This is a genomic window from Microbacterium sp. 4NA327F11 (assembly GCF_005503465.1).
GTDB classification, from domain to species: Bacteria; Actinomycetota; Actinomycetes; order Actinomycetales; family Microbacteriaceae; genus Microbacterium; species Microbacterium ginsengisoli.
On sequence record NZ_SCOB01000002.1, the window covers coordinates 55,890 to 168,609 of the forward strand.

Genomic DNA, 112,720 nt, shown 5'->3' on the forward strand with positions numbered 1-112,720 from the left:
GTACCGACCACTCCGGCAGCAGAGACGCGACGCCGTCGACGACCGTGTCGCGACCCGCACGCAGCACGTGGGCCCGCTGGGCGACCACCTCGTCGTACCGATCCAACACCCGGGCGGCGATCGCCTGGTCGAGGTCGGGGGTGCCGAGCTCGGCGGCGAATCGCGCGGCGATGAGTCGGCGGATGAGAGAGGTCTCCGCGCGGATCCAACCGATGCGCAACCCTCCCCAGACGGTCTTGCCGAGCGACCCGACGCGAACGATGTCGAGGCCGGGAACGTCGAGACCGAACAGCGGTGCACGGTCGAAGGGCTCCACAGAGAGGTCTGCAGTCGTGTCGTCCACGACCACGGTGGTGCCCGCCCGCACCGCCGCGCGAGCGATCTCGTCGCGCTCGACGATCGTCATCGATCGGCCGGTCGGGTTCTGGAAGTCGGGCATCAGGTATGCGGCCACGGGCACGGTGCGGGCGAAGGCCTGTCCAGCTCTGTCGAGGTCCCATCCGCCGCTCGTCGACACCGGGATGCCGACGAGCCGACCGCCCGCGCGGCGGAACGCCTCCGCCGCATGCGGATAGGTCGGCGTCTCGAACACGACACGGTCGCCGCGCGTGACCAGAACGGTCGCGAGGAGCGCGATCGCGCTCTGCGCGCCCGTCGTCACGATGATCTGATCGGCCACCGTCGGCAGGCCGCGGGCGCTGTAGTTCGCGGCGATCGCGGCACGCAGATCCGCTCGCCCCACCACGTCGTAGCCGGGCCGCGCCACCAGTAATGCGGCGTCGGTTGCGGCTTCTGCGATCACCCCGGGCAGTCCCGGCCACGCCGGCGGACTCGCCTGCTGCAGATCGAGGGCGAAATCGTCTGGCGCGATGGTGCGACGCATTCCCTCGCCGCCGCCGAGCGGCTCCGTCACGCTGCCCGATCCCCGTTGGCTGCGGATGTGGCCCGAGTCGCGCAGACTCCTGTAGGCCGCCGCGACCGTGGTGCGACTCAGGGCGAGCGCCGCTGCGAGTTCGCGCTCTGCGGGCAACTGGGTGCGAGCGGCGAGACGACCGTCGAGGCAGAGCAGCCGGACGGCATCGGCGAGAGCCTCGTACGCGGGTTCGCTGGTGCGCCAGACACCGAGAGCGGCGACGAGGCCACGAGCCGAAATTCGCGAGTCCATGCGGCCACGCTACCCATATTGGACTGGTGTACAAAGTCCACATGTGCGCTGAGATGGCGGAATGACCCGCCGCATCCTCGCCCTCATCGTCGGATTGGCCCTCTACGGTGCGGGAGATGCTCTCGCGATCCGCGCCGGTCTGGGAGTCGATCCGTGGACAGCCTTCGCGCAGGGCCTCTCCCTGCACACGGGCATCGGTGTCGGCTGGATCACGAACATCGTGGGTCTGCTCGTGCTGCTGCTCTGGATCCCGCTGCGGCAGCGGCCCGGCATGGGCACGGTCGCGAACATCCTCCTGCTCGGCACCGTCATGCAGGCCACGCTCGCGATCGTGCCTCCGGTCGAGGGCATCGTGGTGCAGTTCGCGCTGCTCATCGGTGGAACGCTGCTGGTCGCACTCGCGACGGGCATCTACATCGGCGCGGGATTCGGGCCCGGGCCGCGAGACGGCCTGATGACCGGGATGAACGCGCGGCTCGGGTGGCCGATCTGGGTGTGCCGCGCGATCGTCGAGCTCACCGTGCTCGCGATCGGCTGGCTGCTCGGCGGCACGGTCGGCATCGGCACCGTCATCTTCGCCCTCGCGATCGGGCCGCTCGTGCACCTGAGCATGGCGCGCTTCGCGCGCGTGCGGCACGACGGCGGTGCCGAGGCATCCACTGCGCAGTCACCCATCGAGGGGGACTCGACAGCGCAGACGTGCCCCCGACAGGACTCGAACCTGCAACCGTCGGATTAGAAGGCCGATGCTCTATCCATTGAGCTACGGGGGCAGATCAAGACTACGGGAGCACTCGCCCCGCCACCCTGTCGCCGGGGCGAGCGTCGCCACCCCGCACTAGGATCGGTGCCATGGCAGGAACGGAAGGCGACCGGCTCGTCTGGATCGATTGCGAGATGACGGGGCTCGATCTGGAGGTCGATCAGCTCGTCGAGATCGCTGTCATCGTGACCGACTTCGAGCTCACCCCGCTCGACGAGGGCTTCCAGGTCGTGATCAAACCCGACGCATCCGCTCTGGCGCACATGAACGATTTCGTCACCGGGATGCACCGCACCTCGGGTCTGCTCGACGAGATCCCCGAGGGGATCACCGTCGCCGAGGCCGAGTTCCAGGCGCTCGAGTACATCCAGCGCTTCGTGCCGCAGGAGGGGAAGGCCCCGCTCGCCGGCAACACGATCGGCACCGATCGCATGTTCCTGGCTCGCTACATGCCCCGCCTCGACCGATGGCTGCACTACCGCAATGTCGACGTGTCGAGCATCAAGGAACTCTCCCGCCGCTGGTATCCCCGCGCCTACTTCAACGCTCCGTCGAAGGACGGCGGCCACCGCGCTCTCGCCGACATCCGCGAGTCGATCCGCGAACTGGCGTACTACCGCTCGGCGGTGTTCGTGCCGGCGCCCGGCCCCTCCTCCGACGATGCGCGCGCTGCCGCGCAGGCGGCGGTGTCGTCGTTCGCGTCCGGGGTGTGAGAGAATCTTGAGGTTGTCCCGAGCTCTCGGGGCCATGGTGGCTATAGCTCAGTCGGTAGAGCACCTGGTTGTGGTCCAGGGGGTCGCGGGTTCAAGTCCCGTTAGCCACCCCACGTTCTCCCGCGACGGGAGCTGATCGATGATCGACCTCGATGTCGACGCGTTCGAGGCGCTCGTGACCGATGAGCTCGACCGAATTCCCGACGAGATGATCGACGGTCTCGACAACGTGGTGTTCGTCGTGGAGGACCGCGCGGCCGACGGCTCGCTCGACCTGCTCGGCCTTTATGACGGGTGGGCGCTGACCGAACGCGACCGCTACGGCATGGGTGAGCTTCCCGACCGCATCATCGTCTACCGCGAAGCACATCTCGCCGTCTGCGACTCCGTCGACGAGCTCCGCGATGAGGTGCACACGACCCTCGTGCACGAGATCGCCCATTTCTACGGCATCGACGACGAGCGCCTGCACGAGCTGGGGTGGGCATGACGGGCACGGCGACCGAACTCGACCGCGACCTTGACATCGCCGGCGCGACCCGTAGCGAACGCCCCTGGCAGACGGTCGTATGGAACGACCCCGTCAACCTGATGAGCTATGTCGTGCACGTCTTCCGCACCTACTTCGGCTATCCCCCGCCGGTCGCCGAACGGCTCATGCTCGCCGTGCACCACGAGGGTCAGGCGATCGTGTCTGAGGGGCCACGAGAACTGATGGAACTGCACGCGCAAGCCATGCATGACTACGGCCTGTGGGCCACGATCCGGAAGAGCCCCGAATGACGACTCCTCGCCTGATCGTGCTTCAGCTGACCCGCATCGAAGCAGCCCACCTGCAGACGCTGGTGACGCAGTTCGCCGAGCTGGTCGAGGTGCGCGATGACGACGACCCCGCTGTGGCCCGGCTCACCCCGGACGCCTATCCCGACGACGCCCGCGCGGCGAGCGACTTCCGCGACGCGACGCAGGACGAGTTGCTGCATCGTCGAGCCACCGACGCGGCCGTCGTCACCGATGCGCTCGACGAGCTCGGCCTCGAGGAGGCGATGGATGAGCCGGTCGAGCGTCAGATCGAGGAGGAGCTGATCACCCTCGATCCCGATCAGGCGGCGGCGTGGCTACGCACCCTGGCGGCGATCCGTCTCGTGCTCGCGACACGGCTCGGGGTCACGGACGAGGACTCACACGACGACCGGGATCCTCGATTCGGCATCTACGACTGGGTCGGATTCCGACTCGACGGACTCGTGAAGGCTCTCGACGAGATCTGACCTACGTCCCTAGACGACAGTGAACCGGTGGGTCGCCCACCGGCTCGGGTCGTCACGTCGCACGTGATCCTCATCCTGGGCCGCCCAGGTGTCCCAGTGCGGTGCGTACGCCTCGCCGTCACGAGCGAGGGCGCGTTCGCGGCGAACCTCAAGGGGCGCGTCGAGCCACACCCGCACGGCGGCCGTTGGCGCGGAGCGAGGGGTGAGCACGCCGCATCCTTCGACGATCACCGAGGCGTCCGACGCCACCTCATGCCACTCGGCAGCCCGCGCCGTCTGCCAGTCCCACCGCTGCCAGCGGCCGATCCCTCCCATCGCACGAGGCTCGAGAAGTTGGGATGCCACGGCCTCCGCACCGGCGCGCAGCCCCTCCCAGCCCGGGTAGATGTCGTCGAGCGCGACCACGGCGGCACCGCCGGCATGCGGCCACGCCGCGGCCAGCAGACGCGCGAGAGTCGACTTCCCGGCGCCGCTGCGGCCGTCGATCAGCACCGTCAGAGGCAGGTCGGCGTCGGCGATCGCCACCCCGAGCACCTCGGCGATCTCCGCGAGCGTGAGCGCTGCGACGCTACTTCTTGAGGGCGCGGATGACACGGCTCAGCGCGCGCCCGGACACGAACACGAGCGGGATCGCGACCGCGAGCAGCGACACCAGGTTCGGCTCGAAGCGCAGATCATCGCCACGACGGACGTACGCGCCGACGGGCACGCTGTATCCGCCGCCACCGCCGCCGCCGTTCCCCTCGGTGTCGGAGCCACCGCCGAACCCGGCCCAGGCGATCGCGACCGGGATGACGATGACGCCGTCGAGGTCGTGAGGCTCTCCATAGGAGGCCTTCACGCCGAAGTTGGCGACCTGCTTGCCGAGATCGAGCACGAAGTTGGGCATATGCCCACGCTACCCGCCCAGGCGGGGCCGCGACACCCCGCCGTCATTCGGAGGCACGCGGCTTCGACGGCAACGAGCGTCCGCCTCGCACGTCGCCCAGCAGCGCGGCGCGCGTCACCGCGCCCCGCCCGAACTTGCCGGCGAGGCCGTCGAGCGCGCGCTCGACGTTGCGCCACTCCTCATCGTCGTCCCACAGCAGTCCGGCGTCTGCGGCCGGGCGCAGCCGTTCCCCGCGCACGCCGACCAGCCGCACCGGCAGCGGGCGCTCCAGCGCACCGAACATGTCGAGCGCGGCCGCTCCGATGCGCTGCCCCACGGCCGTAGGGTCCGCGAGGGTCTGGCTGCGTGACAGCGTGCGGAAGTCGGCGAACCGCACCTTGATCGCCACCGTCGCCGCCTCGACACCGTGCGCACGCAGCCTCGCACCCACCCTGTCGGCGAGCCGATGGAACTCGGCGCGGAGCACGGCATCGTCGTCGATGTCGGTGTCGAACGTCTCCTCGTGCCCGATGCTCTTCTCGGTGCGCGTCGTCTGCACCTCGCGGGCATCGATCCCTCGCACGAGCTGCCACACCCGCTCCCCCATCGCCGCACCCAGCGCGCGCGTCAGGGTGTCGGCGGGCGCCTCGAGCACGTCGGCGACGGTGCGGAGTCCGCGCTGCTCCAGCGCCTCCGCGGCCTTGGGCCCGACGCCCCACAGGGCGCGCACCGGCCGTGGCGCGAGGAACCGCGCGGTATCGGCCTCCGCGACGATCAGCAGCCCGTCGGGCTTGCTGAGCGTCGACGCCATCTTCGCGACGTGCTTGGTGACGGCGGCGCCGACACTGCAGGTGAGCCCGGTCTCATCCTTCACCCGCCGTCGCACCAGGCGCGCGATCGTTCCGGGCGAACCGAGCAGTCGCTGCGCGCCGCGGACGTCGAGGAAAGCCTCGTCGATCGACAGCGGCTCGACGAGCGGGGTCACCGAGCGGAACACCTCCATCACCCTCGCTGACAGCTCGAGATAGCGCGGGAAGTCGGGCGCGACGACCAGCGCCGCCGGGCACAGGCGCAGCGCCTGACCGACCGGCATCGCCGACCGCACCCCGAACCGCCGCGCCTCATAGGACGCACTCGAGACGACTCCGCGCCCCTCGGGTGCACCGATGATGATCGGCTTGCCGGCGAGGGTCGGATCATCGAGCACCGCGACCGACGCGTAGAACGCATCCATGTCGACGTGCAGGATGCCCGCACCGGTGTCGTCGGCATCGGGCGGCGACACGATTCGCCCCGACCCGTCACCTCGACCCATGCCCCGATTCTCGTCGGTGCCGCCGACATCCGACGGCACCGACGAGATGATCAGAGCGCGCCGGCGCGCTCCAGGATGAGTTCGCGCACGCGAGCCGCGTCGGCCTGGCCCTTCATGGCCTTCATCACGGCGCCGATGACGGCACCCGCGGCCTGCACCTTGCCGTCGCGGATCTTCTCCAGCACGTCGGGTTGGGCGACGAGCGCCTCGTCGATCGCCGCGATGAGGGCACCGTCGTCGCTCACGACCGCGAGCCCGCGCGCATCGACGACCTGCTGCGGCGTCCCCTCGCCGGCGATGACTCCCTCGAGCACCTGACGCGCGAGCTTGTCGGTGAGCGTGCCGGCGTCGACGAGCGCCTGCAGCGCGGCGACATCGGCCGGGGTGACCAGCTCGGATGCCTCACGCTCACCGGCGTTCGCGATGCGGGCGATCTCTCCCGTCCACCACTTCTTGGCCGCCGCGGGGGTCGTCCCGGCCGCGACTGTCAGCTCGACCTGCTCGAGCAGGCCGCTGTTGCGGACATCCTGGAACTCCAGCTCGGTGAAGCCCCAGTCGGAGCGCAGCCGGCGACGCCGGGCGATCGGGGGCTCGGGCAGGTCGGCGCGCAGCGCGTCGATCAGCTCGATCGGCGGGGCGACAGGCAGCAGGTCGGGCTCGGGGAAGTAGCGGTAGTCGTCGGCATCCGACTTCGGTCGACCCGCCGACGTCGTGCCGGTGTCCTCGTGCCAATGGCGCGTCTCCTGCACGATCGTGCCGCCCCCGGCGAGGATGGCCGCTTGGCGCTGGATCTCGTAGCGCACGGCACGTTCGACGGAACGCGTCGAGTTCACGTTCTTCGTCTCGGTGCGGGTGCCGAGCTTCTCCTGACCGCGCGGGCGCAGCGACACGTTCGCGTCACACCGCAGGTTGCCACGCTCCATCCGCCCTTCCGAGACGCCGAGCGCCACGACGATGTCGCGGATCGCCTGCACGTACGCCTTCGCGATCTCGGGCGCACGATGCGCGGCGCCGAAGATGGGCTTCGTGACGATCTCGACCAGCGGCACGCCGGCACGGTTGTAGTCGACCAGCGAGTAGTCCGCCCCCTGGATGCGACCGGTCGCCCCGCCCACGTGCGTGAGCTTGCCGGCGTCCTCCTCCATGTGGGCCCGCTCGATGGGAACGGTCACGAGGGTGCCGTCGGTGAGCTCCACCTCGACCGAGCCCTCGAACGCGATCGGCTCGTCGTACTGCGAGATCTGATAGTTCTTGCCGAGGTCGGGGTAGAAGTAGTTCTTCCGCGCGAATCGGCTCGACGGCGCGATCGAACAGCCGAGCGCGAGGCCCAGGCGGATCGACGACCTCACGGCCTGCGCGTTCACGACCGGCAGCGAGCCGGGGAGCCCGAGGTCGACCGGGGCGATGAGCGTGTTCGGCGCCGCGTCGTGGTTGTCGGGGTGCGCCGGGTTGGGCGCCGCCGAGAACATCTTCGTCGCCGTGTTCAGCTCGACGTGCACCTCGAAGCCGAGCACCGGCTCGAACAGCTCGAGTGCCTTGTCGAAGTCCATGAGCGCGTCCTTGGCCATCAGCGCACACCTCCCAGGGTCGGGGCGCGGTCGAGGAGCGGTCCGCCCCACTCCGCTTCGAGCAGAGCCTCGAGGGCCGCACCGACGCGGTACAGACGAGCGTCCTCACGGGCCGGGGCGAGGAACTGGATGCCGACCGGGAGCCCGTCGTCGTCGGCGAGACCCGAGGGGATCGAGATGCCGGGCACGCCCGCGAGGTTCGCGGGGATGGTCGTCACATCGTTCAGGTACATCTGCAGCGGGTCGTCGATGCGCTCGCCGAGCCGGAACGCCGTCGTCGGCGCCGTCGGCGTGGCGATGACGTCGACGTTCGCGAAGGCCGCGGCGAAGTCCTGCTGGATGAGCGTGCGCACCTTCTGAGCCGACCCGTAATAGGCGTCGTAATAGCCCGCCGACAGGGCGTAGGTGCCCAGGATGATGCGGCGCTTGACCTCGTCCCCGAAGCCCGCCTCGCGGGTGGCCGCCATGACGTCCTCGACGGTGCCGCCGGCCACAGGGACCCGCAGGCCGAAGCGCACGGAGTCGAACTTGGCGAGGTTGCTGGAGGCCTCCGCGGGGAGGATCAGGTAATAGGCGGCGACACCGTACTCGAAGTGCGGCGCGCTGATCTCGACGATCTCGGCCCCCTGGGACTCGAGCTTCGCGAGCGCGCTGTGGAACGAGCGGGCGACACCCGGCTGGAAGCCGGAGTCGGGCAGCTCGCGGATCACGCCGACCTTCAGGCCCTTCAGCACGTCGCCGCGAGCACCCTCGCGCGCCGCGGCGGCGAAAGAGGGCCAGGCGTCGGTGAGCGAGGTCGAGTCGTTCGCGTCGTGCCCGCCGATCACGTCGTGCAGGAGACCCGCGTCGAACACGGTGCGGGTGACGGGGCCGATCTGATCGAGGCTCGACGCGAGCGCGATCGCCCCGTACCGACTCACTGCTCCGTACGTCGGCTTCACGCCGACGGTGCCGGTCACGTGCGCGGGCTGGCGGATCGAACCGCCCGTGTCGGAGCCGAGGGCGAGCGGCACCTCGAAGGCCGCGACCGCGGCCGCCGATCCGCCGCCGGACCCGCCCGGGATCCGGTCGAGGTCCCACGGGTTGTGCGTGGGACCGTAGGCCGAGTGCTCGGTCGACGAGCCCATCGCGAACTCGTCCATGTTGGTCTTGCCGAGCGGGATCAACCCCGCTACGCGGGCACGCGCGACGACGGTGGCGTCGTATGGCGACAGGTAGCCTTCGAGGATCTTGGAGCCGCTCGTCGAGGGCATGTCGGTCGTGACCAGCACGTCCTTCACCGCGAGCGGAACGCCCGCGAGCGCATGCAGCTGCTCGCCGGCGGCGCGACGACGGTCGATGTCGGCGGCCGCGTCGAGAGCGGTGTCGCTCACGTGCAGGAACGCGTGCACGTCACCGTCGACCGCGGCGATGCGGTCGAGGTGAGCCTGCGTCGCCTCCACACTCGAGACCTCTCCCGCAGCCAGCCGATCGGCCAGCGCGGCGGCGGACAGACGAAGGATGTCGTCGCTCACTGCTCCTCCCCCAGGATCGCCGTCACGCGGAAACGGTCGCCTGCGGCATCCGGCGCGTTCTGCAGCGCCTGCGCGGTGGTCAGCACCTCGCCGACCGTGTCGGGGCGGAAGACGTTCGCCAGCGGGATCGGGTGGCTCGTCGCCACTACATCGGGCGTCGCCACCTGCGACACCTTCGCGATGTTGTCGACGATCGCGTCGAGCTGACCGGTGAGCCGGGTCACCTCGTCGTCGTCGAGCCGGATCCGGGCCAGTTCGCCGAGGTGGCGCACGAGTTCGGGAGTGATTTCAGACACCCGACGAGTCTAGTTGGGCGGTTGGACCGGCCCGCGTTCCGGGCCGTCTCGCGCGTAGGCTGACCGCGTGACGACCTTCGAGCCGCCCCGCCCCTGGACCGCCAGCTACGCCGACGGCGTGCCCGAAGACCTCGCCACGGTCACCGGCTGCCTGACCGACATCGTCGAGGCATCCGCCCGGGACTACCCCGATGCTGTCGCCCTCGAGTTCTTCCGCCGCGAGACGACCTATCGAGCGCTCCACGAGCAGATCTCCCGCGCTGCCGCGGGACTCGCGGCGCTCGGTGTGCGTGCCGGCGACCGGGTCGCGATCGTGCTGCCGAACTGCCCGCAGCACATCGTCGCGTTCTACGCGATCCTGCGACTGGGCGCGATCGCCGTCGAGCACAACCCGCTCTACACACCGCGCGAGCTGCGCAAGCAGTTCGAGGACCACGGCGCCCGCGTCGCGATCGTCTGGAACAAGATCGTCGCCGACCTGCAGGAGTTCCCCGCCGACCTTCGGGTGCCGGCGATCGTGTCCGTCGACGTCGTGCGGGCGATGCCGTGGCACACCCGCCTCGCCCTGCGCCTACCGATCGCGAAGGCGCGGGAGTCGCGGGCGGCGCTGTTCGCACCCGTGCGCGGCACCACGCCGTGGGAGACCGTCGTCGCCGCCGCGCCGCTGCCCGACTCGCACCCGCGCCCGGCGACCGACGACGTCGCGATCCTGCAGTACACGAGCGGCACCACCGGAACCCCGAAGGGTGCGGTGCTCACCCACCGCAACCTGCTCGCGAACGCCGCGCAGGCACGCGCCTGGGTGCCCTCGATCGTGCGCGGAGACGGATGCGTCGTCTACGCCGTGCTGCCGATGTTCCACGCCTACGGGCTGACGCTCTGCCTCACGTTCGCGATGTCGATGGGGGCGCGGCTCGTGCTGTTCCCGCGCTTCGACCCCGACATGGTGCTCGCGGCGACCACCCGGCATCCGGCCACGTTCCTCCCGCTCGTGCCACCCATCGCCGAGCGACTGCTCGCGCGGTCGCGCGAGACCGGCGTCTCGATCGCCGGCACGAAGATCGCGATCTCAGGTGCCATGGCGCTGCCGCACGAACTCGTCGTGCCGTTCGAGGCGGCGTCCGGGGGCTACCTCGTGGAAGGGTACGGACTGAGCGAGTGCTCCCCCGTGCTCATGGCCAACCCGGTCGCCGAGAACCGCCGACCGGGCACCGTGGGTCTCCCGCTCCCCGGCACCGAGTGCCGCGTGGTCGATCCCGACGAGCCGACGCGCGACGTTCCCGCGGGCAGCCCCGGTGAGCTCGTCGTGCGCGGGCCGCAGGTCTTCTCGGGGTACTACGGCAAGCCCGAGGCCAGCGCCGAAGTGTTCGTCGACGGCTGGTTCCGCACGGGCGACATCGTCACGATCGACGACGCCGGATTCGTGCGGATCGTCGATCGCATCAAGGAGCTCATCATCACGGGCGGGTTCAACGTTGCACCGACCGAGGTCGAGAACGCGCTGCGCCAAAATCCTGATGTGCTCGATGCCGCGGTCGTCGGCCTCCCCGACGGCCACTCCGGCGAGGCGGTCGTGGCGGCGATCGTGCCGCGCGACGGTGCGGACGTCGACGTCGAGGAGATCCGGGCGTTCGCGCGCGGCGTGCTCACGCCCTACAAGGTGCCCAAACGCGTCGTGGTCGTCGACGGCTTGCCGACATCGCTCATCGGCAAGGTGCTGCGACGCCAGGTCAAGGAGAAGCTGCTCGCCGACGACGCGCACTGACCCAGGTCGCGGCGACGGTCAGGACGCGTCGTCGCCGAGCGCGCCCGGTCCTTCGGTGACGAGCAGATGGAACTGAGCCGCGTCGATGATGCGCACGCCGAGCTCCTCGGCCTTCGCGAGCTTCGATCCCGCGCCCGGTCCGGCGGCGACGAAGTCGGTCTTCTTCGAGACGCTCGACGCCGCCTTCCCGCCGGCCCGGAGGATGGCCTCCTGCGCACCTTCACGGGTGTAGCCCTCGAGCGTGCCGGTCGCGACGACGGTGAGTCCGTCGAGCACGCCGCCGTTGACGACCGCGGCCCCCGGGCCCGGATGCCCCGGCGTCGCGAACTGCGCGCCGGCCGCCGCCCACCGGTGCACGATGTCGGCGTGCCAGTCGACGGCGAACCAATCGATCACGGCCTCGGCGATGATGCCGCCCACGCCGTCTACCGCCGCCAGCTCCTCTTGGGTCGCTGCGCGGATCGCATCCACGGAGCCGAACCACTGGGCGAGAGCCCGGGCGGCGACCGGGCCCACGTGCCGGATGTTCAGTGCGACGAGGAACCGCCACAGCTCTTTCGTCTTCGCCTTCTCGAGCTCGTCGAGCAGCGTGACAGCCTGAGCGGAAGGATGCAGCACCACGTGGTCCTTGCGCACGCCCGCGGCACGGCGCTCGGCGGGCGTTGCGTTCTCCCACCCGGGCGGGTAGGTGCGCTCGATTCGCTGGAAGGGAGCGCGGCGCACAAGGTCGCCGGTCGACTCGTCGACCTTCTCCTCGCCCGTCTCGGCATCGCGCACCACCACCTCGATGGGGATGAGCTGTTCGAGGGTGAGATCGAACAGGCCAGCCTCGGTGACGAGCGGCGGTGAGGCGGTGCCGTCGGCTTGCGTGAGGGCGGCTGCCGTCACCTCGCCCAGCGCTTCGACGTCGAGCGCGCCGCGCGAGCCGATGTGTTCGACACGTCCGCGCACCTGCGCCGGGCAGGAGCGGGTGTTCGGGCACCGCAGGTCGATGTCGCCCTCCTTCGCCGGGCCGAGCGGCGTGCCGCAGGCGGGGCACAGCGTCGGCATCACGAACGCGCGCTCGGTGCCGTCGCGCAGCTCGACCACGGGCCCGAGCACCTCGGGGATGACATCACCCGCCTTGCGCAGCACGATGGTGTCGCCGATCAGCACGCCCTTGGCCTTCACGACGTCCTGGTTGTGCAGCGTCGCCTGGCGCACCACCGACCCGGAGACCCGCGCGGGCGCCATGACGGCGAACGGGGTCGCGCGGCCGGTGCGACCCACCGACAGGACGATGTCGAGCAGCTTCGTGTTCACCTGCTCCGGCGGGTACTTGTAGGCGATCGCCCATCGCGGCGCCCGACTTGTCGCGCCCAGCTCGTCGTGCAGCGCCAGCTCGTCGACCTTGACCACGACCCCGTCGATCTCATGCTCGACGTCGTGGCGGTGCTCACCGTAGTACGCGACGAACTCGCGCACGCCCGCGGCATCCGTCGCGGTGCGGAAGGACGTGCTGGTCGGCAGGCCCCACTGCGCGAGCAGTCCGTAGACCTCGCTCTGTGAGGCGACCGGCGGGTCGGGCCACGCGCCGATGCCGTGCACGAGCAGCCGCAGCGAGTCGAGACGCGCCTGCCCGGCTTCGAGCTCGAGGCCGTCCTTCTTGTCGAGCTGCTGACGGAGCCCTCCGCTCGCCGCGTTGCGCGGATTCGCGAACGACGGGAACCGGCGGTCGGCGCTGGCCTGCGCGCGCGCCTCGTCGACGCCCCGCGCGCGGGCATCGGCGGTCACGCGCTCTCGCATGCGCGACTGAAGTTCGTTCAGCCGGTCGAATGCCGCGACCGGGATGTACACCTCGCCGCGCACTTCGACGATGTCGGGATGCCCCGTTCCGGCGAGGCGCTGCGGGATGCCCGCGACGCGCACGGCGTTGACGGTGACGTCCTCGCCGACGCGACCGTCACCGCGGGTCGCCGCGGAGGTCAGCACGCCCCGTTCGTAGCGCAGGTTGATGGCGAGCCCGTCGATCTTCAGCTCGCACAGCCACCGCACGGGTCGGCCCGCGGCCCCCGCGGTCTTCGCGCACCACTCGGTGAGCTCCTCGGGGCTGAAGACGTTGTCGAGGCTCAGCATGCGTTCGGCGTGGGTCACCGGCGCGAACATCGAACTCTGCGCGGCGCCGACCGACAGCGTCGGCGAGTCCTGGCTCTGCAGCTCGGGGTAGGCCCGCTCGATCGCCTCGAGCCGCCGCATCCAGCCGTCGTAGGTCGCGTCGTCGACCAGCTCGGCGTCGTCGCCGTAGTACGCGTCACGCGCCCCGAGGATGCGGGTCGTGAGATCGGATGCCGCGGCCCGCGCCTCGTCGAGGGTCACCCGCGGGAGTTCGTCGTCAGCCACGCGCCAAGTCTAAGGAGGGCCACCCCCAAGGCGAGCGGATCATCCGACGGACGGAACCCTCACGCGTCGACCGGCACCGCCGACACGGTGCGGTCGATCGTGAACTGCCCGAGCACGCGCGTGCCGATGTAGAGCACGGCGGTCTGCCCGGGTGCGACGCCGTCGAACGGGGTGTCGGGGCGCACGGTCACCGCGTCCTCCGTGATCGTCGCGTCGGCGGGCACCGGGTCTGCGTGCGCACGGATCTGCACCTCGACCCGCAGGTCGCCTGTCGCGGGCGCCGGCCCCGCCCACGAGCGCCGGGCGCCGGCGATCTCAGCCGTCGCGAGGGCCTCCTTCGGGCCCACGACGACGGTGTTCGAGACCGGACGCACCTCGAGGACGAACCGCGGCTTCCCGTCGTCCGCGGGCACGCCGAGCTTGAGACCTCGGCGCTGCCCGACCGTGAACGCATGCGCGCCCTCGTGCCGGCCCACGACGGCACCGGTGCGGTCGATCACGTCGCCGTCCTCGGCGCCCACCCGGTCGGCCAGCCAGCCGCGCGTGTCGCCGTCGGGGATGAAGCAGATGTCGTGGCTGTCGGGCTTCGCGGCCACCGTGAACCCGCGCTCGTCGGCCTCCGCGCGTACGACGGCCTTCGAGGGGGTCGCGCCCAGCGGGAACAGGCAGTGGGCGAGCTGCTCGGCGGTGAGCACTCCCAGCACGTACGACTGGTCCTTCGCGGCATCCGATGCCCGGTGCAGCTCACGACCGGACGGAGTGTCGAGAAGCGTGGCGTAGTGGCCCGTGCACACCGCGTCGAAGCCGAGCTCGATGCCGCGTTCGAGCAGGGCGGCGAACTTGATCTTCTCGTTGCAGCGCATGCAGGGGTTGGGGGTGCGGCCCGCGCGGTACTCGGCGACGAAGTCCTCGATCACGTCGTCGCGGAAGCGCTCGGAGAAGTCCCACACGTAGAACGGGATGCCGAGGCGATCGGCGACGCGACGGGCATCCATCGCGTCCTCGATCGTGCAGCAGCCGCGGCTGCCGGCGCGCAGCGTGCCGCCGGCGCGTGAGAGCGCGAGATGCACGCCGACGACGTCGTGTCCGGCGTCGACGGCACGCGCCGCCGCCACCGCGGAGTCCACGCCCCCGCTCATCGCCGCCAACACCCGCATGCCCCCAGTCTACGAGCGGGCTGTGGCGTCGGGGCGGGCGCCTCAGGCGATGGATGCCGCGGCCCGGGCCCGCACGAGGGCGTCGGGGAGCGCCGCGACGAAGGCGGCGACATCGGCCGCGCTCGAGGTGCGACCGAGGGTGACGCGAAGTACGGCGCGGGCGTCGTCGTCCGAGCGACCGAGCGCGAGGACCACATGCGACGGCTCGGCCACTCCGGCCTGGCAGGCGGAGCCGGTCGACACCGAGACCCCCGCGACATCCAGCAGGAACAGGAGCGTCTCCCCGCGAACGCCCGGGAACAGCAGATGCACGTTGCCGGGAACCCGGTCGTCGGGGTCACCGAGCAGCACCGCGTCGGGGGCGATCGCGGCGACCGCGGCCCGCAGCTCGCGGGCCAGTGTCCGCAGGCGCGCCGCCTCGGTGTGGAGCTCGGCGACGGCGAGCTCGGCCGCCACAGCGAACGCCGCGGCACCCGCGACATCCTGCGTTCCGGCACGCAGCCCGCGCTGCTGCCCGCCACCGTGCAGTTGCGCCTCGAGACGCGCGCTGCGTGCAACGACGAGTGCGCCGACGCCGACGGGTCCGCCGACCTTGTGCGCCGACACGCTGAGGGCGACGAGCCCCGTTCCGGGCGTGGCATCGGACCGCCAGGCCCGGTACGCAACCGGAACGTGCCCGAAGGCGGCGACGGCGTCGAGATGCAGCGGCACCCCAGCAGCTCCGGCGACTGCGGCGAGCCGGGACGCATCGTTGACCGTGCCGATCTCGTTGTTGGCGACGAGCGCCGTCGCCACGGCGACGTCGTCACCGAGCGCCGCGCCGAACGCATCCGGATCGATGCGCCCCACCGCATCGATCGCCACGGGACGCTCCACGGCGCCGGGCAGCGCCCGCACGGCGTCGATCGTCGCGTGGTGCTCGCCATCGGGCAGAACGACGACCCCGCGAGCGACGGCCCGCGCCTGCCAGAGGCCCGCCACCGCGAGGTTCACGGCCTCGGTGCCGCCGGAGGTGAACACCACCTCGATGGGCTCCGCGTCGAGCGCGGCCGCGACCCGCTCGCGCGACTCCTCGAGCAGCCGGCGGGCGGCCTGACCGTCACCGTGGATCGACGACGCGTTCCCCACACTCTCCTGCGCGTCGAGCCACGCCGCCCGCGCCTCCGGGCGCAAGGGGCTGGATGCCGCGTGGTCGAGGTAGACACTCACCCGTCCACTGTCCCATGCCCCGCGCGATGCGCGGCGACTGCGGCCACGCTCGCGCGTAACGCCGTCGACTCACATACTCGTTACCCTCGAGACCATGCCCGGCACGACCCCGACGTCTGAGACGTCGCTCCTGCATTCGACCGCGTTCGACGACCTCGGCGTCACCCTCCACGCCGGCGGCGGCACACTCCGCGTGTGGTCGGGCAACGCGATCGGACTCGAGCTGGTCGTCTTCGACGACACCGATCTCGACTGGATCACCGCCGAGCTTCCGATGAGCCCCTCAGGCCACGGCGTCTGGGAGGTGACCTCCGAGCTGCTGCACCCCGGCGCGCGCTACGCCGTGCGCGCCGTCGGCCCGCAGCAGAACGGCAGCATGTTCAACTCGCGCACACTGCTGCTCGACCCCTACGCGAAGGGCATCACCGCGGGCGGCTTCAACGACTGGCGCTCGGTCGTGGTGGATGGCACGTTCGACTGGGGCGGTGTGGCGAAGCCGCGGGTGCCGCTCGATCGGACGGTGCTCTACGAGGGTCACGTGAAAGGCCTCACGAAGCGGCATCCGGATGTCCCTCCCGCCCTTCACGGCACGTACGCGGGACTCGCCCACCCGGCGATGATCGAGCATTTCCACGCGCTCGGGATCACCACGATCGAGCTGCTGCCCATCCACGCGTTCCAATCGGAGCCGCGACTTCTGCAGCTGGGGCTCGCCAACTACTGGGGCTACAACACCGTCAACTTCTTCACCCCGCACCCGCGGTACGCGACGGACGCCGCGCGCCGCGCCGGCTCCACCGCGGTGCTCGCCGAGGTCAAGGGCATGGTGAAGCTGCTCCACGAGGCCGGCCTCGAGGTCGTGCTCGACGTGGTCTACAACCACACCGCGGAAGAGGGCATCGGCGGTCCCCGCTCGAGCCTGCGCGGCCTCGACAACCGCAACTACTACCGCCAGACCGACGACGGCGTGTACGTCGACGTCACCGGGTGCGGCAACTCGTTGAACACGTCGACGGATGCCGCGGCCCGCCTGGTGCTCGACTCCCTCCGGTACTGGGCCGACGAGGTGCAGATCGACGGCTTCCGCTTCGACCTCGCGACGACCCTCGGACGCGACGCCGCCCACACGTACACCCCCGAGCACCCGCTGCTGCGCGCGATCGCCGACGACCCGCTGCTGCAGGACGCCAAGCTCATCGCCGAGCCCTGGGATGTCGGCCTCGGCGGCTGGCAGACCGGCAACTTCGGCGCCGGTTGGCACGAGTGGAACGACCGCTACCGCGACCGCGTGCGCAACTTCTGGCTGAGCGACGTCGACTACGCCCGGCGCGCCTCGACCGCTCCGGTCGGCATCGGCGGGTTCGCGACGCGCCTGGCCGGATCGTCCAACACCTTCTCTGAGGACCGCGGCCCGCTGGCATCCATCAACTTCGTCACCGCACACGACGGGTTCACCCTTCGCGATCTCGTCTCGTACGACGTGAAGCACAACCTCGGCAACGGCGAGCAGAACCGCGACGGCGCCGACACGAACCGGTCGTTCAACCACGGCGCCGAAGGTCCGACCGACGACGAGCGCATCCTCGCCACCCGGCGCAAAGCGATGCGCAACCTGCTCGGCACACTGCTGTTGTCGGCCGGCATCCCGATGCTCACTGCGGGCGACGAGTACGCCCGCACCCAGCGGGGCAACAACAACGCCTACTGCCACGACTCCGAGCTCACCTGGCTCGACTGGGAGCCGGCATCCTGGCAGAAGCAGCTGTTCGCCCACGTACAGCGCCTCATCCGCCTGCGCCGCGAGAACCCGGCGCTGCGCCCCATCCGATTCGCACGGCTCGGGGAGCACACGCCGTCGGCGTCGGTCATGGAGTGGTACGACGAGCACGGCGAGACGATGTCGGAGGAGCGGTGGACGAACCCCGCCCACCGCACCCTGCAGTACGTGGCGGCATCCACCCCCGAGTTCGAGGCGTTCAACCGCATTCTGCTGATCGTGCACGGAACCGAGCGTCCGGTCGAGGTCACTCTGCCCGAGGTGGACGGGGTCACCCGCTACGTCTCGCTGTGGCGCAGCGACGAGGACGTTCCGCAGCTGCTCGAACAGGTGCACGCCCCCGGCGACGCCGTCGAGGTCTCCCCCACCTCGATGCACCTCTTCCGTGCCGAATGACCCGGCGCCGATGAGCGCGGCGGGGTAGGTTCGAGCCGTGGCACAGAAGACACCGGCTCCGACGTCCTCCGCCTGGCTGAGCGCCTCCGCGCTTCCTCTCCGGCCCGCCTCCGCGTGGGCGGCCCCGGACGGAACGGTGAGCGGTCGCATCCCCCTCGCAAGCCCGCGTCCCGTCGCACCCGACGTGCGCTACACCCCCACCGCGTTCGCGGGCGAGGCGGTGCCGTTCAGCGTGACCGCGTTCCGCGAGGGCCACGACCTCATCGGCGTGCACGTGCGCCTGCTCAGCCCGAGCGGCGACGAATCGCTGCACGCCCTCGCGCCCGTCGACGGCGTTCCCGACCGGTGGAGCGCACTCGTCGCCCTGCGCGAAGAGGGCACGTGGCGGTTCTGGTTCGAGGCGTTCGGCGACGACATCGCGACCTGGCACCATGCGGCATCCGTCAAGATCGCCGCCGGCGTCGACATCGAGCTCATGCGCGAGTCGGGAGCGCTCCTGCTGCTGCGCGGCGCCGCGGAGAAGGACCGGCCGACCGCCGAGCGCGCGCTGCTGCGCGCCCAGGCGGAACGTCTGCGTGACAGCACCGTCGACACCGTCGCCGCGCTCGCGATCGTCGACGACCCGGCCCTCGCCGCCGCCTTCTCACGCCGTCCGCTGACCTCGCTCGTCACCCTCGGCGATGACCTCGCCCTCCTCGTCGAGCGCGAGCGCGCCGGTGTCGGTGCCTGGTACGAGTTCTTCCCGCGGTCCGAGGGCGCGCGCCGCCAGCGCAACGGCGTCGTGAAGAGCGGCACCTTCCGCACCGCGACCAAGCGCCTCGCGGGAGTCGCCGGGATGGGCTTCGACGTGCTCTATCTGCCGCCCATCCACCCGATCGGCGTGCGCAACCGCAAGGGTCCGAACAACACCCTGACCGCCGGCCCCGGCGACCCCGGCTCGCCGTGGGCCGTCGGCGGCCCGGAGGGCGGCCACGACGCGGTGCACCCCGACCTCGGCACCCTCGCCGACTTCCGCGCGTTCGTGCGCGCGGCCCGCGGGGAAGGCCTCGAGGTCGCGCTCGACCTCGCCCTGCAGGCCTCCCCCGACCACCCCTGGGTCACGGCGCATCCGGAGTGGTTCACGACCCTCCCCGACGGCTCGATCGCGTACGCCGAGAACCCGCCGAAGAAGTATCAGGACATCTACCCCCTGAACTTCGACAACGACCCCGAGGGCATCCGCACCGAAGTGCTGCGTATCGTGCGGCACTGGATCGCCCAGGGCGTGCGCATCTTCCGGGTCGACAACCCCCACACCAAGCCCCTGCAGTTCTGGGAGTGGCTCATCGCCGAGGTCACGCGCACCGACCCCGACGTCGTCTTCCTCGCAGAGGCGTTCACCCGGCCCGCCCCGATGCGCGCCCTCGCGATGGGCGGGTTCCAGCAGAGCTACAGCTACTTCACCTGGCGCAACACCAAGGCCGAGCTGGAGGAGTTCCTGCAGACCGCGGCGGACGAGACATCCGACTTTCTGCGCCCCAACCTGTTCGTCAACACGCCCGACATCCTCACCGAGTACCTGCAGTTCGGCGGACGGGCCGCGTATGCCGTACGCGCCGTGATCGCCGCCACCGCGGCCCCCAGCTACGGCGTGTACGCCGGCTTCGAGCTGTTCGAGAACGTCGCCCGTCCGGGCGCCGAGGAGAACATCGACAACGAGAAGTACGAGTACAAGTTCCGCGACTGGGATGCCGCAGAGGCCCGCGGAGACTCGCTCGCACCGTTCCTGCGGCGCCTGAACGAGATCCGTCGCGCTCATCCCGCCCTGCGGCAGCTGCGCAACCTGCAGGTGCAGTGGAGCGACGACGACGCCGTGCTCGTCTATGTGAAGCACCTGCCCGCGGCCCTCAACCCGGCCGGTGTCGACGACACCGTCATCGTCGTCGTGAACGTGGATCCCCACTCGGTGCGGGAGACGACGGTGCACCTCGACTCCCGCACGTTCGGCGTCCCCGCCGGCACTCCGTTCGAGGTCGAGGATCTCGTCACGGGCGCCGTGTGGACCTGGGGCGAGCACAACTACGTGCGCCTCGACGCGTTCACCCAGCCCTCCCACATCCTGCACGTGAGGAGCAGCCGATGAGCATCATCGACGACGCCGCACTCGACGCCGTCGCGCACGGCTCCCATCACGAACCCCACGCGATCCTCGGCATCCATCCGTATCGGGATGCCGCCGGCTCCGCCCGCGCGACGGTGCGCGCCCGGCGCCCCCTCGCCGACAGCGTCACGGCGGTGTTCGCCGACGGCGACCGCGTGCCACTCGTGCACGTGCGCTCGGGGATCTGGGAGGGCGAGCGGGTCGGTCCGCCTCTCGCCTACGAGCTCGAGACGGCCTACGCGAACGGTCCGTCGTTCACCGCGGACGACCCCTATCGCCACGCACCGACCATCGGCGAGCTCGACCTGCACTTGATCGCCGAGGGGCGCCACGAGCAGCTGTGGCGGGTGCTCGGCGCCCACCTGCGCGAGAGCGACGGCACCGCCGGGGCATCCTTCGCCGTCTGGGCTCCCCACGCACGCGCCGTGCGTGTCGTCGGGGCGTTCAACGGCTGGGACGGGGCCGGCCACGCGCTGCGCTCGATGGGAGCAAGCGGCGTGTGGGAGCTGTTCGTCCCGCACCTCGGCGAGGGCGCCGTCTACAAGTACGAGATACTCACCGCGCACGGCGAGTGGATCCTCAAGGCCGACCCGCTCGCCCGGCAGGCCGAGGTTCCGCCGGCGACAGCGTCGATCGTGACCAGGTCGCGCTACGGCTGGGGCGACGGCGACTGGCTGCACCACCGCTCCACGCATCAGCCCCTCGATCAGCCCATGTCGATCTACGAGGTGCACCTGGGGTCGTGGCGACAGGGGCTCTCCTACCGCGACGCCGCTGATCCGCTCATCGACTACGTCACCGCGCACGGCTTCACGCATATCGAGTTCCTGCCGCTCGCCGAGCACCCCTTCGGCGGTTCGTGGGGGTATCAGGTGTCGGGCTATTACGCCCCGACCAGTCGCTTCGGCTCCCCCGACGATCTTCGCTATCTGATCGACCGACTCCATCGCGCCGGCATCGGCGTGATCATGGACTGGGTACCCGGTCACTTCCCGAAGGACGCCTTCGCCCTCGCCCGTTTCGACGGCGATGCCCTCTATGAGCACCCCGACCCTCGGCGCGGCGAGCACAAGGACTGGGGCACGCTCATCTTCGACTACGGTCGCGCGGAGGTGCGCAACTTCCTCGTGGCGAACGCCCTGTACTGGTTCGACGAGTTCCACGTCGACGGACTGCGTGTCGATGCCGTGGCCTCGATGCTCTATCTCGACTACTCCCGCGAGCCGGGAGAGTGGGAGCCGAACGTGCACGGCGGCCGCGAGAACCTCGAGGCCATCTCGTTCCTCCAGGAGGTCACCGCGACGTCCTACAAGCTGTTCCCCGGCATCTCGCTGACGGCGGAGGAGTCGACGAGCTTCCCGGGTGTCACGGCGCCCACCGACGCCGGCGGGCTGGGCTTCGGCTTCAAGTGGAACATGGGCTGGATGAACGACTCGCTGGTCTACATGTCCCGAGACCCGCTCTACCGTTCGCACCACGAGGGAGAGCTGTCGTTCTCGTTCGTCTACGCGTTCAGCGAGAACTACGTGCTGCCGATCTCACACGACGAGGTCGTGCACGGCAAGGGCAGCCTCATCGGGCGCATGCCGGGCGATCACTGGCAGAAGCTCGCGAACGTGCGCGCCTACCTCGCCTACATGTGGGCCCACCCGGGCAAGCAGCTGCTGTTCATGGGGCAGGAGTTCGGCCAGTTCGCCGAGTGGTCCGAGAGCCGCAGCCTCGACTGGTGGCTTCTCGAGCAGCCCACGCACCGTCAGCTCGCCGACTTCGTCGCGGTGCTCAACGCGACCTACAAGGCCTACGCACCCCTGTGGTCACGGGACGCCGACGGCGCCGCGTTCGCGCGCCTGGGGGGCCCCACGTGGAACCCCACCGTTCAGGCCTTCTCCCGGCGCGACCATCACGGCAACGTGGTGGTCGCGCTCTGCAACTTCGCGGGCGCGCCGGTCTACGACTACGTCATCGACCTGCCCGAACGCGGTCGCTGGCGCGAGGTGCTGAACTCCGACGCGACCGAGTACGGCGGGTCAGGGGTCGGCAACTACGGCGTCGTCGAGACGGATGCCGCGGCCCGTGCGACGCTCGCACTGCCGCCGCTCGGCGTGCTGTGGCTCGCGCACGCGGACGGCGAGTGATCGCGCGCTGACGAGCCGCGTCGGCGCCGCGGACTCAGAACAGCAGCGACGTGAGACGACCACGCGCACGGACGACGCGCGGGTCGCTGTCCCCGATCACACCGAACAGTTCGAGCAGGCGCTCGCGCACCGGCGTGCGCTCGTCGGCCGGGAGCGCGCCGAACAGGTCGAGGAGGCGTCCGAACGCGTCATCGACGTGCCCTCCGGCCAGGTCGAGATCGGCCACGGCGAACTGAGCGTCGGCATCGAGCGGCGCCGCGGCCGCGGCCGCCCGCGCCGTCTGCAGGTCGAGTCCCGCGACGCGTGCGAGCAGTCGCACCTGACCGAGACCCGCACGGGCGTCCTCGTCCCGCGGGTTCTCGACGAGCGCCTGCTCGTACGCCGCCTCGGCACGCGGATAGTCGCCGGCTTCGATCGCAGCGAAGGCCTCCTGGTGCAGCGGCGGAAGCTCCGGCTCGACGGGTTCCGTCGCGGCATCCTGCTCGCCACGGGGCACCGTGCCGGTCACGCCGTTCTGCGCCGCGACCTGCAGGAGCTGCGCGAAGACGTCACGCACCTGCTCCTCGGGGACGGCGCCGGTGAACAGCGGCACGGGCTGGCCGCCCACGAGTGCCACGACGAGCGGGATCGACTGGGCGCGGAAAGCCTGCGCAAGCTGGGGGTTCGCGTCGACGTCGACCTTGGCGAGCAGCAGCTTGCCGTCGAGCTCGAGCACGACCTTCTCGAGGATCGGGCTCAGTTGCAGGCACGGCCCGCACCATTCGGCCCAGAGGTCCACGACCACCGGCACGCTGCGGGAGATCTCGAGCACCTGCGGGAAGCTCTGGTCGGTGACGTCGATCACGAGCGAGGGCGCCCCCGCAGCCCCGGCCGCGGGTGCAGCACCCGGCGCCGGCGCTGCCGGGCGGTTGCGCAACGACGAGAGGTCGACAGCGCCGCGGAGGACGGAACCGGGGGTGGGAGAGCTCACTGGATCACCTTCGCGTCGAGCACGTTCGAACTGTAGCCGAGCAGACGGATGCGGTCGGTCGACCCCTGCGCGGGGACGTAGAAGAACAGCTGGTCGGCGTAGCGGCTCGTCACGCCGGTGGGCGACTCGGTCGCGCCGGTGAGCGCCGCCACCACCTTGTTGTCGCCGAACTTGATGGTGATGTCGCCTCCCGTCGGCTTCACCGTGTCGACCTCGTTGACACTCACCGCGACGATCGCGCCGCTCTCGAGCGTCGCCAGTGCCAGCGGGGTCGTGCTGCCCGCCTCGGCCGAGAACGTGAAGCTGCCGGTGGTCGACGCGGTCGTGTTGAACTCCTGCAGGCGCTTCTGCCGGTCGGCCTGCACACTCGCGTAGAAGGCGTCCGACTGCTCATCGAAGAGGTTCGCCGATGTGCTGTTCTCCCCGTTCGTCAGCAGGTCGGCATACGCGGCCGCGAGCTGGTCGGGAGCGATGGACAGGAGTCCGAAATCCGGCGGGATCTGGGTCGCGCCCACGAAGTCCGGGGCGAGATCGGGAAGCACTGTCGATCCCGCGAGACTGCCGAGGTACTGCAGCTTGTAGTTCGACCACGGATCCTGCTGCTGGAGCATCATGATGGTCGCCGTCTTCTTGCCGTCGGTCTCGTCACTCACAACCGCCATGACCATGCGTGGCCAGGCGTCATAAGCCTGCGGCAGGATCGGGTAGACCTGACCGGACGGGATCGCCGGCAGCGCCGTCATGTCGGACACCTTGCCGCGCAGGGTGTAATTCGTCTGACGCTCCGCCAGTGCGGCGCCTGCGAGACGCGTGGCGGCGAGATTCGCATCGAGAGACGCGTCTGCGGTGCCGACGGTGTCACGCACGCGAGCGATGATGTTCTGCGCCTGCGCGGAACTCACCACCGGGGCGGGCTGCCCTGCCGGTACCGTCGGCGCTGCCGAATCGGAGGGACTGGACGAAGGATCGGGCACCGGCCAGGAATCGGCCGAGCATCCCGCGAACGCGAGCACGCCCACGAGGGCGATCGGAAGCGCGAGCAGCCGTCGGGTGCCCCGAGACCGGCGTGTCGAGGGCGGGCTCGAAGAGATGACGCCGCGGTCGGGCGACTCGATCGCGAGATCGATCGGCTCGGTCACCGGAAGAGGCGGCGGAGCCTTGCGACGCGGGCCGCGGGACCGTCGCGAATGCCGGATCGCGAGGATGTACAGCACGATGCCGACGAGAAGGAACACTCCTCCGAGCACGATGAGAGGCCCGGCCCAGGGGGTCGATGCGCGCAGCGGCCAACTGATCGTCACCGTCGACGGTGCGGCGGCCTTGCCATCAGACGCGACCAGCACGCTCATTCCCTGCGGCACCTGCAGCGAGCTGGAGAGGGCACCGCTTCCGGAGAACTCCTCGAGCCACAGATCCGAGCCGGTCGGGGGAACGGGAGTCGCGGCGTCCGTCGCGACCTGCTCGTTGGTGGCGTCCGTCGGATCGACGGTCTGCGCTGCGTTCGCCGCAGCCGCCACGACCGTCGTCTGGGTGTTGCCCGACGCGTCGAGCGTGACGTCGTTGTACGACACGTTCGACAGCCACGCCTTCACGTCGGCGGTACGGCCATACGACACGAACAGAGCGGATGCCCCGCGCAGCGCGACCCGCTGGACGCCCGGCTCGCGAGTGAGCACAGCACCGTCGATCAGCGTGTACGGGGCCGATCCGCTCGTCTGAATCTGCGCGGTGCGCTCAGGGGGACCTTGGAAGATGGTCCGCTGGGAGATCCCGGCGCCGATCAGGATGGCGGCGAGCACGAATGCCGCCACGGCCCACACAAAACGCACGAAATGAGTCCTTCCCTGTCCCCGGGTATGAGACACGCCGACACGGCCGACTCTCCAGGTTAGCCCAGACGACCTGGGGACGTCCCGCGAGCGTGTACGACAGGGGCATCTCGACGGAACGCCGTAGTCTCGAGCCAGACCGACACCGCCCCCAGGAGCCGCCGTGAAGCTGTATCAGCCCTTCCGCACCGCCTTCCTCGCGACGCTCGGTGTGGGACTCGGGATCCTCCTGATCTCCAGCGTGCAGACCCTCTCGACGATCCTCCTCTACATCGGTACCGCGCTGTTCCTCTCGCTCGGACTCGAGCCCGTCGTCTCGTTCCTCGAGCGTCGGCGACTGCCGCGATGGGCCGCGGTGCTGCTGACGATCCTCGCCGTGCTCGCCCTGTTCGCCGGCATCGTGCTCATGGTGCTGCCGATCCTCATCGGGCAGGTCAGCGACCTCGTGCAGGAGATCACCCGCTACTTCCAGGCGGGCACCTTCATCGACGACGTGAAGAACTGGGTGCACACCGTGTTCCCCGGCCTCAGCGACTCGTCCATGAACGACGCTCTCACGAATGTGCAGAACTGGCTTCTCGCCAACTGGGGATCCATCACCGGAGGCCTCATCAACGCGGGTCTCGCATTCTTCAGCGGACTGACGGGCGCTGTCATCGTCCTGGTGCTCACCATCTATTTCACCGCGTCAACCCCGTCGCTGAAGGCCGCGGTGTACAGCATGGTCCCGTCATCGAAGCGGTCGCGCTTCGTGGATCTGTCCGAGCAGATCACGGATTCGGTCGGCTACTACGTCATGGGACAGGTCGCTCTCGGCGTGGTCAACGGCGTGCTGAGCGCGATCTACCTGTCGATCATCCAGGCGCCCTTCCCCGCCGTGCTCGCTGTCGTGGCCTTCTTCTTCTCCCTGATCCCCCTCGTCGGAACGCTCACCGGCTCCGCGATCATCGTCCTGACCTGCCTCATCCCCGGACTGGGATCGCCCGCAACCGCCCTCGCCGCAGGCATCTACTACCTTCTCTACATGCAGCTCGAGGCCTACGTGCTGTCCCCGCGCATCATGAACCGCGCGGTCTCCGTGCCCGGCGCGGTCGTCGTGATCGCCGCCCTCGCCGGCGGTTCCCTTCTGGGCCTGCTCGGTGCGCTCGTCGCGATTCCGATCGCCGCGAGTATCCTGATCCTCTTCCGCCAGGTGCTCATTCCTCGACAGAACGAGCTCTGAGCGCTTCGCGTCAGCCCAGCTCCCCGCTCCATTCGGTCGGGAGGGGGTCCGCCCCCGGACGAACGATCGACACGATCTCATCGAGCACGCGCCGCGTCTGCGTCTCACCCACCCAGAGGTGCTTGCCCTCGGGGACATCCACGATCCGTGCGTGCGGAACGGCGGCGAAGCGTTCGCGCGCCTGCACCGGGGGGAGGAAGTCATCCCACTCCGGAACGACCGCCACCATCGGCCTCTCGTCACCGGCCCATGCGGCGAGCTCGCGCTCGGTCGTGCGTCGCAAAGGCGGAGACAGGAGGATGAGCCCGGCGATGTCATGCCCACGCCCGTGTTTGAGCGCGACCTCCGTGCCGAACGACCAGCCGACGAGCCACGGCACCGGCAGTCCCCGCTCGGCGACGAACGAGACCGCGGCGGCCAGATCGGCCGCCTCGGCCTCACCATCGCCGAAGGTTCCCTCGCTCCTTCCCCGTGGCGAGACGGTGCCACGGGTGTTGAACCTCAGCACGGCGATGTCCGCCAACGCCGGAAGCCGCGCGGCCGCCTTCCGAAGGATGTGGGAGTCCATGAACCCGCCCTGCGTGGGCAGAGGATGCAGCGTCACCAGGGTCGCGACCGGACCGCGCTCGAGCGGCTCCGCCAGCTCCCCGACGAGCGTGAGCCCGTCGGACGTGCGCAGCGACACCTCCTCACGACGCGCCGGCAGCTGCACCGCGCCTCGGATCTCCGCGCTCATCCGATCCGCCAGCAGCTCTCGTGCCAGTGACGACGAGCGGCGAGGTCAGCCGCATCACCGAGGACCCCGTCAGCCCGCCATGCGACCAGGTGGGCTGTACCGGGAATGATCACGCGCCCGCACCCCGGGCAGACGTACTCCTTGACGGCATTCGCCGGGCCGACCGGCTGCACGTTCCACTCGACACCGCGGCGAGTCTCGATTCGCCGAAACCCTTGCAGCAGCCGGTCGAACGAATCATCGGCCGCGCTGTCGTCTCGCCGACGGCGATGCGACCGCGGCACGGCTCAATACCAGCCGGTCGCGTTCGAGTGAGCCCAGGCACCGCACGGGGTGCCGTAGCGGCCCGTGATGTACCCCAGGCCCCAGGTGATCTGTGTGGCCGGGTTGGTCTGCCAGTCGGCGCCGGCGCTGGCCATCTTGCTGCCGGGAAGGGCCTGCGGGATGCCATAGGCGCCGCTCCCCTTGTTGTAGGAGGCGACGTTCCAGCCCGACTCGCGATTCCACAGGGCGACCAGGCACGAGAACTGGTCCTGCCCCATGCCGCGCGCCTCCAGCATCTGCAGTGCGATCGCCTGCGCGGTGCCGGGGTCCGGGGTCACGAACGGCGGAACGAACGACTTCACACTCGAGGTGGCCGTCGCGACGACCTTCGGCTTGGCCACGGCCGAATAGCCCCCGCGGTCGAGCTCGACCGTCGCGTCACCCGACACCGACAGCGACTGCGCCGCCGCGACGGTGATCGAGTAGATCGACGAGGGCGCGGATGCCGCACTCGGATCGGTGCCCGCTGATGCCACCGCCATGCCCGCAGGGGCGAGAGACGCGCCCAGGAAGCCCACGGCGGCGACCACGGCGAACACGCTCGCAACCGCCCGCCGACGAGACCATCGAGGACGACGGGCGACCACCGCGGACCGCGGCATCTGCGCCGCCGCCAGGCGCGCTTCCCGTCGGGTGGCGGGAGCGGTGCGCACAGTCGTCACGTGGTAGCCAGAAGTCACAGTGTCGCGAGTCTAACCCGCACAGCCTGGGTGCGCCATCGATGCCGACGCGTGGCGCTGCATCCGATCAGTCCACAGCCAACTGCACGGTGACGACGGCATCGAGCACCGCGTCGACCTGCAGCTCGTCGTAGCCGCCGCGCTGCATGCGGAACGCAACAGCGCGCACCTGCTCCACGGTGAGCGGCTCCCCCGCCGCCAGGTATCCGGCGATGCGGTCGGCGACGATGTCGACCTCATCGAGCCGATAGCCGTAGCGGATCCAGGGAACTCGCGCGAACCGCTCGCGCCGGGGACGCGTGAGCCGATCGAGGATCTCCTGCGCCAGGCCGCGGTGCACGTCGATCCACCGGGCCGGTCCGAGGGCGTCGATCGCGTCTGCGCGCTCCCGCGCAGCGAAGGCGTCTTCCACCCGCGACAGGGCGGCGTCGACCGCTGCGACCTGGTAGCCGTGCCGCACGACCGGGAACGACGCCGAGCGCACGCTCTCCGCGCTGAAAGGTGAGCCCGCAGCATCCGTCTCGAACGCGTCCCGTGCCTGCGCCAGGAATGCCTCCACCGCTCGCGGCTCGTATCCGCGAGTACGCCCGCGCTCGACCGGGAACAACGGCTCGCTGTAGGCGTCCGCCTCGATCTGATCGATCGCACTCGACGGTTCGTCGTGAACGGTCATGACACCACTCCCATCGGGAAGAACACGTAGTACAGGGCCAGAGCCGCTCCGGCCGACGGAAGGATCGAATCCAACCGGTCGAGGACGCCGCCGTGACCGGGGAGCCATGAACTCATGTCCTTGATGCCCAGGTCCCGCTTGATCATGGATTCGCCGAGGTCACCGGCGGTCGCGGTGCCGAGGATGACAAGACCGATGATGATGCCGGTCCACCACGGGAGACCGAGCATCAGCCACGCCAGCAGAATCGCGCCGACCACGGAGAGCACTGCAGCTCCCGCGAAGCCCTCCCAGGTCTTCTTGGGACTGATCTTCGGCGCCATCGGATGACGTCCCAAGGTCAGACCCGAGACGTAGGCGCCGGTGTCCGCGACGATCGTGATGATGAGGAACGCCATCACCCACCACTCGCCATGCGGTTGCCGCAGCAGCAGAATGGCGAGGCTCGCCAGGAACGGCACGTAAAGAGGGACGAAGGTGGCCAGCAGCACGTCGTCGACGACATTGCCGTAGGTGCGGCCGTCCCGCTCGATCATCTGCCCCACCAGGCGCCAGACGATCGCGACCACCACGCCGCAGAAGAGCGCGACCCACATCTGCCACGGCCCGAGCAGGTATGCCGTCGCCGGCACGATCACGGCGATCGCGACTTGCGGGATGAGGTCGATCTTCCGGCCGTCCCCTTGCAGCGCTCGCGCGAACTCGAAGACCCCGAGGACGGCGACCGCGAGGGCGAACAGCGCGAACGGCCAGTTCGCGAACACGAGCGAGACGAACACGACCAGACCGATCGCGAGGCCGATCACGATCGCGAGGATCAGGTCTCGCCCCGTGCGCTGCTTGATGCGCTCATTCGCCTCTTCGAACTCGGCGCGTGCGTGCGCCATCTGCAGTTCGAACTCGTTGCGCGGCGCTCGCGAGGAACGCCGCATCGACCCGTGGCCGCCCGGCACGGTGTCCGGCGACGGGTCGGCGTCGCGCGACGAGTCACTCATGATCGCGGTCAGACCTCGAGGAGCTCGGCCTCTTTGCGCTTGAGCGCGTCGTCGATCGAGTCGACGTGGCCGCGGGTGAGCGCGTCGAGCTCCTTCTCCGCACGCACGAGGTCGTCTTCACCGACCTCGGACTTCAGCGCGTCCAGATCGTCCTTGGCCTTGCGGCGGATGCCACGAAGGTGCACCTTCGCGTCCTCCCCCTTGCCGCGGACGATCTTCACGAACTCCTTGCGACGCTCGTGAGTCAGCTCAGGAAGGCTCACGCGCACGATGTTCCCGTCATTGGTGGGATTCGCGCCGAGGTTCGGCATGTCGCGGATCGCCTGCTCGATCGCCTTGAGAGCGGTCTTGTCGTACGGGGTCACGATGAGGGTGCGGGCCTCGGGGTTCGCGAGAGAGGCCAGTTGCGCGAGCGGGGTGGGAGTCCCGTAGTACTCGACGAGCACCTTCTGGAACAGCTGCGGGTTCGCGCGCCCGCTGCGGACGGTCGCGAAGTCCTCCTTCGCGGACTCGACAGCGCGGTCCATACGCTCTCCGGCATCGGCCAGAACGTCGGCGATCATGGGTGTCTCCCCTCGGTGGTGCAGTCTCAGAGTCTAGTGGCAGGGTCTCCGCCCGACCTGGGCGGGAACGAGGGTCACGAGGTGACGAGCGTGCCGATCTTCTCGCCCAGAAGCGCCTTGGTGATGTTGCCGTCGGGCTCCATGCCGAACACGCGCATGTCGATGCGGTTGTCCATGCACAGGCTGAACGCGGTGGAGTCGACGACCTTCAGTCCCCGCACGAGCGCGTCGCCGTAGGTGATGGTGTCGATCCGCGTCGCCGCGGGGTCCTTACGAGGATCGGCCGTGTACACGCCGTCCACACCGTTCTTCGCGACGAGCACCTCATCAGCACCGATCTCGAGCGCGCGCTGCGCGGCGACGGTGTCCGTCGAGAAGTAGGGAAGACCCGCACCGGCGCCGAAGATCACGACGCGGCCCTTCTCCATGTGGCGCTCCGCGCGCCGCGGAATGTACGGCTCCGCGACCTGTGTCATCGAAATGGCGGACTGGACGCGTGTCGCCGCTCCGGCCTGTTCGAGGAAGTCCTGCAGGGCGAGGGCGTTCATCACCGTTCCCAGCATGCCCATGTAATCGGCGCGACCGCGGTCCATCCCGCGCTGACTCAGCTCGGCGCCGCGGAAGAAGTTGCCGCCGCCCACGACCACGGCCACTTCCACCGTGTCGACGGCGGCGGCGATGTCGCGCGCGATGCGGCTGACGACATCCGGATTGACCCCGAGGGATCCACCCCCGAACGCTTCACCCGAGAGCTTGAGGAGGACGCGACGGCGTCCGGTCGATTCATCCATGCGGGGTCCTCTCGTCGTGTCCAACTTAGCGAGTGCGCACGCCAGACTTCGGGCACGCACGACGAAGGGCCCGCATCGAGCGATGCGGGCCCTTCGCGGCGATCAGGCGCCGACCTTGAAGCGGGCGAAGCCCGTGAGCGTCAGACCGGCGTCCTTCGCGACCTGCGCGACGGAGAGCTTGTTGTCCTTGGCGTAGTCCTGGTCGAGCAGCGCGACCTGCTTGAAGAACGCGTTCACGCGGCCCTCGACGATCTTCGGCAGCGCGGCCTCCGGCTTGCCCTCGTTGCGGGAGATCTCGGTGACGATCTCGCGCTCCTTCTCGACATCGGCCTCGGGGACCTCGTCGCGGGTGAGGTAGCTCGGGTTGGCGAACGAGATGTGCTGCGCGAGCGAGCGAGCGGTCTCGGCGTCGTCGCCCGAGTAGGCGAGCACCACACCGACCTGCGGGGGCAGGTCCTTGCTGGTCTTGTGCAGGTACACCTCGATGTGGTCACCGGCGAGCGTGCGCACGCGGCGCAGCTCGACCTTCTCACCGATGATCGCGGCCTCGTCCGAGATGAGCTGCTCGACGGTCTGGCCGTTCGCGTCGGCGGCCAGAGCGGCCTCGGCCGAGTCCGCACCGGCGGCGGCCGCGGCATCCGCGACCTTGTCGGCGAGGGCGATGAAACGCTCGTTCTTCGCGACGAAGTCGGTCTCGCAGGCGAGCTCGACGAGCGTCACCTTGCCGCCGAGCTCGCGAGCGGTCACGAGGCCCTCGCTCGTCGAACGGTCAGCGCGCTTGGCGTTGCCCTTCGCGCCCTTGAGGCGCAGGATCTCGACGGCCTTCTCGACGTCGCCGTCGGCCTCCTCGAGTGCCTTCTTGGTGTCGACCATGCCGGTGCCGAGCTGCTCGCGCAGCGCCTTGATGTCAGCGATGGTGAAGTTGGCCATGGGTGGCGGCTCCTTCTGTCTATGCGTTCGCGTGGGCGATCGGCGCGGCGCGATGCGCACGCCGCGCCGATCGTAGTGCGTCTGGACGACGCGGAGGTTTACTGGGCGTCGGCCTCGGGCGCGACAGCGGCCTCGGCGGCAGCCTCGACCTCGACGACCTCGGCCTCGACGACCTCGGCCTGGGGCTGCTCGAGCAGCTCGCGCTCCCACTCGGCCAGAGGCTCGGCCTCTTCGGCGTCGCCAGCAGGCTGGTGGCGCTGGATGAGCCCCTCGGCTGCGGCGTCCGCGATGATGCGGGTGAGCAGCGAGACCGAGCGGATCGCGTCGTCGTTGCCCGGGATCGGGAACTGGAACTCGTCGGGGTCGGCGTTCGTGTCGAGGATGCCGATCACGGGGATACCGAGCTTCTTTGCCTCGTCGATCGCGAGGTGCTCGCGCTTGGCGTCGACCACCCAGATCGCCGACGGCGTCTTGGTGAGGTTGCGGATACCGCCGAGCGACTTGTGCAGCTTGTCGAGCTCGCGCTGCTTGAGCAGCAGCTCCTTCTTGGTGAAGCCGGTGCCGGCCGGGTCGTTGAAGTCGAGCTCCTCGAGCTCCTTCATGCGTGCGAGGCGCTTCGACACGGTGGAGAAGTTCGTGAGCAGACCGCCCAGCCAGCGCTGGTTGACGAAGGGCTGGCCGACGCGGGTCGCCTGCTCGGCGATGACCTCCTGGGCCTGCTTCTTCGTGCCGACGAAGAGCACGGTGCCGCCGTGGGCGACCGTCTCCTTGACGAACTCGTACGCCTTGTCGATGTACGACAGCGACTGCTGCAGGTCGATGATGTGGATGCCGGAGCGCTCGGTGAGGATGAAGCGCTTCACCTTCGGGTTCCACCGGCGGGTCTGGTGTCCGAAGTGCACGCCGCTGTCGAGCAGCTGGCGGATGGTGACGACGGCCATGGCCGTTCTCCTGTCTGGCGCGGGGCGCCTCTTGCGGTTGTCCTCTGCGCGCGGATGCGGCGCGGAGCCTGGTGCCCGGCGCCACTCCGCCCGTCGAGACGGGACCGTCGGAGTGGATGCCACCCGGCGGAGACCGCCGGGCTCTGGGCACGCGTAGTCGCCCCGACAAGCGAGGCGCTCGTTCAGCATACAGGACGCCGTCTCCTCCCCCGGCGGCCGAGCGGATGCGGCCTCCCCCGCGAGTTGCATGGTTCGCTCCCGCGTGCGCCGCGAAGGTCAGCATCGATCCATGCGCCGCTCCCTCACCGCCGCCCTCCTCACTGCCGCACTGGCCCTCGCGGCGGGCGCACCGGCGGACGCGACACCGACCGCTGCGCCGGGCGGTGCCCGTGGGGTCGCGCAGCCCACCTGGTCGTGGCCGGTCGCGCCGCCGCGCGTCATCGCCGGATACGCGGCACCCGCCAGCGCCTACGGCGCGGGTCATCGCGGAATCGACCTGGCTGCGAATGAGGGCGCACCCGTGGTCGCCGTCGATGACGGAGTGGTCGCGTTCGTGGGCACCGTGGTGGATCGAGCAGTGATCACGATCCGACATGACGACGGTGTGGTCAGCACTCTCGAGCCAGTGGCTTCCGGCCTTCCCGTGGGCGCCCGCATCGCGGCAGGCGATCAGGTGGGAACGGTGACGACCGGGGGCCACGTCGCGCCCGGGGGCGTCCATCTCGGCGCACGTCTGCACGGAACGTACGTCAATCCGTTGCTGTTCCTCGGGAGAGTCGAGCGGGCAGTGCTGCTGCCGTGCTGCGGCTGAGCACGATCAGAGCGGGCGTCCCGATGAGGACGCGAACGGCCGCACGTGTCAGGCGCGCGGATGCGCCTGTCGGTAGGCAGCGGTCAGCCGCTCCGTCGACACGTGGGTGTAGATCTGGGTGGTACCGAGGCTCGCGTGACCGAGCAGTTCCTGCACCGCCCGCAGGTCCGCCCCGCCGTCGAGCAGATGCGTGGCGGCCGTGTGACGGAGAGTATGCGGACCGACGTGCGCGACACCGAGGGCTGGCGCGAGTGCACTGCTGACGACCCGGTAGACCGCGCGGGGCGTGAGCGCGCCCCCGCGCGCACCGAGAAAGATGCGGTCGCCCGGGTCCGCACTTCGAGCCCGAAGCACCGGTCGTGCACTGTCTAGGTACTCGCCGAGGGCACGGTCGGCGGGCGCGCCGAAGGGGACGACCCGCTCTTTGTCGCCCTTGCCGCGCACTCGCGCGGTGCGGCGCGCGCGGTCGATGTCGGCCACGCGCAGAGCGCAGAGCTCCGAGACCCGTACTCCGGTCGCGTAGAGCATCTCGAGGAGCGCGTGGTCGCGCACGGCGACGGGGTCCCGTTCGGCCGCCCGGGCTGCGGCCGCGGCCAGCACCTGGTCGACCGCGGTCGTGGTGGCCACCCGCGGCAGGGTGCGCCCGCGGGCTGGTGCGGCGAGGCGGGCCGCAGGGTCGCGCGCCACCAATCCCCGCTCGAATGCCCACGAGAACAGTCCGCGCACGGTGGCACGGCGGCGGGCGAGCGTCGCGGGCGCGTCCCCCCGCTGCACGGCAGTCCACATCCACTCCCGCAGATCATCCGTGTCGATGTCGTCGATCGAACGGTGCTCGCCGAGATGGTGCGAGAGATCGACCAGGTCCTGTGTGTACGCCCGCACCGTGGCAGGAGACAGGCGCCGAACGTCGCGAAGGTGGACGAGCCATTCGCGGGCGACCGCGTCCAGCGCGACGGGCGGGCGCGGGGGCGACGGCACGACGGATGCCTCGGACGTCATGGTTCCAGTGTGCGGTGCGATGCTCCGACGTTGGGCACGACGCGGCGACGATGACGCATCAGGTCACCCGAAGCCACCCCTCACCTCGGTCGACCGCGTCACCGGCAAGCAGGGCGTATCCGAGGATGACCGCAACGTCGGACGGGTCCATGCCTGCCCGGCGCGCGATGTCGCCCACCGTGCGCGGCGCCCTCGTCGAGAGGGCATCGCGCACCCGCGTCGCGTCGTCGGTGCGCGCGGCGTCGACGCCCGCGCCGGATGCGAGCCCGGCGTCGATACCGACGAGCGCGAGGGCGTCATCGGCGCACGTGATGCAGACGGCGTCGTAGTCGCGCAACAGCCGATGACATCCCGCTGAGGCCGGGGAGGTGATCGGACCGGGGACCGCGCCGATCGGCCGCCCGAGGGCCGACGCGTGGCCTGCGGTGTTCAGGGATCCGCTGCGCCAGCCCGCTTCGACGACGACAGTGGCGGCTCCGAGCGCCGCGATCAGCCTGTTGCGCTGGAGAAATCTCCATTTGGTGGGCGCGGCGCCGCACGGCACCTCCGCGGCCACGGCGCCTCCCGCGGCCATCGCCGCCTCGATCAGCTCGGTATGCCCCGACGGATACACCTTGTCGACACCGCCCGCCAGCACGGCGACGGTGCGGCCACCGACGCCGAACGCAGCCCGGTGGGCGACGCCATCGATCCCCCAGGCCGCGCCAGAGACGATGATCACGCCTCGTGCGGCGAGGTCGCCCGCCACCTCAGCGGCCGCCGCTTCGCCGTACGCGGTCGCCGCCCGTGCGCCGACGATTGCGATCGACGGCTCCGCCGCGAGCGCAGACGCGTCACCTCGCACCCAGAGGGCGACCGGCGCGTGCGCGCCGAGATCGCCGAGCGAGCGCGGCCAGCCGGCATCGCTCGGGGTCAGCAACCCGGCTCCGGCGCGGGCGGCGAGCTCGACGGTGTCGCGGAGGGTCGCGGCATCCCAGCGTGGACCCCACCGCCGCAGCGCGGTCGACCACACGGCATCGCCGACCAGACGTCCGCCCTCGGCATCACCCCGCCGTGCGCGGTCGAGGGCTCCCCGTGCGCCCCACTGCGCGATCGCCGCGCCCGCCACGCGGTCACCCGGTTCGACGAGAGTGCTCCACACGATCGCCGCATCGCGGTCGTCGCGGAACTCATCGTCAGGAAGGCCGAGCGCATCGGCACGCGCGCGCACCGCACGCGCATCTGTCGAGGTGCCGTTCACGCCGCCATCCCCCGCTTGAGGTACAGCGCGCGGCCGATGTCGTCGCCGGTGAGGCGATCGTGCCCGGCGAGGTCGGCGACGCTCCAGGCGACACGCAGCACGCGGTCATAGGCGCGCAGGGTCAGCAGACCGCGTTCGAGTGCCGCATCCAGCGGAGCCCGCACGTCCGACGTGGGCGCGTGGGGACCTTGCCGCAACCACGCCCCGTCGATCTCCGCGTTCACGGTCCACGGGGTCTCGCGCAGACGCCGGGCGGCGCGCTCGCGCGCATCCCCCACCCGCTCCCGCGCATCAGCGCTGGACGTGCGGCCGCGACTGTGCGGCACACGGGTGACCCGGGTCATCCTCATCTCGATGTCGATCCGATCGAGCAGCGGACCCGACAGCCGCGCGCGGTAGCGGCGGATCGCCGACGGCGGGCATTCGCAGAGCGCACCTCGCACGCCGTGGTTCCCGCACGGGCAAGGGTTGGTCGCGAGAACGAGCTGGAATCTCGCCGGGAACGCGGCGACGACCCCCATGCGATGGATCTCGATGGCACCGCGCTCGAGCGGCTGACGGAGAGCGTCCAGCACCGACGACGGGAACTCGCCCGCCTCGTCGAGGAAGAGCACGCCTCCGCTCGCCCGTGAGATCGCCCCGGGTCGCACCGTGCGGGAACCCCCTCCGACGAGCGCCGCCACGCTCGCGGAATGGTGGGGCGCCTCCAGCGGGGGTGTGCGCTGAAGCCGAGACACCCGCCGTCCCGACAGGGATGCCACGGCGGCCGCGGTCAGCGCCGCGTCGTCGTCGAGGGCGGGGAGAAGGGCGGGGAGACGTCGGGCGAGCATGGTCTTGCCCGCACCGGGTGGCCCGCTCATGAGCACGTGGTGTGCACCGGCGGCCGCGACGACCAGCGCCTCGACAGCGGCATCCTGCCCGACGACATCGGCGAGCTCGGCCGAGTCGGCGACCGGTGGGTCGTCGTCGGCTGCGTCTGAAACCGCGGTGGGTACCGTGTCCCCCGGGTCATCCGCTTCGAGCTCGGCGCCGTGCAACACGGCCGTCGCCCTCAGATCGGCGACACCGACGACATCGATACCGGGCACGAGTTGCGCCTCGGTGAGGTTCGCGCGGGGCACGACGACGCGGCCACAGCCGCGGCGCGCGGCCGCCATCACGGCCGGAAGCACTCCCGGCACCGCTCGGACTCGCCCGTCGAGGCCGAGCTCGCCGATGTGGACGCTGCGCGCGACGGATGCCACATCCAGGACGCCCGCGCTCGCGAGCGCTGCGACGGCGATGGCGAGGTCGAACGCCGCGCCGTGCTTCGGGACATCCGCGGGGATGAGGTTGACGGTGATGCGTCGGCGAGGCAGCGGGAGTCCGCTGTTCATGCACGCGTTCGTCACGCGCTGCGCCGCCTCGGAGAGCGCCCTGTCACCGAGTCCGATGATGCGCAGATCGGGCTGCTGGTCGGTGAGGTCGGCCTCGACGTCGACGACCGTGCCGTCGAGGCCGACAAGGGCGATGGCCGCGGTACGGGCGACGGTCATCGGAGATCTCGCAGGTGCTCGATCGCGCCGGTGGCGGGGTCGGCTCCGATCACCGCGATCGCATCGACGCGCAAGGCAGCGCCTCGCAGTTCACCGGCATGCGCCCGACGCCACGCGTAGGCAAGCCGCCACAACCGCGCGAGCTTGACCGCCGACACGGCCTCGAGCGGATGCCCGTAGGCCACGCTCGTGCGCGTCTTCACCTCGACCACGACGACCTCGTCGCCCTCGCGGGCCACGATGTCGATCTCCCCGCCGGGCGCGCGCCAATTGCGGTCGAGCACGGTGAATCCCACCGCGATCAGATGAGCGGCGGCTCGGTCTTCGCCGGCCCGCCCGAGGACGTCCTTCGCTGCCATGACCCCAGCGTCGCCGGGCATCGCGTGTCACCCGCTCTGCCCGGCCGATCCGGGGAGAGCGTGCGCCTCACGGCGCGGCGCGACCGCCTGTGGAGGAGCTCAGCTGTCGAGCGAGAGCTCTTCGGGCAGCTGGAAGTCGCGACGCGACAGCTCCTCGACGTTCACGTCCTTGAACGTCAGGACCCGCACCGACTTCACGAACCGGTCGGCCCGGTAGATGTCCCAGACCCACACATCGGTCATCGTGATCTCGAAGTAGAAGTCGTGCTCGGTGTCGCGGCGCACGACATTCACGTCGTTGGCGAGGTAGAACCGTCGCTCGGTCTCGATCACGTACTGGAACTGCAGGACGACATCGCGGTACTCCCGGTACAGAGCCAGCTCGAGTTCGCGGTCGTAATCCTCGAAGACATCGTCATCCATGGTGTCTCCATCCTAGGGCGACGGATGCCGCTCCCGACCGTCCGCACACGACGCTCACCACAGGGTGGGCGCGTCGGCGATCGCCCAGCTCGCGCGGTGGTGGGGGCTCAGCCCGTGCGCGCGGATCGCCGCGCGGTGGACCTCACTGGCGTAGCCCTTGTTGCGATGCCACTCGTACGCCGGATGAGTCGGATGCAGCTCCGTCATCACCTCGTCGCGCGCGACCTTCGCGATGATCGACGCCGCCGACGCGCTCGCGCAGTCGCGGTCCGCCTTGACCCGCACGATCACGGGCGCCCCGGGGTCGGCAGTCGGAGTGATGTAGTCGTGGTTGCCGTCGAGCAGCACGATCGCGTCGTCCACCTCGACACCCTGGCCGCGGAGGTCGGCGAGAGCACGCAGCGCCGCGTTGCCCATGGCGCGCATGATGCCGATCTCGTCGATCTCGGCAGCGCTCGACCAGCCGATCGCGGACGCGGACACCCATCCCCGAGCACGATCGCGCACGCCGGCCCGCCGTCGCTCGGCGACGAGCTTCGAATCGCGCAACCCGTTCGGAACACCCGCCTCGATCTCGACTTCGCCGAGTACCGCCGCGCCGATCGCCACCGGCCCCGCGAGAGCGCCGCGCCCGACCTCGTCGCACGCGATGACGAGCGGATGCCGCGCCAGCAGTTCGCGTTCGAACACGAGAGTGGGCTCGATGACCGTCATGGTGCGCCCGTGGTCGTCGGGGTCGGCGAGGGGACGGGAGAGCCGGAGGGCCCCGGGACGCCGGCGAAGACGTCGTGGTGGAAATCGAGCGCGCCGAAGCGCGAGAACGGCCAGGTGATGAGGAACGCGCGACCCACGACATCCGAGACGGGCACGAACCCCTTCCCCGGCTGATCCTGGTTGTATCGCGAGTCCTTCGAGCGGTACCGGTTGTCGCCGAGCACCCAGAGCGAACCCTGCGGCACGGTGACGTCGAAGGCGATGCCCGACGCGGCGGCACCGGGTGACGGCACGGTGATGTACGACTGCTCGTCGATCGGCTGCCCGTTCACGGTGATCTGCCCGGCGGCGTTGCAGCAGACGACGTGGTCTCCCGGCAGGCCGATGATGCGCTTGATCAGATGGTCGTCGCTGTCGCTCGTGGAGAGCCCGACGAGGGAGAGCACCCAGTCGATTCCGGCAAAGATCGGATTCTGGGGCGCGGAGGCGGTCGTGCTCGGATCCAGCCAGCCGCCCGGGTCCTTGAAGACCACGATGTCGCCGCGCTGGTATCCGCCGAAATTCGGCGTGATCTCGTCGACGAGGATGCGGTCCTGCTCCATCAAGGTCGTCTCCATCGACGCCGAAGGGATGTAGAACGAGCGCACGACGAACGTCTTCACGAGGAACGACACGAGCACTGCGATGACGACGACGACCACGACGTCCCGGGCGAATCGCCAGGGTCCCCCGCGGCGACGGGTACGGATCGGCGCCGACGGCGTCTCGTCGGGGAGGGGGTGTTCTTCGGTGGTCATGCAGGTCCTCACGCGGCGTAACGAAAGCCGGCCATCAGCGTCTCACACAGCGCACCGCGACACACCCGACGCGACGGAGAGTCGTGGCCGGAAACGACGAACGCCCCGCTCGATGAGCGGGGCGTTCGGAAGGGGACCTCAGCGGTCGCGCTTCTCCTTGATCTTGGCCTTCTTGCCACGGAGGTTGCGCAGGTAGTAGAGCTTCGCGCGGCGCACGTCACCACGGGTGACGATCTCGATCTTGTCGAGAACCGGCGAGTGCACCGGGAAGGTGCGCTCGACGCCGACCTGGAAGCTGATCTTGCGCACCGTGAACGTCTCACGGACGCCGTCGCCGGAGCGGCCGATGACGACACCCTGGAAGACCTGCACGCGCGAGCGGCTGCCTTCGACGATGTTCACGTGGACCTTGACGGTGTCACCGGGGGCGAAGGCGGGGATGTCGGAACGGAGCGACGCGGCGTCGAGCTCGTCGAGGATCTGCATGATCTCTGCTTCCTGCAACCGCCACAGGTCGGCTGCATCGTTAGATGTACGGGGAATGTGCTCGTCCGCCGGAAGAATCTCCGGCACGCTCCCCTGAGGCAGAGCCCATCAGAGCACAAACAGCCATTCTGCCACGGATGACGAACGTCTCAAAACCGAGAGAGCGGATGCCGCGGCATCCGTCCTCGCGTCACTGTGCCCCGCGACTCGTCTCGGTGATGACGATGACCTCGTGCTCGCCCTGCGGGGCCGCGGGGCGCGGGCGCATCGGCGGGATGTAGCCCGTGCCGTCGGCGGCACGGAAGATCGCGCGGCCGGGCTTCGCTTCCCGCCACAGCTGCCACAGCGTCAGCCACAGCAGCGCGACCCCGACGAAGATCGTGAGCACCATGACCGGTGCCCACCAAGACTCGCGGAAGAACCCGAGCGAGATCGTGAGGAGGTGCCAGACGGCGAAGCCCGCGACATCCAGCCATGACACGGCGCGGCTCTCCCGCACGGTCGGGCGCGCGCGGACCAGAAGGGCGAGCAGCAGCTGGCCGACGAGCACCGAGGGGATCGCGATGAACAGCACCCAGAGGAACGCCCAGGCCCCGGCGTTGAACACGCCCCACCCGACGAACAGCCACGCCGGCAGCACGAAGGCGGCCGGGATGAGCCATCGGAAGAACGCGCGCCTGAGCCACATGACCCCGATGCTACGCCCGATGACGCCGCGCTCGGCTGCACCTTCGGCGATGCGGAGCCTCCTCTCAGCGGCGACAGCCGGGATCCGAGAGAATGGATCAGATACAGGAGGCACCACCCATGATCGAGCTGCGCACACCGACCGAGATCGAGCAGATGCGACCCGTCGGCCGGTTCGTCGCCGAGACGCTCGCGACGCTGCGCGACGAGACATCGGTGGGCACGAACCTGCTCGCGATCGACCGCCGCGCTCACGACCTCATCCGCCGCGCGGGGGCGGAGTCCTGCTACATAGACTACCACCCCTCGTTCGGGGCGAGCCCGTTCGGCAAGGTGATCTGCACGTCCGTCAACGATGCCGTGCTGCACGGACTCCCCCACGACTACGCCCTGCGCGACGGCGACCTCGTGACTCTCGACTTCGCGGTCTCCATCGACGGCTGGGTGGCGGACTCGGCGGTCTCCTTCGTCGTCGGCACCGCCCGCGACGAAGACCTGCGTCTGATCGAGACCACGGAGCGCGCACTCGACGCGGCGATCGCCGCAGCGACCGTCGGCCACAAGGTCGGCGACATCTCCCACGCGATCGCCGCGGTGGCGCGCGGCGAGGGCTACAGCATCAACACCGATTTCGGCGGACACGGCGTCGGACACATCATGCACGGCGACCCGCACATCCCGAACGACGGGAAGGCGAACCGCGGCTACCCGCTGCGCGACGGTCTCGTGATCGCGATCGAGCCGTGGTTCCTCGCGACGACCGACGAACTGGTCACCGACCCCGACGGCTGGACCCTGCGCAGCGCCGACGGTTCCCGGGGAGCGCACTCCGAGCACACGATCGCCGTCACCTCCGACGGCCCCATCGTGCTGACCGACCGGTCATTCCTCGGCGTCGACTGACTCCGCCGGCAGCAAGTCGGGGCGGCGCGCCCGCGTGCGCTCGACCTGCTGGTCGTGCCGCCACGCGGCGATGCGCCTGTGGTCGCCGCTGAGGAGGACGGGCGGCACGTCTCTGCCGCGCCAGCTCGACGGCTTCGTGTACGACGGGTACTCGAGGAGCCCGTCCTCGTGCGATTCCTCGACGAGGCTCTCGGGATTTCCGACCACCCCGGGAATGAGTCGTCCGATCGCCTCGATCATGGCCATCGCAGCGACCTCGCCGCCGTTGAGCACATAGTCGCCGAGACTCACGAGCCGAACCTCGCCGAGCCGCGCCGCCTCCTCGAAGACGCGCTCGTCGATGCCCTCGTAGCGTCCGCATCCGAACACGAGGTGCTCACGGGTGGACAGCTCCCGCGCGAGCGACTGGGTGAACCGCTCCCCCGCGGGCGACGGGAAGATGAGAGTCGGGGATGCCGCGGCATCCGCCACGATCGCATCGAGGGCCTCGCCCCAGGGTTCGGGCTTCATGACCATCCCGGCACCGCCCCCGTACGGACGGTCATCGACGGTGCGATGACGATCGTGGGTGTGATCGCGCAGATCGTGCACGCGCACGTCGAGGATGCCGCGCCCCCGCGCCTTCCCGAGAAGGGAGACCTCGAGGACGTCGAAGAACGAGGGGAAGATCGAGACGACGTCGATGCGCATGTCAGCGCTCGTCGGTCTCGTCGTCGGTCTCGTCGTCCTCGGTTCCGGGAGCGGTCAAAGCCGGCTCGGGATCGTCGTCGACGAGATCCTCGAACAGACCGTTCGGCGGCGTCACGACCACACGACCGCCGTGCACGTCGACCTCCGGGACGATGGCCGACACGAACGGCACGAGCACCTCGCGCTCCCCCGCCTTGACGATGAGGAGATCCTGCGCGGGAAGGTGGTCGACGCGGACGACGCGCCCCACGCTCTGTCCCTCGCGTACGACGTCGAGTCCGACGAGCTGATGGTCGAACCAGGCATCGTCCTCGGCGGGGGCGGCGTCATCCTGGTCGATCCAGAGGATGGCGCGCACGAGGGAGTCCGCGCCGGTGCGGTCCTCCACGCCGTCGAAGAACACGACCGGGTGGGAGTTCATCCACCGGAACTCACGCACGGTGACGGTCTTGCCGAACCACTCCGAGGAGTCCGGCACCTGCAGGATGAACGCGGCACCGGGGACGAAGCGACCGTCGGGGTCGTCGGTGTAGAGCTCGAGTTTGAGGGCGCCCTTCAGGCCATGGGCCTTCACGAGCCGGCCGACACGGAGCTGGGTCTTCCCGGGTCGGGGTGCGCGCACGCCGGAGCGCGCCCGCGCGTCGGGGCTGGGGGTCGCGGACATCAGTCGTCGGAGATGTCGACGCGCACCCGCCGGCCGGCGGCCAGGGCGGCCACGACCGTTCGCAGGGACTTGGCTGTGCGGCCGCCGCGCCCGATCACGCGACCACGGTCGTCGGGGTGGACGTGCACATCGAGCACATCCCCCCGCGGCGATGAGGTGGCCTCGATGCGTACGTCATCGGGACGATCGACGATCGCCTTCACGACGTGCTCGAGCGCGGCAGCCAGCACGGGCTCAGTCCTCGGTGGTCGAGGCGTCGGCCTCGGCCTCGTCCGCGGCGGGGGCCTCGTCGGCGGTCTCCGCGACGGGCTCCTCGGCCTTCTTCTCGACCTTGGGCTTGACGACCGACTTCTTGGCGGTGTCGGCCACGAACTCGGCCTTGCCCTCGGCGACCTTCACGGTCGAGACGGCGTTCTTGTCACCCTTGAACTGGCCCCAGTCGCCGGTGAGCTTGAGGAGCACGAGCACCTGCTCAGTCGGCTGGGCGCCGACGCTGAGCCAGTACTGCGCACGCTCCGAGTCGACCTGGATGAGCGAGGGCTCCTCGGTCGGGTGGTACTTGCCGATCTCCTCGATGACGCGACCGTCGCGCTTGGTGCGCGAGTCGGCGACGACGATGCGGTAGTAGGGCGCACGGATCTTGCCCAGGCGCTTGAGACGGATCTTGACAGCCACGATTCTCCTGAATGGTGTGTACGTGAATGAACGTCGCCTGGAGCGTGGGGTGCACACCCGGCGGAAGCTCGAAGGGGTGGATGTCGCCGGATAGAGGGTCGGGCGATGGTCCAGCGGTCTATTTTGCCAGAAGATGACGGATGCCGCGAACCGCCATGACTCGCTCTGCCAGACTGTGCGCGTGCCGCAGCCCTTCGCCGAGTCAGCGCGTTCCACCGTGGGTCTGGAATGGGAGCTGATGCTCGCCGACGCGGACTCCGGTGACCTCGTAGGCGCAGGCCCCGAGATCGTCGAGGCGTTGGCCGACGCGACGGCCTCGGAGCGATTCACGGTGACCGGCGAGCTGCTCACCAACACCGTCGAAGTGACGAGCGGCATCGGTCACACGGTCGCCGAGGCGGTCGGCGATGTCACGGACGCTATCAGTGCGGTGCGCTCCGAGACCGACCGGGCCGGCATCGAGCTGCTCTCGGCCGGAAGCCACCCCTTCGCGCAGTGGTACGAGCAGTCGGTGACCGACAAGACGCGCTACCACTCGCTCGTCGAGCGCACGCAGTGGTGGGGTCGCAACATGATGATCTGGGGAGTGCACGTGCACGTGGGCGTCGACGACGTCAGCAAGGTCATGCCGATCGTCGGCGCCCTGTCCACCTACCTCCCGCACCTGCTCGCGCTGTCGTCGTCGAGCCCGTTCTGGGCCGGGGAGCGCACGGGCTACGCCTCGAACCGCTCTCTCGTCTTCCAGCAGCTGCCGACCGCCGGGGTGCCGTGGGCCATCGACGACTGGGGCGACTTCGAGGCCTACCTCGACGACATGACCCGCACCGGCGTGATGGCCGACGCCACCGAGGTGAGATGGGACATCCGCCCGGCGCCGCGATGGGGAACCATCGAGGTGCGCGCGTGCGACGGGATGTCGACCGTCGCCGAGCTCTCCGCCGTCGCCGCCCTCACGCAGGCGTTGGTTGAGGACTTCTCCCGCCGCCTCGACGCCGGTGAGACGCTCCCCCGGCTTCAGCCGTGGTTCACGCGCGAGAACAAGTGGCGCGCCGCCCGCTACGGACTCGGTGCGCGAGTCATCGCCGACACGCACGGCCGTCAGGTCAGCGTTCGCGACGATCTCCTCGAGACGATCGGGCGCCTCGAGCCGGTCGCCGCCGATCTCGGTGCCGCTGACGAGTTGCGCGGGGTCGGCGACATCCTCAGCAAAGGCTCGAGCGCATCACGTCAGCTCGCGGTCGCCGATGGCGCGGACGGAGATCTGCGCGCCGTCGTGCGTCACCTGATCGCGGAGTTCCACGCGGGCGCGCCCGCGCGCCCCTGGCCGCCGTCGCGCGGCTGAGGCCCCTGGGCAGATCAGGAGCGCCCGAGCATCTTCTGCAGGTCGGCGAGGTCGGCCTCGCTCGGCGCAGCGTTGCCGCCGCCGAGCCCGAACCCGCTGCCGGTCGGCGCGGCCGGTTCGGAGGTGATGCCGGCGTTCTCGGCCGCACGCTTGGCCGGGTTTCCCGACCGCGAACCGCGGGCCTTCTGCTGCTTGCCCCGCTTGCCGCCGCCGTGGGCACCCGGGACCGCACCCATGCCCGGGATGGCGGGCACACCGCCGCGCGCAACGGTCTTCATCATCTTCGCCGCCTGCTCGAATCGGTTGACGAGCTGGTTGACGTCGGTGACGGTCATGCCCGATCCGCGCGCGATGCGCAGGCGACGCGAGCCGTTGAGGACCTTGGGGTTGCGACGCTCCCCCGGGGTCATCGAGCGGATGATCGCCTCGGTGCGGTCGATCTCGCGCTCGTCGAAGTTCTCGAGCTGCTGCTTCATCTGGCCCATGCCCGGGAGCATCCCGAGCATCTTCTTCATCGAGCCCATCTTCTTGAGCTGCTGCATCTGCTCGAGGAAGTCCTCGAGGGTGAACTGCTCCTTCGCGAGCTTCTCGGCGACCTTCAGCGCCTCGGCCTCGTCGAAGGCCTGCTGCGCCTGCTCGATGAGGGTGAGGATGTCACCGAGGTCGAGGATGCGGCTCGCCATACGGTCGGGGTGGAAGACCTCGAGGTCCTCGAGTCCCTCGCCGTTGGACGCGTAGATGATCGGTCGGCCGGTGATCGACGCGACCGACAGCGCCGCGCCGCCGCGGGCGTCTCCGTCGAGCTTCGAGAGCACGACACCGGTGAAGTCCACGCCCTCCTGGAAGGCGCGGGCGGTGGTGACGGCATCCTGACCGATCATCGCGTCGATCACGAACAGCACCTCGTCGGGGCTGATGGCGGCCCGGATGTCGGCAGCCTGCGTCATGAGCTCCGCGTCGACACCGAGGCGACCGGCGGTGTCCACGATGACGACGTCGTGCTGCTGCCGCTTGGCGAACTCCACACCGTCGCGGGCCACCGTGACGGGGTCGCCGACGCCGTTGCCGGGCTCGGGTGCGAAGATCGTGGCACCGGCACGCTCGGCGACGACGGTGAGCTGCGTGACGGCGTTGGGGCGCTGCAGGTCGGCGGCCACGAGCAGAGGGGTGTGACCTTCCTTCTCGAGGAGCTTCGCGAGCTTGCCGGCGAACGTCGTCTTTCCGGAGCCCTGGAGTCCGGCGAGCATGATGACCGTGGGAGGGTTCTTCGCGAACTGCAGTCGGCGATGCTCGCCGCCGAGGATCGCGACGAGCTCCTCATTGACGATCTGCACGACCTGCTGCGCCGGGTTGAGCGCCCGATTGACCTCGTCCCCGAGCGCGCGCTCGCGCACCTTCGCGGTGAACTCCTTCACCACCACCAGCGCCACGTCGGCCTCGAGGAGGGCCCGACGGATCTCGCGGACGGTGCCGTCGACGTCAGCCGGGGTCAGCTTGCCCTTGGTGCGAAGACCGCGGAAGGTCTCGGTCAGCCGGTCGGAGAGTGTGCCGAAAGTCGCCATGATGCGCCAAGTTTACGCGAGCAGCGTGCCGTTGACGGCGGTGAGGGCAGCGTCCAACGGCGTGGACAGCGCGGATGTCCCGGGGCCGGCGTGCGCCCATGCGCGCAGCGCCGCGAACAGGGCGCCCGCGTACGCTGCGGCGCGCACGTCCGCGACCAGTCGCGCCTGGCCACCCCCCGCGAGTCGCCGCGCGATCGCCCGTCCGAGCCGGGCCTGTCGTGTGGCCGCGTCGCGATCCAGCTCGCCGGCGACCCCCATCGCCTCGGCGTGCACGAGCGCGAGCGCCAGCGCGTCGGGGGCGAATCCGGCCGCGAGCTCCCTGAGCACTCGGCGCACCGCGGCATCCGGGTCGCCCTCCCCCGTGGCGAGATCCTCGACGGCGGCCGCGAGCCGTCCGTCGAGGCCGCTCCAGAGCACCTCCGCCTTCGAGTCGAAGTAGTTGAAGAAGCTCGAGCGGCTGACGCCGGCCCGCACGGTGATGTCGGCGACCGAGGTCGCGTCGTACCCCTGTTCGAGGAACAGCTCGCACGCGGCATCCGAGATCGTCTCGCGCGAGGTCGCGCGCGGTCGTCCGGATGCCATGCCCTCAGCGTACGGTCCCTCTCGCCCGACGCGGGCGTATTGTTGGACGCAGTCCAGCAATCAATGATCGGAGCATCGTGCTCGACATCCAGACCGTGGGCCTCGCGCCCGATTACGTGCCCTACCTCGACGGCTGGGCACTGCAGCGCCGCATCCACGCCGACGTCGTCGCCGGCACCCGGAACGACACCCTGCTGCTGCTCGAGCACGAGGCCGTCTACACGGCCGGCAAGCGCACCGAGCCGCAGGAGCGCCCGCAGGACGGCACGCCCGTCATCGACGTCGACCGCGGCGGCAAGATCACCTGGCACGGACCCGGCCAGCTCGTCGGCTACCCGATCGTGCGCCTGGGCGAGCCCGTCGACGTCGTCGCCCACGTGCGCCGCATCGAACGCCTCCTCATCGCCGCACTCGCCGGTCACGGCGTCGACGGCTACCAGATCGAGGGACGCAGCGGCGTCTGGGTGCGCCGTCCGCTGTCGGAGGACAAGGTCGCCGCCATCGGCGTGCGCGTCGAGAAGGGCGTCACCATGCACGGATTCGCGGTCAACTGCGACAACACCCTCAGCGGCTTCGGCGGCATCATCCCCTGCGGTATCACAGACGCAGGGGTCACCACGGTCAGCGAGGTCGTCGGGCAGGATGTCGCGCCCCGCGACATCCTCGCGTCGGTCGCCGAGGTCTTCGCCGGCGAGTACGCGGGGGCCGTCGCGTGAGCGCCGGGCCGGAGGGCCGCAAGCTGCTGCGCCTCGAGGTGCGCAACGCGGAGACCCCCATCGAACGCAAGCCCGAGTGGATCAAGACCAAGGCGAAGCTCGGCCCCGAGTACCGGGAGCTTCACGCTCTCGTGAAGAACGAAGACCTGCACACCGTGTGCCAGGAGGCGGGATGCCCCAACATCTTCGAGTGCTGGGAGGACCGCGAGGCCACCTTCCTCATCGGCGGCTCGCAGTGCACCCGCCGCTGCGACTTCTGCCAGATCGACACCGGCAAGCCCGCCGATTACGACACCGACGAGCCGCGCCGGGTGGCGGAGAGCGTCACCCGGATGCAGCTGCGCTACGCCACCGTCACCGGCGTCGCTCGCGACGACCTCCCCGATGAGGGCGCATGGCTCCACGCCGAGACCGTGCGTCAGATCCACGCGCAGAACCCCGGCACCGGAGTCGAGATCCTCGCGACGGACTTCTCCGGAAACCCCGACCTGCTCGGCGAGGTGTTCGCGGCGCGCCCCGAGGTGTTCGCCCACAACGTCGAGACCGTGCCGCGCATCTTCAAGCGCATCCGTCCCGCCTTCCGCTACGAGCGATCGCTGGGCGTGCTGACCCAGGCCCGCGCGGCAGGCCTCATCACGAAGTCGAACCTGATCCTCGGCATGGGCGAGGAGCCCGCAGAAGTCGTACAGGCGCTGCAGGACCTCCACGATGCCGGCACCGACATCATCACGATCACCCAGTACCTGCGGCCGACCCCGCGCCACCTCCCTGTGGCGCGCTGGGTGAAGCCCGAGGAGTTCGTCGAGTTCAAGCAGGAGGCCGAGCGCATCGGATTCCTGGGCGTGCTCGCGGGGCCGCTCGTGCGCTCGTCGTACCGGGCCGGGCGCCTCTGGGCGCAGTCGATGCTCGCCAAGGGCCGCGACATCCCTGAGGACCTGCAGCACCTCGCCCGCGACATCCAAGCCGGCGACACCACCTTCGCGCAGGCGGTGTGACAGAACTCAGTCGGCCGAACTGACCGACGAGACCTGACCGTCGGAGTCGAGGTTCACGAGCAGCGCGTCGTCGGCGCCTTCGGGATCGAGCGCGTACTCGAGAACTGCGAACGGCTCAGTGCCGTCGTGCTCGTCCGCGAGAATCGTGAGACTCGTGAGTGTGAGAGCGCGGATGATGTCGATGTGGTCGTCGCCCGAGACATCCACGAGGAAGTCCTCCAGCTCGTCGCCGAGGCGTTCCTGCTGCTGCAGCACGTACTCGGTGACCTCGCTCGTGCGGTCGTCGAGCTCGCCGACCATCGCATTGCGGGCCATGAGGTCGACCCGCTCGAGGGCAGAGATGAGGGCCGCCGCCGTGTCGAGCGCCGCGGTGGTGACATCCTCCTGATCGGGCGCCGTGAGATCGACCGTCACCGACTGGTCGCCGAACTCGACCGTCTCCGACCAGAAGATCGATCCGTCGGGGCCGGACTCGAGGAGTCCGAAGAAGTCGTGCTCGATCGCCATGTCCCCATGAAACCAGCACGACTGCCCGGGCGGTAGCCCGACGCGCTCAGCCGACGAGAGCCTCGACGAACACGTGCGGAGTGAAGCCGGTGAGATCGCCGATCCCCTCGCCCTGACCGAGGAGCTTCACCGGGATGCCGGTGCGCTCCTGCACGGCGAGCACGAAACCGCCCTTCGCCGAGCCGTCGAGCTTCGTGATGACGAGCCCGGTGACGCCCGCGTGCTCGAGGAACGCCTGCGCCTGCAGGACGCCGTTCTGCCCGGTCGTGGCGTCGAGCACCAGGAGCACTTCGCTGATCGGCGCGAGCTTCTCGATCACGCGCGTGATCTTGCCGAGCTCGTCCATCAGGCCGCCCTTGGTGTGCAGACGCCCCGCGGTGTCGACCAGCACGATCTGCGTGTCGTGGTCCTTCGCATATTGGATGGTCTGGAACGCGACCGATGCCGGATCCTGGCCCTCCTGCTGCGGCCGCACGATCTCCGCGCCGCCGCGCTCCGCCCACGTCGCGAGCTGCTCGACGGCCGCGGCGCGGAAAGTGTCGGCCGCTCCGACCACCACCGAGCGGTCGAACCGCTGCAGATAGTGCGCGAACTTGCCGATCGTCGTGGTCTTCCCCACGCCGTTCACACCGACGACCAGCACGATCGCCGGACGCTCGGTGAGGCGCAGCGTCGTGTCGAACTTCGCGAAGTGCTCCTCGAGGGTCTCCCGCAGCATCCGTTGGAGGTCCTTCGGATCCGTCGTGCGGAACCGGTCGACCTTCTCGCGCAGCTCGTCCAAGATGCGCTCGGAGATGTCGGGCCCGAAGTCGGCCGTGATGAGCGCCGTCTCGAGGTCGTCCCAGGTCGTCTCGTCGATGACCGGTTTGACGAACATGCCCCTCAGAGCACGCCCCAGCGACCAGGATCTTTCCGCCATGACTCCAGCCTACGGCTCCGCCGTGGCCGCCTCCCGCACGCGCTGCCCGACGACCGCCGACACGCCGTCCTGCCGCATCGAGACGCCGTACAGGGCGTCCGCGATCTCCATCGTCCGCTTCTGGTGCGTGATGACGATGAGCTGACTCGAGGCGCGCAGGCGCTCGAACACCGAGAGCAGGCGACCGAGGTTCGCGTCGTCGAGGGCCGCCTCGACCTCGTCGAGGATGTAGAAGGGGCTGGGCCGTGCGGTGAAGATCGCGACGAGCAGCGCGACCGCCGCGAGGGAGCGCTCTCCCCCCGAGAGCAGCGAGAGCCGCTCCACCTTCTTGCCGACCGGCCGCACCGAGACCTCGATTCCCGTGATGAGGGGCTCCTCGGGATGGGTGAGCGAGATGCTGCCCGTGCCGCCGGGGAAGAGCATCGGGAACACCTCGGTGAAGGCTTCGCGGGTGTCCTCGAACGCGGCGAGGAAGATCGTCTGCATGCGCTCGTCGAGCTCGCCGATGATCGTGAGCAGGTCAGCACGGGTCTGGGTCAGGTCGGCGAGCTGCTCGGTGAGGAAGACGTGTCGCTGCTCGAGTGCGGCGAACTCCTCGAGCGCGAGCGGATTCACACGGCCGAGCTGGGCGAGCTTGCGCTCGGCCTCCGCGAGCCGCTTGCGTTGCGTGGCGCGGTCGAAGGGCACCGGAGCCGGATCCTCGTCGGACACGGACTCGTCTACCGCCTCGGAGTCGACCAGCACGGGGTCCGGCGGGATCGCGACCTCCGGCCCGTATTCCGCGACGAGAATGTCCTCCTCGAGGGCGAGCTCACTCGCGACGCGTTCGAGCAGGCTCGTGACGTGCAGACGCTTCTCGTGCATCTGCAGCTCGATGCTGTGCACGCTCTCGGTCGTGGCGGCCAGCCGTTCCCGGGCCGTCCCCTCCTGCCGTCGCAGCTCGGCGAGCTCGGCGGTCACCTGTGTACGCGCCGCCTCGGCGGCAGCGAGGGCGACACGCGCCTCACTGACCGAACGATCGACCGAGTCGAGCACGGCGGGAAGGCGACCTGCGACGTCCGCGGCGATCTGACGCTGCGCCCGCCGGAGCACCGTGCGCCGGGCGGATTCCTCCGCTGCGGCGCGTTCGCGCTCCCGCTGTCGTTCGAGGGCGTCGACCCGCGCCTCCTGCGCGCGCACACGCTCCTTGAGCGTCTCGACCTCCAGGCGCGTCTGCATCTCCGACTCTCGCGCACCGTCGAGCGTCGCGAGCAGTCCGTCGCGCGCGGACGCGTCGAGGATGGGCCGCGGCGCCTCGAGCGCCGTGTCGAGGCGGTCACGGGACACCCTGGCCGCATCGGCCGCTTCGTCGACGGCGCTCTGCGCCTGCCCGAGGGTGGTCGTCAGTCGGTCGCACTCCGCACTGGCCGACTCGTGTCGCACGGTCGCCCGGTTGACCTGCTCGGCGTGTGCGGCGACGGCGGCGTCATTCGCGCGCAGGTCGTCGAGCGCTCGCCGTGCCGCGTGGCGCATCTCGGCGAGCTCGGCAGTGCGCTCGGCCAGAGCCTCGCGCAGCGAGTCGGCGACGACGGTGATCTCTGACACTCGGGATGCCGCGGCGTCCCGCTGCGCGGCGAGCTCGAGGCGCGAACGGCCGGCCCCCGAGCCCGCGCGGATCGTCTGCGCCGTCACGTGCTCCCCGCCCCTCGTGACGCAGACGATCGACGGGTGCGATCGCGCGACACGGTGCGCGCTCTCCAGGTCGTCGACCACGACGACCTGGGCGAGCAGGCGCTGTATGCCGTCCGGGGCATTCACGACGGAGACGGCCGCGACGGCATCCGGGATGACCGGCTCATCGACATCGGTGTACGGCGCGGCGAAGACGATGTCGACAACGCCGTCGTCGGCGCGGCGGACGGCGTCCGCCGCCACGAAGCCGGTCTCCGCGGAGTCGACCAGCACGCCCTCTGCCACCGCGCCCAGAGCGGCCGCGATCGCCGCCTCGTACCCGGCGGCGACCTTCACGGCGTCGGAGACGAGCCCCCGCACCCCGGCCCCACCCTCGGCGACGAGCGCGGCGGCCCCGTTTCGCACGTCGAGCGCGCGGGCGAGCGCGGCGGCCTCGGCCGTCAGCGCCTCTGCTTCGCGCTCGGCGGCGTGCAGGCGTTCGCGGATGCCCGCGACATCCGACTCGAGCTCGTTCGCACGGCGCTGCGACTGCTCGTAGGCCGTCGCGAACTCGCCCGCGGAGCGCTCCGGCGCAAGATCGGGATCGAGGCCGGCGAGAACGGCGGCGGCCTCCTCCCGGCGCTGCACGGCCGCGTCGAGTGCGCGCTGCTGACGGTCGACCGCGGCCTGCACGGCCGCGAGCGCAGACTCGGCGGCCTCCGCCGACCCGCGTAGCGCGGTGAGGCGCATGTCGTGCTCGGACACGAGTGCGCTCTGCGCCGCGATGTCCGCGTCGAGGGCGTCGAGCTCGGCGCGGGCCCGGATCACGGCGCGCGCCGCGGCGGCCGCAGCATCCTCGGCGTCACCCCGACCGCCCGCGATGCGGTCGACCTCCTCGCGGGCCTCGTCGATCATTCCCTGCGTGACGGTGGCGACCGCGGCGCCCGCCTCATCGTCCTCGCTCAGCAGGGCGAGACGCTGGCCCGCGAGGGCGTAGAGCGCGCGAAGGCGCTCCTGCACCTGTTCGAGCCCGAACGCGGTGCGTCGGGCGTCGTCGACCAGCTCGGAGCGCTGCTGCGCCTCGAGCGCCTGCACCCGCAGCCGCAGGGTCTCGACCTGGTCCTGCAGAGCGATCCGTTCGGCGTGTCGGGTCTGTTCGTTCTGCGTCGCGAGGGTGAGCTCGGCCCGCAGCCGAACGAGCTCGTCAGCGTAGAGCCGTGCCTTCGCGTCGCGCACCACGGCGGCGATCGTGGCGGCTTCACGCGCGATCTCGGCCTGCCGGCCGAGCGGCTTGAGCTGGCGACGCACCTCGCCGGCGAGGTCGGACAGGCGAAGCAGGTTCGCCTCCATCGCCTCGAGCTTGCGCAGCGTCTTCTCCTTGCGGCGGCGGTGCTTCAGAATGCCCGCGGCCTCCTCGATGAACCCGCGGCGATCCTCCGGCGTGGCCTGCAGCACCGTGTCCAGACGCCCCTGTCCGACGATCACGTGCATCTCCCGGCCGAGCCCGGAGTCGCTGAGCAGCTCCTGCACGTCGAGGAGGCGGCATCCTTCACCGTTGATCGCATACTCGCTGGTGCCGTTTCGGAACAGCGTGCGACTGATCGTCACCTCGGCGTATTCGATCGGCAGTGCGCCGTCGGAGTTGTCGATGGTCAGTGTGACCTCTGCGCGGCCGAGGGGTCCACGCGTCGACGTGCCCGCGAAGATGACGTCTTCCATCTTCGCGCCGCGCAGCGTCTTCGCACCCTGCTCCCCCATTACCCAGGCGAGCGCGTCGACGACGTTCGACTTGCCCGAGCCGTTCGGACCGACGATGGCCGTCACTCCCGGTTCGAACGCGAAGGTCGTCGGCTGGGCGAACGACTTGAACCCTTTGAGCGTCAGGCTCTTCAGGTGCATCCGTTCATCCTCCGGGCTCGTTCGGGTAAACACCCACGGTACCGGAGCGGCGCCGCCGATCAGGCACCCCACGCGAGCGGATGCCCCAGCTCACCGCGGGGCGCGACGCGCCGCGACACGCCCGGGCACTTGACTCGTCTGTACGTCAGCCGATAGCGTGCACAACCGCACCACGACATCGAGAGGAGGTTGCCATGATCACCATCCACACCACCGGATTCCCGCGCACTCGCGCCGTGTCGGCAACCGTCCCCGCTGTCATTGGACTCGCCGGCACCGGACTGCGCACCGCGTAGGTCCGGCCGACGCCCCGCGTCGTCCGCCGCCCTCCCGCCGTCACCGACGGCCGCGCCCCCAGGGTGCCTCTCGACCTCCGGGTCCGCCTCGCCGCCTGCGACTGTTTCGTCCGCGGTATCCCCTCGTCCGCGCTGCGGCGCGCACGCCGTCGACCGTCCGGTCGACGAGTCTCCCCTCGAAGGAACCTCCATGAACACCCTGCTTACCCCCGCGCCGCAGCGCCCCGCTGCCACGCACCACGCCGAGATCGAGCGGTCCCACCCGCCCCATACCGGCCTGCTCGATCGCTGGGCGATGCATCTCGGCCTCCGGCTGATCCTCTGGGGTCAGCGGATGTCGCGTCTCACCGCCGAGCGCGAATCGCACCGCCTCCGCGACGATGTCGAGTCCGCTCGCCGCCGCCGCGAGGCGGAGTGGGAGCGCGCCGCGCTCCTTGACATCCGTCGCTGACGGCACCGGTCGGGGGACCTCTGCGGACCCCCGACCTCTCACCCCTGCAGAAGGAATCCCCCATGGACACCCCTCCCGTGAGCTTCGTCCCGCTCACGATACCCGCGCGCATCGACGACGCGGACGCCACCGACTTCATCGACATGGTCGAGGTGCGCAACCGCATCTACCTCGAGATCTCCGGCAATGCCGACGAGGACCAGACGCCTGCCGAGCTTCTCCCCCACTACCAGGACGACCCCGATCGCACCCGCCTCGTCTGGCTCGTGCGCGACGAGGGCGCTCCCATCGGTCGAGTGACGGTCGACGCCTTCCACACCCCCGGCGCCCGATCCGCCTACCTGCTGGTCGAGCTTCTGCGGGAGGTCTGGGGGCGCGGCATCGGAACGGCGGGGTTCGACCTCGCCGAACGCACCGCGCGCGAACTGGGCCGCACGGTGATGCAGACGTTCGCCGAGCACCCCGCGGCATCCGGCGAACACCTCGCGTCACCTACCGGGTTCGGCCGCATCCCCCGTGATCACACCGCTCGTTTCCTCGAGGGCCGCGGCTATGTGCTCGGCCAGGTCGAACGCAAGAGCGTGTTCGACCTGCATGCCGACGCCTCCGTGGTGGTCGCCGCGGGCGAGGCGGCGGCAGAGTTCGCTGTCGGCTACGAGGTCGTGCAGTGGGAGTATCCGACGCCCGAGGAGTTCACGCTCGACTACGCCTGGATGAAGTCGCGCATGTCGACGGACACGCCCGTCGGTGACATGGAGGTCGACGAGGAGGTGTGGGACGCGGACCGCGTGCGCCGTATGGAACAGCGCTACCTCGACAGCGGTGAGCGCGTGCTCGTGACGGCCGCCCGCCATGTCGCATCCGGACGACTCTGCGCCTTCAACGAGCTCGCCAGCCGCACCGATCCGACGCTCGCCTCCTCCCAGATGGACACGCTCGTGCTCTCGGAGCACCGGGGACATCGGCTCGGCATGCTCGTGAAGTGCGCAGGACTGCGACGCTGGAGGGAGCTCGTGCCCGACTCGCCCCGCCTCCTCACCTTCAATGCGGAGGAGAACCGACCGATGCTCTCGATCAACGAGACCCTCGGATTTACGCCGGCGGCCTACATCGGCGCGTGGCGGCGGGACCTGGAGTGACCCGACGCGGTGTCAGCGTGCGCCGCGGCGCCGCTGGCACCGCGGGCAGAAGTGGCTCGACCGGTTGGTGAAGCTCACCCGCAGAATCGGCGTGCCGCAGCGCGGGCACGGCTGGCCGGTGCGGCCATAGGCGGCTCTTCGGACATCCGGTGGGGGGGTCATGGGGTGAGTCCGCCGGCGGTGAGGAGCATGCGGAGGCGGTAGTTCTCGCGGTTGCGATAGCCGCGGGCGAGGCGGCGGTGGAGCTCGATGATCCCGTTGATCGCCTCGGTGCCGCCGTTGTTCGCGCGGCTCGTGGTGAAGTACGCCAGGAACGCTGAACGCCAGCGGCGGAGGGTGCGGCCGAGGCGGGCGATCTCGGGGATCGGGCAGGTGTGGAACGTGTCGACCACCCTCTCGGCGATCCGCCGCCCCTCGGTCAGGTCCTTCGCGTGGTAGGCAGAGCGCAGCTGCTGTGCGCACTGCCACGCGACGAACACCTCGTCGTGCGCAGGATCGGCCTCGATTGCCGCGGTCAGCCGGATCCGCTGCTTGTCGGTGAGGTTCTCGGCCCCGGCACGGAGGATGGTCTGAATCCCGTAGAGCGGGTCGCCCTTCCGACCGCGATGCCCGAGGGTGTCTTGCTGGACGCGGCGGCGGACCTCGTCGACGGCGGCGGTGCCGAGCTTGACGACATGGAACGCGTCCAGCACAGCGACCGCGTCTTCGAGCGTGTCATCGATCGCAGTCTTGTAGCCCGCGAACGGGTCCAGCGCCGCCACCTTCACGTTCTTTCGGAACGCTTCGCCCCGCTCGCTGAGCCAGGACGCGTATGCCTTCCCCGATCTGCCCGGCACGAGGTCGAGCAGCCTGGCCCGCGTCTTCCCGGTGCTGTCGCGGCTGAGGTCGACCATGCCGGTCAGTTCCTTCGGGCCCCGCTTGCGGTGGTCGACGTGATGCCAGATGTGCTCGTCGACGCCGAGCGTGGTCACGTTCTCGAACCGGGACTCGTCGGCTGCCAACCGCACCAGTTCAGGCTCAACAGCCCGCCACACCGTCTTCCACGATGTCCCGAGCTGACGACGTAGTCCTTCGATCGTGGCGTGCTCGCGGCGCAGCTGCCCGATCGCCCAGTCGACGGCTCGCCTTGTGAGCGACCCGCGCCGAGCGACCAGCGAGGGAAGCTGCTCCACGAACGTCTTCTTGGCACAGCCCACGTCGCCGCATCGCCAGACCCGTTGCCGCCAGACGATCCGCACCCGCGTCACGCCCGGCACGTCATGCAACACTCGACGGCGGCGCCCTCGACCGATCGCCACGACCCCGCACAACGGGCACCCGGTCGGCGCCGCCGGTGTCGAAACGGTGACGATCAGCAGCCCGTCGCGGCGGTCAACGTGCTCGACATGGACGCCGTCGAGACCGACCAGCAGATCGCAGCGGTAACACGGATCAGCGGCAGAGCGCGCGTCAGCGCACCCCGAAGTAGGGTGAAGCACGTCGAGGTCCTCGTGATGGATCAGCAGTTGGCGCTACTGATCCTCGGGGACCTCGACCCCTACCCGCCGACCATCACCCGGCGAGCCTCACCCCCACCGCATGTCCGAAGAGCCCCATAGGCCCGCAGCGAGTGGGCGAAGTAGCCGGCCTGCCCGTTGACGTTCACGTACTGCGCGTCGAAGCTCGTGCCGCCCTCGGCGAGAGCACGCTCGAGCACCACACGCACCTCGTCGAGAAGGCGGGTGACGGTGCGCGTAGCGAGCGCCCGGGCCGGAGTCTCCGGGTGCACGCGCGCCGCCCACAGCGACTCGTCGGCGTAGATGTTACCGATCCCGCTGACGGTCGTCTGATCGAGCAGTACGCGCTTCACGGCCGACACGGATGCCCCCACCCGACGCCGGAACAACGCCTCGTCGAACGCGGGGTCGAGCGGATCGCGCGCGATGTGCGCGGCCTGCACCGGTACCAGCGGAACGTCCGAGCCGAATCCTCCCGCGGCACCGTCGATCGTCGGCACGAGCTCGTCGATCGCGAGCGACCCGAATGTGCGCTGGTCGGCGAACACCACCGCGAGCTCTCCGTGCCGCGGGTGGGCGAGCTCGATGCGCACGCGTTCGTGACGCTCCGCCGGCGCGCCGGGCGCGCGCAGCAGCAGCTGGCCGCTCATACCGAGATGACCGACGACCGCCCGGGCTGCGGCATCCGTCTCGATCGGCAGCCAGAGGAACTTGCCTCGGCGCACCGCACCGGTGAGCACACGACCGGTGAGGGCGCTCTCGAAATCGGACGCCGCGCCCCGGTGGCGCGTCAGGGCACGGTCGTCGAGCACCGTGACGCTGACAACGCGGGCACCGGTGACGGCGGGCGCGAGACCCGCGCGCACGACCTCGACCTCGGGAAGCTCAGGCACGCCCGGACAGCGTGTTCCACGCGGCGAGGGCGGCGGCCATCTCCGCGTGCTTCTTGCTCGTGCCCGACCCGCTGCAGGCGACGTCACCGACGGCGACACGCGCGGTGAACACCCGCGCATGGTCGGGTCCGTCGGAGGCCACCGAGTAGGTCGGTGCCGGGCGACCGAGCCGTGCGGCGAGCTCTTGCAGGCTCGTCTTCGGGTCGATCGCCGCGCCGTAGCGGTCGGGGTCGGCCAGGAGCGGCTCGATGAGCCGCAGCACGAGGCCGGTCGCCGCGTCGGCTCCCGCGGAGAGATAGGTGGCGCCGATGAGCGCCTCCGTCGTGTCCGCGAGGATGGAGTCCTTGTCCCGCCCGCCGGTGAGCTCTTCGCCTCGGCCAAGGCGCACATGTTCGCCGATGCCGACCCGCCTCGCGGTCTCGGCCAGGGCGACCGTGGAGACGACGCTCGCGCGCCGCTTGGCGAGCGCCCCTTCGTCGAGATCGGGATTCTCGCGATAGAGCTTCACTGTCACGGCCTGCCCCAGCACCGAGTCGCCGAGGAACTCGAGACGCTCGTTGTGCGGGATCTGGCCGTGCTCATACGCATACGAGCGATGCGTGAGGGCCAATGCCGCAAGCTCGGGGTCGATGTCGACCCCGAGCTTGCGGAGGAGTGCGGAGATGTCCGCGGAGACGTCGCTCACCGAGCGGGTCTCAGATGTCTGCGACCTTGCGGCCCTTGTACTCGAGGAACAGCTCGGTGCCCTGCGAGTCGGTGACGACCTTCGCCTGGTGGGGACGGCTGTAGACGACCTTGCCGTTCTCGATGGTCTTGACCAGCGCGGGCGCTTCGGCCTTCCACTGCGCGCGGCGCGAGCGGGTGTTCGAGCGCGAGACCTTGCGCTTCGGAGGGTTACCTGCCATGGGTCTTCCTTTTCGTTCTAGGAGTTCTGGGGTGTCCGCCCGGACTCGCCGGACTCATCGTTCTGTTCCGCTGCGAACTTGTCCAGTGCCGCCCAGCGTGGATCGAGGGCCTCACCGGATGTCGCGCCGCTCTGCTCGTCCAGAAGCTCGCCGGTCTCGGGGTCGAGACCGGGGCACTCTGGCCGGCACACCGGCTGGAACGGAAGCGAGAGGACGATGGCATCCCTGACCACAGTTTCAAGATCCACGTGGTCGTCTTGAACCTCGAAGTCGTTCGCTTCTTCTCCAGGATACGCGAAAAGCTCCTGGAACTCGACATCGACGGGCGCGGCGATCTCGGTGAGGCACCTGCCGCAGATGCCTTCATAGTCGGCGTGCACGTCGCCGGTGGCGAGAATCCCCTCGTGCACCGACTCCAGCCGCACATCGAGCTCGATGGCCGAACCCGCCGGAACGGAGACGAGACCCTCGCCCCACTTCTCGGCGAGCGGCACGTCGATCGAGTGCTCGCGCATCTCGCCGGGACGGCGCACGATGTCGCGGACGTTCAGGCTGAAGGGGCCGGGCCGGGAGTTCCTCACCCCGGAATCCTAGCCCGGCAGGGAACGCGCGGGGCCGGTCAGATGCCGCGCGCGCCGGTGTCGAGGAACCGCGCGACCGGGGCCGGAACGTACGGCGAGACATCGCCGCCGAGCCCCGCGACCTGACGCACCAGAGAACTCGACACGAGCGCGTGCGAGGGGTCGGGGAGGAGGAAGACGGTTTCGATACCGGCGAGGTGACGGTTCACGATCGCCATGGGCGTCTCGTAGGCGACATCCACCTGGGAACGGATGCCCTTGACGAGCACTCCCGCGCCCACGTCGGTGGCGTAGTCGACGAGGAGCCCGACACTCCACGACGCGACGGTGATCTTGCCCGGCACCTCGGCCTCGGCGATCGACTGCTCGAGGAGGCTCAGACGCTGAGCGATGGGGAGCATTGCCTCTTTGCCGGGGTTGTGCACCACCAGCACGTGGATCTCGTCGTACAGCGCGGCGGCCCGACGGATGACGTCGAGGTGACCGAGGGTGGGCGGATCGAACGATCCGGGAACGACGGCGATCCGATTGCTCACGCGGCCAGCCTAGTCGGGCGCGTCACGCGAGCCGGCCCCGAGTCAGTTCTTGCCCAGGGCCGCGCGCGTGTCGTCGTCGAGCCGCCGCTCGATCGCATCCCGCAGACCAGGGTGCGCCGTCAGCTGCGGATCGTCCGCCAGCAGTACGGATGCCTCGTCCCGCGCCTCCGCGATCAGATCGGCGTCGGCGACGACCCGCAGCAGGCGCAGCGAGCTGCGCGCGCCGGACTGCGCTGCGCCGAGCACATCTCCCTCGCCCCGCAGCTCGAGGTCGACCTCGGCGAGGGCGAACCCGTCGAGGGTGGCGGCCACCGCCTCCACCCGCTCGCGCGCCGGGCTGCCGACCGCCGCCTCCGTCACGAGGAGGCACAGACCCGGCACCAAACCGCGACCGACCCGGCCTCGCAGCTGGTGCAGCTGCGAAACGCCGAAACGGTCGGCATCGAGCACGATCATCGTCGACGCGTTCGGCACGTCGACCCCGACCTCGATCACCGTCGTCGCGATGAGCAGGTCGACCTCGCCCGCGGCGACGCGGCGCATGACGGCATCCTTCTCGTCGCTCGGCATGCGCCCGTGCAAGATCTCGATGCGCACCTGAGCGAATCGCGGGAGCTGCGACAGGAGGGTCGCCACCTGGGCGACTCCCCAGGTCGGTCGGGAGGCTGCGGCATCCGTCGCCGACGGCGCGTCGCCCGGTTCGTCGACGTCCACGTCGATCGCGGCACACACGACGAACACCTGGCGGCCGGCCGCGACCTCCTCGGCAGCGCGATCCCACACCCGGCCGAACCAGCTCGGCTTCTCGGCGAGCGGCGCGACGAAGCTCTCGATGCCGGCGCGGCCGGGAGGCAGGGTGCGGATCGTTGAGACGTCGAGGTCTCCGAAGACCGTCATCGCGACGGTGCGCGGGATCGGGGTGGCGGTGAGCACGAGCACGTGCGGGGCGGTGCCCTTCGCGCGCAGGGCGTCGCGCTGCTCGACCCCGAACCGGTGCTGCTCGTCGACGACGACGAGGGCGAGGTCGGCGAACGTCGTCGTGGCGCTCAACAGGGCGTGCGTGCCCACGACGATGAGCGACTGACCGGATGCCACCCGCAGCGCCGCCCGGCGACGGTCGGCCGCCGGCATCTGACCGGTCAGCAGCGTCGGGATGAGCTTCGCGGACAGGTCGGGTCCGAGCATCGCGGCGATCGATCGCAGATGCTGGGCGGCGAGCACCTCGGTCGGTGCGATGAGCGCCGCCTGCCCGCCGGACTCGGCGACCTGCAGCATCGCGCGCAGCGCGACGAGGGTCTTCCCGGATCCGACCTCGCCCTGCACGAGCCGGTTCATCGGACGCTCGGCGACGAGGTCTGTGGCGATCTGCTCTCCGACCGAGGCCTGATCGTCGGTGAGCGCAAAGGTGAGCCGGGCGTCGAAAGCTTCCCGCAGCTCGCCGGCAGGGCGTGGTCGTGCGTGCAACGCCGCCACCGCCGCTCGTTGCTGAAGGAGCCCCGCTTGGAGCACGAGGGCCTCTTGCATCCGCAGCGTCTGCTGCGCGGGGGCGACATCGTCGATCACCGACGGCCGATGGATGTGCTCGAGCGCCGTGCGAGCGGGAAGCAGGGCGTGACGGCGCCGCAGGTCGTCGGGGAGCGGGTCTTCGACCTCACCGAGACCGTCGAGCGCCCCTTCGACGGCCTTGGCGATCGTCCAGGTCGCCACGGCGGCCGTCGCCGGGTACACCGGGATCGGACGGCTCGCCAGCGCCTGCGCGGTCTGGGCCGCGGTCTCCAGATCGTCGAAGAGCTGGTAGTCGGGGTGCGCGAACTGCTTGCCGCCGCGGAACTCCCCCACCTTGCCCGAGAACATCCCCCGCCGGCCACGTCGCAGCTCACCCATCCGCCAGGACTGATTGAAGAACGTGAGGGAGAGCTGTCCCTCGCCATCGGAGATCACGACCTCGAGCAGCGAGCCGCGTCGGTTGTGCATCCGCCTCTCGGAGACCGAAACGATCTCCGCGACGATCGACACCTGCTCACCGACCGTCAACGAGGCGATGGGCGTCAGTTCGCCCCGCAGCGCGTAGCGCCGCGGGTAATGCGCCAGCAGATCACCGACGCGGGCCATGCCGAAGGCCTTCGTCAGCGCCTTCGCGACCTTGTCGTCGAGCACATCACCGAGCGGCGAATCGAGACGCAGCGGCGGCATGCTGCGAGTCTAGGGCGGGCCGCCGACAGGCCCGTCGCTATCGTGGGACGGTGACCCGGATCATCGCGGGAGCGGCCGGCTCCCTCACCCTCGAGGTGCCCGACGCCGGCACGCGGCCGACGAGCGACCGTGTGCGCGAATCGCTGTTCGGCGCGCTGGAGTCGGCCGATGCCCTGCGCGGCGCGCGCGTGCTCGACCTCTACGCAGGCTCCGGTGCGCTCGGCCTCGAAGCGATCAGTCGCGGTGCCGACCGCGCCGATCTCGTGGAGAAGGCGCCGCGGGCCGCTGTGGTCGCCGAGCGCAACGCCGCGCGGGTACGCCGAGCCGTGCCCGCCGCGACCGTGCGCGTGCACCGCGCCGCCGTCGAGGCGTTCCTGCGCGGGTACTCGGACGACATCGACCTCGCCCTGATCGACCCGCCCTACGCGGTCGACGAGCAGGAGATCACCCGGGTGCTGACGCTGCTGGTCCCGCACCTCGCGACGCACGCCGTCGTCGTCGTCGAGCGGGACGCCCGCTCCCCCGAGCCCCTCCTGCCGCCGGGCCTGCGCGTGTTCCGCGATCGGCGCTACGGCGACACGACCCTGTGGTGGATCGAACCCGACGACGGCGACGAGCCGGGCACCGCCTAGCCCCGCGCGGAATCCCAGTCGCGGTAGGGATCCCAGCCGGGAGGCCGGGTGACGGGCTCGCCGTCGAGCCGCAGGGCGATATCACCGGCCGGTTGCACGACTCCGATGGGACGGAACGGAGCCGGCACCGCAGCGCCCGCGGGATACGTCGCCAGCAGCGCGTGGTCCTCGCCGCCGCCGAGCGCGCGCTCTCTGTCCGGGCCGAGGGCCGCGGCATCCAGATCGATCGTGACGCCGGAGGCGCGGGCCAGTCGCGATGCATCGAGGGCGAGCCCATCAGAGACGTCCATCATCGCCGTGGCTCCGGCGCGCGCGGCGATCACCCCCGCCCCGATGGGCGGCGAGGGGCGCAGTTGCGCGACGACGAGCTCGTGATCCTCGGGCGAGAGGCGCGCGCCCACCACCGGAACCGGCTGCCCGGCGTCGTCACGGAACCGAGTGAACAGGATGTCGAGCCCCGCCGCCGCACGGCCGAGCTCCCCGGCGATCGCCACGACGTCGCCGACCCTCGCCCCGGCGCGGGTCACCGGCGTCGTCACCGGTGTGCCGAGGGCGGTCACCGCCACGGTCAGCGTGTCGGAGACGGTCAGATCCCCGCCCTCCACCGAGCAGCCGGGCGCCAGCGCATCACACGCCGCACGCAACCCCCGGGCCACGTCGGTCACGAACGACAGGCGAGTGTGGTCGGGCATCGCGAGCGCCACGAGCAGGGCCGTCGGGGTCGCGCCCATCGCCGCGACATCCGCGAGATTGACGGCCGCCGCCTTCCAGCCCAGGTCGAACCCGCTCGTCCATGCGAGCCGGAAGTCGGGTCCGTGCACCAGCGTGTCGACAGTGGCGACCAGCCGACCCGAGGGAGCCGCGATCACGGCGGCATCGTCGCCGGGGCCGACCTCCGCGCGCGACGGACCCACCGCAGCGAGGATCGCTGCGAGCACCTCGCCCTCCGACAGGGCGGCGACCGTCGGATCGGCGTCGTGCTGCGGCATCCCCCCACGCTACTCGGCGGCGGGACAGGTGCGAGTCGCTAGCCTGGACGGATGAGTCGGATGTCGCGCGCCCTCCTCGCCGCGACGGCGGCCGGATGCCTCGTGCTCACCGGCTGCGCCAGCACCGTCGCGCTGCAGCCCGCTCCGAACTCCGGCGCGTCAGCCTGCGCCGACATCTCGGTGCGTCTGCCGTCCGACCTCGTCGGCAAGGAGCGCCGGTGGACCACCGCGCAGGCCACCGCAGCATGGGGGGACCCTGCCGCTGTGCTCTTCACGTGCGGTGTGACCCCGCCCGGCGCGACAACGATGCCCTGCCGCACGGTCGATGGCGTCGACTGGCTCGTCGATGACACCGACGCGCCGCGCACACTCGTCACGACCTTCGGGCGGGTGCCCGCGGTGCAGCTCTACATCGACACCGACCCCACGGGCGGAGTGTCGAGCATCGACGCCCTCACTGCGCTCGGCCCGCTCATCTCGGCGTACACGACGGTGACATCCGAGTGCACCGCTCACGGCGGAGCGACCGCGGCGCCGACCCCCTGAGACTCAGGCGCGGACGACCCGCTCCAGAGCGGTGTCGACGAGCTCCGAGATCAGGTCCGCGTAGCTCAGGCCCGACGCGATCCAGCACTTCGGGAACATCGAGATCGGTGTGAATCCGGGCATCGTGTTGAGCTCGTTGACCACCGGGCCATGGTCGGTCAAGAAGAAGTCGACCCGGGCGAGACCACGCCCGTCGACCGCGGCGAACGCGCGCAGCGCCATCTCCTGGAGCGAGGACACCTCCTCGGCCGTGAGATCAGCCGGGCAGACCACGTCGACGCCGTCGCCGCCGAGATACTTCCCCTCGAAGTCGTAGAACTCGCGGTCGCGCAGCACGATCTCCCCGACGAGCGACGCGCGAGGGGCGACATCCGCTCGCCCTTCGAGCACCCCCACCTCGACCTCGCGCCCGACGATGCCCTGCTCGACGAGCACCTTGTCGTCTTCGGCGAACGCGACCCGCAGGGCGGCGTCGAGCTCGTCGAGCCCGTGCACCTTGGACACACCGACGCTCGAGCCGGCTCGAGCGGGCTTCACGAACCACGGAAAGGATGCCTCGGTCAACCGTGTGGCGACCACGCCCGGGTCGGCGCGCCACTCCGACTCGCGCACGGTGATTCCCGGGGATACCGGCACCCCGGCTGCCGCGAGCGCCACCTTCATGAAGTGCTTGTCCATGCAGACCGCGGAGTCGAGCACGCCGCCGCCCGCGTAGGGGATCTCGAGCGTGTCGAAGAAGCCCTGGATCGTGCCGTCCTCACCGTGCGCGCCGTGGAGGATCGGCAGGATCACATCCACCTCGCCGAGGTCCGCGATCTCGCCGTCCGCGCGACGCACCCGCAGCGATCGGCGTCCCGCGGGCTCGGGCCACAGAATGCGGGTGCCGTTGTCGACCACCTCGGGCAGGTGCGCGGGATCGAGCGCGAATTTGCCGGGATCGTCGTCCTCGAGCACGAACGCACCCGTGCGGGTGATACCGACAGGGATCACCGCGAACCGGTCGCGATCAATCGCTCCCAGCACTCCCCCCGCTGTTGCGGAGCTGATCGAGTGCTCGCTGGATCTTCCCCCAAACAGAACCACTACGACCGGCTTGTCCATTCTGCGTCCTCTCCCCTTGGGGGGTGTCGTCGTCGGTGGTCAGGTGCGGAGCGATCTGACGGGGATCGAGGTCGCCGTCGAGCACCATCTTGACCTGCTCCACGATCGGCATCTGCACGTCGTGCTCGCGTGCGAGGGTGAGCACGGGCGTCACCGAGGCGAGGCCCTCCGCGGTCTGCTGCATCTGCTTGACGACATCCTGGAAGCTGTAGCCCTGCCCGAGCAGGCGCCCCGCCGTGTTGTTGCGACTCAGCGGCGACTGACATGTGGCTATCAGGTCGCCGAGTCCGGCGAGCCCCTGCAGTGTCTCGGCGCGCGCGCCCATGGCGACGGCGAAGTCGGTCATCTCGACGAGACCTCGCGTGATGATCGACGCCTTGGTGTTCTCGCCGTAGCCGACGCCGTCGACGATGCCGATCGCGACGGCGATGAGGTTCTTGAGCACACCACCGAACTCGGTGCCGATCACATCGGTGTTCACGAATGTGCGGAAGTAGTGATTGCGCGCGCGGCGGGCCACCAGCTCCGCCGTCTCCTGACTCGTCGAGGAGATGACCGCCGCGGTCGGCTGCTCACGGGCGATCTCGAGCGCGAGATTGGGGCCCGATGCGACGGCGATTCGGTCGGGATCGCAGCGCAGCTCCTGCTCGATCACCTCGCTCATGCGCAGATTCGTGCGCTTCTCGACACCCTTCATGAGCGAGATGACCGGCTGGTCGGTGCGGGAGAGGATGGGTCGCAGACCCTTTAGGTTGTGGCGGAGGGCCTGGCTCGGAACCGAGAGGAACACGAGCTCGGCGCCGTCGAGAACCGCATGGAGGTCATCGGAGGCCCACATCGTGCGCGGCAGATTGATGCCGGGCAGGTACTGACTGTTGCGCTTGGCCCTCGTGATCTCATCGGCGAGTTCGCGCCGACGAGCCCACATGCCGACCTGGGCCCCGCCGTCGGCCAGAATCTTGCCGAACGTGGTCCCCCAGCTGCCGGCGCCGATGACGGCGACGCGAGGGAGCTCGGGCTCGCCCCTACGAGTCAAGGCGACCCGTCTCCTTCTGGCCGTGCGCGGAGGGGTTCCAGCGCTCGGCCGGAGCCTTCTCACCGCGCAGCGTCTCCTCCAGCGAGGTGATTCCCTGCATCACCGCGGCCGTCACCGCCACAAGCGTGCTCTGCTCCTTGCCGTGACCGATATGAGCGGAGAGGTCCAGTGCCGGTCCGAACACGATGCGCACGCGCTTCCTCGGCGGCCAGAGCGAGAGCTTCCCGTATCGCGGGAGGATGCGCTGCGAGCCCCAGTGCGCGACCGGGATCAGGGGGATGTCCCCCGCGAGCGCGAGGCGCGCGGCCCCGGTCTTGCCCCGCATCGGCCACAAGTCGGGGTCGCGGGTGAGGGTTCCCTCGGGGTACACGATCACGCCGTGACCGGAAGCGACGAGGCGTCGTGCGGAGGCCACCGTCGAACTCGCCGCGGCGGCCGTCGACTCACGTGCGACGGGCACCATGCCGGTGACACGCAACGCCCAGCCGAGAACCGGCACGCGGAACAGACTCTCCTTGGCGAGGAAGCGCGGGGCGCGTCCGATGCGCCACACGGCGACTGCGACGATCAAGGGATCGATCTCGCTCATGTGGTTCGGCGCGACGACGTAGGAGCCCTCCTCCGGAAGGTTCTCCTCGCCCTCGATCTCGATGCGCGCGATGAGGCCGACGATGGGCACGATGATCGCGGCGAGCAGCCACCAGACGCTGGGCCGCGACTTCTCGGGCGATGCGCGTCTCTTGCGGGACGTGGTCGACACGGCTCAGCCGATGACGTCGAAGTCGGCGCCGAGTGCGCGCAGCTTGGCGAAGAAGTCGGGGTATCCACGCCGGATGATCCCGACGTTGCGCACGATCGACTCCCCTTCGGCGGTCAGCGCCGCGATCACGTGGCTGTACCCGCCTCGCAGATCAGGGACGGTGATGTCGGCACCCCGCAATGCGGTCGGCCCGGTGATGACGGCGGCCTGCTCGAGCGCGCGGCGAGCCACGCGACGCACGCCCTCCTGCAGTCCGTGGGGGTGCACGACGATGTCGGCGCCCATCTTCACGAGCGCCTGAGTGAAGCCGAAGCGGTTCTCGTACACCGTCTCGTGCACGACCGAGCGGCCCGACGCCTGGGTGAGTGCGACGATCAGGGGCTGCTGCCAGTCGGTCATGAAGCCGGGGTGCACATCGGTCTCGACGACAACGGGCCGGAGCTCGCCGTCCCGCCGGAAGAGGATCCCGTCCTCCTGCACGTCGAAATCGGCGCCGACCTTCCGCAGCACGTTGAGGAAGGTCAGCATCTCCTGCTGGCGTGCACCGGCGACGAAGATCTCGCCGTCGGTCGCGATCGCCGCGCTGGCCCAGCTCGCGGCCTCGTTGCGATCGAAGATCGCGCGGTGGTCGTAGCCCTTGAGCCGATCGACGCCCTCGATGAAGATGACCCGGTTGGGCTCGTAGGAGATGATCGCGCCCATCTTCTGCAGCACGGCGATCAGGTCCATGATCTCGGGCTCGATCGCGGCGTTGCGCAGCTCCGTGACGCCCTTCGCACGCACTGCCGTCAGCAGTACCTGCTCCGTGGCGCCGACGCTCGGGTAGGGCAGGTGGATGCTGGCGCCGCGCAGGCCCTGCGGCGCCGAGAGTCGGATGCCGCTCGGCAGCTTCTCGACCACCGCGCCGAACTTGCGCAGCGCGTCGAGGTGGAAGTCGATCGGCCGGTCGCCGATGCGGCATCCGCCGAGATCGGGGATGAACGCCTGCCCCAGGCGGTGCAGCAGGGGGCCGCAGAACAGGATCGGGATGCGCGACGCGCCGGCGTGGGCGTCGATCTCCTCGAAGTGCGCAGACTCGACGTCACGGGGATCGAGCACGAGCGAGCCCGGCTCGACACCGTCTTCGACGCGCACGCCATGCACCTCGAGAAGAGAGCGCACCACGGCGACGTCGCTGATCTCGGGCACGTCGCGCAGGATGCTCGGGCTCTCACCGAGAAGAGACGCCACCATCGCCTTGGTGACGAGGTTCTTGGCGCCCTTCACCTCGACGCGACCGGAGAGCGGACGGCCGCCCCGGATCGAGAGGATCTCGCCCTCCTCCTCTTTGCGTCCGCCTGCGATGGATGCGTCGCCTAGGAGAGTCATACGGTGCGGCCTCACTTCGTGGGAGCGTCCGGAACGGGGAGCGTCCGGGGCTTCCAGGACTCGCGTCGCGCCTCGTAGGCGGCGATGCGATCTTCGTTTCGAAGGGTGAGTCCGATGTCGTCGAGACCCTCCAGAAGCCGCCACCTAGTGTAATCGTCGATGTCGAAACCGACACGAAGGTCGCCGATGACGGCGGTTCGGGTCTCGAGGTCGACGGTGAGCTGCGCACCGGGGTCGGCATCGAGAACCGCCCAGATCGACTCGAGGTCGGCCTCGGAGATGACCCCGGCCACCAGGCCCTGCTTCCCGGCGTTGCCGCGGAAGATGTCGGCGAACCGGGGGCTCAGCACCACACGGAATCCGTAGTCGCGCAGCGCCCAGACAGCGTGTTCACGACTCGAGCCGGTGCCGAAGTCGGGACCGGCGACGAGCACCGACGCGCCCGCGTAGGCGGGCTGGTTGAGGATGAACTCCGGGTCCTGGCGCCAGTTGGCGAACAGCGCGTCCTCGAATCCCGTCTTGGTCACCCGCTTGAGGTAGACGGCCGGGATGATCTGGTCGGTGTCGACGGCCGATCGATGCAGCGGGACGGCGACGCCGGTGTGGGCGGTGAACTTCTCCACGGTCAGGCCTCCTGTCCGGCGCCGGTCGCCACGGCGACGAGCGGTTCGAGATCCGCGGGGCTCGAGAGGGTGCCTCGCACAGCGGTGGCGGCGGCCACGAGAGGCGACACCAGATGCGTCCGCCCGCCCTTGCCCTGACGTCCCTCGAAATTGCGGTTCGACGTCGACGCGCAGCGCTCCCCCGGCGCGAGCTGGTCGGGGTTCATTCCCAGGCACATCGAGCATCCCGCGAACCGCCATTCGGCGCCGAAGTCGGTGAACACCTTGTCGAGTCCCTCGGCCTCGGCCTCCAGGCGAACCCGGGCGGAGCCGGGAACCACCATGACGCGCACGCCCGGCGCCTTCGTGCGACCGCGCACGACATCCGCGAACGCGCGCAGGTCCTCGATACGGCTGTTGGTGCACGAGCCCATGAACACGGCGTCGACCGCGACATCCTTCAGCGGGGTGCCGGCCGCGAGGTCCATGTACTCGAGCGCACGCTCGGCGGCGGCCCGCTCGTTCGGGTCCGAGAAATCGGACGGCGTCGGCACGACGTCGCCGAGCGACACACCCTGGCCCGGGTTCGTGCCCCACGTGACGAACGGCTCGAGGGCCGCGGCATCCAGGTAGACCTCCGCGTCGTAGACCGCACCCTCGTCGCTCGGCAGCGTGCGCCAGTAGGCGACGGCGTCGTCCCAGTCCGCGCCTCGCGGCGCGTGCGCACGGCCCTCGAGGTAGGCGAAGGTCGTGTCGTCGGGGGCGACCATACCGGCGCGCGCCCCCGCCTCGATCGACATGTTGCACATCGTCATGCGGCCCTCCATCGAGAGGGACCGGATCGCCGAGCCGCGGAACTCCAGCACGTAGCCCTGGCCGCCGTTCGTGCCGATCTTCGCGATGACAGCCAGGATGATGTCCTTCGCGGTCACCCCGGGCTTCAGCTCGCCCTCGACGGTGATCGCCATCGTCTTGAAGGGCTTCAGCGGCAGCGTCTGGGTCGCCAGCACATGCTCGACCTCGCTCGTGCCGATGCCGAAGGCCATGGCCCCGAACGCGCCGTGGGTGGAGGTGTGGCTGTCGCCGCACACGACGGTGATGCCCGGCATCGTGAGCCCCAACTGCGGCCCGACGACGTGCACGATGCCCTGCTCGCGGTCGCCGAGCGAGTGCAGGCGCACCCCGAACTCGGCCGCGTTGCGACGCAGCGTCTCGATCTGCGTGCGGCTCGTGAGGTCGGCGATCGGCTTGTCGATGTCGAGCGTCGGAGTGTTGTGGTCCTCGGTGGCGATCGTGAGGTCGAGACGGCGCACCGGGCGCCCCTCGGCGCGGAGGCCGTCGAAGGCCTGCGGGCTCGTCACCTCGTGCACCAGGTGCAGGTCGATGTAGATGAGGTCGGGTTCGCCGTTCTCACCCTTGACGACGAGGTGGTTGTCCCAGACCTTCTCCGCGAGCGTGCGCGGACGGTCGGGAATGGTGGGCGAATCGGACGTGATGTCGGTCATGGCTCTGACGTACTCCTCGAGTGGGTGTGGAGGCCCGCGACGAACTCCGCGACGAGGACGGCCTAGAACAAGGTCTCGTCGCGGCCGCTAAGGAGGAGGCGAGCGATCCGCACCTCGTCACAGTACCACCGGCGCCTCGGCGCAGGGCTCGACGGCGTGACGTCGTATTGCACCCGATGATGGCGGCGGCGGCGCGCCGTGCGACGATTCCCCTTTGACCCCCGCCCTACCCGAGGAGAGTCGTGACCGAGCACGCAGCGCACACCGAGGCATCCTTCGACACCCGTGCCGCGCACGCCGGTGCCGAGTGGTCGGATGCCGCGTCCCGCACCGTGCCGCTCTACCTCACCGCCGGGTTCCGCTTCGACGCCTTCGACACCGCCGCCGAGCACTTCGCCACGGGCGCCGGCTTCGGCTACACCCGCACCGGAAACCCGACCGTCTCGGCCCTGGAGCAGAAGCTCACCGCCCTCGAGTCCGGCGCGGCGGCCGTGTTCCTCGCGAGCGGCCAGGCGGCCGTCACGACCGCCCTGCTCACGCTGCTCTCCGCCGGCGACCACATCGTTCTCTCCGCCCACATCTACGAGGGCACCCGCGGCCTCGTCTTCGACAACCTGTCGCGGCTCGGCATCACGGCCACGCTGGTCGACGAGATCTCCGACCCCGATGCGTGGCGGCGCGCCACCCGCCGCGAGACGCGCGCCTACTTCGCCGAGTCGATCGCGAACGCGCGCAACGACATCCTCGACGTCGCTCTCGTCGCCGGCGTCGCCGACGAGTTCGGCATCCCGCTGGTCGTGGACAACACGTTCGCGACGCCGGCGCTGCTGCGACCGATCGAGCACGGCGCGGCGATCGTCGTGCACTCGGCGAGCAAGTTCCTCGGCGGTCACGGGGCCGCGCTGGGCGGCGTGATCGTCGACGACGGCCGCTTCGACGGCGTCACGGCGGGCCGCCTGTTCCCGCACCTCGTCGAACGCAACGCGAGCGGTGCGCCGAGCCCGTGGGAGCGCCACGGCGGACGCGCGCGCATCGCCTACGCGCGAGAGACGGTCGCCCCCCGCTTCGGTGCGACGCCGTCGCCGTTCAACGCCTTCCTGGTCGGCCAGGGGGCGGAGACCCTCGGCTTGCGCGTGCGGCACCAGTCCGCGGGCGCCCTCGCTCTCGCGACCTGGCTCGAGGAGCAGCCCGAGGTCGCCTCCGTCGACTACGCCGGTCTTCCCACGCACCCCGATCACGACCTCGCGGTGCGTCAGCTGCAGGGCGGCTTCGGCTCGGTGTTCGCGTTCACGCTGAACGGCGGCGAGCCCGCCGCCCGCGCGTTCGTCGAAGCGGTTCAGCTCGTCACGCATATGACGCATCTCGGCGACGTGCGCACGCTCGTTCTGCACCCCGCCTCGACGAGCCACTCCGGCCACGCGGAGTCAGAGCGGGTACGGCGCGGAGTTCTCCCCGGCACCCTGCGTCTGTCCATCGGCATCGAAGACGTCGACGACCTGCGTCGCGACCTCGCCCGGGCGCTCGCCGCCGCGGGCGCCGCCAGCGGATCCCCCGCCGCCGTCGCCGGGTCCGGCGACCGTTCCACGGAGGAGATCCTCGCATGACCCGCCTGCAGCACTTCGGCTGGTTCCTCGCCCGCGGCTTCGGCCCGCACGGCTGGGGATACCCCTCCCTCGACTGGGACTACGACTGGACGAAGCCCGGCCTCTACCAGCAGTCGGCGCGCACCCTCGAGCAGGCCGGGTTCGACCTCGTCATCATCGAGGACGCACCGTCCCTCGGCAGCCCGGAGACGATAGATCTGCGGATCCGGCATGCCTTTGGCGGCCCGAAGCACGATCCGCTCCTCCTCGCGCCGTACCTCTTCGACGCGACCGAGCATCTCGGCGTGATCCCGACGGTCAACCCCGCAGCGTACGTGCCCTACACGGCGGCACGTCAGTTCGCGACCCTCCAGCACCTGAGTGGCGACCGTCTCGGCCTGAACGTCGTCACCGACACCGGCAGCGCCCGCCACTTCGGCACCGCCGCGCCGCTCGGCCACGACGCCGCCTACGACCGCGCCGAGGAGTGGCTGGAGAGCCTGCGGCTGCTGTGGCGCAGTTGGTCGCCCGAGGCCCTCGTCGTCGACCCCGTCTCGGGCGTCTACGCGGACGGTACCCGGCTCGACCACGCCGCGCATCGGGGCGAGTACTTCGCCTTCGACGGCCCGCTCAACGCGGTGCCTTTCCGCGAGGGCGAGCCGGTGATCGCGTCGCCGGGCGGCAGCGGACGCGGACTCGGCTTCGCGGGCGCGAACAGTGACATACAGCTCGCGCTCGCCCCGCTCGATCGCGACAGCATCACCGCCTATCGAGCGAAGATCCACGCGGCGGCGGTCGAGCGTGGTCGTCGCCCGGAGGACATCACGATCCTCTTCGCGATCCAGCCCGCGCTCGTCTCATCAGCGGCCGAGGCGGACCGACTCGTCGCCGCGTCGGCGAACCCCGATGAGGCCGCCCTCGTGCAGATCGCGCGCAAGCAGTCGAGCGATCTCGAGACCGACCTCACGGCGCTCGACCTCGACGCGCCGATCCCTGCGGGCACGTTCGCGAACCACGTCTCGGAAGGCAGCATCCGTCGCCTCATCGGGAGGAACGACGCCGCCACCACGCCGCTGCGGCAGATCCTCGCGTCGCATGCGCGGCTCGGACGCCTCACCGACGGGTCCGGCTTCGTCGGCACCGCCGACGAGTTCGCCGACCGCATCGAGGAGCTCGCCGAGTGGGGCAACGACGGCGTACTGCTCTGGGGCGACCTGCACCCCGTCACGGTGCACCGCGTGCTCGATGAGCTCGTGCCGATCCTGCGCCGCCGCGGCATCCTCCGCCGCGAGTACGCGCCGGGCGGTCTGCGCGCGAACCTCGCCGCGTTCTGACCCCGATCAGACGGATGCCGCGGGGCCCGCGGCATCCGTCCCGTCGCGGTCGCGACGCGAGGCCATGAGACTCGCCACCGTGGCGACCGCCATCGAGGCCACGATGACGCCGAGCGAGGCGAGCGTGGAGATCTCGGGCGCCCATTCCACCCCATGACCTCCGTTGATGAACGGCAGCTCGTTCTCGTGCAGCGCGTGGAAGACGAGCTTCACGCCGATGAACGCGAGGATGAACGCGATGCCGTAGTGCAGATAGCGGAGCGAGTCGAGCAGTCCGCCGAGCAGGAAGTAGAGCTGGCGAAGTCCCATCAGCGCGAACAGGTTCGCCGTGAACACGAGGAACGGATCGGCGGTGATGCCGAAGATCGCCGGGATCGAGTCGATCGCGAACACCAGATCGGTGAAGCCGATCGCGACGAACACGAGCAGCATCGGGGTGAAGAGGCGTCGGCCGTCGACGGTCGTGCGCAGCTTCGCGCCGTCGAAGGACTCGCTGATCGGGAAGATGCGTCGCAGCGTGCGCACGATCACTCCCTCGCGCTTCTGATCGTCGTCGTGGTCGTCGCCGCCAAACGCCTGCCGATAGGCGGTGTAGACGAGGAAGATGCCGAACAGGTAGAACACGGCGCTGAAGTGCTCGATGATCGCCGCCCCCAGCAGGATGAAGATTCCGCGCAGCACGAGCGCGATGATGATGCCGACCATCAGCACCTCCTGCTGGTAGCGACGCGGCACGGCGAATTGCGCCATCAGCAGCACGAACACGAACAGGTTGTCGACCGACAGGCTGTACTCGGTCAGCCAGCCCGCGAGGAACTGGCTGGGCACGTCGAACCCGCCGCTGACGGCCCACAGCACGCCGGCGAAGACGAGTGCGAGCGAGACGTAGAACCCGACCCAGAGCCCGGCTTCCTTCATCGACGGCACGTGCGGCCGGCGCACGATGAGCAGGAGGTCGGCGACGAGGATCAGCACGAGAACCACGAGTGCGGTGATCTCGAACCAGGCGGGCAGAGCGGATGCCACGGGCGATGCCTTTCGGGAGGGTGCGACGAACGTCGACGGTCTCTCCCCCGCACAGTGCGGCGCGCACCCGGGGCGGCGACGTTGCGCCCGTGATGACGGATGCGCGAGATCGGGATACTCCCCCTCGCATCCGGAACTCTACTCCGGGCGGAACCGCGCGTCGCGCGGTGCGGGGCAGATGCGGAAACGTCGAAAGCCCGGTGCGAACACCGGGCTTTCGACGTGTTGGTGACCCCAGCGGGATTCGAACCCGCGTTACCGCCGTGAGAGGGCGGCGTACTAGGCCGCTATACGATGGGGCCGTTAGGCAACCGTTCGATTATGCCATGCCTTCGTGGTGCCCGACAAATCGGCGCCCACACTCCACTGATCCCTTCCGCCGCGAGGACGGAGGCGGCCACGGATCGGGTCGCGACGATCCGCCGGTCCGGATCACGCGACACCGAACAGCACGGATGCGATCACCGCGAGGGCGACGCCGGCGAGCTGCGGCGCCGCGAGTCGCTGCCTGTCGAGCAGCCAGGCGGCGACGACCGTGAACACCGGGTACAGGTTCACCAGCACCCCTACGACAGCCAACGGGCCGCGGTGCAGCGCGAGCACGAGGAAGACGTTCGCGACGCCGAGCAGAACGCCGGCGACGAGTGCCTGGATGATCGCGACCCGCCTCGCCGTCCCGTCCGCGATCACGGGTTCACGCGCCGCCCGTACCCGCACTCGCCGCGCACGCGCCAGCAGGAACATCCCGAGCATCGCGACGCCGAACGTGAGCTCGAGGAAGACGGGAATCTGCTCGGCGGCGACGGGAGCCGCATCGACGGCCAGGATCGAGGCACCGAGGAGGAGCCCCGACACGACGGTCAGCACGCCCGAACGCTGCGTGAGTCGCGGATGCCCCTCCGCCCGGCGAGACGATGCGAGCACCGCCGCGCAGATGGCGAGCAGCACAGCGACCCAGCCGAAACCGCCGAACCGCTCCCCGCGACCGACAGCGACGGCGACCGGCACCGCGGACTGCAGCACGCCCACGAGTGGGGCCACGAGACTGACCGAGCCGGACACCGCCGCCGCGTAGAACGCGATCGACCCCGCCGTCGCCGTCACCGCCGCGACCACGCCCCATCCGACGGCCGGCCCGCTCCACTGTCCCCCGACGACGATCACGATCACGCCGAGTACGGCCGCGCCGGACGCGTAGGCGAGGATCGTGGTGCCGACGGCACCGAGCCGTCGAGCGGCCATCGCGCCGAAATGTCCGTCGATGCCATACGCCGCCGCGGTGAGCAGCGCGAGCACGACGGTGACCACCACCCGTCGATTATTCGGGACGCGGCGAGGTCAGCCCGGACGCAACCGTAATACGCGTCACACTCCGCCTGACGCGGCGCGGAGTTGCCGCGGCATCCGCATCGTTGTTGACTCGCTTCATGCGAGTGACCAAGCATCTGCACGCCGCGCTGACCGTCGAGAACGAGGGGAAGACCCTCGTGGTCGACCCCGGCTCGTTCACCACCCCGCTCGAGGGGCTGCGCCATGTCGTGGCGATCGTGGTCACGCACGAGCATCCCGACCACTGGACCCCCGAGCACCTCACCCGGCTGCGCCGCGACCACGGCGACGTGCCGATCTACGCACCCACGGGCGTCGCCGCCGCGGCCGCCGGCTTCGACATCACCGTCGTCGAGGCGGGCGACACGGTCGACGCCGGCGGGTTCACGCTGCGGTTCTTCGGCGGCCGCCACAACGAGATCCACTCGAGCATCCCGATCGTCGACAACCTCGGGGTGCTCGTCGACGACAGGCTCTACTACCCCGGCGACTCGTACGCGGTGCCGAAGGGAGTCGACGTGGAGCTGCTCGCGGCGCCGGTCGGCGCTCCCTGGCTGAAGATCGGCGACGCGATGGACTTCGTGCTCGCGGTCGCGCCGCGCCACGCCTTCGCGACCCACGACATGACACTCTCCGTGGCCGGCCGTGACATGGGGCGCGCGCGGCTGCGCTGGGCGACCGAGCAGCACGGCGGTGCGTTCCATGATCTCGACCCGGAGCAGTCGGTCGAGATCTGACCGGGCCGCGTCAACGACGAAGCGGGATGCCGCACCGAGGTGCGACATCCCGCTTCTGCGTGCCGATCAGACGCGCAATGGCCCGGATTACTCCGCGTCGAGATCGGTCTCGAGCAGGGCGACGAGTTCGTCGAGCGCCTGCTCGGCTCCGTCACCATCGGCCTTCAGCGTGACGACGGTGCCGTGCGCGGCGCCGAGCCCCATCAGGGAGAGGATGCTGCCCGCGTTCAGATCGGGGCCGCCGGCCACCGCGATCGTCACGGGGATCTTCTTCTCCTGAACCGCCTGCACGAACAGCTTCGCGGGGCGGGCGTGGAGTCCGGAGGCGCTGGCGATGGTCGCCTGGCGTTCGGCCATGGTGTATCTCCTTCGTAACGGTGTGTTCAGTGTGCGGCGACGGCCTGCGGCACCGCGGCCAGCTCAGGCTCGTCGGCGACGATCTCGAGAGGGCGGCGACGCGCGAAGCGCTTGAGCAGGATCACGACCACCGCCGTAACGACCGTACCCACCGCGATCGAGAGAATCCACAGCGGGAAGCTGTCGATGGCGAAGAAGACGAAGATGCCGCCGTGGGGTGCCTTCGAGGTGACGCCGAAGGCCATCGACAGGGCACCGGTCACGGCACCTCCGACCATCGCCGCGGGGATGACGCGGAAGATGTCTGCGGCGGCGAACGGAATCGCACCCTCGGAGATGAACGAGAGGCCGAGCAGCCATGCCGCCTTGCCGTTCTCACGCTCGGCGGGGCTGAACAGCTTGCGCCCGAGCACCGTGGAGGCGAGGGCCATCGCGAGCGGCGGCACCATGCCGGCGGCCATGACGGCGGCCATGATCTCGAGGTAGCGGTTGTCGCCGGCGATGCCGGCGGCGAGGTTCGCGGTCGCGAAGCCGTAGGCCACCTTGTTGACGGGTCCGCCGAGGTCGAAGCACATCATGAGGCCGAGGATGATGCCGAGCACGATCACGCCGACACCATTGAGGCTGGAGAGCCAGTTGTTCAGGGCGGTCACCACGAACGCGATCGGCCCGCCCAGGACGAGGAGCATGAGCCCCGACGCGAAGATCGACGCGAGCAGCGGGATGATGACCACGGGCATGAGACCTCGCAGCCAGCGCGCGACCTCGAAACGACCGAGCCACCAGGCGGCGAGACCGGCGAGCAGACCGCCGATGATGCCGCCGAGGAAGCCCGCGCCCATGTAGGCCGCGACCGCACCGGCGACGAAACCGGGGGCGATACCCGGGCGGTCGGCGATCGCGAAGGCGATGTAGCCGGCCAGGGCGGGCACGAGGAAGCCGAACGACAGGGCGCCGATCTTGAACGCGACAGCACCGAGGTACACGTTCAGCGGGTTCGCGCCGAGGTTCCAGAGGGTGGAAGCGCCGAGCACCTTGTCGGCGTTGAAGGCGATCTCGTAGCCGCCGAGCAGGAAGCCGAGCGCGATGAGCAGACCGCCGCCGGCCACGAACGGGATCATGTAGCTGACGCCCGTGAGCAAGGCCCGCTTCACGGTGCTGCCGAGGCCGCTGCGTGCGGCGGGGGCGGCGGCGACGGGGGCGCTGCCGCCGGCGCGACGGGCCGACGGGTCGGATGCCGCGGCGGTCGCCTCGCTGATGAGCTTCTCGGGCTCTTCGATGCCGCGCTTGACGGAGGCACGCACGAGAGGCTTGCCGGCGAAGCGGCCGGGCTCGCGCACGTCGACGTCGACCGCGAAGATGACGGCGTCGGCGGCGTCGATGACCGACTGGGCGATCGGCTTGTAGCCGCTCGATCCCTGCGGCTCGACGACGAGGTCGATGCCGTCCGCGGTGCCTGCGGCGGTGAGGGCATCGGCGGCCATGAAGGTGTGCGCGATCCCGGTCGCGCATGCGGTGACCGCGACGATGCGCGCGGGGCGGCCGTCGACGGTGTGGCGCGCGGCCCCGGTGGGAGCCGCCGCGGCGGCCGGTGCCGTCTCGCCGGCGATGGCGCGGTCGACGACGGAGACGACGTAGGCCGCGTCGCGGGCGCCGCGCAGCTGCGCGGTGAAGTCGTCGTTGAGCAGGTTGCGCGCGAGCTTCGAGAGCACGGCGAGGTGCTCCTCGGCGGCGTGCTCGGGAGCGGCGATGAGGAACACGAGGTCGGCCGGGCCGTCGGGAGCGCCGAAGTCGACCGCGGGCCGCAGGCGCGCGAACGCGAGCGAGGCCGTCGTGACGGCGGCGCTCTTGGCGTGCGGGATCGCGATGCCGCCGGGAAGGCCGGTCTCGTCCTTGGCCTCGCGGGCCCAGGCGTCGGCGAACAGCGCCTCGGCGTCCGTCGCACGGCCGGCCGCCACCACGCGCGCAGCGAGCGCGCGGATGACCGCCTGCTTGTCGTCGCCGAGCGATGCGTCGAGGACGACGAGCTCCGGCGTGATGATGTCTGACACAGTGACCTCCGTGGTCGCAGTGGGGTGGGTGGTGGTGGGTTTCAGTGGTCGGTGAGCGGGACGCTCGCCGGCGCGGGGAGTGACGAGATGGGGATCTCGTCGACAGGTAGGTCTGCGTGGGTGGGCGCCTGGGTGCCGGGCAGGGATGCCGCGGCCGCGCCATAGCGGATGGCGGTGGCGAGCCGGGTCGACTCCTCGGCACCGTCGAGGTCGGCGAGGAGGTAGCCGGCGAGGGAGGAATCGCCCGCGCCGACGGTGCTGACCGGGCGGATGGGCGGGGGACGCCCGATCCAGGCGCCGTCCGCGGTGACGAGGAGCGCGCCGGCGCTGCCGAGGGTGATGAGCGCCGCGCCGACACGGGTCGGAACGAACCGGCGTGCCGCGGCGACGAGGGATGCGGGGTCGGCGTCGCGCGCCGCGTCGTCGTCGAGCAGCGCGGCGAGTTCGTCGTCGTTGGGCTTGATGAGGTCGGGGTGGGCGTCCGCGACGACCGCGGCGAGGGCGGGGCCCGAGGTGTCGACGGCGATGCGCGGCGCGTGCGCGCCCCACCGCCCGCGGGTCGCGGCGATCACGTCGACGTAGAGGTCGTCGCCGGCGCCGGGCGGCACGGACCCGGCGAGCACGAGCCAGCGGGCCCCGGCCGACGCGGTCACGACGGCTTCGATGAGCGCAGCCCGTTCGGCGGCGCTCAGCTCGGCGCCGGGCAGATTCAGCTTGGTCGTCTCGCCGCGGGGATCGGTGATGGCGATGTTCGAGCGCACGTGCCCGGCGACCGGCACCGCACGAGCGGGGATGCCCGTCGCGCGCAGCACGGTGTGGAACGGATCCTCCGGGGAGAGCGGCAGCACGGCGACGGCGCGTTCTCCCGCGGCGGCGGCGACGCGGGCGACGTTGATGCCCTTCCCGCCGGCATCCTCGCGTGCGGAGACGGCGGCCTGCACCTCTCCCGGTGCGAGCGGGCCTGCGAGGGTGACGGTGCGGTCGAGCGAGGGGTTGGCGGTGAGCGTGACGATCATGCGCGCCACACCTCCACATCGGCGAAGGCGAGTACCGCGGCGAGCTCGCCGGTCGGGTCGGCTTCGCTGACGAGCACATCGATGTCCTCGACCCCGGCGAACCGGCGCAGCGACTCGCGCTGGAACTTCGAGCCGTCGACGACCAGGATGACGCGGCGCGCCGCCCGCACGATGGCGGCCTTGACGGCGGCCTCCTCCATGTCGGGGGTGCTGAGGCCGAAGTCGGCGGAGATGGCGTTGGTGCCGACGAAGGCGATGTCGGGACGCAGCTGGGCGATGGTGGCGACGGTCGTCGCGCCGACGGCCGCGGCCGTCGCCGATCGCACCCGTCCGCCGATGACAGTCAGGGAGACGCGGGGGGCGTCGGCGAGGGCAGGTGCGAGGGCGATGGAGTTGGTGATGACGTCGGCTGTCGCGTCGACGCGCGCGAGGCGCTCGGAGAGCGCGTCGGCGACGGCGGCGGTCGTGGTGCCGGAGTCGAGGAAGATCGAGCCGGTGAAGCCGGCCGGGATGGCCTCGAGCGCGCGGCGGGCGATCGCGATCTTGGCGGCCTCATGCTGCGTGCGTCGTTCGAGCACGGTCGGCTCGATCGTGCTGATGCGGTCGGTGGAGACCGCTCCCCCGTGCACCCGACGCAGAAGGCCGGCGTCTTCGAGCACGGCGAGGTCGCGACGCACCGTCTCGGTGGTGACCTGGAACCGCTCGGCGAGGTCGATGACCGACACGCGCCCGTCACTGGTGACGAGCTGTTCGATCAGCGCGTGGCGCTCCGTCGCGTACATGGACCCTCCTTGGACATCCACAAAGTACAACACCAACACACACAAAACAACATCCAAAGCAACATTGCCCCACACAGCCACTCCTCGCCGTCCACAGACACCTCATAGACTTCGCCGAGACCGGACATCGAGTCGCCGCATAGCGTCGCCGACGTGACATCCATAGCCCCGCCTTCTCAGGCCGTACCCGTCTCTCCCCCGGCCTCGGTCGCCGCTCGTCGGCGCTGGGGTGTCTGGCCCCTCGGATTGGTCCTCCTCGGTCTCGGCGCCGCCGTTCTCACGGCGTGGGGCGTCTGGAACGGATCGCAGTCCGACTACTACGCATCCATCGCGCTGTCGATGAGCAAGAGCTGGTCGAACTTCTTCTTCGGTGCGTTCGACCCCGCCGGCACCGTGACGCTCGACAAGATCCCCGGCTCGTTCTGGGTGCCCGCACTGTTCGTGAGAGTGTTCGGGTTTTCGACCTGGGCGATCATCCTGCCGAATGCCCTCGCCGCCGTCGGCGCCGCGCTCATCACCGCGGTGACCGCCAAACGGGTCGCCGGCACCACCGCGGGTCTGCTCGCGGGCGCCGTCGTCGCGACCACGCCGATCCTCGTGGCCGTCTCGCGCTCGAACCAGCCGGAGTCCTTCTTCGTGCTGGCGATCGCCGCGGCCGCCTGGGCCGCCGTCCACGCGGTGCAGAAGGCGAGCTTCGGATGGCTCGTGGCCGCCGGCCTGTTCATCGCGGCTGCCTTCCAGTGCTACATGCTCGAGGCTTGGGCCGCGTGGCCGGCGCTCGGCATCGCGTACCTGTGCAGCCGGCAGCCGTGGGTTCGCAAGATCTGGACGCTCCTGGTCGCCGGCGTCATCAGCGCCGCGGCATCCGTCGCGTGGATCGTGATCGTCTCGCTCGTGCCGGCGTCCTCGCGGCCCTACATCGGCAGCACGCTGCACAACAGCGCCTGGGAGATGGTGTTCGGCTACAACGGTCTCGGCCGGTTCGGTTCGAGCACCGCCGACAGCAGTGCCTACAACTCGTTCACTCCGCCGTTCTCGGGCAGCGCCGGCATCTTCCGCCTGTTCAACACGCAGCTCGCCGGGCAGATCGGCTGGCTCGTGCCGGTGACGCTGCTCGCCCTCGTCGTGCTCTGGATCGCCAAGGTGCCGCGCACCATCACCGTGCTGATCGGTGTCTGGTTCCTGACGTACGCCGCGATGTTCTCGGTCGTGGCCGGCATGCACCAGTTCTACACGGCGTCGCTCGCGGTGCCGATGGCGCTCGCGGTCGGCCTCGCGTTCGGCGCAGCCCGGAAGGCGAACATCCGGTGGGCGCAGGCATCCCTCGTCGGCGTCGCCGCACTCACGGCGTTGATCATCGGCATCTCGTACGGCGGCTACTCGATCGTCGTCTCGATCCTGCAGCTGGTCGCCGCGGCGGTCGCCATCGGCCTCATCTACTGGGAGCGCGCGCGCACCCGCCCCCTGCGGTTCGTGACCGCGCTCGTCGCCGGAGTGGGCCTGCTGCTCACCCCGACGGTCTGGTCGGTCGTGACCATGTCGCACCCGAGTTCGATCAACCCGGTCGCGGGCGGCGTGGCGGACATGAGCGGCGGCATGGGTGGTCCCGGCGGCGGACAAGGCGGTCCCGGCGGTCAAGGCGGCTTCGGCGGTCAGACCCAAGGCGGCTCGTCCTCGGCCCAGGGCGGCCCCGGCGGGTTCGGCTCGCAGAGCGGTTCGTCGAGCAGCCAGGGCGGGTTCGGTTCCGGCGGCCCGGGTGGCGCGGGCGGCCCCGGCGGATCGAGCGCGCAGGGCGGCCCCGGCACGCAGGGCGGTTTCGGCGGATCCAGCAGCGGCTCCGCGCAGGGCGGTCTCGGCGGCCAGGGCATCGCGGGCATGTCGAGCTCGTCGTCGTCGGACGCCGAGCTGATGACCTGGCTCGAGCAGCACGCGACGTCGAGCACCGAGTACCTGGTCGCGACGTTCGGCGCGCAGCAGGCGGCCGGGCTGATCATCGGTTCGGACGGCGGCTCGGTGCTCCCGATCGGCGGTTTCAGCGGCAGCGACCCGGTGCCAACGCTCGCCGAGTTCCAGGCCCTGGTCTCCAGCGGCAAGCTCACCTACGTGCTGCTGAGCGGAGCGGGCGGGGGCGGCGGCGGCATGGGCGGATCGTCGTCGGGCACGTCGAGCGAGATCCAGTCGTGGGTCGAGCAGAACTGCTCGAGCGTGAGCGACTCGCCGAGCTCGAACCTCTACTCCTGCTCGGCATCGAGCACCGGGTCCTGAGGGGCGCGGCCTCAGACGACGGATGCCCCGGCTCTCCCCTCGAGCCGGGGCATCCGTCTGTGTCGGCCTAAGGTGATCGGATGCCGGACTCCCCCGCGGCCGACCGCGTGATCGATGAGCTGCTCGTGCGTGGGCTGCTGCGGGCCGCCACGCCCGAGTTCGCCGAGGCTCCGCTCGCGTTCGCCGCGGAGGGCTGGGACTGCGCACTCTGGCGGGTGGGCGAGCACCACGCCGCCCGGTTGCCGCGGCGCGAGGTCGCCGATGCGCTGGTGCGGCACGAGCAGGAGTTCCTGCCGGCGATCGCCCGCCGTCTCGCGACCGCCGGAGTCGGCGCCCCCGCTCCCCTGGTCGCGGTGCACGCGAACGAGGCGACACCGTTCCCGTGGAGTCTCGTGCCGTGGTTCGACGGCGAGGCGGCGATCGACGTGCCGCGCGCGGAGCGCGGAGCGTGGGCCGGCCCGCTCGCCGCGGGCATCGCCGCGCTGCACATGCCCGCGGCATCCTTCCCCGAGAATCCGTTCCGCGGAGTGCCTCTTGCGGCCCGGGACGCGTCGATTCGGGCGCGGCTGCGCGAGGCTCCGGTGTCGGCTGCCGAGCACGCACTTCTGGATGCCGCGTGGCACGACGCCCTCACGGCAGAACCGCACATCGGGCCGCCGGTGTGGCTCCACGGCGACCTGCACCCGGGCAATGTCGTGGTGCGGGGCGGGCGCCTGGTCGCGCTGATCGATTTCGGCGACCTCACCGCGGGCGACCCCTGCTACGACATCGCCGTCGGGTGGCTCGCGTTCTCGCCCGTCGACCGTGCCCGGTTCCTGGCGGAGGCGGGTGTCGACGAGGGGAGCCCGCTCGCCCTCCGGGCGCGCGGCTGGGCGGCGGCGTTCATCGCCGTGCTGCTGTGCGCGAGCGACGACAACCCCCGCTACGCCGCCGAGGCGCGCGCGGCCCTCGCCGACTTGGCGCGCTAGATCTGCCCGGCTCGCCGTGCCGGCGCGCGAGATCTGCCCGCCTCGCCCGGCGCCGCCGCGGAGAGACCACTCGCCGTGGCGCTGTACCGAACGCAGGCGATCACCCGAGCGCAGGAGAACGCCGCGACATCCTTCCTGTTCTCGCGCCATCGCCTGTCTCCACGCGCGAGACGCCCGGCGCCGCCGCGGGGCGGCGTCTGGCCGGGGCGGTGCACGGCACGCAGGCGATCACACGAGCGCAGGAGAACGCCGCGGCATCCGTCCTGTTCTCGCCAGATCACCTGTCTCCACGCACGGGACGCTGCCCGCACGAAAGACGACGCCCCGCTCCGCCGCTGCGGAACGGGGCGTCTGACGGATGCCGCGGCTCAGGCCTCGCTCATCGCGGTCTGCGCCGCGAGCTCGGCCTGACCCTTGGCGGCGTAATAGGCGGCGCGGGCCGCGTCACGGCGGGCCTGCTCGGCCTGGCCTGCGTCGAGGGTCTCCTGCGAGATCGGCACGCTCTCGACGTGGTTCACGCCGTGGTACTTCTCGATGTACGCGTCGAGCTCGGGGCCGGACTCCCACGAGGTGATGAGGCAGTAGCGGGGCTCGGTGCCGAGGTGGGTGGCGGCGTGCCACAGGCGCTGCGTGTCGATGATCAGCTGCGCGCCGGCCGGCAGCGCGATGCGCACCTCGCCTTCGGGATCGGTGCGGTTGTGACGCAGCACGAAGTAGCTCTCGGTGTCGTCGGTGAGATTGAAGAACCCGCGCACGACCCAGCCGGTGCCGTCGGGGTTGAGGCGGTTGTTGTCGTCCTGGTGCAGGTTGTAGAGGCAGTCGCCGTAGCTGTTGGGCTGCAGCTCGATGATGCGGCAGCGGCCGACGTTCGCGCCCGGCTCGAGCGCACGCTCGGTGAGAGTCGGGGCGAGCTCCGTCTGGGCGGGGATCCACACGCCGTCCTTGTCGGTGCGCGGCGGCTTGTGGTTCCAGAAGCCGTTGCATTCGATCTCGCCGAAGGCGCTTGCAAGCGGTGCGAAGCGCGTGTCGCCCGACGACTTCCAGTCGACGTACTCGATGTCGAGCCACTCCTTGGGGTCGAGCGGCTTGTTGTAGCTGTCGAGAACGACGTAGCCGGTCTCTTCGAGCGCGGCGGAGGTGATGTAACCCATGAGGTGGTCAGCCTTTCGTCCAGGGGCCAGCGAAGTTTTAACAGGCCCGGCGCGGGTTAGCCTACCCTTGCCTCCTCCCACGGCCCCGGGGGCGGGCCGGTAAAATCCCCCATCATGGGAGCAGCCAGAAACATCGAGGCATCCGCGGTCAACACCATCGACTGGCTGTCGTCTCCCGGCACCAACATCGTGGTTCCGGTGTACCAGCGGCAGTACCGGTGGGACATCGGCGGGTGCGAGCAGTTGCTCGCCGATGTGCGCGCGGTCGCCGAGGCCGAACCCGGGCAGACCCACTTCATCGGCTCCGTGCTCTCCACTGCGTCGACCGACGCCGCCGACACCGAGCTCGTGCTGATTGACGGGCAGCAGCGCATCACGACCCTCATGCTGCTGGTGGCGGCACTCGCGCACACCCTGCGTGACACCGACCCTCCGCTCGCGGCCCAGCTGCGCCGCGTGCTGGTGCGGGCGGATGATCCGTCCCGCACGAAGCTGCGCCCCCACCGCGCGTGGGCGGAGGTGTTCGAGGAGGTCGTGCTCGACCGCCGTTCGCCCGACGACGCTGAGCGGGCGTCGCGCTTCGACGACAACTACGCGTTCTTCCGCAGCCGCATCGGCGTGCACGACGCCGCCGCGGTGTGGCGGGGTCTCACCCGGCTCGAGCACGTGGCGATCGCGCTCGGCGCCGAGGCGAACGCGCAGCAGACCTTCGAGAGCCTCAATTCCACGGGCGAGCCGCTGCGCGACCACGAGCTGATCCACAACTACGTGCTCATGGGACTCACGCGCGAGCAGCAGACCGAGATCGAAGACGACTACTGGCTGCCCATCGAGCGGGCCACCGGCGAGGCGATCGCGGCGTTCTGGCGCCACTACCTGATCATGACGACCGGGCGGGAGCTGGCGGCATCCGGTCATCGCTCGGTCTACGACGCGTTCCGGCAGCGGTTCCCGAGACTGGATGCCGCAGCCCTGCGTCGCCACGCAACAGAGTGGCGCGCGTTCGCCGAGATCTATCGTCGTCTGCTCGACCCGTCGCTCGAGCCAGACCCCGCGGTACGCACGCACACGGCGGGCATCGGCACGTTCGGCCGGGTGGCGTTCCCCCTCGCGATGCGGGCGATCGCCGACCACGGGTCGGGTCACCGCACCCACGCCGAACTGCTGACGACCCTGCAGAGCGTGGAGTCCCTGCTGCTGCGCCGCGAGATCGTCGGGGTGCCGAACGACCGCATCGTGGCGCGGCTGTGCCGTGCGCACAGCGAGGGCGAGTCGTCGCTCATCCACGCGGTCGCCCGCATCACCCCCTCGAACGAGCGGGTGCGCGTCGCGCTCAAGTTCGGCGATGTGCCGCATCCCGGCTACGTGCTCGGGCGGCTCGCCTCGCGCGACGGAGATCCGGACGTGATCGTCGACCACATCGCACCGCTCGCGCCGGGCGACGACTGGACGCCCGACGGCGTGCGCCTCTGGGGCGACCTGAGCGATGACGAGCAGAACGCCTATCGCGCCCTCGCCCAGAGTCTCGGAAACGTGGTGCTCCTCGAGGACGAGCTGGCGATCGATGCGATCGATGCTCCCTATCCGACAAAGCGCCGCCTGCTCGGGTCGAGCGCCATCCCGCAGACGCGGGCGGTCGCCGAGATCGCCGAATGGTCGACGGCCGCGATCGCGCAGCGCACGGCAGAGCTCACCGCGGCGCTCGTCGCGACCTGGCCGCGCGCGGCGACGGGTGAGATCGACGACGACGGACTCACCCCGATCCTCGATGCGAAGCCTCGGCGCGGCTGGCCGCACGGCTGGGAGCGCGAGTTCTCGTATGTCGAGTACCGCGGCGAGCACTGGGAGGTCTACGACGTGCGTTACCTCTTCCATCGCATCATCACGCGACTCTGGGCCGATGACCGTGCTGCGGTCGTGCGGTTCACCGAGCGCAACGGCGGTCCGATCTTCTCCGAGCGGGCATGGAACGGCCAGTGGGACACGATCGACGCGACCCACCACCTCTACATGGGCTGGGACTCGACCTACATGCTGCGTGCCGTGCAGGACGTGCTGCTCGAGGCCGGCATCGCGCCCGAGGTGTTCGTCAAGTACAGCTACATCGGCGCCGCGATGTGACGGATGCCGCAGCCCCGGGCCGCGGCATCCGAACTGTTCGACAGGCGTAGTGTAGATGCGACGCGCGAGCCGCACCGGCGACGCGGGCGCCGGCCCGTCGTGCACCCGCGCGCGGGCCTTCAGACTGTGACGCCTTGGAGGACGTGACGATGCGTGCTGTACGCCTGACGGCTTGGAAGACCTTCCCCACTCTCGAGGAGGTCGAGCGCCCCGAGCCCGGTCCCGGGGAGGTGCTGCTGAAGGTCGCCGGCTCCGGCGCCTGCCACAGCGATGTGTCGCTGTGGCACGACTTCGACGAGAGCACCGGCGTGTCGGGCCTCACCCCGCCGTACACCCTGGGCCACGAGACCTCGGGCTGGGTGGAGGCGGTCGGCGCCGGGGTCACCGGCTTCACCCCGGGTGACGCGTATCTCGTCTACGGACCCACCGGATGCGGCCACTGCCGCGCGTGCGTGCAGGGCGCGGAGACCTACTGCGAGAACGCGGCGACGCTGCCGTATCAGGGAATCGGCCTCGGTCGCGACGGCGGCATGGCCGAGTACGTCACGGTTCCGGCCGCGCACCTCGTGCCGCTCGGCGACGCCGATCCGGTCGCGGCCGCGCCCCTCGCAGACGCCGCCCTCACGCCGTATCACGCGATCCGGCTCGCGCTGCCGCAGTTGAACAAGGGCGGCGCGTTCGCCCTCGTCATCGGCCTGGGCGGACTCGGCCAGATCGCGGTGCAGATCCTGCGGGCTCTCACCGGCGCGACGATCATCGCGACCGACACCAAGGAGGACGCGATGACGCTCGCCGCCGAGCGTGGCGCCGTCACCGTCGCGGGCGGCGAGGGCCAGGCCGCGCGCATCCGCGAGCTCACCGGCGGGCGCGGTGTCGACGCCGTGTTCGACTTCGTGGGCGCGACTCCCACGATCGCGCTCGCACAGCAGAGCGTCGCGGTGGGAGGCCGCATCCAGGTCGTCGGCATCGCCGGCGGCACCGTGTCGTGGAACTTCTTCACGACGCCCTACGAGTCGGTCATCACGAACTCGTACTGGGGCACGGTGGCCGACCTTCACGACGTCGTCGAGATGTACCGGGCGGGGCTGATCACCCCGGATGTGCAGCGCTTCTCGCTCGACGACGCCCTCGAGGCGTACCACCTACTGCAGGACGGCAAGCTGTCCGCGCGCGCGGTCATCGTTCCGCACGCCTGAGCGCCGACACAGCGAACGGGCGCCGGAGGGATCCGGCGCCCGTTCGTGCGTCTGCGGGTCAGTCGCGCGGGATGCCGAGCGCCGGCAGCACCACGTGGTCGATGACCGAGATGAGGAACTCGCGCGTGACCGGCTTACGCTCCATGAGCACACGGTGGGCGACCATCGCCGAACTGACGGTCGCGACGAGCTCGAGGTCGCGCCCGTCGGGGATCTCCCCGCGGTCCTTCGCACGCTGATAGAGGAAGCGGTTCGCGGCCGCGCGCGGCTCGACCAGTGCGTCGTGCGCGGCGTCGGCGAGCTCGGGAGAGCGCGAGAGCATCGAGACGATGCCCGCCATGATCTGCAGCTTGCGTTCGCCGTCTTCGATCGACGGAGCCTTGATCATGGCGACGAGGTCACCGCGCAGCGTGCCGGTGTCGGGCAGTGAGTCCTGGTCGTACGCGCCGCGCTTCATGCAGGCGACGGCGTCGATGACGAGCTCGGCCTTCGAGGGCCAGCGGCGATAGAGCGTGGCCTTGCCTGCGCGGGCCCGCGTGGCGACCATGTCGACCGTCATGCCGTCGTAGCCGGTCTCGGCGAGCACCTCGAGGGCGGCATCGAGGATTTCCGGGTCGCGGGTGTGATCGCGCTTGCGGCCGGGCTTCACGCCCTCGACATCGGACAGGTCGGGCTCGGCGAGGAGGGGGTCGACGAGATCCAGCGGCGTCATCGCAGCGGTCTCCTTTCGCGGGGGTGTCCTCACAGTCTACGTCGAATCGGTACGAAAGAGTTCTAGAACTTTTCATTTCCGGAACGCTTCAGTTCCGTATAGAGTGACCGTCATGACTTCCCCCACCGCGACCGCCCCGGCCGCCTCCACTCCCTCGGCTCCCTCGTCGCGCCGCTGGCTGACTCTCGTCATCGTCGGCCTCGCGCAGCTCATGGTGGTGCTCGACTCGACGGTCGTGAACATCGCCCTCCCCTCCGCCCAGGCCGACCTCGGCTTCTCCGACGGCGACCGCCAGTGGGTCATCACGGCCTACTCGCTCGCCTTCGGTGCACTGCTGCTTTTCGGCGGTCGCATCTCCGACCTGATCGGCCGTAAGCCGGCGTTCATCATCGGCCTGGTCGGGTTCGCCGCGGCATCCGCTCTCGGTGGCGCAGCGCCCACCTTCGAGGTGCTGGTCGCCTCGCGCGCCCTGCAGGGCGCGTTCGGCGCACTGCTCGCCCCGACGGCGCTGGCCGTGCTCACCACCACCTTCACGATCCCGCGCGAGCGGGCGCGCGCGTTCGGAGTGTTCGGTGCGATCGCCGGCGCCGGGGGCGCCGTGGGCCTGCTCCTCGGCGGGTTCCTCACGGAGAAGCTCGACTGGCGCTGGAACCTCTACATCAACGTGTTCATCGCCATCGTCGCGATCGTGGGCGTCATCGTCTTCGTCGGCCGCATCGAGCGTCACGGTCCGCGTCCGAAGCTCGATGTGCCGGGCACCATCCTGGTGTCGGCGGGTCTGTTCGGCATCGTCTACGGCTTCGCCAACGCCGAGACCGACGGCTGGGACTCGCCGCTCGCGTGGGGCGTGCTCACCGCCGCGGGTGTCTTCCTGATCGCGTTCGTGCTGTGGCAGCGCCGCGCGTCGCACCCCCTCCTGCCCCTGACGATCGTGCTCGACCGCAACCGCGCAGCCGCCTACCTCTCGATCCTCATCGCGGGTGCGGGCATGTTCGGGATCTTCCTGTTCCTGACCTACTTCCTGCAGGGTTCGCTGAAGTTCACTCCCATCCAGACCGGCCTCGGCTTCCTGCCGATGGTTGTGATGCTGGTGATCGCCGCGCAGCTGTCGACCAACCTGCTCCTCCCCCGCCTCGGCGCGAAGGTGATGGTGCCGTTCGGCATGGTCCTGGGAGTGATCGGGATGCTGCTGCTCACCCGCCTCTCGCTCGACAGCACCTATGCGGCCGACGTGCTGCCGGCGCTGCTCGTTCTCGGGTTCGCGATGGGCTCGATCATGCCCGCCTCGATGCAGACCGCGACGCTGGGCGTCGACCGCCACTTCGCGGGCGTCGCCTCGGCGATGGTGAACACGAGCCAGCAGGTCGGCGGATCGATCGGTACGGCGCTGCTGAACACGATCGCGGCCACCGCCGTGACGAACTACATCGCCGCGCAGACGGTGCGCACGCCCACGCTCGGCGAGTCGGCGGCGATCGCGGGCTACCAGGCGGCCTACGTGTCAGGCGCGATCTTCTTCGCGGTCGGCGCGGTGCTCTCGGTGCTGCTGTTCCGTCGCAAGGGCCGCGGCACGTCGGTCGCGACGGTCGCCGACCCCGACGCGCTGCCGGTCGCCGCGCACTGATCTCGAACACCGATGCCCCATTGGTCGCTGCGGCTCCGCCGCGCGACCGATGGGGCGTCGTCGTGTGTTCGGCGTGAGTAGTGTGGGCCGCGCGGCCCGCACCTCGAGCCGACCCGAGAAGGAGGCGTCCGATGGACATGAAGCTCGAACTCGTCCCGATCCCGGTCTCCGATGTCGACCGCAGCATCGCGTTCTACCGGGATGTCATCGGCTTCCACCTCGACCACGATGTGAGCCCGCGCGAGGGCATGCGCATCGTGCAGCTCACCCCGCCGGGTTCGGCGTGCTCCATCGCGTTCGGCACCGGCTTCGGGCTCCCCACGCCCGATGAGTCGGTGATCACGGGCCTTCACCTCGTCGTCGACGACGTCGCTGCGGCCCGCGACGAACTTGTCGCGCGAGGGGCGACCGTGAGCGGCATCGATGACATGGGCGGGGTGCTGTACGCGCACTTCCGCGATCCCGACGGCAACTCCTGGTCGCTGCAGGAGATCCGCGTCGGCGCCCGCCCCTAGGAGCGAAGCGCGCGCACCATGCTCTGCAGGGCGCCGAAGGCCGCGACCTGTTCGGGGTCGGTCATGCCCACCAGCATCCGCTTCTCGACGCCTCTCACCGCGATGGAGGCCGCAGCCAGCCGCTCGCGACCGAGCTCGGTCAGTTGCGCCGGCAGCGCCTTGCCCACTGCGGCCTCGGCCGGCCGCACCACCGACCCGTCGCGTTCGAGAGCCTGCAGCAGCACGTTCATCGACTGACGCGTGATGAACGCGCCGCGGGCGAGCTCGGAGTTCGAGAGTCCGGGCCGCTGCGCGAGCAGTTCAAGGCAGGAGTAGTGGGTGACCGTCATGCCGTGCGGGCGAAGTGCGTCCTCCATGGCGGCGCGCAGCGCGCTGGCCGCCTGTTTGAGCAGGTATCCCAGCGATGTGTCGAGGTCGATCGCCTCACCGGCTTGACTCATGTCAGTATTCTGACATACTCTCGGGCATGTCAGAAATCTGACACCAGATCGAAGGAGCACCCATGCCCGTCACCGGCCCCGATTTCGTCTCGCTGCAGGTGCGCGACCTCGACGCATCGCAGGCGTTCTACGAAGACTTCCTCGGCCTCGAACGCTCCCCCGCAGGTCCGCCGCACGCCGTCGTCTTCACGACGACCCCCATCGCCTTCGCCCTGCGCGACCTGGTCGCCGGCACCGATCTCGACAGCGTCGCGCAGCCGGGTCTCGGCGTCGCCCTCTGGTTGCACGCGACTGGCGTGCAGGAGATCCATGACGCCCTGGCAGCCGCCGGCCACCCCATCGTCACCGCACCGTTCGACGGACCCTTCGGCCGCACGTTCACGTTCGCCGACCCCGACGGGTACCACGTCACGCTGCACGACCGCGGCTGAGTCTCGCCGCACACAGCAAGAAGCCCGGATGCTCCGCGAGATGCGGACTTCCGGGCTTCTTCGTCTTGCTGGGGTACCTGGACTCGAACCAAGAACAACTGAACCAGAATCAGCCGTGTTGCCAATTACACCATACCCCAAGGGGGTGAACGACCTCAGTCGCACCGAGGGTCGAGTCTACCCGACGCCCTCCCCGCGCGCCAATTCGCGGCACGCCGGTGGCGGTCAGCCGATCCGCTGCACGAGCGCGTCGAGGCGCGCGATGGTGGCCTGCTTGCCGAGCAGCTCCATCGACTCGAACAGCGGCGGCGACACCCGGCGACCGCTCAGCGCGACGCGCAGCGGGCCGTAGGCGACTCGCGGCTTGAGGCCGAGGCCGTCGACGAGCGCGGTCTGCAGGGCGTCCTGCACGGATGCCGCGACGAACCCCTGCTCGGCGACCTCCTCGAGTGCACCGACCGACGCGACCAGCACCTCGCCGGCGTTCGCCGGAAGCCCCGCGAGGGCGTCGTCCTCGTAGGTGACGGTGTCGGTGAACAGGAAGCCGAGGAGGCCCGGCACGTCGCCGAGCACCTGCACGCGCTCCTGCACGAGGGGTGCCGCGGCGGCGATCAGCGCGGTCTCCGCGGGGGTCGGGGCATCCGAGATGACACCGGCGTGCTGCAAGTACGGCACGATGCGGGCGGCGAAGTCGTCGGGGGCGAGCAGGCGGATGTGGTCCCCGTTGATCGACTCGGCCTTCTTCTGGTCGAAGCGGGCCGGATTCGGGTTCACGTCGGCGATGTCGAACGCGGCGGTGAACTCCTCGAGCGAGAACACGTCGCGGTCGGCGGCGATCGACCAGCCGAGGAGCGCCAGATAGTTCAGCAGTCCCTCGTGGATGAAGCCGCGCTCGCGCTGCAGGAACAGGTCGGCCTGCGGGTCGCGCTTGGAGAGCTTCTTGGTGCCCGTCTCCCCCAGCACCAGCGGCATGTGGCCGAAGCGGGGCACGACGTCGGTGACGCCCGCCTGGATGAGTGCGTCGTACAGCGCGAGCTGGCGCGCGGTCGACGGCATGATGTCCTCGCCGCGGATGACGTGGGTGATGCCCATGAGCGCGTCGTCGACCGGGTTCGTGAACGGATAGAGGAACTTGCCGCCCGCCCGCACGATGACGAAGTCGGGGAAGGATCCGGCCGGGAACGTCACCTCGCCGCGGATCAGGTCGACGTAGGTCAGGTCGGTGTCGGGCACCCGCAGCCGGAACGCCGGCTCGCGCCCTTCGGTGCGGAAGGCCTCGCGCTGCGCGTCGGTGAGGTCACGGTCGTGGTTGTCGTAACCGAGCTGCTTCGCGCGGCCGGCCGCCTCGTTGCGCGCGTCGATCTCCTCGGGAGTCGAGTAGCTCTCGTACACGAGCCCGGTGGCGACGAGCTTCGTCAGCACGTCCTCGTAGATCGCGGTGCGCTCAGACTGCCGATACGGCGCGTGCGGGCCGCCGACCTCGACACCCTCGTCCCAGTCGATCTTGAGCCAGGTGAGCGCGTCGACGAGCTGGCGGTAGCTCTCCTCGCTGTCGCGCGCGGCATCCGTGTCCTCGACGCGGAAGATGAGCTTGCCGCCCGTGTGACGCGCATAGCCCCAGTTGTAGAGGGCCGTGCGCACCATGCCGACGTGCGGAAGGCCGGTCGGCGAGGGGCAGAACCGCACCCGAACGTCGGGTCCGGCGGCGGTCGTGGTGGCGGGGTGCGGTGCGGAAGACATCGCCGTCCAGTCTAGTTCGCCGGGCCGTCGCCGCCCGAGGCCACCGCCGCCGTCACCTCGGCGATCGCGGCGAGCACGGCGGCGACCGCCGGCACCCGCTCCGCGCCGTGGGCGGTGACGGTGTGCAGCGTGCGCTGCTCGGTTGCGGGCAACGGCACGGTCACGATGCCCGGCAGCGCCGGGAAGGATGCCACGGCCAGCCGCGGCAGCGTCGCCACCCCGATCCCCTGCGCGACGAGACTCTCCACGGCCACGAAGTTGTCGGTCTCGAACGTGATGCGCGGCACGAACCCCGCACGGTCGCAGAGCTCGAGCAGGTGTCCGCGGCACTGCGGGCAGCCGGCGATCCAGTCGTCGGAGGCGAGGGACGCGACATCCACCGTCGTGTGCGCGGCAGCGGGGTGGGTCGCGGGCAGCACCGCGATCATCGGCTCGACCGCGATCTCCCGCACCGACAGCCCCTGGGCGCTCGCCCGATGCGGATCATCGCGGTCGCCCGGGTAGCTGAACGTGAGCGCGATGTCGGCACGGTCGTCGCGCACGGCCTCGACCGCCGCGGGCGGCTCGGCCTCGACGTAGGTGACCGTCACGCCCGCGACCGTCTCGGCGAGCCGGGCGAGCAGCCGCGGCACGACCGTGGGCGACGCCGACGGGAAACCGACCAGGCGCACGCGTCCCGACTTCAGCCCCCGCAGCTCCGCCAGCTCCCCCGCCGCCGCCTCGAGCGCTGTCGTCACGGTCGGCGCGTGCCGGGCGAGCACGCGCCCCGCCTCCGACAGCCGCACGCGCCGCCCCACCCGCTCGACGAGCGGTACGCCGAGCCGCAACTCGAGCGCCTTGAGGTGCTGGCTGACCGCGGGCTGGCTGTAGCCCAGCGCGGCGGCGGCCGCGGTGATCGATCCGGTGTCGGCGATCGCCTTCACGAGGCGCAGCGAGTGCGCGTCGAAGCCGGGATCGGGGGTGGGGAGCGACATCCTCGAATCATAAACGGATCGCATGTTTTCGATTCATAACCTGTCCTAGACGAATGGATGCCTCCCCGTCACGCTGGAGACATGGCACCCGCGACACTCTCCCCCGCGCTGACGATCGCCGACGCGCGCGCGAAGTTCGCGGGCGGCCGCGGCTACCTCGCCGCGTGCACCACCGGGCTGCCGCCCCGGGCGTCGCGCGATGCGCTGCGCGCCGACCTCGACGCCGCGTATTCCGGACAGCCCGACCTCGCCCGCTACGAGCTCGCGGTCACCGAGACCCGCCGCCACGCCGCGACGCTGCTCGGCGTCGGCGCCGACCGCATCGCCCTCGGGTCGCAGACGTCGGTGCTCGCGGCGCTCATCGCCGCCGCGGTGCCCGACGGCGCCGAGGTGCTGTGCGTCGAGGGCGACTTCTCATCGATCGTGATGCCGTTCGTGCACGCCGGGCGCGGCATCCGCGTGCGCTCGGTCCCGCTCGCGCGCCTCGCCGACGAGGTGCGCGGTGACACCGCTCTCGTCGCGTTCTCGCTCGTGCAGTCGGCCACGGGAGAGATCGCGGATGCCGCCGCGATCACCGCCGCGGCCCGCCGCCACGGCGCGCGCACGCTCTGCGATGCGACACAAGCGCTCGGCTGGCTGCCCGTCGACGGCGGCGCGTTCGACGCCGTGATCTGCCATACCTACAAGTGGCTGTGCGCACCGCGCGGTGCCGCGGTGCTCGCCGTCTCCGCCGGGTTCCAGCCGCACATCCCCGCCCGCCAGGCGGGATGGTGCGCCGGCGAGGACCCGTGGACCTCGTGCTACGGCAGCCAGGTCTCCCTCGCCGCCGACGCGTCGCGCTTCGACGTCTCCCCCGCCTGGCAGGCGTTCATCGGCGCCGCGCCGGCGCTCGCCCTGTTCGCCGGACTCGATCCGGCGGCTCTCCACGCGCACACCCGCACGCTCGCCGACGCGTTCCGCGCCCGCCTCGAGCTTCCCGCGACCGGCAGCGCGATCGTCACGTGGGCCGACCCGACCGGGTGCGACCTCGCACGTCTGAATGCAGCCGGCATCACGGCCTCGGGACGCGCCGGTCGCGCCCGGGTCGCGTTCCACGTGTTCAACGACGCGGACGACGTCGAGCTCGCCGCGCGCGCGCTCGGTCGCTGACCTGCTCGCCGAGCTCCGGCAGCGACGCGCGTCGAACGACGCGCCCGCCGGACTCAGGCGTTGCGTGCGGTGTTGCGCAGCACGCCGAGACCGGTGATCTCGACCTCGACGGTGTCGCCCGCGTTGAACGGACCGACGCCCGCCGGCGTGCCGGTGAGGATCACATCGCCCGGCAGCAGCGTGAACGCGGCCGACGCGTAGGCGATGATGTCCGGCACCGAGTGGATCATGTCGGTCAGCGGGGCATCCTGCGCCACCTCGCCGTTGAGCCGGGTCTGCACCCGCGCCGAGGCGATGTCGAACTCGGTCTCGATCGCCGGACCGAGCGGGCAGAACGTGTCGAAGCCCTTCCCGCGCGTCCACTGGCCGTCGGAGTACTGGATGTCCCGCGCGGTGACGTCGTTGCCGACCGTGTACCCGAACACGTAGTCGAGCGCCCGCTCGGCGGGGACGTTCTTCGCGATGCGGCCGATCACGACGGCCAGCTCGCCCTCGAAGTCGGTGCGCTCGGACTGCGGCGGACGAACGATCGAATCCCCCGGGCCGATGACCGCGGTGTTGGGCTTCAGGAACAGCAACGGCGCCGCCGGCGCCTCACCGCCCATCTCCGCCGCGTGGTCGTGATAGTTCTTCCCCACGCACACGACCTTCGACCGCGGGATCACCGGAGCCAGCAGCGCCGCGTCGGCGAGCGGCACGCGCTCCCCCGTCGTCTCGAACCCGGCGAACAGCGGGTCGGCGGCGAGCACGACGAGCTCGCCCTCGTCGACGATGCCGTAGCGGATGGCGTCCTGGTGGCTGAAACGGGCGATCTTCACCCCGTCAGCCTAGTCAGCGCACGAACGCCGACGGCGGGCGCGCGGTGGATGCCGCGGCCCGCCGTCGTGACGGTGAGAGATGCTCAGTCGTCGAGGCGCAGCATCCAGCCGTGCGTGTCCTCGCGACGTCCGTACTGGATGTCGGTGAGCACCTGGCGGATCTCCATCGTGAGCGCGCCCGCCGGGGCGTCGGGGTCGCCGATGGTGTACTCCTCGCCGATGAGCTGGCCGATCGGCGTGATGACGGCGGCCGTGCCGCACGCGAACGCCTCGACGATCTCGCCCGAGTCGACGCCCTCGCGCCACTCCTCGATCGCGACCTGGCGGATCTCCGCCTCGTGACCGAGATCGCGCGCGACGGTGAGCACCGAGTCACGGGTGATCGAGGGCAGGATCGAGTCGGACTCCGGCACCAGCAGGCTGCCGTCGCGTCGCACGAACACGACGTTCATGCCGCCGAGCTCCTCGATGTAGCGGCCCTCCGCGGCATCCAGGTAGAGCTCCTGCGCGCAGCCGTGGGCGGCCGCCTTCTCGTGCGGGAGGAGGCTCGCGGCATAGTTGCCGCCGGTCTTCGCCGCACCGAGACCACCGCTGCCCGCACGGGAGAACTCGGTCTCGAGCCAGATCTTCACCGGCGCGATGCCACCGTGGAAGTAGGCGCCCGCGGGGCTCGCGATCACGTAGTACGCGACCTTCTTCGCCGCGCGCACGCCCAGGAAGGCCTCCTTCGCGAACATGAAGGGGCGCAGGTACAGGCTCGTCTCGGGAGCCGACGGCACCCAGTCGCCGTCGACCGCGATGAGCTCACGCAGCGACTGAACGAAATACTCCGTGGGAAGCTCCGGCAGGGCCAGCCGACGGGCCGACGCGCGCAGCCGCGCCGCGTTGCGATCGGGGCGGAACGTGCGGATCGATCCGTCGGCCCAGCGGTAGGCCTTCAGCCCCTCGAAGATCTCCTGCCCGTAGTGCAGCACGGATGCCGCGGGGTCGAGCGAGATCGGACCGTACGGCTGCACGCGAGGGCGGTGCCAGCCGCCGCCGGCCGACCAGCAGATGTCGACCATGTGGTCGGTGAACTTCTGGCCGAATCCGGGGTTCGCGAGGATCTCCTCGCGGGCCGCGGGAGAGGCGGCGGCGAGGTTCTTCGTGACGGCGAAGTCGAGGGGGGCGAGAGCGGTGTCGTTCGTGTCGGTGAGAGTCATGTCACATCCTGGAATGCTCGGCGCGAAGCGCGCGGTGCTGTCAGGTTACGCCTGCAGGTGCGCGGCGATCGCGTCGCCGATGGCGGAGGTCGTGCGAGGGGCGTCGGAGCGCGAGGCGATGTCGGCCTCGACGGCGCGGGTGACGCGGGTGGCCTCCGTGGTGAGCCCGAGGTGATCGAGCAGCAGCGCGACGGAGAGGATCGCGGCCGTGGGGTCGGCCTGCTGGGTGCCGGCGATGTCGGGGGCCGAACCGTGAACGGGCTCGAACATCGACGGGAACGCACCGTCGGGGTTGATGTTCCCCGAGGCGGCGAGACCGATGCCGCCGGTGATGGCCCCGGCCAGGTCGGTCAGAATGTCGCCGAAGAGGTTGTCGGTGACGATGACGTCGAAACGGGACGGGTTCGTGACCAGGTGGATCGTGGCCGCATCGACGTGCATGTAGTCTACGGCGACCTCGGGGTGCTCCGCGCCGACCGCGAGCACGAGCCGGTGCCAGAGAGACCCGGCGTTGACGAGCACGTTGGTCTTGTGCACGAGGGTGAGCTTCTTGCCCCGTCGCTCGGCGAGGTCGAACGCGTAACGCACGACCCGTTCGACACCGTAGGCGGTGTTCACGGATGTCTCGTTCGCGACCTCGTGCGGCGTGCCGCGGCGGATCGCCCCGCCGTTGCCGACGTAGGGGCCTTCGGTGCCTTCACGCACCACGACGAAGTCGACCTCGCCTGGGTCGCGCAGCGGCCCCGGCACGCTCGGGTAGAGCGTCGACGGGCGCAGGTTCACGTAGTGGTCGAGCTCGAACCGCAGCTTCAGCAGCAGCCCCCGCTCGATGTTCGCGTCCTTCAGGCGAGGGTCGCCGGGAACACCGCCGACAGCTCCGAGCAGAATGGCGTCGTGCCCCGCGATGGCGGCGAGGTCGGCGTCGGTGAGGGTGTCGCCGGTCTCGAGGTAGCGCGCCGCCCCGAGCGAGAAGCGCGTCTTGTCGAAGACGACCTCGCTGCCGGCCGTGACGGCGTCGAGCACCTTCTCGGCCTCGGCGACGACCTCGGGGCCGATGCCGTCACCGGGGATGACGGCCAGCTTCACGACGCGCGACATTGCTCTCCTCGCGGGTAGGGCAGCGCTGCGGCTCGTCAGTGATCCGACCGTCCCGCGCTGCGGGTCGATCCCAGCGTAGTGGCCGCCACGACGGCGGCCACGACGACGAGCGCGGCCCCGATGAGCGCCGTCACGAAGGCTCCCTGGTCGAAGGCGGATGCCGCGGCATCCTGCAGCGCCTGACCGACCGCGGCGGGCAGGTCCCCCGCCGCGTGCACGGCCCCGGCAAGCGTCTCGCGTGCGGCGACGGCGACGTCGTCGGGCACGCCGACCGGCACCACCAGGTGCGCGCGGTAGAGCGCCGTGAGCACGCCACCGAGCACCGCGGTGCCGAGCACGGCACCCAGCTCGTAGGCCGTCTCGGAGACGGCACTCGCGGCACCCGCCTTGGCGGCCGGGGCACTCGAGAGGATGAGCTCGTTCGAGACGGTCTCCGCCGCGCCGATGCCGGCACCGAGGCTCGCGAACGCGCCGATGAGCACCGCGAGCGACCCGGACTCCGTGGCGAACGCGACGGCCACGTAGCCCGCGAACGCGAAGACGAGCGCGACCGGCACGACCACCCGAGCGGGGGCGCGCATCGCGATCGGCACGACGATGAGCCCTGCCGCGATCATCACGGCGAGTCCGGGCACGAGCGCGAGGCCCGCCTCGATCGGCGAGAGCCCCACGATCAGCTGCAGGTGCTGAGCGACGAAGAACAGGAATCCGACGAGGGCGACGACACTGAGGAGGTTCACGATGAGCGCGCCCGAGAAGGTTCCCGAGCGGAACAGTCGCATGTCGAGCATGGGGCGCTCCGCGCGCAGCTGCCGGCGCACGAACAGCGTGCCGGCCGCGAGCCCGACGACGACGAGCACGAGCGGGACAGTGCCCACGCCGTGAACGGCGGTCTCCTTGATGGCCCACACGATCGGCACGGTCGTCGCCATCGACAGCACGATGCTCACCGGGTCGATGCGACCGGGCCGCGGGTCGCGGCTCTCGGGCACGAGCAGCGGCGCGAACACCAGCAGCGGGATGAGCACGGGAACGGCCATCAGGAAGACCGAGCCCCAGGCGAAGTGCGACAGCAGCACGCCGCCGACGATCGGCCCGAGCGCGGCACCCGCGGAGAACATCGACGCCCACACCGCGATCGCGAGGCGCCGCTGGTCGCGGTGAGTGAAGATGCTGCGCAGCAGCGACAGGGTCGAGGGCATCAGCATGGCCCCGAACACGCCCATCAGGGCGCGGCCGGCGATCAGCAGCTCCGCCGACGGCGCGAACGCGGTCACCGCGGAGACGGCGGCGAAGCCGGTGGCGCCGATGAGCAGCATCCGTCGCCGGCCGAACCGGTCGCCGAGCGTGCCCATCGTCACGAGGAAGCCGGCGAGCACCAGCGGGTACACGTCGACGATCCACAGCTGCTGCACGGCCGTGGGGCCGAGCTGCAGGGAGATGTCGGGCAGCGCGAAGCTCAGCACGGTGTTGTCGACCGAGATGAGCAGCACGGGCAGCATCAGCACGACGAGCGCGGCCCAGCCGCGCCATCCCACCCGCTTCCCCTGCTCGTCGGCCAGGCGGATCTCTTCAGTCAGTGTCATCATTTCTATACCGTCCAGTTGGTATAGTAACAGAGTGCCGGACGCCTCCTCACTACCCTGGAACGCATGAGTCGCCCTCCCCGCGCCCGCGAGAGCGTGCTCGACGCCTACGAAGACGTCGTGATCGCCGACGGCCCGGCCGCCGCCACGATGGACGCGGTCGCCCGCGCCGCCGGCGTCTCCAAGGGGGGCCTGCTCTACCACTTCGCGTCGAAAGACGCCCTGCAGTCCGCCGTGATCGAGCGGATGTCCTCCCGCGGCGTCGCCGAGATGGCGGATGTCGCAGCCTCCCCCGTCGGCGCGATCGCCGCGTTCATGCGGTCATCGATCATGCACAACACGCCGTTCGACCGCACGATCGTCACCGTGTCGCGCCTCGCGCAGAACGGCGACGCCGTGGCATCCGACGCTCTCCGACGCCTGCGCGACGTGTGGGAGGAGACCCTCCGCCCCCACACGCGCGACGAGACCGCGCTGCAGCTCGTGATGCTCGTCAGCGACGGGCTCTACTTCAACAACGCACTCTCGACCGGCTCCGTGCCCGGACCCGACCTCGACGACGACGCCCTCGCGGCGCTCATCGCCCTCGTCGAGCGCAGCGCCGTCTGAGCCGGCGCGCTCAGACCTCGGTCAGCGAGAGCTCGCGGAAGAGGTCGGCCTGGATCGCACCGCTGACCTCGGCGAGGATCTCGTCAGGAACCGGAGAGTCGACCGTCAGCACCGCGAGGGCCTGGCCACCCGCCGAACGACGTGCGATCTGCATGCCCGCGATGTTGATGCCCGCCTCGCCGAACTTCTGCCCGTAGACAGCGACGATGCCGGGGCGGTCGGTGTAGAGCATCACGATGTGGTGCTCGGCGATCGGCACCTCGATGTCGTAGTCGTTGATGCCGATGATCTTCTCGACCATCTTCGTGCCCGAGAGGGTGCCGGCGACCGTCAGGGTCGAGCCGTCGGCCAGCGCGGCGCGCAGCGTCGTGGTGTTGCGGTAGTCCTTCGAGTCGGGCGAGGTCGTCAGCGAGATCTCCACCCCGCGCTGCTGCGCGAGCAGCGGAGCGTTGACGTACGAGACGTTGTCGCTCACGATGCGCGAGAAGTACCCCTTCAGCGCGGCCAACTCGTAGACCTTCACGTCGTAGGCGGCGAGCTCGCCGCGCACGTCGAGGTCGATGCGCGTGACGGCGCCGGTCGCGAGCCCGGCGAGGATCTGTCCGAGCTTCTCGACGAGCGCGATGCCGGGGCGCACGAACGGGTCGATCACGCCGCCGGCGACATTCACCGCGTCGGGCACGAGGTCGCCCTCGAGGGCGAGCTTGACCGACTTCGCGACCGAGACGCCCGCCTTCTCCTGGGCCTCATCGGTCGACGCGCCGAGGTGGGGCGTCACGACGACGTTCGGGAGCGCCGTGAGGGCGGCCGCCACGGAGCCCTCCTTCGGCGGCTCGGCCGTGAAGACGTCGAGGCCGGCACCGGCGATCTCCCCGGTCGACAGCGCGTCGAACAGCGCCTGCTCGTCGATGAGCCCGCCGCGGGCGACGTTGACGACATACGCCGTCGCCTTCATGCGACGCAGCTGCTCGACGCCGATCATTCCGGTCGTCTCGGGCGTCTTCGGCATGTGGATCGTGACGAAGTCGCTCTGCTCGAGCAGCTCGTCGAGGGTCACGAGGGTCACGCCGAGCTGCTGCGCACGAGCGCTCGTCACATACGGGTCGTACGCGACGACGTTCACCCCGAACGCCTGCACGCGCGCCGCGATCAGCGCGCCGATGCGGCCGAGACCGATGATGCCGAGGGTCTTCTCGTACAGCTCGACACCCGTGTACGACGAGCGCTTCCACGCGCCGCCGGCGAGCGACGCGTGCGCGGCGGGGATGCGCCGCGCGAGCGAGAGGATGTGGCCGATCGTGAGCTCGGCCGCCGAGATGATGTTCGAGGTCGGCGCGTTCACGACCATGACGCCCGCGGTCGTGGCCGCCTTGATGTCGACGTTGTCGAGACCGACACCCGCGCGAGCGATCACCTTGAGCTGAGGGGCCGCGGCGATCGCCTCGGCGTCGAGCTTCGTCGCCGAGCGCACGAGCACGGCGTCGACGTCGGCGAGGGCGGGCAGCAGCGCCGAGCGGTCGGCGCCGTCGACATGGCGCACCTCGAAGTCGGGGCCGAGAGCCTCGATCGTGGCGGGAGAGAGTTCTTCGGCGATGAGCACGACGGGCTTCGTCACGGGGTGGATCCTTCGGCGTTTCCGGGAGCGCGCGCGGCGCAGGACGAGCGCGCAGCGGCTCCGCAGGTCGCACGGCGCAGTGAGCGCCAGCCTATCGCGCCGGGCGATGCCGCTCCGACCGTGTGACGGGCTCGCAGAGCGTCAGGAACCCAGCAGCTGCGCGCCGTAGGCCGCCGCGTAGCCCAGTACGTTCACCCAGAACACCGCCGTCACGCCGAGCCCGGTGAGCAGGATCGCCGCGAACGGCAGCAGCCGCCGACGCCAGCCGATCGCGAAGGCGATCGCGAAGGCGATCGCGGGGAACACGACGGCGAGGATGAGCACGAACCAGCCGTAGCCGTTCAGACCGAGCGGACCCGACGCCTGCGAGATGAGGAAGCCCACCGCCGCCCACACGGCGTACGCGTAGAACAGGCCGAAGAACGCCGAGACCGTGGCCACGAGCCACACCGGCAGCGCCGCACGGCGGCGAGGAGCGGCATCCGTCGTCATGACCCCACCGCCCCGACCATCACGAACGGCCACGGCACGAGCAGCGCCGCCCCGGCGATCAGCAGCACGAGGCGCAGCCAACTGCGCGAGCGCGCCGTCAGCCACGACGTGACGAAGAACCAGATCGCGGGCGTGGCCACCGCCAGCCACATCGCCACCGCGTAGGCGACTGGGTCGACCAGCACGTCGGCGACCGTGCGCAGGCGCAGCCCCCCGATGATCCAGCCGATCGTCCAGAGCGCGTACACGCCGCCCAACACGCCCACTGTCACGAGCATCACGTTGCCCATCGGCGCGGGACCCGCCGCGACCGGGTCGCCGGCGGCATCCACCGTCTCGACCTCGTCGCTGCCCTTGCCGACCGCAGCGAACCCCGCGGGGAGGGCCGCCTTGGCGGGCGCGGCGGGGGACGGAGCGGATGCCGCACGAGGAGCGGACCGCGAGACGCCCGACGGCGTCAGCGTCGGATCGTCGTCACCGTCCCAGCGCAGTGCATCGTCGTCGTCGGGTCTGGCCATGCGTCCACCCTCTCACGCCGTCGCACTCCCCCGCGTCGCGCGCCCCGACCCAGGACCGAAACGCCGGAGCCTCCCGGCGACCGCCGGGCGACCACAGGTCGCCGCGACGGTCGCGGGAGGCCCCGACGTCGGAGAATCGAGAGGATCAGCGCGCGGCGCTGCCCTCGACGTAGTCCGCGTCCTGCTGCTTCCACGCGAAGAGCGCACGCAGGTCGCGACCCACGGCCTCGATGGGGTGCTGAGCCGCCTTCTCACGCAGAGCGTGGAACTCGGGGGCGCCGGCGTCCTGGTCGCCGATGAAGCGCTCCGCGAACGCACCCGACTGGATGTCGGCGAGCACGCCCTGCATGTTCTCCTTGACGCGCGGGTCGATCACGCGGGGGCCCGAGACGTAGTCGCCGTACTCGGCGGTGTCCGACACGCTCCAGCGCTGCTTGGCGATGCCGCCCTCCCACATGAGGTCGACGATGAGCTTGAGCTCGTGCAGCACCTCGAAGTAGGCGATCTGCGGCTGGTAGCCGGCCTCGGTGAGGGTCTCGAAGCCGTACTGGATCAGCTGCGACACGCCACCGCAGAGAACCGCCTGCTCACCGAACAGGTCGGTCTCGGTCTCCTCGGTGAAGGTGGTCTTGATCACACCGGCACGGGTTCCGCCGATGGCCTTGGCGTACGCCTTCGCGACGTCCCACGCCTGACCCGAGGCATCCTTCTCGACAGCGATGATGTCCGGGATGCCGCGACCGGCGACGAACTCGCGACGCACCGTGTGACCCGGGGCCTTGGGGGCCACGAGGATCACGTCGACGCCCTCGGGCGCCTCGATGTAGCCGAAGCGGATGTTGAAGCCGTGCGCGAACGCCAGCGTCTTGCCCGCCGCGAGGTGGGGCTTGATCTCGTCGTTGTAGATCGACCGCTGGTGCTGGTCGGGCGCGAGGATCATGATGAGGTCCGCCCACTCGGCCGCCTCGGCCACGGTCTTGACCTCGAAGCCGTCCTCCTGAGCCTTCGCGGTCGACTTCGAGCCCTCCTTGAGGGCGATGACGACCTCGACGCCCGAGTCGCGGAGGTTCTGCGCGTGCGCGTGTCCCTGCGAGCCGTAGCCGACGACCGCGACCTTCTTCGCCTGGATGAGCGCGAGGTCGGCGTCGTCGTCGTAGAAGATCTCTGCCACTTGTCTTTCTCCTTCTGTTGAAGCTGTGATGAAACGGGATGTCGCACCCTCCCGGGTGCGCACGGTCAGGCGCGGAGGACGCGCTCGGTGATGCTCTTCGGCCCGCGGCCGATGGCGAGGAGGCCCGACTGGGCGAGCTCCTTGATGCCGAACGGCTCGAGAGCGCGCAGCAGCGCATCCACCTTGCCGCGGTCACCGGTCACCTCGACCACGAGTGCGTCCGGCGCGTAGTCAACCACCGAGGCGCGGAAGAGGTTCACGACCTCCAGCACGCTGGAGCGGTTGCTGTTGTCGGTGCGCACCTTCACGAGCACGTGCTCGCGCTGCACGGATGCCGCGGCATCCAGCTCGACGATCTTGATCACGTTGATCAGCTTGTTCAGCTGCTTGGTGACCTGCTCGAGCGGGAGGTCGTCGACGTCGACCACCACCGTGATGCGGGACAGACCCGGCACCTCGGTGACACCCACCGCGAGGGACTCGATGTTGAAGCCGCGACGGGCGAACAGGCCCGCGACGCGCGTCAGCAGACCGGGCTTGTTCTCCACGAGGAGGCTCAGCACGTGACTGGTCATGGTCAGTCCTCCTGCTCGAACGCGGGCGCGTGGTCACGCGCGTACTGGACATAGCTGTTGCTGACGCCCTGCGGCACCATCGGCCACACCATCGCGTCACGGCTGACGACGAAGTCGATCACGACCGGACGGTCGTTGGTCGCGAGCGCCAGCTCGATGGCCGCGTCGATCTCGTCCTCGCGCTCCACGCGGATGCCGAGGCATCCGTAGGCTTCCGCGAGCTTGAGGAAGTCGGGCACCCGGATGGTGTCGTGGCCCGTGTTCAGGTCGGTGTTCGAGTAGCGCCCGTCGTAGAAGAGGGTCTGCCACTGCCGCACCATGCCCAGCGACGAGTTGTTGATGATCGCGACCTTGATCGGAATCTGGTTGATCGTGCAGGTGGCGAGCTCCTGGTTGGTCATCTGGAAGCAGCCGTCGCCGTCGATCGCCCACACGACACGGTCGGGCTCAGCGACCTTCGCGCCCATCGCGGCGGGCACCGCGTAGCCCATGGTTCCGGCGCCACCGGAGTTGAGCCACGCGTTCGGACGCTCGTAGCCGATGAACTGCGCCGCCCACATCTGGTGCTGGCCCACGCCCGCCGCGTAGATGCCCTCGGGACCGGTCAGCTCGCCGATGCGGCTGATGATCTGCTGCGGCGCGAGGAGACCGTCGCTCGTGGGCGCGTAGCCGAGCGGGAACTCGGTACGCAGGCCGTCGAGGAACGACCACCACTCGGTGAGGTCGGCGCGACCGTCCTGCGCGGCGACCGCCTGCGCGTACGCCGTGTCGAGGTCGACCAGCACGTCGCGCAGGTCGCCCACGATCGGTACGTCGGCGATGCGGATCTTCGAGATCTCCGCAGGGTCGATGTCGACGTGCACGACCTTCGCGTTCGGGGCGAACAGCGAGGCCTTGCCCGTCACGCGGTCGTCGAAGCGGGCACCGAGGGCGACGATCAGGTCGGCCTCCTGCAGGGCGAGCACCGCCGGCACCGTGCCGTGCATGCCCGGCATCCCCAGCTGCTGCGGGTGCGAGTCCGGGAACGCGCCACGCGCCATGAGCGTCGTCACCACGGGAGCGCCGGTCGCCTCGGCCAGGGTGCGCAGCTCGGCCGAGGCCTGCGAGCGCACCACACCGCCGCCGACGTAGAGCACCGGCTTCGACGACTCGGCGATCAGCTGCGCGGCCGCCTGGATCTGCTTGCCGTGCGCCTTCGTCACCGGACGGTAGCCGGGCAGGTCGATCTTCGCCGGCCACACGAACGGCACCTCGGCCTGCTGCGCGTCCTTCGTGATGTCGACGAGCACGGGTCCGGGACGGCCGGTGCTGGCGATCTCGAAGGCCGCGGTGATCGCGCCGGGGATCTCCGAGGCATCCTTCACGAGGAACGAGTGCTTCGTGATCGGCATCGTGATGCCGACGATGTCGGCCTCCTGGAAGGCGTCCGTACCCATGAGGGTCGAGAACACCTGCCCGGTGATGCAGACGATCGGCACCGAGTCCATGTAGGCGTCGGCGATCGCGGTGACGAGGTTCGTGGCACCGGGCCCGGACGTCGCGATCGCAACCCCCGTCTTGCCGGTCGCCGCCGCGTAGCCCTGGGCGGCGTGACCGGCCCCCTGCTCGTGGCGGACGAGGATGTGGCGGATCTTCGACGAGTCCATGAGCGGGTCGTAGACCGGCAGGATCGCGCCGCCGGGAAGACCGAAGACGTCGGTGACCCCGAGAAGCTCGAGGGTGCGGACGACGGACTCGGCCCCGGTGATCACGGGAGCGGACGCAGTACGTGCCGGCGGGCGCGGCACAGCCGGTGCGGTGTCGGCGGACATGATGAGTACCTCGACAGGAGTGGGTGAATGGGATGCGGCGGGGTCACCCCGTGGTCGCGCCCTCCGCGGCGGAGCGCACGAGCTTGGAGTACTTGGCCAGAACGCCTCGGGTGTAGCGCGGGGGAAGCGGCTCCCAGCCAGAGCGGCGGGAGTCGAGCTCTGCATCATCGACGAGTAGGTCGAGAGTGCGAGCCGCGATATCGACCCGTATCAGATCACCATCGCGCACGAAGGCGATGGGACCTGCGTCCACCGCTTCGGGTGCTATGTGGCCGATGCAGAGGCCGGTTGTGCCGCCGGAGAATCGACCGTCCGTCAAGAGTAGTACATCCTTGCCGAGCCCGGCGCCCTTGATGGCGGCCGTGATCGCGAGCATCTCGCGCATGCCGGGGCCGCCCTTGGGGCCCTCGTAGCGGATGACGACCACGCTGCCCGCCTCGATCGATCCCTCGGCGAGAGCGTCGATCGCGGCACGCTCGCGCTCGAACACGCGGGCGGGACCCTCGAAGACGGCGGCGTCGAAGCCCGCGGTCTTCACCACGGCACCCTCGGGGGCGAGCGAGCCGTGCAGGATCGTCAGGCCGCCGGTGGCGTGGATGGGGTTGTCGAAAGTATGGATGACGGTGCCGTCGACCGGGTCGGGGTCGAGATCGGCCAGGTTCTCCGCGAGCGTCTTGCCGGTCACGGTGAGCGCGTCGCCGTGCAGCAGACCCTCGTCGAGCATCGCCTTCATGATCACCGGGATGCCGCCGTGGCGGTCGACGTCGTTCATGACGTACTTGCCGAACGGCTTCATGTCGGCGACGTGGGGAACCTTGTCGCCGATGCGGTTGAAGTCGTGGAGGCTCAGCTCGACGTCCGCCTCGCGGGCGATCGCGAGCAGGTGCAGCACGACGTTGGTCGAGCCGCCGAGGGCCATCGCGAGGGCGATCGCGTTCTCGAAGGCCTCCTTGGTGAGGATGTCGCGGGTCGTGATGCCCTGGCGCAGCAGGTTCACGACGGCCTCGCCCGAGCGATGGGCGAAGTAGTCGCGGCGACGGTCCGCCGAGGGCGGCGCGGCCGAGCCCGGGAGGCTGAGCCCGAGGGCCTCGGCGACCGAGGCCATGGTGTTGGCGGTGTACATGCCGCCGCACGCGCCCTCACCGGGGGCGATCGCGCACTCGATGCGCTTGAGGTCGGCCTCGCTCATCTTGCCCGCGAGGCAGGCGCCGACCGCCTCGAACGAGTCGATGATCGTGACATCCTTCTCGGTGCCGTCGCTGAGCTTGACCCAGCCGGGAGCGATCGACCCCGCGTAGAGGAACACGCTGGAGAGGTCGAGGCGGGCGGAGGCCATCAGCATGCCGGGGATCGACTTGTCGCAGCCGGCGAGAAGCACGGAGCCGTCGAGGCGCTCGGCCATGATGACCGTCTCGACGGAGTCGGCGATGACCTCGCGGGAGACCAGCGAGAAGTGCATGCCCTCGTGACCCATCGAGATGCCGTCGGAGACGGAGATGGTGCCGAACTGCAGCGGGTAGCCGCCACCGGAGTGCACACCCTCCTTGGCGCCCTGCGCCAGCCGGTCGAGGCTCAGGTTGCAGGGGGTGATCTCGTTCCAGCTCGACGCGATGCCGATCTGGGGCTTATCCCAGTCCTCGTCGCCCATGCCCACGGCTCGGAGCATTCCGCGCGACGTGGTGGCTTCGATGCCATCGGTGACGACGCGGCTGCGGGGCTTGATGTCGACAGCGGGCGCGCCGGATGCAGCGGGGGTTTCAGGCATGTAACAGAGTGTAGGCCCGGGCCGCATTCCCCCCGGCGCACGCGCGGGAAGTACGCGCGGTCGCTCAGCCGCGGGCGTCGGTGAGGTGCTGCAGCAGGGCCGCGAGCTCCTCGGGCGAGCCCACCCGCACGGCCGCGGCGGTCTCCCCCGCACCGACCCGCACGCCGAGGTCCGCCGGCCCCAGGGCGCGCAGCGCGTCTTCGTCGGTGACGTCGTCGCCGGCGAACACGACGGCGGTCGCACCGACGCGATCGGCGAGGCGGCGCACCGCGTCATCCTTCCCGCCCTCGCGGAACGCGTACTCGACGATGTCGTGCCCGGTTCGCCGTCGCCAGTCAGGCGCCTCGCGCGCGACCAGGTCATCGACCCGCTGCTGGGCGGTGGTCGCGGCATCCGGCTCGCTCAGCCGGGTGTGCACACCGAAGCCGAAGCTCTTGCGTTCGATCCAGGCGCCGTCGAGGTCGGCGACGAGACCCTCGGCGGTGTCCGCCAGCTGGTCAAGAGTCGCCGTCTCCTCGGAGGTCGGCGCTCCCTCGACGCCCGACTCCCCCGGATGCCAGTACTCGATGCCGTGCGAGCCCGCCAGGTGCCACGGCGACGCGTCGTCGTGCTCGGCGATCACCCGCAGGTCGGCGAGCGAGCGCCCCGACACGAGCGCGACGTGGGTGCGGGGCGCAGCCGCCAGCGCACCGAGCGCCGCGCGGGCGGCGGGGATCATGCGCGCCGACATCGGCTCGTCGACCGTGTGCGACAGGGTGCCGTCGAAATCGAGTGCCACGAGAAGTACATCGGATGCCGCGACCCGAGCGATGCGCTCGGTCGCCGCCTCCGGCGCGGTCGCGGTCACCGGGCGTCCGAGCGGGTCGCGTCGAGCGCCGTCAGAAAGGAGCGCGACCAGTCCTCGACGTCGTGTTCGAGCACGCGGCGACGCAGCGCCCGCATCCGTCGCCCCTGCTCGGCCGCCGGCATGTCGATCGCGCGGCGGATGGCGTCCTTCACCCCGTCGATGTCGTGGGGATTGATCAGCAGCGCACTGCCCAGCTCGTCGGCGGCTCCCGCGAACTCGCTCAGCACCAGCACACCGCGGTTGTCGGTGCGGGTGGCGACGTACTCCTTCGCGACGAGGTTCATGCCGTCGCGCAGCGCCGTCACGAGCATCACGTCGGCCGCGAGGTAGAGCGCCACCATCTCCTCGCGCGGGTACGCCTGGTGCAGGTAGCGGATCGCCGTGTGCCCCATCGTGTCGTGGTCGCCGTTGATGCGCCCCACCGTCAGTTCGATCTCGTCGCGCAGCTGCATGTACGCCTCGACGCGCTCCCGGCTGGGGCTCGCGACCTGCACGAGGGTGACGTCCTCGACCGAGAGGGAGCCGTCGCCCAGCAGTTCACCGAACGCCTTCAGCCGGTGGCGGATGCCTTTGGTGTAGTCGAGTCGATCGACTCCCAGCAAGATCTTCCGGGGATTCCCGAGGCTCGCGCGGATCTCCGCCGCCCGCGCGCGCACGTCCTCCCGTTGCGCGAGCTCGATGTAGGAGTCGGCGTCGATCGAGATCGGGAACGCCTTGGCGAGCGCGAGGCGCGTGCCACCGTCGGGCGTCGGCACCCGGATGCCGCTGGCGCGCGTCTCGTAGTGGAACTGGCGGCGCACGGCGCGGGCGAAGTTGCCGGCGTCGGCCACTCGCTGGAAGCCGATGACGTCGGCGCCGAGGAGACCCTCCAGCACCTGACGACGCCAGGGCAGCTGGGCGAAGATCCCGTATGCCGGGAAGGGAATGTGATGGAAGTAGCCGATCGTCAGGTCGGGCCGCAGCTCCCGCAGCAGCGCCGGAACGAGCTGCAGCTGGTAGTCCTGCACCCAGACCGTCGCGCCGGGGGCCGCGACATCCGCCGCCGCCTCAGCGAAACGACGGTTCACCGCCACGTAGGTGTCCCACCAGATGCGCTTGTACCGCGGCGCGGCGATCACGTCGTGGTACAGCGGCCAGATCGTGTCGTTCGAGAAGCCTTCGTAGTAGTTCTCGACCTCGGCCGCGGAGAGCGCGACCGGCACGATGAAGATGCCGTCGACCTCGAGCGGGTCGAGCTCCAGGTCGGCTTTGCCGGGCCATCCGACCCACGCGCCGTCACGCTTGCGCATGACCGGCTCGAGCGCGGTGACGAGGCCACCGGGCGAATGCCGCCAGCCGCCCTCGTCGTCGCGATCCACCGGGAGTCTGTTTGCCACGACCACGAAGTCGGCCTGAGTCACAAGGGCCCTGCTCTCTGATTCGGTCCGTCCAGGCTATCCGCACCCGTCAGCGAGCCGACTACGGTTGACACATGCGCAAGTACCTCTTCGGCACGGGCATCATCGGCGCCATCACGAGCGGATTCACCCTGCTGCGCGGTCTGCGCGGGAGCGACGAGCCGTTCACCTGGCGCACCGCGCTCGCGTGGCTGAGCTGGGGCATCACCCTTGCGCTCGCGATCGGCGCGATCGTCGACACCTTCCGAGCCGGCCACGGACACGTGATCGGCAACGACTCCCCCGTCGCCGACAAGCAGGCGAAGCTGCTCGCCAAGCGCCTGCGCCGCTGAGCGCACCCGACACACGACGACGCCCGCCCTCCAGCAGAGGGCGGGCGTCGTGCTGTCAGCGCGTGATGATCAGCGCGTGATGATCAGCGCATCGCCCTGACCGCCGCCGCCGCA

Annotated in this window: 110 protein-coding genes, 4 tRNA genes and 1 pseudogene (2 of these 115 only partly in view); 33 read left to right on the forward strand and 82 right to left on the reverse strand. The window is 70.3% G+C overall.

Going from position 1 to position 112,720, the window contains the following annotated elements; translation table 11 throughout:
• On the reverse strand, positions 1-1,165 hold the 5' portion of the coding sequence (gene yczR, locus FFS51_RS01840) for a MocR-like transcription factor YczR (protein ID WP_137877329.1). Its footprint begins 269 nt before the window's first position; the window shows 1,165 of its 1,434 coding nt (coding positions 1-1,165); the start codon lies at positions 1,163-1,165; its stop codon lies beyond the left edge, outside the window.
• Between the two features lie 61 nt (positions 1,166-1,226).
• Here yczR and yczE point away from each other — a divergent pair, with 61 nt between their 5' ends.
• Positions 1,227-1,904, forward strand: coding sequence for a membrane protein YczE (gene yczE / locus FFS51_RS15005; protein WP_137877435.1), 678 nt, complete (start codon positions 1,227-1,229; stop codon positions 1,902-1,904).
• Here the strand turns inward: yczE and FFS51_RS01850 are convergent.
• Positions 1,866-1,938 (reverse strand) — tRNA-Arg (locus tag FFS51_RS01850). The genes yczE and FFS51_RS01850 overlap by 39 nt on opposite strands.
• 79 nt (positions 1,939-2,017) lie before the next feature.
• Between FFS51_RS01850 and orn the strand changes: the two genes are divergently transcribed.
• From orn to FFS51_RS01875, 5 genes are all read left to right on the forward strand, one after another.
• Positions 2,018-2,641 (forward strand): oligoribonuclease, encoded by a 624-nt coding sequence (gene orn, locus FFS51_RS01855; protein WP_056208596.1) that lies wholly within the window; start codon positions 2,018-2,020, stop codon positions 2,639-2,641.
• A 37-nt stretch (positions 2,642-2,678) separates the two neighbouring features.
• Positions 2,679-2,754 (forward strand) — tRNA-His (locus tag FFS51_RS01860).
• Between the two features lie 26 nt (positions 2,755-2,780).
• Positions 2,781-3,131, forward strand: coding sequence for a metallopeptidase family protein (locus FFS51_RS01865; protein WP_137877330.1), 351 nt, complete (start codon positions 2,781-2,783; stop codon positions 3,129-3,131).
• Complete coding sequence (gene clpS, locus FFS51_RS01870; RefSeq protein ID WP_045248552.1) at positions 3,128-3,424, forward strand: ATP-dependent Clp protease adapter ClpS; 297 nt, start codon at positions 3,128-3,130, stop codon at positions 3,422-3,424. The genes FFS51_RS01865 and clpS overlap by 4 nt, the downstream gene beginning before the upstream one ends.
• A complete protein-coding gene (locus FFS51_RS01875) occupies positions 3,421-3,912 on the forward strand; it encodes a DUF2017 family protein (RefSeq protein ID WP_137877331.1) in 492 nt (163 codons plus the stop codon). The genes clpS and FFS51_RS01875 overlap by 4 nt, the downstream gene beginning before the upstream one ends.
• 9 nt (positions 3,913-3,921) lie before the next feature.
• Here FFS51_RS01875 and FFS51_RS01880 read toward each other — a convergent pair whose 3' ends face one another.
• Genes FFS51_RS01880 through gatC form a run of 6 tightly spaced genes read right to left on the reverse strand, consistent with a single transcriptional unit; the run spans position 3,922 to position 9,473 of the window.
• Positions 3,922-4,506 (reverse strand): nucleoside/nucleotide kinase family protein, encoded by a 585-nt coding sequence (locus tag FFS51_RS01880; protein ID WP_249352624.1) that lies wholly within the window; start codon positions 4,504-4,506, stop codon positions 3,922-3,924.
• A complete protein-coding gene (locus tag FFS51_RS01885; protein ID WP_137877332.1) occupies positions 4,481-4,801 on the reverse strand; it encodes a hypothetical protein in 321 nt (106 codons plus the stop codon). The genes FFS51_RS01880 and FFS51_RS01885 overlap by 26 nt, the downstream gene beginning before the upstream one ends.
• A 43-nt stretch (positions 4,802-4,844) precedes the next feature.
• Positions 4,845-6,095 (reverse strand): DNA polymerase IV, encoded by a 1,251-nt coding sequence (locus FFS51_RS01890; RefSeq protein ID WP_137877333.1) that lies wholly within the window; start codon positions 6,093-6,095, stop codon positions 4,845-4,847.
• Between the two features lie 50 nt (positions 6,096-6,145).
• Complete coding sequence (gatB, locus tag FFS51_RS01895; protein WP_137877334.1) at positions 6,146-7,663, reverse strand: Asp-tRNA(Asn)/Glu-tRNA(Gln) amidotransferase subunit GatB; 1,518 nt, start codon at positions 7,661-7,663, stop codon at positions 6,146-6,148.
• On the reverse strand, positions 7,663-9,177 hold the full coding sequence (gene gatA / locus FFS51_RS01900) for an Asp-tRNA(Asn)/Glu-tRNA(Gln) amidotransferase subunit GatA (protein WP_137877335.1): 1,515 nt from the start codon (positions 9,175-9,177) through the stop codon (positions 7,663-7,665). Before gatA ends, gatB begins: the two co-directional genes overlap by 1 nt.
• Positions 9,174-9,473, reverse strand: coding sequence for an Asp-tRNA(Asn)/Glu-tRNA(Gln) amidotransferase subunit GatC (gene gatC, locus FFS51_RS01905; protein WP_137877336.1), 300 nt, complete (start codon positions 9,471-9,473; stop codon positions 9,174-9,176). The genes gatA and gatC overlap by 4 nt, the downstream gene beginning before the upstream one ends.
• A gap of 67 nt (positions 9,474-9,540) precedes the next feature.
• Here gatC and FFS51_RS01910 point away from each other — a divergent pair, with 67 nt between their 5' ends.
• A complete protein-coding gene (locus FFS51_RS01910; protein ID WP_137877337.1) occupies positions 9,541-11,238 on the forward strand; it encodes a long-chain-fatty-acid--CoA ligase in 1,698 nt (565 codons plus the stop codon).
• 18 nt (positions 11,239-11,256) lie between these two features.
• Here the strand turns inward: FFS51_RS01910 and ligA are convergent, their stop codons facing one another.
• Genes ligA through FFS51_RS01925 form a run of 3 tightly spaced genes read right to left on the reverse strand, consistent with a single transcriptional unit; the run spans position 11,257 to position 15,983 of the window.
• Entirely contained in the window at positions 11,257-13,617 is a 2,361-nt protein-coding gene (ligA, locus tag FFS51_RS01915) for an NAD-dependent DNA ligase LigA (RefSeq protein WP_137877338.1), read from the reverse strand.
• A gap of 59 nt (positions 13,618-13,676) precedes the next feature.
• Positions 13,677-14,774: a tRNA 2-thiouridine(34) synthase MnmA gene (gene mnmA, locus FFS51_RS01920; protein ID WP_137877339.1), complete on the reverse strand. Its 1,098-nt coding sequence runs from the start codon at positions 14,772-14,774 to the stop codon at positions 13,677-13,679.
• 42 nt (positions 14,775-14,816) lie between these two features.
• Positions 14,817-15,983, reverse strand: coding sequence for a cysteine desulfurase family protein (locus FFS51_RS01925; RefSeq protein WP_137877340.1), 1,167 nt, complete (start codon positions 15,981-15,983; stop codon positions 14,817-14,819).
• A gap of 94 nt (positions 15,984-16,077) precedes the next feature.
• On the opposite strand from FFS51_RS01925, the gene glgX reads away from it, so the two are divergent.
• The 3 genes from glgX to glgB are packed head-to-tail and all read left to right on the forward strand — an operon-like array spanning position 16,078 to position 22,431.
• Positions 16,078-18,156 carry a glycogen debranching protein GlgX gene (glgX, locus tag FFS51_RS01930; RefSeq protein ID WP_056208573.1) on the forward strand — a complete coding sequence of 693 codons (2,079 nt, stop codon included), beginning with the start codon at positions 16,078-16,080 and terminating at the stop codon, positions 18,154-18,156.
• A gap of 37 nt (positions 18,157-18,193) precedes the next feature.
• A complete protein-coding gene (locus FFS51_RS01935; RefSeq protein ID WP_137877341.1) occupies positions 18,194-20,278 on the forward strand; it encodes an alpha-1,4-glucan--maltose-1-phosphate maltosyltransferase in 2,085 nt (694 codons plus the stop codon).
• Positions 20,275-22,431: a 1,4-alpha-glucan branching protein GlgB gene (gene glgB / locus FFS51_RS01940; RefSeq protein WP_137877342.1), complete on the forward strand. Its 2,157-nt coding sequence runs from the start codon at positions 20,275-20,277 to the stop codon at positions 22,429-22,431. The genes FFS51_RS01935 and glgB overlap by 4 nt, the downstream gene beginning before the upstream one ends.
• Before the next feature lie 34 nt (positions 22,432-22,465).
• Here the strand turns inward: glgB and FFS51_RS01945 are convergent, their stop codons facing one another.
• Both FFS51_RS01945 and FFS51_RS01950 read right to left on the reverse strand, forming a co-directional pair.
• Positions 22,466-23,401 (reverse strand): tetratricopeptide repeat protein, encoded by a 936-nt coding sequence (locus tag FFS51_RS01945; RefSeq protein WP_137877343.1) that lies wholly within the window; start codon positions 23,399-23,401, stop codon positions 22,466-22,468.
• Positions 23,398-25,230, reverse strand: coding sequence for a DUF8094 domain-containing protein (locus FFS51_RS01950; RefSeq protein WP_171006073.1), 1,833 nt, complete (start codon positions 25,228-25,230; stop codon positions 23,398-23,400). Before FFS51_RS01950 ends, FFS51_RS01945 begins: the two co-directional genes overlap by 4 nt.
• Positions 25,231-25,393: 163 nt before the next feature.
• Between FFS51_RS01950 and FFS51_RS01955 the strand changes: the two genes are divergently transcribed.
• A complete protein-coding gene (locus FFS51_RS01955; RefSeq protein ID WP_045248415.1) occupies positions 25,394-26,452 on the forward strand; it encodes an AI-2E family transporter in 1,059 nt (352 codons plus the stop codon).
• A gap of 10 nt (positions 26,453-26,462) precedes the next feature.
• On the opposite strand, the gene FFS51_RS01960 is transcribed toward FFS51_RS01955, so the two are convergent.
• The 9 genes from FFS51_RS01960 to rpsB form a co-directional block, all read right to left on the reverse strand.
• The gene (locus tag FFS51_RS01960) at positions 26,463-27,188 is read right to left on the reverse strand and encodes an alpha/beta hydrolase (protein WP_137877345.1); all 726 of its coding nucleotides are present in this window, start codon (positions 27,186-27,188) and stop codon (positions 26,463-26,465) included.
• The gene (locus tag FFS51_RS14860) at positions 27,185-27,472 is read right to left on the reverse strand and encodes an Rv1322 family protein (RefSeq protein WP_137877346.1); all 288 of its coding nucleotides are present in this window, start codon (positions 27,470-27,472) and stop codon (positions 27,185-27,187) included. Before FFS51_RS14860 ends, FFS51_RS01960 begins: the two co-directional genes overlap by 4 nt.
• A 3-nt stretch (positions 27,473-27,475) precedes the next feature.
• Positions 27,476-28,192: an aggregation-promoting factor C-terminal-like domain-containing protein gene (locus FFS51_RS14990; RefSeq protein ID WP_349303913.1), complete on the reverse strand. Its 717-nt coding sequence runs from the start codon at positions 28,190-28,192 to the stop codon at positions 27,476-27,478.
• 67 nt (positions 28,193-28,259) lie between these two features.
• On the reverse strand, positions 28,260-28,865 hold the full coding sequence (locus tag FFS51_RS01975; RefSeq protein WP_137877347.1) for a DivIVA domain-containing protein: 606 nt from the start codon (positions 28,863-28,865) through the stop codon (positions 28,260-28,262).
• A complete protein-coding gene (locus tag FFS51_RS01980) occupies positions 28,862-29,860 on the reverse strand; it encodes a phosphatidate cytidylyltransferase (protein ID WP_137877348.1) in 999 nt (332 codons plus the stop codon). Before FFS51_RS01980 ends, FFS51_RS01975 begins: the two co-directional genes overlap by 4 nt.
• 8 nt (positions 29,861-29,868) lie before the next feature.
• The gene (frr, locus tag FFS51_RS01985) at positions 29,869-30,423 is read right to left on the reverse strand and encodes a ribosome recycling factor (RefSeq protein ID WP_137877349.1); all 555 of its coding nucleotides are present in this window, start codon (positions 30,421-30,423) and stop codon (positions 29,869-29,871) included.
• Between the two features lie 74 nt (positions 30,424-30,497).
• Positions 30,498-31,214, reverse strand: coding sequence for a UMP kinase (gene pyrH, locus FFS51_RS01990; protein WP_045248419.1), 717 nt, complete (start codon positions 31,212-31,214; stop codon positions 30,498-30,500).
• Positions 31,215-31,316: 102 nt separating this feature from the next.
• On the reverse strand, positions 31,317-32,144 hold the full coding sequence (tsf, locus tag FFS51_RS01995) for a translation elongation factor Ts (protein WP_045248420.1): 828 nt from the start codon (positions 32,142-32,144) through the stop codon (positions 31,317-31,319).
• 98 nt (positions 32,145-32,242) lie between these two features.
• Complete coding sequence (gene rpsB, locus FFS51_RS02000; RefSeq protein ID WP_137877350.1) at positions 32,243-33,085, reverse strand: 30S ribosomal protein S2; 843 nt, start codon at positions 33,083-33,085, stop codon at positions 32,243-32,245.
• A 289-nt stretch (positions 33,086-33,374) separates the two neighbouring features.
• On the opposite strand from rpsB, the gene FFS51_RS02005 reads away from it, so the two are divergent.
• Positions 33,375-33,896 carry a M23 family metallopeptidase gene (locus tag FFS51_RS02005; protein WP_137877351.1) on the forward strand — a complete coding sequence of 174 codons (522 nt, stop codon included), beginning with the start codon at positions 33,375-33,377 and terminating at the stop codon, positions 33,894-33,896.
• A 48-nt stretch (positions 33,897-33,944) separates the two neighbouring features.
• Here the strand turns inward: FFS51_RS02005 and FFS51_RS02010 are convergent, their stop codons facing one another.
• The 9 genes from FFS51_RS02010 to FFS51_RS02050 all read right to left on the reverse strand — a co-directional run bounded on the left by FFS51_RS02010 (position 33,945) and on the right by FFS51_RS02050 (position 41,137).
• Complete coding sequence (locus FFS51_RS02010) at positions 33,945-34,895, reverse strand: tyrosine recombinase XerC (RefSeq protein WP_137877352.1); 951 nt, start codon at positions 34,893-34,895, stop codon at positions 33,945-33,947.
• 58 nt (positions 34,896-34,953) lie between these two features.
• Complete coding sequence (dprA, locus tag FFS51_RS02015; protein ID WP_137877353.1) at positions 34,954-36,135, reverse strand: DNA-processing protein DprA; 1,182 nt, start codon at positions 36,133-36,135, stop codon at positions 34,954-34,956.
• Positions 36,132-37,670: a YifB family Mg chelatase-like AAA ATPase gene (locus tag FFS51_RS02020; RefSeq protein ID WP_137877354.1), complete on the reverse strand. Its 1,539-nt coding sequence runs from the start codon at positions 37,668-37,670 to the stop codon at positions 36,132-36,134. Before FFS51_RS02020 ends, dprA begins: the two co-directional genes overlap by 4 nt.
• Complete coding sequence (locus tag FFS51_RS02025) at positions 37,667-38,029, reverse strand: YraN family protein (RefSeq protein WP_045248429.1); 363 nt, start codon at positions 38,027-38,029, stop codon at positions 37,667-37,669. The genes FFS51_RS02020 and FFS51_RS02025 overlap by 4 nt, the downstream gene beginning before the upstream one ends.
• A gap of 99 nt (positions 38,030-38,128) precedes the next feature.
• The gene (locus FFS51_RS02030; protein WP_045248430.1) at positions 38,129-38,452 is read right to left on the reverse strand and encodes a DUF2469 family protein; all 324 of its coding nucleotides are present in this window, start codon (positions 38,450-38,452) and stop codon (positions 38,129-38,131) included.
• 54 nt (positions 38,453-38,506) lie between these two features.
• Positions 38,507-39,166, reverse strand: a complete 660-nt coding sequence (gene rnhB, locus FFS51_RS02035) for a ribonuclease HII (RefSeq protein ID WP_137877355.1) — start codon at positions 39,164-39,166, stop codon at positions 38,507-38,509.
• Positions 39,163-39,963, reverse strand: coding sequence for a signal peptidase I (gene lepB, locus FFS51_RS02040; protein WP_045248432.1), 801 nt, complete (start codon positions 39,961-39,963; stop codon positions 39,163-39,165). Before lepB ends, rnhB begins: the two co-directional genes overlap by 4 nt.
• Before the next feature lie 138 nt (positions 39,964-40,101).
• On the reverse strand, positions 40,102-40,449 hold the full coding sequence (rplS, locus tag FFS51_RS02045; protein ID WP_045248433.1) for a 50S ribosomal protein L19: 348 nt from the start codon (positions 40,447-40,449) through the stop codon (positions 40,102-40,104).
• Positions 40,450-40,639: 190 nt separating this feature from the next.
• On the reverse strand, positions 40,640-41,137 hold the full coding sequence (locus tag FFS51_RS02050; RefSeq protein WP_045248434.1) for a hypothetical protein: 498 nt from the start codon (positions 41,135-41,137) through the stop codon (positions 40,640-40,642).
• A 119-nt stretch (positions 41,138-41,256) separates the two neighbouring features.
• Here FFS51_RS02050 and map point away from each other — a divergent pair, with 119 nt between their 5' ends.
• Positions 41,257-42,039, forward strand: a complete 783-nt coding sequence (gene map, locus FFS51_RS02055; RefSeq protein ID WP_056206929.1) for a type I methionyl aminopeptidase — start codon at positions 41,257-41,259, stop codon at positions 42,037-42,039.
• Here the strand turns inward: map and trmD are convergent.
• The 4 genes from trmD to rpsP are packed head-to-tail and all read right to left on the reverse strand — an operon-like array spanning position 42,019 to position 44,068.
• Positions 42,019-42,729: a tRNA (guanosine(37)-N1)-methyltransferase TrmD gene (gene trmD, locus FFS51_RS02060; RefSeq protein ID WP_137877356.1), complete on the reverse strand. Its 711-nt coding sequence runs from the start codon at positions 42,727-42,729 to the stop codon at positions 42,019-42,021. The genes map and trmD overlap by 21 nt on opposite strands.
• Before the next feature lies 1 nt (position 42,730).
• Entirely contained in the window at positions 42,731-43,393 is a 663-nt protein-coding gene (rimM, locus tag FFS51_RS02065) for a ribosome maturation factor RimM (protein ID WP_137877357.1), read from the reverse strand.
• Positions 43,393-43,623 (reverse strand): RNA-binding protein, encoded by a 231-nt coding sequence (locus tag FFS51_RS02070; protein ID WP_045248438.1) that lies wholly within the window; start codon positions 43,621-43,623, stop codon positions 43,393-43,395. The genes rimM and FFS51_RS02070 overlap by 1 nt, the downstream gene beginning before the upstream one ends.
• Positions 43,624-43,627: 4 nt before the next feature.
• Entirely contained in the window at positions 43,628-44,068 is a 441-nt protein-coding gene (gene rpsP, locus FFS51_RS02075) for a 30S ribosomal protein S16 (RefSeq protein WP_045248439.1), read from the reverse strand.
• 181 nt (positions 44,069-44,249) lie between these two features.
• Between rpsP and FFS51_RS02080 the strand changes: the two genes are divergently transcribed.
• On the forward strand, positions 44,250-45,410 hold the full coding sequence (locus FFS51_RS02080; RefSeq protein ID WP_137877358.1) for a glutamate--cysteine ligase: 1,161 nt from the start codon (positions 44,250-44,252) through the stop codon (positions 45,408-45,410).
• A gap of 14 nt (positions 45,411-45,424) precedes the next feature.
• Here the strand turns inward: FFS51_RS02080 and ffh are convergent, their stop codons facing one another.
• Positions 45,425-46,972 carry a signal recognition particle protein gene (gene ffh / locus FFS51_RS02085; RefSeq protein WP_137877359.1) on the reverse strand — a complete coding sequence of 516 codons (1,548 nt, stop codon included), beginning with the start codon at positions 46,970-46,972 and terminating at the stop codon, positions 45,425-45,427.
• 12 nt (positions 46,973-46,984) lie between these two features.
• The gene (locus FFS51_RS02090) at positions 46,985-47,554 is read right to left on the reverse strand and encodes a TetR/AcrR family transcriptional regulator (protein ID WP_056206935.1); all 570 of its coding nucleotides are present in this window, start codon (positions 47,552-47,554) and stop codon (positions 46,985-46,987) included.
• A gap of 77 nt (positions 47,555-47,631) precedes the next feature.
• Here FFS51_RS02090 and lipB point away from each other — a divergent pair, with 77 nt between their 5' ends.
• Complete coding sequence (gene lipB / locus FFS51_RS02095; RefSeq protein WP_137877360.1) at positions 47,632-48,270, forward strand: lipoyl(octanoyl) transferase LipB; 639 nt, start codon at positions 47,632-47,634, stop codon at positions 48,268-48,270.
• The gene (gene lipA, locus FFS51_RS02100) at positions 48,267-49,265 is read left to right on the forward strand and encodes a lipoyl synthase (protein ID WP_045248443.1); all 999 of its coding nucleotides are present in this window, start codon (positions 48,267-48,269) and stop codon (positions 49,263-49,265) included. The genes lipB and lipA overlap by 4 nt, the downstream gene beginning before the upstream one ends.
• Before the next feature lie 6 nt (positions 49,266-49,271).
• Here the strand turns inward: lipA and FFS51_RS02105 are convergent, their stop codons facing one another.
• From FFS51_RS02105 to smc, 3 genes are read right to left on the reverse strand one after another with little or no spacing between them, the layout of a single operon-like run.
• Positions 49,272-49,772 carry a DUF2004 domain-containing protein gene (locus FFS51_RS02105; protein WP_045248444.1) on the reverse strand — a complete coding sequence of 167 codons (501 nt, stop codon included), beginning with the start codon at positions 49,770-49,772 and terminating at the stop codon, positions 49,272-49,274.
• Between the two features lie 46 nt (positions 49,773-49,818).
• Entirely contained in the window at positions 49,819-50,691 is an 873-nt protein-coding gene (ftsY, locus tag FFS51_RS02110; RefSeq protein ID WP_137877361.1) for a signal recognition particle-docking protein FtsY, read from the reverse strand.
• A gap of 9 nt (positions 50,692-50,700) precedes the next feature.
• The gene (gene smc / locus FFS51_RS02115; protein ID WP_137877362.1) at positions 50,701-54,240 is read right to left on the reverse strand and encodes a chromosome segregation protein SMC; all 3,540 of its coding nucleotides are present in this window, start codon (positions 54,238-54,240) and stop codon (positions 50,701-50,703) included.
• Between the two features lie 486 nt (positions 54,241-54,726).
• Here smc and FFS51_RS02120 point away from each other — a divergent pair, with 486 nt between their 5' ends.
• Together FFS51_RS02120 and FFS51_RS02125 are read left to right on the forward strand one after the other, a co-directional pair.
• Positions 54,727-54,987: a hypothetical protein gene (locus FFS51_RS02120; protein ID WP_137877363.1), complete on the forward strand. Its 261-nt coding sequence runs from the start codon at positions 54,727-54,729 to the stop codon at positions 54,985-54,987.
• 62 nt (positions 54,988-55,049) lie between these two features.
• The gene (locus tag FFS51_RS02125) at positions 55,050-56,126 is read left to right on the forward strand and encodes a GNAT family N-acetyltransferase (RefSeq protein WP_137877364.1); all 1,077 of its coding nucleotides are present in this window, start codon (positions 55,050-55,052) and stop codon (positions 56,124-56,126) included.
• 12 nt (positions 56,127-56,138) lie between these two features.
• On the opposite strand, the pseudogene FFS51_RS02130 reads toward FFS51_RS02125, so the two are convergent.
• The 8 genes and pseudogenes from FFS51_RS02130 to FFS51_RS02165 form a co-directional block, all read right to left on the reverse strand.
• A pseudogene (locus FFS51_RS02130) lies at positions 56,139-56,258 on the reverse strand (zinc finger domain-containing protein); the annotation flags it as partial.
• Between the two features lie 26 nt (positions 56,259-56,284).
• Entirely contained in the window at positions 56,285-57,604 is a 1,320-nt protein-coding gene (locus tag FFS51_RS02135) for an ISL3 family transposase (protein ID WP_231729493.1), read from the reverse strand.
• Positions 57,605-57,663: 59 nt separating this feature from the next.
• Complete coding sequence (mutM, locus tag FFS51_RS02140) at positions 57,664-58,515, reverse strand: bifunctional DNA-formamidopyrimidine glycosylase/DNA-(apurinic or apyrimidinic site) lyase (RefSeq protein ID WP_137877365.1); 852 nt, start codon at positions 58,513-58,515, stop codon at positions 57,664-57,666.
• Positions 58,508-59,200, reverse strand: a complete 693-nt coding sequence (gene rnc, locus FFS51_RS02145; protein ID WP_137877366.1) for a ribonuclease III — start codon at positions 59,198-59,200, stop codon at positions 58,508-58,510. The genes mutM and rnc overlap by 8 nt, the downstream gene beginning before the upstream one ends.
• Positions 59,201-59,210: 10 nt before the next feature.
• Positions 59,211-59,420 (reverse strand): 50S ribosomal protein L32, encoded by a 210-nt coding sequence (rpmF, locus tag FFS51_RS02150; protein WP_045248451.1) that lies wholly within the window; start codon positions 59,418-59,420, stop codon positions 59,211-59,213.
• Positions 59,421-59,437: 17 nt separating this feature from the next.
• Complete coding sequence (locus FFS51_RS02155) at positions 59,438-59,935, reverse strand: YceD family protein (RefSeq protein ID WP_137877438.1); 498 nt, start codon at positions 59,933-59,935, stop codon at positions 59,438-59,440.
• Positions 59,936-60,039: 104 nt separating this feature from the next.
• Positions 60,040-60,537, reverse strand: a complete 498-nt coding sequence (coaD, locus tag FFS51_RS02160; protein WP_045248452.1) for a pantetheine-phosphate adenylyltransferase — start codon at positions 60,535-60,537, stop codon at positions 60,040-60,042.
• A gap of 42 nt (positions 60,538-60,579) precedes the next feature.
• Positions 60,580-62,730 carry an ATP-dependent DNA helicase RecG gene (locus FFS51_RS02165; RefSeq protein ID WP_137877367.1) on the reverse strand — a complete coding sequence of 717 codons (2,151 nt, stop codon included), beginning with the start codon at positions 62,728-62,730 and terminating at the stop codon, positions 60,580-60,582.
• Between the two features lie 50 nt (positions 62,731-62,780).
• On the opposite strand from FFS51_RS02165, the gene FFS51_RS02170 reads away from it, so the two are divergent.
• On the forward strand, positions 62,781-63,362 hold the full coding sequence (locus FFS51_RS02170) for an RsmD family RNA methyltransferase (protein WP_137877368.1): 582 nt from the start codon (positions 62,781-62,783) through the stop codon (positions 63,360-63,362).
• Here FFS51_RS02170 and thiL read toward each other — a convergent pair.
• Positions 63,359-64,351: a thiamine-phosphate kinase gene (gene thiL, locus FFS51_RS02175; RefSeq protein ID WP_137877369.1), complete on the reverse strand. Its 993-nt coding sequence runs from the start codon at positions 64,349-64,351 to the stop codon at positions 63,359-63,361. The two genes, FFS51_RS02170 and thiL, sit on opposite strands and share 4 nt — an antisense overlap.
• A gap of 51 nt (positions 64,352-64,402) precedes the next feature.
• Here thiL and FFS51_RS02180 point away from each other — a divergent pair, with 51 nt between their 5' ends.
• Complete coding sequence (locus FFS51_RS02180; protein ID WP_045248456.1) at positions 64,403-64,897, forward strand: DUF3515 family protein; 495 nt, start codon at positions 64,403-64,405, stop codon at positions 64,895-64,897.
• 3 nt (positions 64,898-64,900) lie between these two features.
• Here FFS51_RS02180 and FFS51_RS02185 read toward each other — a convergent pair whose 3' ends face one another.
• From FFS51_RS02185 to leuC, 6 genes are read right to left on the reverse strand one after another with little or no spacing between them, the layout of a single operon-like run.
• The gene (locus FFS51_RS02185; protein ID WP_045248457.1) at positions 64,901-65,998 is read right to left on the reverse strand and encodes a D-alanine--D-alanine ligase family protein; all 1,098 of its coding nucleotides are present in this window, start codon (positions 65,996-65,998) and stop codon (positions 64,901-64,903) included.
• On the reverse strand, positions 65,904-67,034 hold the full coding sequence (locus FFS51_RS02190) for an NAD(P)H-dependent glycerol-3-phosphate dehydrogenase (protein WP_056519872.1): 1,131 nt from the start codon (positions 67,032-67,034) through the stop codon (positions 65,904-65,906). The genes FFS51_RS02185 and FFS51_RS02190 overlap by 95 nt, the downstream gene beginning before the upstream one ends.
• Complete coding sequence (locus FFS51_RS02195) at positions 67,024-67,794, reverse strand: lysophospholipid acyltransferase family protein (RefSeq protein WP_137877370.1); 771 nt, start codon at positions 67,792-67,794, stop codon at positions 67,024-67,026. Before FFS51_RS02195 ends, FFS51_RS02190 begins: the two co-directional genes overlap by 11 nt.
• Positions 67,795-67,797: 3 nt before the next feature.
• The gene (gene murA / locus FFS51_RS02200) at positions 67,798-69,162 is read right to left on the reverse strand and encodes a UDP-N-acetylglucosamine 1-carboxyvinyltransferase (protein ID WP_137877371.1); all 1,365 of its coding nucleotides are present in this window, start codon (positions 69,160-69,162) and stop codon (positions 67,798-67,800) included.
• Positions 69,163-69,173: 11 nt separating this feature from the next.
• The gene (gene leuD / locus FFS51_RS02205; RefSeq protein ID WP_056519875.1) at positions 69,174-69,785 is read right to left on the reverse strand and encodes a 3-isopropylmalate dehydratase small subunit; all 612 of its coding nucleotides are present in this window, start codon (positions 69,783-69,785) and stop codon (positions 69,174-69,176) included.
• Positions 69,786-69,787: 2 nt separating this feature from the next.
• A complete protein-coding gene (leuC, locus tag FFS51_RS02210; protein WP_045248462.1) occupies positions 69,788-71,269 on the reverse strand; it encodes a 3-isopropylmalate dehydratase large subunit in 1,482 nt (493 codons plus the stop codon).
• Positions 71,270-71,511: 242 nt separating this feature from the next.
• On the opposite strand from leuC, the gene FFS51_RS02215 reads away from it, so the two are divergent.
• Both FFS51_RS02215 and FFS51_RS02220 read left to right on the forward strand, forming a co-directional pair.
• Positions 71,512-72,873: an O-acetylhomoserine aminocarboxypropyltransferase/cysteine synthase family protein gene (locus FFS51_RS02215; RefSeq protein WP_137877372.1), complete on the forward strand. Its 1,362-nt coding sequence runs from the start codon at positions 71,512-71,514 to the stop codon at positions 72,871-72,873.
• Positions 72,870-74,186, forward strand: a complete 1,317-nt coding sequence (locus FFS51_RS02220; RefSeq protein WP_137877373.1) for an LLM class flavin-dependent oxidoreductase — start codon at positions 72,870-72,872, stop codon at positions 74,184-74,186. Before FFS51_RS02215 ends, FFS51_RS02220 begins: the two co-directional genes overlap by 4 nt.
• Before the next feature lie 6 nt (positions 74,187-74,192).
• Here the strand turns inward: FFS51_RS02220 and FFS51_RS02225 are convergent, their stop codons facing one another.
• The 3 genes from FFS51_RS02225 to FFS51_RS02235 form a co-directional block, all read right to left on the reverse strand.
• The gene (locus FFS51_RS02225; protein ID WP_056206959.1) at positions 74,193-75,212 is read right to left on the reverse strand and encodes a TerC family protein; all 1,020 of its coding nucleotides are present in this window, start codon (positions 75,210-75,212) and stop codon (positions 74,193-74,195) included.
• A 226-nt stretch (positions 75,213-75,438) separates the two neighbouring features.
• A tRNA-Glu gene (locus FFS51_RS02230) sits at positions 75,439-75,514 on the reverse strand.
• Between the two features lie 130 nt (positions 75,515-75,644).
• The gene (locus FFS51_RS02235; protein ID WP_056519881.1) at positions 75,645-76,523 is read right to left on the reverse strand and encodes an EamA family transporter; all 879 of its coding nucleotides are present in this window, start codon (positions 76,521-76,523) and stop codon (positions 75,645-75,647) included.
• Between the two features lie 116 nt (positions 76,524-76,639).
• Between FFS51_RS02235 and FFS51_RS02240 the strand changes: the two genes are divergently transcribed.
• On the forward strand, positions 76,640-77,278 hold the full coding sequence (locus tag FFS51_RS02240; RefSeq protein ID WP_056519884.1) for an MBL fold metallo-hydrolase: 639 nt from the start codon (positions 76,640-76,642) through the stop codon (positions 77,276-77,278).
• A gap of 87 nt (positions 77,279-77,365) precedes the next feature.
• Here FFS51_RS02240 and FFS51_RS02245 read toward each other — a convergent pair whose 3' ends face one another.
• From FFS51_RS02245 to FFS51_RS02260, 4 genes are read right to left on the reverse strand one after another with little or no spacing between them, the layout of a single operon-like run.
• Entirely contained in the window at positions 77,366-77,635 is a 270-nt protein-coding gene (locus FFS51_RS02245; protein ID WP_045248468.1) for an HPr family phosphocarrier protein, read from the reverse strand.
• 26 nt (positions 77,636-77,661) lie between these two features.
• Positions 77,662-79,686 carry a PTS fructose transporter subunit IIABC gene (locus FFS51_RS02250; RefSeq protein WP_056206962.1) on the reverse strand — a complete coding sequence of 675 codons (2,025 nt, stop codon included), beginning with the start codon at positions 79,684-79,686 and terminating at the stop codon, positions 77,662-77,664.
• 41 nt (positions 79,687-79,727) lie between these two features.
• Positions 79,728-80,702, reverse strand: coding sequence for a hexose kinase (locus FFS51_RS02255; protein ID WP_056207109.1), 975 nt, complete (start codon positions 80,700-80,702; stop codon positions 79,728-79,730).
• Complete coding sequence (locus tag FFS51_RS02260) at positions 80,699-81,484, reverse strand: DeoR/GlpR family DNA-binding transcription regulator (protein ID WP_056206964.1); 786 nt, start codon at positions 81,482-81,484, stop codon at positions 80,699-80,701. The genes FFS51_RS02255 and FFS51_RS02260 overlap by 4 nt, the downstream gene beginning before the upstream one ends.
• 153 nt (positions 81,485-81,637) lie before the next feature.
• Here FFS51_RS02260 and FFS51_RS14950 point away from each other — a divergent pair, with 153 nt between their 5' ends.
• Together FFS51_RS14950 and FFS51_RS02270 are read left to right on the forward strand one after the other, a co-directional pair.
• The gene (locus FFS51_RS14950) at positions 81,638-83,749 is read left to right on the forward strand and encodes an ArnT family glycosyltransferase (protein ID WP_056206966.1); all 2,112 of its coding nucleotides are present in this window, start codon (positions 81,638-81,640) and stop codon (positions 83,747-83,749) included.
• A gap of 80 nt (positions 83,750-83,829) precedes the next feature.
• The gene (locus FFS51_RS02270) at positions 83,830-84,717 is read left to right on the forward strand and encodes an aminoglycoside phosphotransferase family protein (protein WP_056206968.1); all 888 of its coding nucleotides are present in this window, start codon (positions 83,830-83,832) and stop codon (positions 84,715-84,717) included.
• Positions 84,718-85,085: 368 nt separating this feature from the next.
• On the opposite strand, the gene FFS51_RS02275 is transcribed toward FFS51_RS02270, so the two are convergent.
• The gene (locus FFS51_RS02275; protein ID WP_045248473.1) at positions 85,086-85,868 is read right to left on the reverse strand and encodes a hypothetical protein; all 783 of its coding nucleotides are present in this window, start codon (positions 85,866-85,868) and stop codon (positions 85,086-85,088) included.
• Between the two features lie 114 nt (positions 85,869-85,982).
• On the opposite strand from FFS51_RS02275, the gene FFS51_RS02280 reads away from it, so the two are divergent.
• Together FFS51_RS02280 and FFS51_RS02285 are read left to right on the forward strand one after the other, a co-directional pair.
• Positions 85,983-87,989 (forward strand): DUF262 domain-containing protein, encoded by a 2,007-nt coding sequence (locus tag FFS51_RS02280; RefSeq protein WP_137877374.1) that lies wholly within the window; start codon positions 85,983-85,985, stop codon positions 87,987-87,989.
• Positions 87,990-88,138: 149 nt separating this feature from the next.
• Positions 88,139-89,185 carry an NAD(P)-dependent alcohol dehydrogenase gene (locus FFS51_RS02285; RefSeq protein ID WP_137877375.1) on the forward strand — a complete coding sequence of 349 codons (1,047 nt, stop codon included), beginning with the start codon at positions 88,139-88,141 and terminating at the stop codon, positions 89,183-89,185.
• A 58-nt stretch (positions 89,186-89,243) separates the two neighbouring features.
• Here FFS51_RS02285 and FFS51_RS02290 read toward each other — a convergent pair whose 3' ends face one another.
• On the reverse strand, positions 89,244-89,897 hold the full coding sequence (locus tag FFS51_RS02290; protein ID WP_048808875.1) for a TetR/AcrR family transcriptional regulator: 654 nt from the start codon (positions 89,895-89,897) through the stop codon (positions 89,244-89,246).
• Positions 89,898-90,009: 112 nt separating this feature from the next.
• Between FFS51_RS02290 and FFS51_RS02295 the strand changes: the two genes are divergently transcribed.
• Positions 90,010-91,521: an MFS transporter gene (locus FFS51_RS02295; protein WP_045248475.1), complete on the forward strand. Its 1,512-nt coding sequence runs from the start codon at positions 90,010-90,012 to the stop codon at positions 91,519-91,521.
• Between the two features lie 131 nt (positions 91,522-91,652).
• Entirely contained in the window at positions 91,653-92,036 is a 384-nt protein-coding gene (locus FFS51_RS02300; RefSeq protein ID WP_056206973.1) for a VOC family protein, read from the forward strand.
• Here FFS51_RS02300 and FFS51_RS02305 read toward each other — a convergent pair.
• Complete coding sequence (locus FFS51_RS02305) at positions 92,033-92,476, reverse strand: MarR family winged helix-turn-helix transcriptional regulator (protein ID WP_056206975.1); 444 nt, start codon at positions 92,474-92,476, stop codon at positions 92,033-92,035. The genes FFS51_RS02300 and FFS51_RS02305 overlap by 4 nt on opposite strands.
• Positions 92,477-92,538: 62 nt before the next feature.
• Here FFS51_RS02305 and FFS51_RS02310 point away from each other — a divergent pair, with 62 nt between their 5' ends.
• Entirely contained in the window at positions 92,539-92,907 is a 369-nt protein-coding gene (locus tag FFS51_RS02310) for a VOC family protein (protein ID WP_137877376.1), read from the forward strand.
• Between the two features lie 68 nt (positions 92,908-92,975).
• On the opposite strand, the gene FFS51_RS02315 is transcribed toward FFS51_RS02310, so the two are convergent.
• The 3 genes from FFS51_RS02315 to FFS51_RS02325 all read right to left on the reverse strand — a co-directional run bounded on the left by FFS51_RS02315 (position 92,976) and on the right by FFS51_RS02325 (position 95,621).
• Positions 92,976-93,047, reverse strand: a tRNA-Gln gene (locus FFS51_RS02315).
• Positions 93,048-93,132: 85 nt separating this feature from the next.
• Positions 93,133-94,647, reverse strand: a complete 1,515-nt coding sequence (gene gltX, locus FFS51_RS02320; RefSeq protein ID WP_137877377.1) for a glutamate--tRNA ligase — start codon at positions 94,645-94,647, stop codon at positions 93,133-93,135.
• A gap of 11 nt (positions 94,648-94,658) precedes the next feature.
• Positions 94,659-95,621, reverse strand: coding sequence for a LysR family transcriptional regulator (locus FFS51_RS02325; RefSeq protein WP_249352625.1), 963 nt, complete (start codon positions 95,619-95,621; stop codon positions 94,659-94,661).
• A gap of 81 nt (positions 95,622-95,702) precedes the next feature.
• On the opposite strand from FFS51_RS02325, the gene FFS51_RS02330 reads away from it, so the two are divergent.
• Positions 95,703-96,770 (forward strand): aminotransferase class V-fold PLP-dependent enzyme, encoded by a 1,068-nt coding sequence (locus tag FFS51_RS02330; RefSeq protein ID WP_137877379.1) that lies wholly within the window; start codon positions 95,703-95,705, stop codon positions 96,768-96,770.
• A 53-nt stretch (positions 96,771-96,823) separates the two neighbouring features.
• Here FFS51_RS02330 and FFS51_RS02335 read toward each other — a convergent pair whose 3' ends face one another.
• From FFS51_RS02335 to FFS51_RS02350, 4 genes are all read right to left on the reverse strand, one after another.
• The gene (locus FFS51_RS02335; protein WP_045248482.1) at positions 96,824-97,588 is read right to left on the reverse strand and encodes a fumarylacetoacetate hydrolase family protein; all 765 of its coding nucleotides are present in this window, start codon (positions 97,586-97,588) and stop codon (positions 96,824-96,826) included.
• A gap of 83 nt (positions 97,589-97,671) precedes the next feature.
• A complete protein-coding gene (locus tag FFS51_RS02340) occupies positions 97,672-98,790 on the reverse strand; it encodes a branched-chain amino acid aminotransferase (protein WP_137877380.1) in 1,119 nt (372 codons plus the stop codon).
• 45 nt (positions 98,791-98,835) lie between these two features.
• Positions 98,836-99,888 carry a 3-isopropylmalate dehydrogenase gene (locus FFS51_RS02345; protein ID WP_137877381.1) on the reverse strand — a complete coding sequence of 351 codons (1,053 nt, stop codon included), beginning with the start codon at positions 99,886-99,888 and terminating at the stop codon, positions 98,836-98,838.
• Positions 99,889-99,923: 35 nt separating this feature from the next.
• Entirely contained in the window at positions 99,924-101,474 is a 1,551-nt protein-coding gene (locus tag FFS51_RS02350; RefSeq protein WP_137877439.1) for an MFS transporter, read from the reverse strand.
• 66 nt (positions 101,475-101,540) lie between these two features.
• Here FFS51_RS02350 and FFS51_RS02355 point away from each other — a divergent pair, with 66 nt between their 5' ends.
• Positions 101,541-102,083: a TetR/AcrR family transcriptional regulator gene (locus tag FFS51_RS02355; protein ID WP_137877382.1), complete on the forward strand. Its 543-nt coding sequence runs from the start codon at positions 101,541-101,543 to the stop codon at positions 102,081-102,083.
• A 10-nt stretch (positions 102,084-102,093) separates the two neighbouring features.
• On the opposite strand, the gene serA is transcribed toward FFS51_RS02355, so the two are convergent.
• The 9 genes from serA to otsA form a co-directional block, all read right to left on the reverse strand.
• Positions 102,094-103,698: a phosphoglycerate dehydrogenase gene (gene serA, locus FFS51_RS02360; RefSeq protein ID WP_137877383.1), complete on the reverse strand. Its 1,605-nt coding sequence runs from the start codon at positions 103,696-103,698 to the stop codon at positions 102,094-102,096.
• A 141-nt stretch (positions 103,699-103,839) separates the two neighbouring features.
• Entirely contained in the window at positions 103,840-104,190 is a 351-nt protein-coding gene (locus FFS51_RS02365) for a hypothetical protein (RefSeq protein WP_056206994.1), read from the reverse strand.
• Positions 104,187-104,708: a DNA polymerase III subunit gamma/tau gene (locus FFS51_RS02370; RefSeq protein WP_137877384.1), complete on the reverse strand. Its 522-nt coding sequence runs from the start codon at positions 104,706-104,708 to the stop codon at positions 104,187-104,189. Before FFS51_RS02370 ends, FFS51_RS02365 begins: the two co-directional genes overlap by 4 nt.
• A gap of 145 nt (positions 104,709-104,853) precedes the next feature.
• Positions 104,854-105,879, reverse strand: a complete 1,026-nt coding sequence (gene ilvC / locus FFS51_RS02375; RefSeq protein WP_045248490.1) for a ketol-acid reductoisomerase — start codon at positions 105,877-105,879, stop codon at positions 104,854-104,856.
• Positions 105,880-105,944: 65 nt separating this feature from the next.
• Positions 105,945-106,454, reverse strand: coding sequence for an acetolactate synthase small subunit (ilvN, locus tag FFS51_RS02380; protein WP_045248491.1), 510 nt, complete (start codon positions 106,452-106,454; stop codon positions 105,945-105,947).
• A 2-nt stretch (positions 106,455-106,456) separates the two neighbouring features.
• On the reverse strand, positions 106,457-108,265 hold the full coding sequence (locus FFS51_RS02385; protein WP_056206998.1) for an acetolactate synthase large subunit: 1,809 nt from the start codon (positions 108,263-108,265) through the stop codon (positions 106,457-106,459).
• 43 nt (positions 108,266-108,308) lie between these two features.
• A complete protein-coding gene (gene ilvD, locus FFS51_RS02390; protein WP_137877385.1) occupies positions 108,309-110,030 on the reverse strand; it encodes a dihydroxy-acid dehydratase in 1,722 nt (573 codons plus the stop codon).
• Between the two features lie 64 nt (positions 110,031-110,094).
• The gene (otsB, locus tag FFS51_RS02395) at positions 110,095-110,877 is read right to left on the reverse strand and encodes a trehalose-phosphatase (RefSeq protein ID WP_249352626.1); all 783 of its coding nucleotides are present in this window, start codon (positions 110,875-110,877) and stop codon (positions 110,095-110,097) included.
• A complete protein-coding gene (otsA, locus tag FFS51_RS02400; RefSeq protein WP_171006075.1) occupies positions 110,874-112,277 on the reverse strand; it encodes an alpha,alpha-trehalose-phosphate synthase (UDP-forming) in 1,404 nt (467 codons plus the stop codon). Before otsA ends, otsB begins: the two co-directional genes overlap by 4 nt.
• 71 nt (positions 112,278-112,348) lie before the next feature.
• Here otsA and FFS51_RS02405 point away from each other — a divergent pair, with 71 nt between their 5' ends.
• Complete coding sequence (locus FFS51_RS02405) at positions 112,349-112,606, forward strand: hypothetical protein (protein ID WP_045248495.1); 258 nt, start codon at positions 112,349-112,351, stop codon at positions 112,604-112,606.
• A 69-nt stretch (positions 112,607-112,675) separates the two neighbouring features.
• On the opposite strand, the gene FFS51_RS02410 is transcribed toward FFS51_RS02405, so the two are convergent.
• Positions 112,676-112,720 carry the final stretch of an acetyl-CoA C-acetyltransferase gene (locus tag FFS51_RS02410; protein ID WP_137877387.1) on the reverse strand. It continues 1,140 nt past the right edge of the window, so the window shows 45 of its 1,185 coding nt (coding positions 1,141-1,185); its start codon lies off the right edge, out of view; the stop codon is at positions 112,676-112,678.

What these genes read in the sequence shown, in the direction of transcription:
- yczE (WP_137877435.1), top strand. Translation starts at nt 1,227, where the DNA reads ATGACCCGCCGCATCCTCGCCCTCATCGTCGGATTGGCCCTCTACGGT.
- orn (WP_056208596.1), top strand. Translation starts at nt 2,018, where the DNA reads ATGGCAGGAACGGAAGGCGACCGGCTCGTCTGGATCGATTGCGAGATG.
- FFS51_RS01865 (WP_137877330.1), top strand. Translation starts at nt 2,781, where the DNA reads ATGATCGACCTCGATGTCGACGCGTTCGAGGCGCTCGTGACCGATGAG.
- clpS (WP_045248552.1), top strand. Translation starts at nt 3,128, where the DNA reads ATGACGGGCACGGCGACCGAACTCGACCGCGACCTTGACATCGCCGGC.
- FFS51_RS01875 (WP_137877331.1), top strand. Translation starts at nt 3,421, where the DNA reads ATGACGACTCCTCGCCTGATCGTGCTTCAGCTGACCCGCATCGAAGCA.
- FFS51_RS01885 (WP_137877332.1), bottom strand. Translation starts at nt 4,801, where the DNA reads ATGCCCAACTTCGTGCTCGATCTCGGCAAGCAGGTCGCCAACTTCGGC.
- FFS51_RS01890 (WP_137877333.1), bottom strand. Translation starts at nt 6,095, where the DNA reads ATGGGTCGAGGTGACGGGTCGGGGCGAATCGTGTCGCCGCCCGATGCC.
- gatB (WP_137877334.1), bottom strand. Translation starts at nt 7,663, where the DNA reads ATGGCCAAGGACGCGCTCATGGACTTCGACAAGGCACTCGAGCTGTTC.
- mnmA (WP_137877339.1), bottom strand. Translation starts at nt 14,774, where the DNA reads ATGCGGGTGTTGGCGGCGATGAGCGGGGGCGTGGACTCCGCGGTGGCG.
- glgX (WP_056208573.1), top strand. Translation starts at nt 16,078, where the DNA reads ATGCCCGGCACGACCCCGACGTCTGAGACGTCGCTCCTGCATTCGACC.
- glgB (WP_137877342.1), top strand. Translation starts at nt 20,275, where the DNA reads ATGAGCATCATCGACGACGCCGCACTCGACGCCGTCGCGCACGGCTCC.
- FFS51_RS01960 (WP_137877345.1), bottom strand. Translation starts at nt 27,188, where the DNA reads ATGAGCGCGGAGATCCGAGGCGCGGTGCAGCTGCCGGCGCGTCGTGAG.
- FFS51_RS01975 (WP_137877347.1), bottom strand. Translation starts at nt 28,865, where the DNA reads ATGACCGTTCACGACGAACCGTCGAGTGCGATCGATCAGATCGAGGCG.
- FFS51_RS01980 (WP_137877348.1), bottom strand. Translation starts at nt 29,860, where the DNA reads ATGAGTGACTCGTCGCGCGACGCCGACCCGTCGCCGGACACCGTGCCG.
- frr (WP_137877349.1), bottom strand. Translation starts at nt 30,423, where the DNA reads ATGATCGCCGACGTTCTGGCCGATGCCGGAGAGCGTATGGACCGCGCT.
- pyrH (WP_045248419.1), bottom strand. Translation starts at nt 31,214, where the DNA reads ATGGATGAATCGACCGGACGCCGTCGCGTCCTCCTCAAGCTCTCGGGT.
- tsf (WP_045248420.1), bottom strand. Translation starts at nt 32,144, where the DNA reads ATGGCCAACTTCACCATCGCTGACATCAAGGCGCTGCGCGAGCAGCTC.
- rpsB (WP_137877350.1), bottom strand. Translation starts at nt 33,085, where the DNA reads ATGGCCGTCGTCACCATCCGCCAGCTGCTCGACAGCGGCGTGCACTTC.
- FFS51_RS02005 (WP_137877351.1), top strand. Translation starts at nt 33,375, where the DNA reads ATGCGCCGCTCCCTCACCGCCGCCCTCCTCACTGCCGCACTGGCCCTC.
- FFS51_RS02010 (WP_137877352.1), bottom strand. Translation starts at nt 34,895, where the DNA reads ATGACGTCCGAGGCATCCGTCGTGCCGTCGCCCCCGCGCCCGCCCGTC.
- FFS51_RS02020 (WP_137877354.1), bottom strand. Translation starts at nt 37,670, where the DNA reads ATGACCGTCGCCCGTACCGCGGCCATCGCCCTTGTCGGCCTCGACGGC.
- FFS51_RS02025 (WP_045248429.1), bottom strand. Translation starts at nt 38,029, where the DNA reads ATGGCAGCGAAGGACGTCCTCGGGCGGGCCGGCGAAGACCGAGCCGCC.
- FFS51_RS02030 (WP_045248430.1), bottom strand. Translation starts at nt 38,452, where the DNA reads ATGGATGACGATGTCTTCGAGGATTACGACCGCGAACTCGAGCTGGCT.
- rnhB (WP_137877355.1), bottom strand. Translation starts at nt 39,166, where the DNA reads ATGACGGTCATCGAGCCCACTCTCGTGTTCGAACGCGAACTGCTGGCG.
- lepB (WP_045248432.1), bottom strand. Translation starts at nt 39,963, where the DNA reads ATGACCACCGAAGAACACCCCCTCCCCGACGAGACGCCGTCGGCGCCG.
- rplS (WP_045248433.1), bottom strand. Translation starts at nt 40,449, where the DNA reads ATGCAGATCCTCGACGAGCTCGACGCCGCGTCGCTCCGTTCCGACATC.
- FFS51_RS02050 (WP_045248434.1), bottom strand. Translation starts at nt 41,137, where the DNA reads ATGTGGCTCAGGCGCGCGTTCTTCCGATGGCTCATCCCGGCCGCCTTC.
- map (WP_056206929.1), top strand. Translation starts at nt 41,257, where the DNA reads ATGATCGAGCTGCGCACACCGACCGAGATCGAGCAGATGCGACCCGTC.
- trmD (WP_137877356.1), bottom strand. Translation starts at nt 42,729, where the DNA reads ATGCGCATCGACGTCGTCTCGATCTTCCCCTCGTTCTTCGACGTCCTC.
- rimM (WP_137877357.1), bottom strand. Translation starts at nt 43,393, where the DNA reads ATGTCCGCGACCCCCAGCCCCGACGCGCGGGCGCGCTCCGGCGTGCGC.
- ffh (WP_137877359.1), bottom strand. Translation starts at nt 46,972, where the DNA reads ATGGCGACTTTCGGCACACTCTCCGACCGGCTGACCGAGACCTTCCGC.
- FFS51_RS02090 (WP_056206935.1), bottom strand. Translation starts at nt 47,554, where the DNA reads ATGGCATCCGGACGACCGCGCGCGACCTCGCGCGAGACGATCTCGGAT.
- FFS51_RS02105 (WP_045248444.1), bottom strand. Translation starts at nt 49,772, where the DNA reads ATGGCGATCGAGCACGACTTCTTCGGACTCCTCGAGTCCGGCCCCGAC.
- ftsY (WP_137877361.1), bottom strand. Translation starts at nt 50,691, where the DNA reads ATGGCGGAAAGATCCTGGTCGCTGGGGCGTGCTCTGAGGGGCATGTTC.
- smc (WP_137877362.1), bottom strand. Translation starts at nt 54,240, where the DNA reads ATGCACCTGAAGAGCCTGACGCTCAAAGGGTTCAAGTCGTTCGCCCAG.
- FFS51_RS02120 (WP_137877363.1), top strand. Translation starts at nt 54,727, where the DNA reads ATGAACACCCTGCTTACCCCCGCGCCGCAGCGCCCCGCTGCCACGCAC.
- FFS51_RS02125 (WP_137877364.1), top strand. Translation starts at nt 55,050, where the DNA reads ATGGACACCCCTCCCGTGAGCTTCGTCCCGCTCACGATACCCGCGCGC.
- rpmF (WP_045248451.1), bottom strand. Translation starts at nt 59,420, where the DNA reads ATGGCAGGTAACCCTCCGAAGCGCAAGGTCTCGCGCTCGAACACCCGC.
- FFS51_RS02155 (WP_137877438.1), bottom strand. Translation starts at nt 59,935, where the DNA reads ATGCGCGAGCACTCGATCGACGTGCCGCTCGCCGAGAAGTGGGGCGAG.
- FFS51_RS02165 (WP_137877367.1), bottom strand. Translation starts at nt 62,730, where the DNA reads ATGCCGCCGCTGCGTCTCGATTCGCCGCTCGGTGATGTGCTCGACGAC.
- thiL (WP_137877369.1), bottom strand. Translation starts at nt 64,351, where the DNA reads ATGCCGCAGCACGACGCCGATCCGACGGTCGCCGCCCTGTCGGAGGGC.
- FFS51_RS02180 (WP_045248456.1), top strand. Translation starts at nt 64,403, where the DNA reads ATGAGTCGGATGTCGCGCGCCCTCCTCGCCGCGACGGCGGCCGGATGC.
- FFS51_RS02185 (WP_045248457.1), bottom strand. Translation starts at nt 65,998, where the DNA reads ATGGACAAGCCGGTCGTAGTGGTTCTGTTTGGGGGAAGATCCAGCGAG.
- murA (WP_137877371.1), bottom strand. Translation starts at nt 69,162, where the DNA reads ATGACTCTCCTAGGCGACGCATCCATCGCAGGCGGACGCAAAGAGGAG.
- leuC (WP_045248462.1), bottom strand. Translation starts at nt 71,269, where the DNA reads ATGACCGACATCACGTCCGATTCGCCCACCATTCCCGACCGTCCGCGC.
- FFS51_RS02220 (WP_137877373.1), top strand. Translation starts at nt 72,870, where the DNA reads ATGACCCGCCTGCAGCACTTCGGCTGGTTCCTCGCCCGCGGCTTCGGC.
- FFS51_RS02240 (WP_056519884.1), top strand. Translation starts at nt 76,640, where the DNA reads ATGCGAGTGACCAAGCATCTGCACGCCGCGCTGACCGTCGAGAACGAG.
- FFS51_RS02245 (WP_045248468.1), bottom strand. Translation starts at nt 77,635, where the DNA reads ATGGCCGAACGCCAGGCGACCATCGCCAGCGCCTCCGGACTCCACGCC.
- FFS51_RS02255 (WP_056207109.1), bottom strand. Translation starts at nt 80,702, where the DNA reads ATGATCGTCACGCTCACCGCCAACCCCTCGCTCGACCGCACCGTCACC.
- FFS51_RS02260 (WP_056206964.1), bottom strand. Translation starts at nt 81,484, where the DNA reads ATGTACGCGACGGAGCGCCACGCGCTGATCGAACAGCTCGTCACCAGT.
- FFS51_RS02270 (WP_056206968.1), top strand. Translation starts at nt 83,830, where the DNA reads ATGCCGGACTCCCCCGCGGCCGACCGCGTGATCGATGAGCTGCTCGTG.
- FFS51_RS02275 (WP_045248473.1), bottom strand. Translation starts at nt 85,868, where the DNA reads ATGGGTTACATCACCTCCGCCGCGCTCGAAGAGACCGGCTACGTCGTT.
- FFS51_RS02280 (WP_137877374.1), top strand. Translation starts at nt 85,983, where the DNA reads ATGGGAGCAGCCAGAAACATCGAGGCATCCGCGGTCAACACCATCGAC.
- FFS51_RS02285 (WP_137877375.1), top strand. Translation starts at nt 88,139, where the DNA reads ATGCGTGCTGTACGCCTGACGGCTTGGAAGACCTTCCCCACTCTCGAG.
- FFS51_RS02290 (WP_048808875.1), bottom strand. Translation starts at nt 89,897, where the DNA reads ATGACGCCGCTGGATCTCGTCGACCCCCTCCTCGCCGAGCCCGACCTG.
- FFS51_RS02295 (WP_045248475.1), top strand. Translation starts at nt 90,010, where the DNA reads ATGACTTCCCCCACCGCGACCGCCCCGGCCGCCTCCACTCCCTCGGCT.
- FFS51_RS02300 (WP_056206973.1), top strand. Translation starts at nt 91,653, where the DNA reads ATGGACATGAAGCTCGAACTCGTCCCGATCCCGGTCTCCGATGTCGAC.
- FFS51_RS02305 (WP_056206975.1), bottom strand. Translation starts at nt 92,476, where the DNA reads ATGAGTCAAGCCGGTGAGGCGATCGACCTCGACACATCGCTGGGATAC.
- FFS51_RS02310 (WP_137877376.1), top strand. Translation starts at nt 92,539, where the DNA reads ATGCCCGTCACCGGCCCCGATTTCGTCTCGCTGCAGGTGCGCGACCTC.
- gltX (WP_137877377.1), bottom strand. Translation starts at nt 94,647, where the DNA reads ATGTCTTCCGCACCGCACCCCGCCACCACGACCGCCGCCGGACCCGAC.
- FFS51_RS02325 (WP_249352625.1), bottom strand. Translation starts at nt 95,621, where the DNA reads ATGTCGCTCCCCACCCCCGATCCCGGCTTCGACGCGCACTCGCTGCGC.
- FFS51_RS02330 (WP_137877379.1), top strand. Translation starts at nt 95,703, where the DNA reads ATGGCACCCGCGACACTCTCCCCCGCGCTGACGATCGCCGACGCGCGC.
- FFS51_RS02340 (WP_137877380.1), bottom strand. Translation starts at nt 98,790, where the DNA reads ATGACTCTCACCGACACGAACGACACCGCTCTCGCCCCCCTCGACTTC.
- FFS51_RS02345 (WP_137877381.1), bottom strand. Translation starts at nt 99,888, where the DNA reads ATGTCGCGCGTCGTGAAGCTGGCCGTCATCCCCGGTGACGGCATCGGC.
- FFS51_RS02350 (WP_137877439.1), bottom strand. Translation starts at nt 101,474, where the DNA reads ATGACACTGACTGAAGAGATCCGCCTGGCCGACGAGCAGGGGAAGCGG.
- FFS51_RS02355 (WP_137877382.1), top strand. Translation starts at nt 101,541, where the DNA reads ATGAGTCGCCCTCCCCGCGCCCGCGAGAGCGTGCTCGACGCCTACGAA.
- FFS51_RS02365 (WP_056206994.1), bottom strand. Translation starts at nt 104,190, where the DNA reads ATGACGACGGATGCCGCTCCTCGCCGCCGTGCGGCGCTGCCGGTGTGG.
- FFS51_RS02370 (WP_137877384.1), bottom strand. Translation starts at nt 104,708, where the DNA reads ATGGCCAGACCCGACGACGACGATGCACTGCGCTGGGACGGTGACGAC.
- ilvN (WP_045248491.1), bottom strand. Translation starts at nt 106,454, where the DNA reads ATGACCAGTCACGTGCTGAGCCTCCTCGTGGAGAACAAGCCCGGTCTG.
- FFS51_RS02385 (WP_056206998.1), bottom strand. Translation starts at nt 108,265, where the DNA reads ATGTCCGCCGACACCGCACCGGCTGTGCCGCGCCCGCCGGCACGTACT.
- ilvD (WP_137877385.1), bottom strand. Translation starts at nt 110,030, where the DNA reads ATGCCTGAAACCCCCGCTGCATCCGGCGCGCCCGCTGTCGACATCAAG.
- FFS51_RS02405 (WP_045248495.1), top strand. Translation starts at nt 112,349, where the DNA reads ATGCGCAAGTACCTCTTCGGCACGGGCATCATCGGCGCCATCACGAGC.